101 protein-coding genes, 1 tRNA gene and 1 pseudogene (2 of these 103 running past the window's edge) are annotated in these 115,343 nt (G+C 64.7%); 63 read left to right on the forward strand and 40 right to left on the reverse strand.

Features of this window, described 5'->3' with window-relative positions; genetic code table 11:
• The 6 genes in view from sufB to ASG84_RS19850 are tightly spaced (at most 39 nt apart) and all read left to right on the forward strand, a layout consistent with a single transcriptional unit that may run on beyond the window.
• A protein-coding gene (gene sufB / locus ASG84_RS19825; protein WP_032398021.1) for a Fe-S cluster assembly protein SufB crosses the window boundary here: on the forward strand, positions 1-487 show its 3' portion. 959 nt of this gene lie to the left of the window's left edge; only the last 487 of its 1,446 coding nucleotides appear in the window; the start codon falls outside the window, past its left edge; its stop codon occupies positions 485-487.
• Positions 488-511: 24 nt separating this feature from the next.
• Positions 512-1,702 carry a Fe-S cluster assembly protein SufD gene (gene sufD, locus ASG84_RS19830; protein WP_156399631.1) on the forward strand — a complete coding sequence of 397 codons (1,191 nt, stop codon included), beginning with the start codon at positions 512-514 and terminating at the stop codon, positions 1,700-1,702.
• 39 nt (positions 1,703-1,741) lie between these two features.
• Complete coding sequence (gene sufC, locus ASG84_RS19835; RefSeq protein ID WP_057478695.1) at positions 1,742-2,518, forward strand: Fe-S cluster assembly ATPase SufC; 777 nt, start codon at positions 1,742-1,744, stop codon at positions 2,516-2,518.
• A complete protein-coding gene (locus ASG84_RS19840; protein ID WP_057478696.1) occupies positions 2,515-3,813 on the forward strand; it encodes a cysteine desulfurase in 1,299 nt (432 codons plus the stop codon). Before sufC ends, ASG84_RS19840 begins: the two co-directional genes overlap by 4 nt.
• Positions 3,814-4,311 (forward strand): Fe-S cluster assembly sulfur transfer protein SufU, encoded by a 498-nt coding sequence (sufU, locus tag ASG84_RS19845; protein WP_057478697.1) that lies wholly within the window; start codon positions 3,814-3,816, stop codon positions 4,309-4,311.
• Positions 4,308-4,688, forward strand: coding sequence for a metal-sulfur cluster assembly factor (locus ASG84_RS19850; RefSeq protein WP_008716491.1), 381 nt, complete (start codon positions 4,308-4,310; stop codon positions 4,686-4,688). The genes sufU and ASG84_RS19850 overlap by 4 nt, the downstream gene beginning before the upstream one ends.
• A gap of 21 nt (positions 4,689-4,709) precedes the next feature.
• Here ASG84_RS19850 and ku read toward each other — a convergent pair whose 3' ends face one another.
• From ku to ASG84_RS19865, 3 genes are read right to left on the reverse strand one after another with little or no spacing between them, the layout of a single operon-like run.
• Positions 4,710-5,651: a non-homologous end joining protein Ku gene (gene ku, locus ASG84_RS19855; RefSeq protein ID WP_057478698.1), complete on the reverse strand. Its 942-nt coding sequence runs from the start codon at positions 5,649-5,651 to the stop codon at positions 4,710-4,712.
• Positions 5,652-5,702: 51 nt separating this feature from the next.
• Complete coding sequence (locus ASG84_RS19860; protein WP_057478699.1) at positions 5,703-6,848, reverse strand: lycopene cyclase family protein; 1,146 nt, start codon at positions 6,846-6,848, stop codon at positions 5,703-5,705.
• Positions 6,845-7,633, reverse strand: coding sequence for an SDR family oxidoreductase (locus ASG84_RS19865; protein ID WP_057478700.1), 789 nt, complete (start codon positions 7,631-7,633; stop codon positions 6,845-6,847). The genes ASG84_RS19860 and ASG84_RS19865 overlap by 4 nt, the downstream gene beginning before the upstream one ends.
• A 155-nt stretch (positions 7,634-7,788) precedes the next feature.
• Here ASG84_RS19865 and ASG84_RS19870 point away from each other — a divergent pair, with 155 nt between their 5' ends.
• Positions 7,789-9,420: an ABC-F family ATP-binding cassette domain-containing protein gene (locus ASG84_RS19870; RefSeq protein WP_057478701.1), complete on the forward strand. Its 1,632-nt coding sequence runs from the start codon at positions 7,789-7,791 to the stop codon at positions 9,418-9,420.
• On the opposite strand, the gene ASG84_RS19875 is transcribed toward ASG84_RS19870, so the two are convergent.
• Together ASG84_RS19875 and ASG84_RS19880 are read right to left on the reverse strand one after the other, a co-directional pair.
• The gene (locus tag ASG84_RS19875; protein WP_057478702.1) at positions 9,412-9,993 is read right to left on the reverse strand and encodes a TetR/AcrR family transcriptional regulator; all 582 of its coding nucleotides are present in this window, start codon (positions 9,991-9,993) and stop codon (positions 9,412-9,414) included. The two genes, ASG84_RS19870 and ASG84_RS19875, sit on opposite strands and share 9 nt — an antisense overlap.
• Positions 9,994-10,113: 120 nt before the next feature.
• Positions 10,114-12,924 carry an aconitate hydratase gene (locus ASG84_RS19880; RefSeq protein ID WP_057478703.1) on the reverse strand — a complete coding sequence of 937 codons (2,811 nt, stop codon included), beginning with the start codon at positions 12,922-12,924 and terminating at the stop codon, positions 10,114-10,116.
• Positions 12,925-13,272: 348 nt separating this feature from the next.
• On the opposite strand from ASG84_RS19880, the gene ASG84_RS19885 reads away from it, so the two are divergent.
• From ASG84_RS19885 to ASG84_RS19920, 8 genes are all read left to right on the forward strand, one after another.
• The gene (locus tag ASG84_RS19885; RefSeq protein ID WP_057478704.1) at positions 13,273-13,815 is read left to right on the forward strand and encodes an Rv1476 family membrane protein; all 543 of its coding nucleotides are present in this window, start codon (positions 13,273-13,275) and stop codon (positions 13,813-13,815) included.
• A gap of 438 nt (positions 13,816-14,253) precedes the next feature.
• Positions 14,254-15,783, forward strand: a complete 1,530-nt coding sequence (locus tag ASG84_RS19890) for an NlpC/P60 family protein (RefSeq protein WP_057478804.1) — start codon at positions 14,254-14,256, stop codon at positions 15,781-15,783.
• A 256-nt stretch (positions 15,784-16,039) separates the two neighbouring features.
• Positions 16,040-17,302: an AAA family ATPase gene (locus ASG84_RS19895; protein ID WP_057478805.1), complete on the forward strand. Its 1,263-nt coding sequence runs from the start codon at positions 16,040-16,042 to the stop codon at positions 17,300-17,302.
• On the forward strand, positions 17,299-18,297 hold the full coding sequence (locus tag ASG84_RS19900) for a DUF58 domain-containing protein (protein WP_200936633.1): 999 nt from the start codon (positions 17,299-17,301) through the stop codon (positions 18,295-18,297). The genes ASG84_RS19895 and ASG84_RS19900 overlap by 4 nt, the downstream gene beginning before the upstream one ends.
• Positions 18,294-19,286, forward strand: a complete 993-nt coding sequence (locus ASG84_RS19905; RefSeq protein WP_057478705.1) for a VWA domain-containing protein — start codon at positions 18,294-18,296, stop codon at positions 19,284-19,286. Before ASG84_RS19900 ends, ASG84_RS19905 begins: the two co-directional genes overlap by 4 nt.
• Positions 19,287-19,352: 66 nt before the next feature.
• Positions 19,353-20,075 carry a 3-oxoacyl-ACP reductase FabG1 gene (fabG1, locus tag ASG84_RS19910; RefSeq protein WP_057478706.1) on the forward strand — a complete coding sequence of 241 codons (723 nt, stop codon included), beginning with the start codon at positions 19,353-19,355 and terminating at the stop codon, positions 20,073-20,075.
• Positions 20,076-20,135: 60 nt separating this feature from the next.
• Positions 20,136-20,960 carry an NADH-dependent enoyl-ACP reductase InhA gene (inhA, locus tag ASG84_RS19915; RefSeq protein WP_057478707.1) on the forward strand — a complete coding sequence of 275 codons (825 nt, stop codon included), beginning with the start codon at positions 20,136-20,138 and terminating at the stop codon, positions 20,958-20,960.
• 103 nt (positions 20,961-21,063) lie between these two features.
• Positions 21,064-22,146: a ferrochelatase gene (locus ASG84_RS19920; protein ID WP_057478708.1), complete on the forward strand. Its 1,083-nt coding sequence runs from the start codon at positions 21,064-21,066 to the stop codon at positions 22,144-22,146.
• Between the two features lie 30 nt (positions 22,147-22,176).
• Here ASG84_RS19920 and ASG84_RS19925 read toward each other — a convergent pair whose 3' ends face one another.
• On the reverse strand, positions 22,177-23,007 hold the full coding sequence (locus ASG84_RS19925) for a hypothetical protein (RefSeq protein WP_200936634.1): 831 nt from the start codon (positions 23,005-23,007) through the stop codon (positions 22,177-22,179).
• A 76-nt stretch (positions 23,008-23,083) separates the two neighbouring features.
• Here ASG84_RS19925 and ASG84_RS19930 point away from each other — a divergent pair, with 76 nt between their 5' ends.
• The 3 genes from ASG84_RS19930 to ASG84_RS19940 are packed head-to-tail and all read left to right on the forward strand — an operon-like array spanning position 23,084 to position 25,567.
• Positions 23,084-23,893, forward strand: a complete 810-nt coding sequence (locus ASG84_RS19930; RefSeq protein WP_057478807.1) for a DUF3097 domain-containing protein — start codon at positions 23,084-23,086, stop codon at positions 23,891-23,893.
• A gap of 54 nt (positions 23,894-23,947) precedes the next feature.
• Positions 23,948-24,379: an NfeD family protein gene (locus tag ASG84_RS19935; protein ID WP_057478808.1), complete on the forward strand. Its 432-nt coding sequence runs from the start codon at positions 23,948-23,950 to the stop codon at positions 24,377-24,379.
• A gap of 3 nt (positions 24,380-24,382) precedes the next feature.
• Positions 24,383-25,567 (forward strand): SPFH domain-containing protein, encoded by a 1,185-nt coding sequence (locus ASG84_RS19940; RefSeq protein ID WP_057478710.1) that lies wholly within the window; start codon positions 24,383-24,385, stop codon positions 25,565-25,567.
• Between the two features lie 13 nt (positions 25,568-25,580).
• Here the strand turns inward: ASG84_RS19940 and ASG84_RS19945 are convergent, their stop codons facing one another.
• Genes ASG84_RS19945 through ASG84_RS19955 form a run of 3 tightly spaced genes read right to left on the reverse strand, consistent with a single transcriptional unit; the run spans position 25,581 to position 27,434 of the window.
• A complete protein-coding gene (locus tag ASG84_RS19945) occupies positions 25,581-26,090 on the reverse strand; it encodes a hypothetical protein (protein WP_057478711.1) in 510 nt (169 codons plus the stop codon).
• Positions 26,087-26,686, reverse strand: a complete 600-nt coding sequence (locus tag ASG84_RS19950; RefSeq protein ID WP_057478712.1) for a hypothetical protein — start codon at positions 26,684-26,686, stop codon at positions 26,087-26,089. Before ASG84_RS19950 ends, ASG84_RS19945 begins: the two co-directional genes overlap by 4 nt.
• Before the next feature lie 31 nt (positions 26,687-26,717).
• Positions 26,718-27,434, reverse strand: coding sequence for a TVP38/TMEM64 family protein (locus ASG84_RS19955; RefSeq protein WP_057478713.1), 717 nt, complete (start codon positions 27,432-27,434; stop codon positions 26,718-26,720).
• 169 nt (positions 27,435-27,603) lie between these two features.
• Between ASG84_RS19955 and mutA the strand changes: the two genes are divergently transcribed.
• From mutA to meaB, 3 genes are read left to right on the forward strand one after another with little or no spacing between them, the layout of a single operon-like run.
• Positions 27,604-29,496, forward strand: coding sequence for a methylmalonyl-CoA mutase small subunit (gene mutA, locus ASG84_RS19960; RefSeq protein WP_057478714.1), 1,893 nt, complete (start codon positions 27,604-27,606; stop codon positions 29,494-29,496).
• The gene (scpA, locus tag ASG84_RS19965; protein ID WP_057478715.1) at positions 29,493-31,763 is read left to right on the forward strand and encodes a methylmalonyl-CoA mutase; all 2,271 of its coding nucleotides are present in this window, start codon (positions 29,493-29,495) and stop codon (positions 31,761-31,763) included. The genes mutA and scpA overlap by 4 nt, the downstream gene beginning before the upstream one ends.
• Before the next feature lie 2 nt (positions 31,764-31,765).
• Positions 31,766-32,785, forward strand: a complete 1,020-nt coding sequence (gene meaB / locus ASG84_RS19970; RefSeq protein ID WP_057478716.1) for a methylmalonyl Co-A mutase-associated GTPase MeaB — start codon at positions 31,766-31,768, stop codon at positions 32,783-32,785.
• Between the two features lie 15 nt (positions 32,786-32,800).
• Here meaB and ASG84_RS19975 read toward each other — a convergent pair whose 3' ends face one another.
• Positions 32,801-33,838: a nucleoside hydrolase gene (locus ASG84_RS19975; RefSeq protein ID WP_057478717.1), complete on the reverse strand. Its 1,038-nt coding sequence runs from the start codon at positions 33,836-33,838 to the stop codon at positions 32,801-32,803.
• On the reverse strand, positions 33,835-34,305 hold the full coding sequence (locus tag ASG84_RS19980) for an OsmC family protein (protein ID WP_057478718.1): 471 nt from the start codon (positions 34,303-34,305) through the stop codon (positions 33,835-33,837). Before ASG84_RS19980 ends, ASG84_RS19975 begins: the two co-directional genes overlap by 4 nt.
• Positions 34,306-34,506: 201 nt before the next feature.
• Between ASG84_RS19980 and proP the strand changes: the two genes are divergently transcribed.
• Positions 34,507-36,021, forward strand: coding sequence for a glycine betaine/L-proline transporter ProP (gene proP, locus ASG84_RS19985; protein WP_057478809.1), 1,515 nt, complete (start codon positions 34,507-34,509; stop codon positions 36,019-36,021).
• 181 nt (positions 36,022-36,202) lie between these two features.
• Here the strand turns inward: proP and ASG84_RS19990 are convergent, their stop codons facing one another.
• The 5 genes from ASG84_RS19990 to ASG84_RS20010 all read right to left on the reverse strand — a co-directional run bounded on the left by ASG84_RS19990 (position 36,203) and on the right by ASG84_RS20010 (position 41,040).
• Positions 36,203-36,418, reverse strand: coding sequence for a hypothetical protein (locus tag ASG84_RS19990; RefSeq protein WP_057478719.1), 216 nt, complete (start codon positions 36,416-36,418; stop codon positions 36,203-36,205).
• A complete protein-coding gene (locus ASG84_RS19995; RefSeq protein ID WP_057478720.1) occupies positions 36,418-37,683 on the reverse strand; it encodes a saccharopine dehydrogenase family protein in 1,266 nt (421 codons plus the stop codon). Before ASG84_RS19995 ends, ASG84_RS19990 begins: the two co-directional genes overlap by 1 nt.
• Before the next feature lie 42 nt (positions 37,684-37,725).
• Positions 37,726-39,222 (reverse strand): glutamate-cysteine ligase family protein, encoded by a 1,497-nt coding sequence (locus ASG84_RS20000; RefSeq protein WP_057478721.1) that lies wholly within the window; start codon positions 39,220-39,222, stop codon positions 37,726-37,728.
• Positions 39,223-39,348: 126 nt separating this feature from the next.
• Positions 39,349-40,809, reverse strand: a complete 1,461-nt coding sequence (locus tag ASG84_RS20005) for an SDR family NAD(P)-dependent oxidoreductase (protein ID WP_057478722.1) — start codon at positions 40,807-40,809, stop codon at positions 39,349-39,351.
• 145 nt (positions 40,810-40,954) lie between these two features.
• A tRNA-Leu gene (locus ASG84_RS20010) sits at positions 40,955-41,040 on the reverse strand.
• A gap of 178 nt (positions 41,041-41,218) precedes the next feature.
• Here ASG84_RS20010 and ASG84_RS20015 point away from each other — a divergent pair.
• Both ASG84_RS20015 and ASG84_RS20020 read left to right on the forward strand, forming a co-directional pair.
• Positions 41,219-42,577, forward strand: coding sequence for a M20/M25/M40 family metallo-hydrolase (locus ASG84_RS20015; protein ID WP_082521102.1), 1,359 nt, complete (start codon positions 41,219-41,221; stop codon positions 42,575-42,577).
• Positions 42,578-42,593: 16 nt separating this feature from the next.
• On the forward strand, positions 42,594-43,121 hold the full coding sequence (locus tag ASG84_RS20020) for a YbhB/YbcL family Raf kinase inhibitor-like protein (protein ID WP_057478723.1): 528 nt from the start codon (positions 42,594-42,596) through the stop codon (positions 43,119-43,121).
• Positions 43,122-43,180: 59 nt separating this feature from the next.
• On the opposite strand, the gene ASG84_RS20025 is transcribed toward ASG84_RS20020, so the two are convergent.
• From ASG84_RS20025 to ASG84_RS20035, 3 genes are all read right to left on the reverse strand, one after another.
• Positions 43,181-44,251, reverse strand: a complete 1,071-nt coding sequence (locus ASG84_RS20025; protein WP_057478811.1) for a quinone-dependent dihydroorotate dehydrogenase — start codon at positions 44,249-44,251, stop codon at positions 43,181-43,183.
• A 94-nt stretch (positions 44,252-44,345) separates the two neighbouring features.
• A complete protein-coding gene (locus tag ASG84_RS20030; protein WP_032377864.1) occupies positions 44,346-44,567 on the reverse strand; it encodes a DUF5703 family protein in 222 nt (73 codons plus the stop codon).
• Positions 44,568-44,660: 93 nt separating this feature from the next.
• Positions 44,661-45,686 carry a YncE family protein gene (locus ASG84_RS20035; RefSeq protein ID WP_057478724.1) on the reverse strand — a complete coding sequence of 342 codons (1,026 nt, stop codon included), beginning with the start codon at positions 45,684-45,686 and terminating at the stop codon, positions 44,661-44,663.
• A gap of 160 nt (positions 45,687-45,846) precedes the next feature.
• Between ASG84_RS20035 and ASG84_RS20040 the strand changes: the two genes are divergently transcribed.
• Positions 45,847-46,212, forward strand: coding sequence for a hypothetical protein (locus ASG84_RS20040; RefSeq protein ID WP_057478725.1), 366 nt, complete (start codon positions 45,847-45,849; stop codon positions 46,210-46,212).
• Positions 46,213-46,239: 27 nt separating this feature from the next.
• Here ASG84_RS20040 and ASG84_RS20045 read toward each other — a convergent pair whose 3' ends face one another.
• Complete coding sequence (locus ASG84_RS20045) at positions 46,240-47,172, reverse strand: aldo/keto reductase (RefSeq protein ID WP_057478726.1); 933 nt, start codon at positions 47,170-47,172, stop codon at positions 46,240-46,242.
• 259 nt (positions 47,173-47,431) lie between these two features.
• On the opposite strand from ASG84_RS20045, the gene ASG84_RS20050 reads away from it, so the two are divergent.
• The 5 genes from ASG84_RS20050 to mshC all read left to right on the forward strand — a co-directional run bounded on the left by ASG84_RS20050 (position 47,432) and on the right by mshC (position 51,797).
• Positions 47,432-48,262: an undecaprenyl-diphosphate phosphatase gene (locus ASG84_RS20050; RefSeq protein WP_057478812.1), complete on the forward strand. Its 831-nt coding sequence runs from the start codon at positions 47,432-47,434 to the stop codon at positions 48,260-48,262.
• Positions 48,263-48,287: 25 nt separating this feature from the next.
• Positions 48,288-48,995: a histidine phosphatase family protein gene (locus tag ASG84_RS20055; protein WP_057478727.1), complete on the forward strand. Its 708-nt coding sequence runs from the start codon at positions 48,288-48,290 to the stop codon at positions 48,993-48,995.
• Positions 48,996-49,131: 136 nt separating this feature from the next.
• Positions 49,132-49,722 carry a DUF3090 domain-containing protein gene (locus ASG84_RS20060; protein ID WP_057478728.1) on the forward strand — a complete coding sequence of 197 codons (591 nt, stop codon included), beginning with the start codon at positions 49,132-49,134 and terminating at the stop codon, positions 49,720-49,722.
• Positions 49,723-49,757: 35 nt separating this feature from the next.
• Positions 49,758-50,531 (forward strand): SCO1664 family protein, encoded by a 774-nt coding sequence (locus ASG84_RS20065; RefSeq protein ID WP_200936639.1) that lies wholly within the window; start codon positions 49,758-49,760, stop codon positions 50,529-50,531.
• A 24-nt stretch (positions 50,532-50,555) separates the two neighbouring features.
• Positions 50,556-51,797: a cysteine--1-D-myo-inosityl 2-amino-2-deoxy-alpha-D-glucopyranoside ligase gene (gene mshC, locus ASG84_RS20070; protein WP_057478730.1), complete on the forward strand. Its 1,242-nt coding sequence runs from the start codon at positions 50,556-50,558 to the stop codon at positions 51,795-51,797.
• Here the strand turns inward: mshC and ASG84_RS20075 are convergent.
• The 8 genes from ASG84_RS20075 to ASG84_RS20110 form a co-directional block, all read right to left on the reverse strand.
• Positions 51,794-53,032 (reverse strand): DUF2399 domain-containing protein, encoded by a 1,239-nt coding sequence (locus tag ASG84_RS20075; protein WP_235581751.1) that lies wholly within the window; start codon positions 53,030-53,032, stop codon positions 51,794-51,796. The two genes, mshC and ASG84_RS20075, sit on opposite strands and share 4 nt — an antisense overlap.
• Positions 53,022-57,206, reverse strand: coding sequence for a TIGR02680 family protein (locus ASG84_RS20080; protein WP_057478732.1), 4,185 nt, complete (start codon positions 57,204-57,206; stop codon positions 53,022-53,024). The genes ASG84_RS20075 and ASG84_RS20080 overlap by 11 nt, the downstream gene beginning before the upstream one ends.
• A gap of 4 nt (positions 57,207-57,210) precedes the next feature.
• Positions 57,211-58,629, reverse strand: a complete 1,419-nt coding sequence (locus ASG84_RS20085; protein WP_057478733.1) for a TIGR02678 family protein — start codon at positions 58,627-58,629, stop codon at positions 57,211-57,213.
• Positions 58,626-60,101, reverse strand: a complete 1,476-nt coding sequence (locus ASG84_RS20090) for a TIGR02677 family protein (protein ID WP_442971002.1) — start codon at positions 60,099-60,101, stop codon at positions 58,626-58,628. The genes ASG84_RS20085 and ASG84_RS20090 overlap by 4 nt, the downstream gene beginning before the upstream one ends.
• Positions 60,102-60,226: 125 nt before the next feature.
• Positions 60,227-60,526, reverse strand: coding sequence for a Rieske (2Fe-2S) protein (locus ASG84_RS20095; protein WP_057478734.1), 300 nt, complete (start codon positions 60,524-60,526; stop codon positions 60,227-60,229).
• Entirely contained in the window at positions 60,523-63,012 is a 2,490-nt protein-coding gene (nirB, locus tag ASG84_RS20100) for a nitrite reductase large subunit NirB (protein ID WP_057478735.1), read from the reverse strand. The genes ASG84_RS20095 and nirB overlap by 4 nt, the downstream gene beginning before the upstream one ends.
• Entirely contained in the window at positions 63,012-63,359 is a 348-nt protein-coding gene (locus ASG84_RS20105) for a hypothetical protein (RefSeq protein ID WP_032377878.1), read from the reverse strand. Before ASG84_RS20105 ends, nirB begins: the two co-directional genes overlap by 1 nt.
• A 101-nt stretch (positions 63,360-63,460) precedes the next feature.
• Positions 63,461-64,363, reverse strand: coding sequence for a PAC2 family protein (locus ASG84_RS20110; protein ID WP_057478814.1), 903 nt, complete (start codon positions 64,361-64,363; stop codon positions 63,461-63,463).
• 173 nt (positions 64,364-64,536) lie between these two features.
• Here ASG84_RS20110 and metH point away from each other — a divergent pair, with 173 nt between their 5' ends.
• The 4 genes from metH to hisG are packed head-to-tail and all read left to right on the forward strand — an operon-like array spanning position 64,537 to position 69,990.
• A complete protein-coding gene (metH, locus tag ASG84_RS20115; RefSeq protein ID WP_057478736.1) occupies positions 64,537-68,106 on the forward strand; it encodes a methionine synthase in 3,570 nt (1,189 codons plus the stop codon).
• Positions 68,099-68,767, forward strand: a complete 669-nt coding sequence (locus ASG84_RS20120) for an HAD family hydrolase (RefSeq protein WP_057478737.1) — start codon at positions 68,099-68,101, stop codon at positions 68,765-68,767. Before metH ends, ASG84_RS20120 begins: the two co-directional genes overlap by 8 nt.
• Positions 68,768-68,786: 19 nt before the next feature.
• Complete coding sequence (locus ASG84_RS20125) at positions 68,787-69,089, forward strand: phosphoribosyl-ATP diphosphatase (protein WP_442970992.1); 303 nt, start codon at positions 68,787-68,789, stop codon at positions 69,087-69,089.
• Between the two features lie 49 nt (positions 69,090-69,138).
• Positions 69,139-69,990, forward strand: a complete 852-nt coding sequence (gene hisG, locus ASG84_RS20130) for an ATP phosphoribosyltransferase (protein ID WP_057478738.1) — start codon at positions 69,139-69,141, stop codon at positions 69,988-69,990.
• Between the two features lie 20 nt (positions 69,991-70,010).
• On the opposite strand, the gene ASG84_RS20135 is transcribed toward hisG, so the two are convergent.
• Together ASG84_RS20135 and ASG84_RS20140 are read right to left on the reverse strand one after the other, a co-directional pair.
• Entirely contained in the window at positions 70,011-70,823 is an 813-nt protein-coding gene (locus ASG84_RS20135; protein WP_057478739.1) for a thioesterase family protein, read from the reverse strand.
• Entirely contained in the window at positions 70,820-71,659 is an 840-nt protein-coding gene (locus tag ASG84_RS20140) for a RecB family exonuclease (RefSeq protein ID WP_057478815.1), read from the reverse strand. The genes ASG84_RS20135 and ASG84_RS20140 overlap by 4 nt, the downstream gene beginning before the upstream one ends.
• Before the next feature lie 305 nt (positions 71,660-71,964).
• On the opposite strand from ASG84_RS20140, the gene ASG84_RS20145 reads away from it, so the two are divergent.
• Complete coding sequence (locus ASG84_RS20145; RefSeq protein WP_057478816.1) at positions 71,965-72,864, forward strand: tRNA (adenine-N1)-methyltransferase; 900 nt, start codon at positions 71,965-71,967, stop codon at positions 72,862-72,864.
• Between the two features lie 33 nt (positions 72,865-72,897).
• Here the strand turns inward: ASG84_RS20145 and ASG84_RS27600 are convergent, their stop codons facing one another.
• Positions 72,898-73,053, reverse strand: coding sequence for a hypothetical protein (locus ASG84_RS27600; protein ID WP_156399621.1), 156 nt, complete (start codon positions 73,051-73,053; stop codon positions 72,898-72,900).
• 192 nt (positions 73,054-73,245) lie between these two features.
• Between ASG84_RS27600 and arc the strand changes: the two genes are divergently transcribed.
• The 5 genes from arc to prcA all read left to right on the forward strand — a co-directional run bounded on the left by arc (position 73,246) and on the right by prcA (position 78,698).
• Positions 73,246-75,009 (forward strand): proteasome ATPase, encoded by a 1,764-nt coding sequence (gene arc, locus ASG84_RS20150; protein ID WP_057478740.1) that lies wholly within the window; start codon positions 73,246-73,248, stop codon positions 75,007-75,009.
• Between the two features lie 80 nt (positions 75,010-75,089).
• Complete coding sequence (gene dop / locus ASG84_RS20155; RefSeq protein ID WP_057478741.1) at positions 75,090-76,589, forward strand: depupylase/deamidase Dop; 1,500 nt, start codon at positions 75,090-75,092, stop codon at positions 76,587-76,589.
• Positions 76,590-76,783: 194 nt separating this feature from the next.
• Entirely contained in the window at positions 76,784-76,978 is a 195-nt protein-coding gene (locus ASG84_RS20160) for a ubiquitin-like protein Pup (protein ID WP_008716348.1), read from the forward strand.
• Entirely contained in the window at positions 76,975-77,916 is a 942-nt protein-coding gene (gene prcB / locus ASG84_RS20165; RefSeq protein ID WP_057478742.1) for a proteasome subunit beta, read from the forward strand. The genes ASG84_RS20160 and prcB overlap by 4 nt, the downstream gene beginning before the upstream one ends.
• Positions 77,913-78,698, forward strand: a complete 786-nt coding sequence (gene prcA / locus ASG84_RS20170; protein WP_057478743.1) for a proteasome subunit alpha — start codon at positions 77,913-77,915, stop codon at positions 78,696-78,698. The genes prcB and prcA overlap by 4 nt, the downstream gene beginning before the upstream one ends.
• 36 nt (positions 78,699-78,734) lie before the next feature.
• Here prcA and ASG84_RS20175 read toward each other — a convergent pair whose 3' ends face one another.
• Positions 78,735-80,204, reverse strand: a complete 1,470-nt coding sequence (locus tag ASG84_RS20175; RefSeq protein WP_057478744.1) for a bifunctional phosphatase PAP2/diacylglycerol kinase family protein — start codon at positions 80,202-80,204, stop codon at positions 78,735-78,737.
• Positions 80,205-80,280: 76 nt separating this feature from the next.
• On the opposite strand from ASG84_RS20175, the gene pafA reads away from it, so the two are divergent.
• The 7 genes from pafA to ASG84_RS27150 all read left to right on the forward strand — a co-directional run bounded on the left by pafA (position 80,281) and on the right by ASG84_RS27150 (position 89,088).
• Positions 80,281-81,639, forward strand: coding sequence for a Pup--protein ligase (gene pafA / locus ASG84_RS20180; RefSeq protein ID WP_170944814.1), 1,359 nt, complete (start codon positions 80,281-80,283; stop codon positions 81,637-81,639).
• A 70-nt stretch (positions 81,640-81,709) separates the two neighbouring features.
• Positions 81,710-82,702: a helix-turn-helix transcriptional regulator gene (locus ASG84_RS20185; protein ID WP_057478745.1), complete on the forward strand. Its 993-nt coding sequence runs from the start codon at positions 81,710-81,712 to the stop codon at positions 82,700-82,702.
• A complete protein-coding gene (locus ASG84_RS20190; RefSeq protein ID WP_057478746.1) occupies positions 82,699-83,694 on the forward strand; it encodes a helix-turn-helix transcriptional regulator in 996 nt (331 codons plus the stop codon). Before ASG84_RS20185 ends, ASG84_RS20190 begins: the two co-directional genes overlap by 4 nt.
• Before the next feature lie 85 nt (positions 83,695-83,779).
• Entirely contained in the window at positions 83,780-84,046 is a 267-nt protein-coding gene (gene tatA, locus ASG84_RS20195) for a Sec-independent protein translocase subunit TatA (RefSeq protein ID WP_057478747.1), read from the forward strand.
• A gap of 110 nt (positions 84,047-84,156) precedes the next feature.
• A complete protein-coding gene (gene tatC, locus ASG84_RS20200) occupies positions 84,157-85,128 on the forward strand; it encodes a twin-arginine translocase subunit TatC (protein WP_057478748.1) in 972 nt (323 codons plus the stop codon).
• Between the two features lie 27 nt (positions 85,129-85,155).
• Positions 85,156-87,930, forward strand: coding sequence for a DEAD/DEAH box helicase (locus ASG84_RS20205; RefSeq protein ID WP_057478749.1), 2,775 nt, complete (start codon positions 85,156-85,158; stop codon positions 87,928-87,930).
• A gap of 99 nt (positions 87,931-88,029) precedes the next feature.
• Entirely contained in the window at positions 88,030-89,088 is a 1,059-nt protein-coding gene (locus tag ASG84_RS27150) for a DUF4333 domain-containing protein (RefSeq protein ID WP_082521104.1), read from the forward strand.
• Between the two features lie 18 nt (positions 89,089-89,106).
• Here ASG84_RS27150 and ASG84_RS20220 read toward each other — a convergent pair whose 3' ends face one another.
• Complete coding sequence (locus ASG84_RS20220) at positions 89,107-90,084, reverse strand: 5'-3' exonuclease (RefSeq protein ID WP_057478818.1); 978 nt, start codon at positions 90,082-90,084, stop codon at positions 89,107-89,109.
• A gap of 27 nt (positions 90,085-90,111) precedes the next feature.
• Between ASG84_RS20220 and ASG84_RS20225 the strand changes: the two genes are divergently transcribed.
• Together ASG84_RS20225 and ASG84_RS20230 are read left to right on the forward strand one after the other, a co-directional pair.
• Complete coding sequence (locus tag ASG84_RS20225) at positions 90,112-91,254, forward strand: M24 family metallopeptidase (protein ID WP_057478751.1); 1,143 nt, start codon at positions 90,112-90,114, stop codon at positions 91,252-91,254.
• On the forward strand, positions 91,251-91,829 hold the full coding sequence (locus ASG84_RS20230) for a nucleotidyltransferase family protein (RefSeq protein ID WP_057478752.1): 579 nt from the start codon (positions 91,251-91,253) through the stop codon (positions 91,827-91,829). The genes ASG84_RS20225 and ASG84_RS20230 overlap by 4 nt, the downstream gene beginning before the upstream one ends.
• Positions 91,830-91,850: 21 nt before the next feature.
• Here the strand turns inward: ASG84_RS20230 and ASG84_RS20235 are convergent, their stop codons facing one another.
• Complete coding sequence (locus tag ASG84_RS20235) at positions 91,851-92,264, reverse strand: TIGR03618 family F420-dependent PPOX class oxidoreductase (RefSeq protein WP_057478819.1); 414 nt, start codon at positions 92,262-92,264, stop codon at positions 91,851-91,853.
• A 64-nt stretch (positions 92,265-92,328) separates the two neighbouring features.
• On the opposite strand from ASG84_RS20235, the gene ASG84_RS20240 reads away from it, so the two are divergent.
• Genes ASG84_RS20240 through ASG84_RS20250 form a run of 3 tightly spaced genes read left to right on the forward strand, consistent with a single transcriptional unit; the run spans position 92,329 to position 95,059 of the window.
• The gene (locus ASG84_RS20240; protein WP_057478753.1) at positions 92,329-93,087 is read left to right on the forward strand and encodes an SDR family NAD(P)-dependent oxidoreductase; all 759 of its coding nucleotides are present in this window, start codon (positions 92,329-92,331) and stop codon (positions 93,085-93,087) included.
• The gene (gene cbiE / locus ASG84_RS20245) at positions 93,060-94,316 is read left to right on the forward strand and encodes a precorrin-6y C5,15-methyltransferase (decarboxylating) subunit CbiE (protein WP_235581752.1); all 1,257 of its coding nucleotides are present in this window, start codon (positions 93,060-93,062) and stop codon (positions 94,314-94,316) included. Before ASG84_RS20240 ends, cbiE begins: the two co-directional genes overlap by 28 nt.
• Positions 94,295-95,059: a cobalt-precorrin-6A reductase gene (locus ASG84_RS20250; RefSeq protein ID WP_156399622.1), complete on the forward strand. Its 765-nt coding sequence runs from the start codon at positions 94,295-94,297 to the stop codon at positions 95,057-95,059. Before cbiE ends, ASG84_RS20250 begins: the two co-directional genes overlap by 22 nt.
• Here ASG84_RS20250 and cobJ read toward each other — a convergent pair.
• From cobJ to cobG, 3 genes are read right to left on the reverse strand one after another with little or no spacing between them, the layout of a single operon-like run.
• Complete coding sequence (gene cobJ / locus ASG84_RS20255) at positions 95,042-96,550, reverse strand: precorrin-3B C(17)-methyltransferase (protein WP_057478754.1); 1,509 nt, start codon at positions 96,548-96,550, stop codon at positions 95,042-95,044. The two genes, ASG84_RS20250 and cobJ, sit on opposite strands and share 18 nt — an antisense overlap.
• Positions 96,547-97,173, reverse strand: a complete 627-nt coding sequence (locus tag ASG84_RS20260) for a precorrin-8X methylmutase (protein WP_057478755.1) — start codon at positions 97,171-97,173, stop codon at positions 96,547-96,549. Before ASG84_RS20260 ends, cobJ begins: the two co-directional genes overlap by 4 nt.
• Before the next feature lie 54 nt (positions 97,174-97,227).
• Positions 97,228-98,358, reverse strand: a complete 1,131-nt coding sequence (cobG, locus tag ASG84_RS20265; protein ID WP_057478756.1) for a precorrin-3B synthase — start codon at positions 98,356-98,358, stop codon at positions 97,228-97,230.
• Between the two features lie 232 nt (positions 98,359-98,590).
• Here cobG and cobN point away from each other — a divergent pair, with 232 nt between their 5' ends.
• The 3 genes from cobN to ASG84_RS20280 all read left to right on the forward strand — a co-directional run bounded on the left by cobN (position 98,591) and on the right by ASG84_RS20280 (position 103,099).
• Positions 98,591-102,196: a cobaltochelatase subunit CobN gene (cobN, locus tag ASG84_RS20270; RefSeq protein WP_057478757.1), complete on the forward strand. Its 3,606-nt coding sequence runs from the start codon at positions 98,591-98,593 to the stop codon at positions 102,194-102,196.
• A gap of 18 nt (positions 102,197-102,214) precedes the next feature.
• A complete protein-coding gene (locus tag ASG84_RS20275; protein ID WP_057478758.1) occupies positions 102,215-102,595 on the forward strand; it encodes a PPOX class F420-dependent oxidoreductase in 381 nt (126 codons plus the stop codon).
• Between the two features lie 78 nt (positions 102,596-102,673).
• Positions 102,674-103,099, forward strand: a complete 426-nt coding sequence (locus tag ASG84_RS20280; protein ID WP_057478822.1) for a VOC family protein — start codon at positions 102,674-102,676, stop codon at positions 103,097-103,099.
• Positions 103,100-103,111: 12 nt separating this feature from the next.
• On the opposite strand, the gene ASG84_RS20285 is transcribed toward ASG84_RS20280, so the two are convergent.
• The 3 genes from ASG84_RS20285 to ASG84_RS20295 are packed head-to-tail and all read right to left on the reverse strand — an operon-like array spanning position 103,112 to position 106,780.
• Entirely contained in the window at positions 103,112-104,479 is a 1,368-nt protein-coding gene (locus ASG84_RS20285) for a metallopeptidase TldD-related protein (RefSeq protein WP_057478759.1), read from the reverse strand.
• A complete protein-coding gene (locus tag ASG84_RS20290) occupies positions 104,476-106,002 on the reverse strand; it encodes a TldD/PmbA family protein (protein WP_057478760.1) in 1,527 nt (508 codons plus the stop codon). Before ASG84_RS20290 ends, ASG84_RS20285 begins: the two co-directional genes overlap by 4 nt.
• A gap of 10 nt (positions 106,003-106,012) precedes the next feature.
• Positions 106,013-106,780 (reverse strand): TSUP family transporter, encoded by a 768-nt coding sequence (locus tag ASG84_RS20295; protein ID WP_057478761.1) that lies wholly within the window; start codon positions 106,778-106,780, stop codon positions 106,013-106,015.
• 17 nt (positions 106,781-106,797) lie between these two features.
• On the opposite strand from ASG84_RS20295, the gene ASG84_RS20300 reads away from it, so the two are divergent.
• The 8 genes and pseudogenes from ASG84_RS20300 to ASG84_RS28820 all read left to right on the forward strand — a co-directional run.
• On the forward strand, positions 106,798-107,961 hold the full coding sequence (locus ASG84_RS20300; protein WP_057478762.1) for a sensor histidine kinase: 1,164 nt from the start codon (positions 106,798-106,800) through the stop codon (positions 107,959-107,961).
• A gap of 33 nt (positions 107,962-107,994) precedes the next feature.
• The gene (locus ASG84_RS20305) at positions 107,995-108,651 is read left to right on the forward strand and encodes a response regulator (RefSeq protein ID WP_057478763.1); all 657 of its coding nucleotides are present in this window, start codon (positions 107,995-107,997) and stop codon (positions 108,649-108,651) included.
• Between the two features lie 81 nt (positions 108,652-108,732).
• Positions 108,733-109,269: an FxsA family protein gene (locus ASG84_RS20310; RefSeq protein WP_057478764.1), complete on the forward strand. Its 537-nt coding sequence runs from the start codon at positions 108,733-108,735 to the stop codon at positions 109,267-109,269.
• A gap of 17 nt (positions 109,270-109,286) precedes the next feature.
• Entirely contained in the window at positions 109,287-110,882 is a 1,596-nt protein-coding gene (locus ASG84_RS20315; RefSeq protein WP_156399623.1) for an amidohydrolase, read from the forward strand.
• Complete coding sequence (gene lnt, locus ASG84_RS20320) at positions 110,872-112,461, forward strand: apolipoprotein N-acyltransferase (RefSeq protein ID WP_082521106.1); 1,590 nt, start codon at positions 110,872-110,874, stop codon at positions 112,459-112,461. Before ASG84_RS20315 ends, lnt begins: the two co-directional genes overlap by 11 nt.
• A gap of 516 nt (positions 112,462-112,977) precedes the next feature.
• On the forward strand, positions 112,978-113,136 hold the full coding sequence (locus ASG84_RS27605; protein ID WP_156399624.1) for a hypothetical protein: 159 nt from the start codon (positions 112,978-112,980) through the stop codon (positions 113,134-113,136).
• Positions 113,137-115,295, forward strand: a 2,159-nt coding sequence (locus ASG84_RS28815) for a condensation domain-containing protein (protein WP_442970995.1), incomplete at its 3' end; no start/stop codon positions are given. It abuts the gene before it with no gap.
• Position 115,296: 1 nt separating this feature from the next.
• Positions 115,297-115,343 (forward strand): annotated as a pseudogene (locus tag ASG84_RS28820) (amino acid adenylation domain-containing protein) (its annotated part continues 1,482 nt past the right edge of the window); the annotation flags it as partial.

A 115,343-nucleotide genomic window follows, 5' to 3' on the forward strand; every position in this document is an offset into this window, starting at 1 on the left:
GACCGGCGAATACGCCAAGGGCGAGGTTCTCTCGGTCGCGTTCGCCGGCCCGGACCAGCACCAGGACACCGGCTCGAAGATGCTGCACCTCGCGCCGCACACGTCGTCGAACATCGTCAGCAAGTCCGTCGCCCGTGGCGGTGGACGGACGTCCTACCGCGGATTGATCCAGATCAACAAGGGCGCGCACGGCTCCCGCTCGACCGTCAAGTGCGACGCGCTGCTCGTCGACACGATCAGTCGGTCCGACACCTACCCGTACGTCGACATCCGTGAGGACGACGTGTCGATGGGGCACGAGGCCACCGTCTCGAAGGTCAGCGACGATCAGCTGTTCTACCTGATGAGCCGCGGCATGACCGAGGACGAGGCGATGGCTATGGTCGTCCGCGGATTCGTCGAGCCGATCGCTCGCGAGCTGCCGATGGAATACGCGCTCGAGCTCAACCGGCTCATCGAGCTGCAGATGGAAGGGTCGGTCGGATAAGTGAACAACCCTCTCACCGGAGTGATGGGTGCTGTCGCATCCGAGAACCCCGATTCCGCCAAGGAAGACAAGTCCAAGCTCGTCGCGAACAAGGGCGCTCAGTTCACGTCGTACGACGTGAACGCGTTCGAGGTTCCGTCGGGCCGCGACGAGCTGTGGCGCTTCACGCCGCTGCGCCGACTTCGCGGACTGCACGACGGTTCCGCCGTCGCCGACGGGGCCGCGAAGGTCACCGTCGGGGCACCGGACTCGGTGGTCGTGGAAACTGTCGGACGCGACGACGAGCGCCTCGGCAAGGCCGGCGTGCCGGCCGACCGTATTGCAGCTCAGGCATTCTCGGCTTTCTCCGAGGCGACGGTCGTCACCGTGCCGAACGAGGTCGAGGTGAGCGATCCCATCGAGATCACCATCGACGGCCCCGGCGCGGACCGCGTTGCGTACGGACACGTCCAGATAGTGCTCGGCACGTTCGCTCGCGCGACCGTCGTCATCGATCAGCGCGGAAGCGGGACGTACGCCGAGAACATCGAGTTCGTTCTCGGTGACAGCTCGCAACTGCACGTCGTCCTGATCCAGGACTGGCAGTCCGACGCCGTGCACGTGGCTGCACATCACGCGATGCTCGGTCGCGATTCTGTGTTGCGGCACTACAACGTCAGCCTCGGCGGCGATCTGGTCCGCATCAGCCCGACCGTGCGCTACAGCGCGCCCGGCGGCGACGCGGACCTGCTCGGTGTGTACTTCGCCGATGCCGGCCAGCATCTCGAGCAGCGACTGCTCGTCGACCATTCGGCACCGCACTGCAAGTCGAACGTGATGTACAAGGGTGCGCTGCAGGGCGAAACCGGACCCGGAACCGTCGACGCGCACACGGTATGGATCGGAGATGTTCTGATTCGAGCCGAGGCCGAGGGCACCGAGACGTACGAGCTGAACCGAAACCTCGTGCTCACGGACGGCGCTCGCGCCGACTCGGTACCGAACCTCGAGATCGAAACAGGCGAGATCGTCGGAGCAGGCCACGCCAGCGCCACCGGCCGTTTCGACGACGAGCAGCTGTTCTACCTGCGCGCTCGTGGCATCTCGGAGGAGGTTGCTCGTCGACTCGTCGTCCGCGGTTTCTTCCACGAGATCATCGACAAGATTCCGGTCCCCGCCGTACGCGAGCGTCTGGACGCCGCTATCGAGACCGAACTCGCCGTCGCCGGCGCGTAGGTCCACCCGAACCTTTCTCGACTGCACAAAGGAACTTTGATGTCCACACTCGAAATCCGCGACCTGCACGTCAGCGTCGCCAACACCGATTCGTCCGCCGAGCCGATCAACATCCTCAAGGGTGTCGATCTGACCGTGAAGTCCGGCGAGACACACGCGATCATGGGCCCCAACGGTTCCGGCAAGTCCACCTTGTCGTACGCCATTGCAGGCCATCCGAAATACGCCGTCACCTCCGGCTCCATCACCCTCGACGGTGAAGACGTGCTCGAGATGAGCGTCGACGAGCGCGCCCGCGCCGGCCTGTTCCTGGCGATGCAATACCCGGTGGAGGTGCCCGGCGTGTCGATGTCGAACTTCCTGCGCACCGCTGCCACCGCAGTGCGCGGCGAGGCCCCGAAGCTGCGGCACTGGGTCAAGGAAGCCAAGACCGCGATGAGCGAACTGGAAATCGAGCCCAACTTCCTCGAGCGCAACGTCAACGAAGGTTTCTCCGGTGGCGAGAAGAAGCGTCACGAGATCCTGCAGCTGGGACTGCTCAAGCCCAAGATCGCCATCCTCGACGAGACCGATTCCGGTCTCGACGTCGACGCACTGCGCGTGGTGTCCGAGGGCGTCAACAAGTACAAGGAGCGCGAAGACGGTGGAGTGCTGCTGATCACGCACTACACCCGCATCCTGCGCTACATCAAGCCCGATTTCGTGCACGTGTTCGTCAACGGTGAGATCGTCAAGTCCGGCGGTGCCGAGCTGGCCGACGAGCTCGAGGCCAACGGTTACGCCGGCTACACCCAGGCCGCGACTACCGGAGCATGAGCGTGGCTGCACCGGCAGCTGTGGCGGTCGCGGCATCGTTCGATGTCGCCGCCGTTCGCCGCGATTTCCCCATCCTTTCGCGCACCGTCCGTGACGGAAAGCCGTTGGTGTACCTGGACTCCGGTGCCACCTCGCAGCGTCCGGTGCAGGTGCTCGACGCCGAACGCGAATTCCTCACCACGTGTAACGCCGCAGTGCACCGCGGTGCGCATCAGCTGGCCGAGGAGGCCACCGATGCGTACGAGGGAGCCAGGGCGGCCATCGCCGCTTTCGTCGGTGCGGATGTCGACGAGATCGTGTTCACGAAGAACGCGACCGAGTCGCTCAACCTCGTGACGTACGTCTTGGCCGATCAGCGCTTCGATCGCCATCTCGGCCCCGGGGACGAAATCGTCGTCACCGAGCTCGAGCATCACGCCAATCTCGTTCCCTGGCAAGAGCTTGCGGCCCGTACCGGCGCAACACTGCGGTGGTACGGCGTGACGGACGGCGGCCGGATCGACCTCGATTCGCTCGAATTGTCTTCGGCCGTCAAGGTTCTCGCGTTCACGCACCAATCCAACGTGACCGGTGCTGTCGCTCCGGTCGCAGAATTGGTGCGTCGGGCCCGGGCGGTCGGTGCGCTGGTCGTGCTCGACGCATGCCAGTCGGTGCCGCACATGAAGGTCGATTTCCACGCGCTCGATGTCGACTACGCCGCGTTCTCCGGGCACAAGATGCTCGGCCCCTCCGGCGTGGGCGTGCTGTACGGCAAGGCAGCGCTGCTCGATTCGATGCCGCCGTTCATCACCGGCGGGTCGATGATCGAGACCGTCACCATGGAGAAGACGACCTTCGCACCGCCTCCGCAACGGTTCGAGGCCGGAGTGCCCATGACGTCGCAGGTCGTGGGACTCGGTGCCGCTGTGCGGTACCTGGAGAACATCGGCATCGACGTCATTGCCGCGCACGAAAAGGCCTTGGTCGCAGCAACTCTTGCAGAGTTCGCGAAGATCGACGGAGTGCGCGTGATCGGCCCCACCGAGAACGTCGACCGTGGTTCTGCTGTTTCGTTCGTCGTCGACGGTATCCACGCACATGATCTCGGACAGATTCTGGACGACGAGGGCGTCGCCATTCGCGTCGGGCATCACTGTGCATGGCCGCTGCATCGCCGTTTCGGCGTAGCCGCGACCGCGCGGGCATCTTTTGCGTTGTACAACACCGTCGAAGAAGTGCACGTACTGGCGAACGCAATTCGCCGTGCGCAGTCGTTCTTCGGTACCACGCAGGCCGACGGGGGAGGAGAACTCTAGATGCGGATGGAACAGATGTATCAGGAAGTGATCCTCGATCATTACAAGCACCCACACGGTCGCGGATTGCGCGAGCCCTTCGGCGCGGAGGTGCACCACGTCAACCCCACCTGTGGCGACGAGGTCACCCTGCGCGTGCAGATAGAGGACGGCGCCGTCGCAGACGTGTCGTACGACGGCCAGGGTTGCTCGATCAGTCAGGCAGCGACGTCCGTTCTCACCGATCAGGTCGTCGGCCTGAGCGTGGCCGACGCGCTGAAGACAGTCGATGCGTTCAGCGACATGGTCGGCAGCAGAGGTACCGTCGAGGGTGACGAGGACGTCATCGGCGACGGCATTGCGTTCGCTGGTGTGGCCAAGTATCCGGCTCGCGTGAAGTGCGCATTGCTGGGTTGGATGGCTTTCAAGGACGCGGTTGTTCAAGTAGTGGACGCAGATTCGACAGCTACGACGGGCGGGACCGCCCAGTCGGCACTTTTCGGAGGACAGCAATCATGACCGAAGCAACAGAAACGACGCCGGCCGTTACCACGACTCCGGTGGAACTGACCGCCGACGAGATCAAGGTGCTCGAGGATCTCGAAGAAGCGATGCGCGACGTCGTCGACCCCGAGCTCGGAATCAATGTCGTCGACCTCGGGCTGGTGTACGACATCAAGATCGACGCCGACGACATCGTCACGGTCGACATGACGCTCACCTCGGCGGCATGCCCGCTGACCGACGTCATCGAGGATCAGGCCCGTGGCGCTCTCGTGCGCAGCGGACTGGCCGCGGATTTGAAGATCAACTGGGTGTGGATGCCGCCGTGGGGCCCGGACAAGATCACCGACGACGGTCGCGAGCAGCTCAGGGCCCTCGGCTTCACCGTCTGACCCACTGACGAGTCGGCCCCCTCACGCACCTTTCGCTTCGTCGGCTTTGGAGTCTGCGGACTTGGCGGGGGTCGACTTCTTGGCCGCTGCCTTCTTGGCCGGGGCCTTCTTCGCAGCAGCTTTCTTGGCGGGTGCCTTCTTCGCCGGGGCAGATGTGGCAGACCCGGACTTCGCGTTCTTGCCGGCCGCCTCCACGCTCCGCTGCAAAGCGGCCACGAGGTCGACCACCTCGGCATCCTCGCCGTCGTCGTCTTTTTCTGTCTCGGTGTGGATGACCTTTTCACCGCCGTTGGCGAGCGTCTCGTCGATCAGCTTGCGCAGCTCGATCTGGTAATCGTCCGTGTACTCGGTCGGATCGAATTCCGAGGACATGCTTTCCACCAGGGACGTAGCCATCTTCACTTCCTGCGGACGCGCGGACGGCGCGTCCTCGAGCGAAGGAAATTCCGCAGCCCTTACTTCGTCCGGCCACAGCAACGTCTGAATCACCAGCACGTCGTCGCGCACGCGCAGCGCGGCCAGACGGGTCTTTTGTCGCAGAGTGAAATGCACCAGCGCTGTGCGCTCGGTTTCTTCGAGAGTCTCGCGCAGCAGGACATACGCCTTCGGTGACGCGGAGTCCGGCTCGAGGAAGTAGCTCTTGTCGTAGAGAATCGGATCGATCTGCTCGGTGGGTACGAATTCGAGAACTGGAATCTCGTGCTTCTCGGCCGCAGGCAGCTTGTCGAAGTCGTCGTCGGTGAGAATCACGCGTTCGCCGTCGGGGGAGTCGTAGGCCTTGTCGATGTCGGCGAACTGCACAGACTTACCGCATTCCTGACAGATTCGGTCGTACTTGATGCGACCGCCGTCCTTCGCGTGCACCTGATGGAACCGAATGTCGTGCTGCTCGGTGGCCGAGTAGACCTTCACCGGAACATTGACCAGTCCGAAGGCGATCGAGCCCTTCCAAATGCTGCGCATCTGTCCATGATCCCCGACCGGGCGCCCGCGTGTCGACCGTTGGCGAGAAACTCAGCCGCGGCCGGGAGTGCGCACTATCGTGCGCGCGATCGCGAGCCTGGCCGATGACGGGAGCGTCGGAAACATCTTCAGCATCGCGGTCATCGTCCCCAGGGCGTCGTCGTGCCCGGAGAGATAGGAGCGCTGCAGTTCGACCGGGAGCGAGAAGAAACTGGAGAAGAACTGGGGCACCATCTCCGGTTCCAGAGTCAGCGCGGTGCGGAGGCCGAGATTGCGGAGCTTCTGCACCGTCCAGATGTGCACCGTACGGCGTCGTCGCGAGTGACCGCCGCCGCGGAACCTCTCGACCAGATGGTCCGCGGAAGCCAGCGATGCCGCAACGCTGTATCCAGTGGCGGGGTGCATCAGGTTGGACCGGGATCCGAAGAGCACAGGACCTCCTCGTCCGGTGTGTTCCCGTGAGCGCGGCGGCGGTTCGACCGAGAAGCGGACTCGCTCGACAGCCTCGCGCCCAGTGAGTTCGAGATTGCGCTCGGACAGCCTGTGGTGCAGTCGCGTACGAAGAACGTCCAGGCCGAGCGCAGGTCGACCGACCAGACAGGTCTCCTCGAGCAGGACGCGATCGTCGTCGAGCGCCACGGCGTAGAGAAAGCTGGGAGCTTCGCGGGGCGACGCGCCGTTGTCGGTGCGCCAGTCCATGAACCAGGCGTCGGCTCCCTCGAGGATCGGTTCGGCGCGCTGACGTTCGACGACGATCCCGTAAGCAGTCTGCTGGGCGAGGTCACGCGAATCGAACGTCCCTCGGGCATCGACGACGTGACCGGCGTCGATGATCGTCCCGTCGGACGTGGTCACGCGGGAGCCGGTGACATCGACGGCCGTCCCCGCGAGCACCCGCGCGCGATCGAGTGTCAGACTGCTCTGTAGAGCTGATGTGTTCAGCACGCAGTACGTGCGATCGATGATCCGATGGCGGTCGGTCCACACCGCCGGCTCAAGCGCAGTGGAGGCGACTGCGGTTTCGGGCAACCACGACGGCAATTCGTCCGCCCAGGCCGAATACGTCGGCGTCCATGTACGAGACGGGTGTGGATCGAGGGCCAGCACGTCGAGGCCGGCCGCGGAACAGCGATGAGCGAGCGCCCTACCCGCGGGACCCAGACCCACTACCGCGACATCGGCCGAGAAGTCGTTCACATTCCGCCGGTGGCGAGTAGACCACCGTCCACCCGCACGGTTTCGCCGGTGATCCAGGACGACGCGTCCGACACGAGGAAGGCGACGAGCGCGGCCACATCCTCCGGATTTCCGAGCCGCTTCATCGGGTAGCCTGCGGCCGCCGCGTCTTCGCCGTTGGCGACGAGGGCCTCGGCGAATTTGGTCTTGACGACGCCCGGTGCCACTGCGTTGACACGAATCTTGGGGCCAAGTTGCCAGGCGAGCTCCTCGGTGAGCCGGATCAGGGCGGCTTTGGACGCACCGTAAGCGGCGATCACGCCGGTGGACCGAATGCCTGCCACGCTGGCGATGTTGACGATCGCGCCGCCGTGCTGACCCATCCAGGCGTGAAATGCCTGCTGAACGAAGCCGAGGGTGCCCACGACGTTCGTATCGAACAGCTTGCTCACGCCGGTCAGATCGGCATCCATCAGGGAGCCGTAGACAGGGTTGATGCCGGTGTTGTTCACGAGAATGTCCAGCGAACCGAAAGTTTCGATGGTCTGAGCTACTGCGCTGCGTCGATGTTCCGGATCGCCGGCATTGCCGTCCAGTGCGAGCACCGAGTCACCCAGTTCTGCTGCGGCCGCCACGAGAGGCTCGCGCTTCCGTGCGGTGATGGCGACATTCGCGCCGCGAGAGAGCAGCTCTGCCGCGATTGCCTTACCGATGCCCCGGCTGCCACCGGTGACGAGTGCGGTACGCCCGGTGAGGTCGGTAATCGGTGCGCTGCGTTGGGAGACTGTTTCGGAGGCGTCGGTCATCGATCAGACGTTACCGGTGTCACCGTCGTTCCTGGGTGAGGGCACGTGAATGCTGAGCTAAAATGGGGGTTTGCTGTGCCGTCGTTCGGCGCACCTGTGTTCGCTCGTCGGTCGACGGGCAACGATCTTGTTCGGCAATCGCTAGGAGCTCACGCGTGATCACCGCCACCGACCTGGAAGTTCGTGCCGGTGTGCGGACCCTTCTGTCCACCGAGGGGCCCGCGCTCCGTGTACAGGCAGGCGACCGCATCGGTCTGGTGGGTCGCAACGGGGCGGGCAAGACCACCACTCTGCGGATTCTGGCCGGCGAGGGCGAGCCCTATGCAGGGGAGGTCGTGCGCACGGGCGACCTCGGATACCTTCCGCAGGATCCCAAAGAGGGCGACCTCGACGTGTTGGCCAAGGACCGAGTGCTCTCGGCCCGCGGCCTCGACACCCTTCTGCACAGCATGGAGAAGCAGCAGGCACTGATGGCGGAGGTGGCCGACGAGGCGTTGCTCGACAAGGCCGTCCGCAAGTACGGCGAACTCGAGGAACGGTTCGCGTCCCTCGGCGGCTACGAAGCCGAGAGCGAAGCGGCTCGTATCTGCAACAGCCTGGGCTTGGCCGATCGCATCCTCGGTCAACCGCTGCGGACCCTGTCCGGCGGTCAGCGTCGACGTGTCGAACTGGCTCGAATTCTGTTCGCCGCGTCCGACGGTAGCGGCGGCAGGTCGAACACCACCTTGCTGCTCGACGAGCCCACCAACCACCTCGATGCCGATTCCATCACCTGGCTACGCAGTTTCCTGCAGAACCACGAGGGTGGACTCATCGTGATCAGTCACGATGTCGAACTGCTCGGTGATGTCGTGAACAGGGTGTGGTTCCTCGACGCCGTGCGCGGTGAGGCCGACATCTACAACATGAACTGGAAGAAGTACCTCGACGCCCGTGCCACCGACGAGCAGCGGCGTCGCCGCGAGCGTGCGAACGCGGAGAAGAAGGCGGGTGCGCTGCGCGTCCAGGCCGCCAAGATGGGTGCCAAGGCAACCAAAGCCGTTGCGGCACAGAACATGGCGAAGCGAGCAGACAAGCTGATGGCCAACCTCGATGCGGAGCGCGTGTCCGACAAGGTTGCCCACATCCGTTTCCCGGAGCCTGCGCCGTGCGGTAAGACACCGTTGATGGCGAAGAACTTGACCAAGATGTACGGGTCGCTGGAGATCTTTGCCGGCGTCGATCTGGCGATCGACCGGGGGAGCCGCGTGGTGGTGCTCGGGCTCAACGGTGCCGGTAAGACGACACTGCTGCGCATTCTGGCCGGAACCGAGAAGGCCGACACCGGAGAGATCGAACCCGGCCACGGCATGCGCGTCGGCTACTTCGCGCAGGAGCACGACACCCTCGACGACATGGCGTCGGTGTGGGAGAACATCCGGCATGCGGCACCCGACACCGGAGAGCAGGAACTCAGATCGCTGCTCGGAGCGTTCATGTTCACCGGTCCCCAGCTCGAGCAGCCGGCCGGAACGCTGTCCGGTGGTGAGAAGACCCGTCTCGCGCTTGCGGGATTGGTCTCCTCCGCGGCGAACGTACTGCTGCTCGACGAACCGACCAACAACCTCGACCCGATCTCCCGTGAACAGGTCCTCGACGCGCTGCGCAGCTACAAGGGTGCCGTGGTGCTGGTGACTCACGATCCGGGTGCCGCCGAGGCGCTGTCACCCGAACGAGTGATCCTCCTTCCCGACGGTACCGAGGATCACTGGTCGCAGGACTACCTGGAACTGATTCAGCTAGCGTGACTCGGGTCGGTCGCGTTTACGCACCGATTCTTCGACCAGATCGAGAATGGCCGACAGGTTCGACCCGCCGTTGCCCGACGCGATTCTGGCGACGAGGCCGTCGAGAACCAGGTCCAGGTAGTCGGCGAGAACGTCGTTGGGCACGTCGTCGCGCAGTTTTCCCGCGGTTTTCTGCCGTTCCAGTCGGCCCAGGGTTGCGTCGGTGAGCTCTGCAGACCGTTCGGCCCAACTGGTTCGGAAGTCTGCGTCGGTTCGTAGTCGTCGGGTGATTTCGAGCCGTGTACCGAGCCACTCGAACTGCTCCGGCTGGGCCAGCATGTCGCGCATCACCTGGACCAGACCTTGCGCGGCCGCGACTTCGGCCATGCGCCCGGCGTCCTCCTGTGCCAACGCGAGGAAGAGACCGTCCTTGTCCTTGAAGTGATGGAAGATAGCGCCGCGCGAGAGGCCCGTCGCCTCCTCGAGGCGGCGCACCGTCGCACCTTCGTAGCCGAACTCGCCGAAGCATTTGCGGGCACCGTCGAGAATTTCGCGTCGGCGAGCGGCAAGGTGGTCTTCGCTGACCTTGGGCACGTGTGAAACTCCTACTTTTCGATGAAGGCGTCGCCCGTACCGATACGGCGATGGGCCCGAAACACGTATCGAGTTCCGGGCCCATCGCTGTGCGTGGCGTCTGTCTACAGTGCCGTGTGACTAGCCTCTGATCATGTTGCGCAGGACGTACTGCAGGATTCCGCCGTTGCGGTAGTAATCCGCTTCACCGGGGGTGTCGATACGGACCACTGCGTCGAACTCGACCTTGGTTCCATCTTCCTTGGTCGCGGTCACAGCCATCGTCTTCGGAGTGGTGCCCTCGTTCAGCTTCTCGACCCCGATGATGTCGAACGTCTCGGTTCCGTCGAGCTTGAGCGACGCTGCGCTCTCGCCGGCCGGGAACTGCAGCGGAACGACGCCCATGCCGATGAGGTTGGAGCGGTGGATGCGCTCGAACGACTCGGTGATGACGGCCTTGACGCCCAAGAGCGAGGTGCCCTTGGCCGCCCAGTCACGCGAGCTTCCCGATCCGTACTCCTTGCCGCCCAGTACGACCAGCGGAATGCCGGCCTCCTGGTAGTTCTGCGACGCGTCGTAAATGAAGGACTGCGGTCCACCGTCCTGGGTGAAGTCGCGGGTGTAGCCACCCGAGACGTCGTCGAGCAGCTGGTTCTTGAGACGGATGTTCGCGAACGTTCCGCGAATCATGACCTCGTGGTTACCGCGGCGCGATCCGAGCGAGTTGTAGTCCTTGCGCTCGACGCCGTGGGAATCGAGGTACTGCGCGGCCGGTGTGCCGGCCTTGATGGGACCTGCCGGGCTGATGTGGTCGGTGGTGACCGAATCGCCGAGCAGGGCCAGCACGCGTGCACCCTTGATGTCCTCGACCGGAGCCGGGTCCATCGTCATGCCGTCGAAGTACGGAGGCTTGCGCACGTACGTCGACTTGGGATCCCACTCGAACGTGTCGCCCTCGGGGGTCGACAGGTTCTGCCAACGGCTGTCGCCGGCGAAGATCGTCTCGTAGGACTTGCTGAACATGTCCCGGCTGATGGAGGACTTGATCGTGTCCTCGATCTCCTGCGAAGACGGCCAGATGTCCTTGAGAAACACCGGGTTGCCCTCGTGGTCGTTACCGAGTGCGTCGGTCTCGAAGTCGAAGTCCATCGTGCCCGCGAGGCCGTAGGCGATGACCAGCGGCGGCGAGGCCAGGTAGTTCATCTTGACGTCGGGGGAGATGCGACCCTCGAAGTTGCGGTTGCCCGACAGCACGGCGGTGACCGAGAGATCGTTGTCGTTGATCGCCTTCGAGATCGGCTCGAGCAGCGGGCCGGTGTTGCCGATGCACGTGGTGCAGCCGTAGCCGCCCAGGAAGTAGCCGAGCTTCTCGAGGTAGGGCCACAGGCCGGCCTTCTCGTAGTAATCGGTGACGACCTGCGAACCGGGTGCCATGTTGGTCTTGACCCACGGCTTGGTGGACAGACCCTTTTCGACGGCGTTACGAGCGAGCAGTGCTGCGCCCAGCATCACCGACGGGTTCGAGGTGTTGGTGCAGGAGGTGATGCCTGCCACCACGACGGCACCGTGGTCGAGAATGAACTCGCCCGCTTCGTCGGTGATGACGCGAACAGGCTTGCTCGGACGGCCTTCGGATCCGTATGCCGCCGACCGTACGTCGACTGCATCGTCTTCCGCGAAGCTCAGCGATGCGGGATCGCTGGCCGGGAACGACTCGTTGAGCGCTTCGTCCAGCTTGCTGTCACCCTCGTGCGCCGGGTGGTTCTCCTCGACGTAGTTGTGGATGTCCTTGCGGAACGCAACCTTGGACTCGGACAACAGGATTCGGTCCTGCGGGCGCTTCGGGCCTGCAATGGACGGTACGACCGTGTTGAGGTCGAGCTCGATGTACTCGGAGTAGACGGCCTCGTTCTTCGGGTCGTGCCACATGCCCTGCTCTTTGGCGTACGCCTCGACGAGAGCGAGTTGCTCGTCGCTGCGGCCGGTCAGGCGCAGGTAATTGATCGTCTCTTCGTCGATCGGGAAAATGGCTGCCGTCGAACCGAATTCGGGGCTCATGTTGCCGAGGGTGGCGCGGTTCGCGAGCGGAACCTCGGCCACACCCTCGCCGTAGAACTCGACGAACTTTCCGACGACGCCGTGCTTACGCAACATCTCGGTGGCCGTCAGAACGACGTCGGTTGCCGTGACTCCCGGCTGAATCTCGCCCGAGAGCTTGAAGCCGACGACACGCGGGATCAGCATCGACACGGGCTGGCCGAGCATGGCTGCCTCGGCTTCGATTCCGCCGACGCCCCAGCCGAGCACTCCGAGACCGTTGACCATCGTCGTGTGCGAGTCGGTGCCCACGCAGGTGTCGGGGTACGCCTGGCCCTTGCGGGTCATGACGGTCGGTGCCAGGTACTCGATGTTGACCTGGTGCACGATGCCCATGCCGGGCGGGACGACCTTGAAGTCGTCGAACGCGCCCTGGCCCCAACGCAAGAACTGGTAACGCTCGCCGTTGCGCTCGTATTCGAGGTCGACGTTGCGCTCGAGCGCGTCGGCGCGGCCGAACACGTCCAGGATCACCGAGTGGTCGATCACCATGTCGGCGGGGGAGAGGGGGTTGACCTTGTTGGGGTCGCCGCCCAGGGTGGTCACGGCCTCACGCATGGTGGCGAGGTCGACGACACACGGGACGCCGGTGAAGTCCTGCATGATGACACGTGCAGGGGTGAACTGGATTTCGATACTCGGGTCGGCCGAGGGATCCCACGACGCGATCGAGCGAATATGGTCGGCGGTGATGTTGGCACCGTCCTCGGTGCGAAGGAGGTTCTCCGCGAGGACCTTCAGTGCGTAGGGCAGTTTCTCAACACCGGGCAAAGCCGACAGCCGGAAGATCTCGTACGAGTTCTCTCCGACTTCGAGGGTGCCCTTTGCACCGAATGAGTTATTACTTGCGGTCACTTCAGCTCCACTCGTCTATGAGGCACACCGCCGACGGGGCTGTGTCGACGGTTGAAGCGAGGCGCTGCCCGTGTGTCTCGGCCTTGGCATCCGGGGTGCGAATTGCCTGCGGACGCTCGTGCAGTGTCTCGATGGAAGTCTAACAGTACGCTTGTCCTGTGAAAACTTGCGGGTCCGTTTCTCGGCGGATGCCGACAGAACGACCCGCGTCACAATCCTCACGTACTGTTTCGTGCGACGCAATGAAGGTTGGCCTCAGTTACTGCCCCGGACGTGCCGGCCTCCCCGGTATCGCGAGCGCTGTGACGTAGGGTTTCACGCGACTGGTTCCTACCGACTGGACGAGAGATGCCTGAGCCGATACACGCCGTTTCCCCACTTGCCACCGATATTCCGGCAGGTCTGGACGTCGACAGCATCGTCGCTACGGTCCGCGAGTCCGGCGTGAGCGCACCCGCCGACGAGGAAGCCGCTTTGTCCGCAGCGGTGGCCCGCGCAGAAGAGCACGGCATCGATCTGAGCATCGTGATCGTGCCGAACGAACCGCGCCACGACTCGCAACTGCGTGACCTGGCCACCGCAGTCGGTGCCCGCGAGGGTGGCACGGTGTTGGTCCTGAGCCCCGGGCAGGTGGGCACGTTCAGTGACTCCATCAGTCGGGTGACCCTCGAAGCCGGTCAAGACCGCACCTACACCGGCAACCACATCGTCGCGGCCGACAATTTCGTCGACACCCTCGTCGAGGATCAGACGCCGTGGGGCCTGCTCACCGGTGGACTGGTCGTCGTCGTCGCTGCTGTTGCCACTCTGACTGCAGTTGTGAAGGCCCGCAGATTCCGGGCTCGGGCCACGGTGCCCGAGAGCGCGAATCGCGACTCCGGCGAGAACTGACACGACGCGTCGACGCGTCATTCGGGTGACCGACGCCCGCACCGTGCATACCGCCGTGAATTACGACGGCCGCGCCGCAGGAAAAAGTCGGAAAAATTGTTTCCGGCAAACACCGAGTTCACGGCGTTGTGCCTGGTGAAATTACAAATGTGTCATTTGGGACTGGAGTTTCTTTAGGGTGCAAAGTGTCGTACGGTGCCATTGGCACTGCTGGGGAAGGAGTGTCGCAGAAGGCAGAGTGTCGTCCGTGGGGAACTCGGGAGGCCACTGCTTCGGGTGTGACTGACGTGGTTCGCACCTGTCGTGTCGCTGCGTGTTCCTTTCCCGCCCGGCGACAGCGCTCACCGTCCCTGCGATCGGGGTGGGAACGGTAAGCACTTCGGCGGCACGACGGTTCGACTCGGACCTGACTGAATGCCGGACCCGAGGGAGATATTCGTGAGCCGACGTCCAGTCCGCGCCACCCGCCGTACAGCGCTCGTCCGTACCCGATTCGTGCTGGTAGGTGCCGGCCTAGTCATCGCGTTGATGGCAACCCTTCCCGGAGTTGCCGCCGCGGTACCACCGCCGCCGCCGAATCCATCCGACAGCGACCTAGCTGCCGCCGGAAGTGCTGTCGATTCCCGTCTGGGCCAGGTCGGTCAGCTGATCGACGCGATCGCGTCGGCCAACCAGCAGCTCGCTCGTCTCAACGACGAGGTTGCCTCGAAGCGTGAAGGCGTCAACAAGGCCCTGGTCGACCTGCAGAATGCGCGCGACGCCGCAGATGTCGCTGCCGCGGTCGTCGGTGCAGCACAACAGGCACTGGCCGATGCCGGAACCCAGATTCAGGCAGCCCAGCGCAAATTCGACGAATTCGCGAAGTCCAGCTACACGCAGGGTTCCGGCGTTGCGTCGATGGCCTCGTTCCTCGGTTCGAGCGGACCCGACGACGTCTTGGATCGGGCCCAGGTACTCAAGGTGCTCTCCAACAGTCAGAACGCGGTGCTCGACGGGCTCCAGCGGGCCCGGACCGAACAGGCGAATCGCGATTCCGCGGCGCGGGACTCGAAGCAGCAGGCAGACGTCGCGGCATCGGAGGCCGAGTCCAAGAAAGCCGAGGCCGAGCAGGCCATCGCCGAGGCACAAGCTGCTCTGCAGGCCGAGGCCGATCAGAAAGCAGCCATCGAGTCTCAGCGTGACGCTGCCCAGACCGAGCTCGACTCCGCGCGCAGCAACGTTGCCGGTCTGCAGGATCAGCGAGCGGCGTACGGCGACTGGGAAGCACAGAAGGCAGCCGAGGATGCGGCGGTAGCCGCCGCTGCGTCTGCGGCGCGAGAAGCTGCTGTGCAGGCAGCAGCCCGAGTGTCGGCCAATCTCGCCGCCCAGCAGCGCGCGGCAGCCATTGCCGAGGGCCAACGTTCGCACGTGGACGTGGACGAGGATTCGAGCGAGACGACCGATTCGGACAGCTCGACCACAACCACGCCCACCAAACCGACCACGCCCACCAAACCGAAGACGCCGACCAAACCGAAGACGTCCACGACGCCGTCGGTCACCGGAAGCGCGGCCGTCGAGTTGGCGATCGACCGCGGAATGAGTCAACTGGGAGTGCCGTATTCCTGGGGCGGCGGCGACGAGAACGGTCCGACGAAGGGCATCAGGGACGGCGGCGTCGCGGACAGCTACGGCGATTACAACAAGGTCGGGTTCGACTGCTCCGGCCTGATGATCTACGCCTTCGCCGGCCTCGGTATCTCGTTGCCCCACTACACCGGCTATCAGTACACCGCAGGAAAGCAAGTGCCGTCATCGGACATGAAGCGCGGCGACATGATCTTCTACGGCCCGAACGCCAGCCAGCACGTTGCGCTCTACCTGGGCGACGGCAAGATGCTCGAAGCGCCGCAGTCCGGTTCGGTGGTCAAGGTCTCCGACGTACGATACAGCGGCATGACTCCCTACGCAGTGCGCATGGTGTCCTGAACACGATCAGGCTCCACTCCGGCCTCTCGAGTCGTTCCGCAGGCTCCACTCCGGTCACGCGCCGGGGGTGCCTTTCGGCGCGCTCGGCGATCACCTGGAATAGTTGATCGTGGCGGTATCGACACGCGCCCGACCATGATCGACTGAAAGCGGTGAATTCTTGGTGACATCACGTGACGGCCGGATTTCGAACGACGAGGACTCGGCCCACGTCGAGACCTCGACTCGTGATCCACAGGGTGGGGAGCCGAAGCGGGTGGACAGCCCGACTCTGGCCGAGGACGTCCAGCTTCTCGAGAAGGCCGTGTACGAGGTCAAACGCGTCATCGTCGGTCAGGACCGCCTGGTCGAGCGCATTCTGGTCGGATTGCTCGCCCGTGGACACGTACTGCTCGAGGGCGTTCCGGGCGTCGCCAAGACACTCGCCGTCGAGACGTTCGCGCGCGTCGTCGGCGGTTCTTTCTCGCGAGTCCAGTTCACTCCCGACCTGGTCCCGACCGACCTCGTCGGAACGCGAATCTACCGTCAGGGCCGGGAGGAGTTCGACACCGAACTCGGTCCTGTCGTGGCCAACTTCGTCCTGGCCGACGAGATCAACCGCGCGCCGGCGAAGGTGCAGTCCGCATTGCTCGAGGTCATGGCCGAACGTCATGTCACCATCGGTGGCCGGACCTTCCCGATGCCCGATCCGTTCCTGGTGATGGCAACGCAGAACCCCATCGAGAACGAGGGCGTGTACCCCCTTCCCGAGGCCCAGCGCGACAGATTCCTGTTCAAGATCGTCGTCGACTACCCGACGGTCGAAGAAGAACGCGAGATCGTCTATCGCATGGGCATCAAGGCACCCGAGCCCAAGCAGATCCTCGATCCGGTCGAGTTGGTTCGGCTCCAGAATCTGGCCAGCTCGGTGTTCGTGCACCATGCGCTGGTCGACTACGTCGTTCGGGTCATCGCCGCCACGCGTACGCCCGAGCAGTTCGGGCTGGACGACGTGGCCAGCTGGATCGCCTATGGTGCATCACCGCGCGCGACACTCGGCATCATCGCGGCGTCGCGTGCTCTCGCTCTGCTCCGAGGTCGCGACTACGTGGTGCCGCAGGACGTACTCGAGGTCATTCCGGATGTGCTTCGACATCGTCTCGTGTTGTCCTACGACGCCCTCGCCGACGAGGTGACTCCCGAGACCGTCATCTCCCGCGTGTTGCAGACCGTGGGGTTGCCTCAGGTGTCACCTCAGGCGGTGCCGGTGCCGCAGAGCAACGGAGCCGGTCCGGACGGCCCGCACTTCGACGGCCGTCAGGCCGGACCCCAGGGGCAGTATCCGGCGCAGGGGCAATACCCCGCTCCCGGCCAGTTTCCCGCTCCCGGCCAGTTTCCCGGACAGGGCCAGACACCGCCGCTACCGCAGCAGGCAGGACCTCAGCAGCCTCCGCAAGGCGGCGGTCAGTACGGTCAGCCGGCACCCTCGCTGCAGAAGCCATCGGGTGACGGATCGTCGATCGGTACGCCGGGGCAGTGAGCGGATCCGACACCGCTCCCGTGTCCTCCGGCGGTACCGTCGTTTCGCGGCCGCCGTCGTTCCGCTCGGGTGAGCTTCGTGATCCGAAGTTGGCCGCAGCGCTGCGGACCCTGGAGCTGACGGTTCGCCGCCGGCTGGACGGGGTGCTCCACGGGGATCATCAGGGGCTGATTCCTGGTCCTGGTTCCGAGCCCGGGGACGCCAGGGAGTACCAGCCCGGCGACGACGTCCGCCAGATGGATTGGTCGGTCACTGCACGTACGACGCATCCGCACGTGCGCCAGTCCGTGGCCGATCGCGAGCTCGAGACCTGGTTGGTGGTCGACCTGTCGGCCAGCCTCGACTTCGGCACCACCGGGTGCGAGAAGCGCGATTTGGCCGTGGCGGCCTCGGCAGCCATCACGCATCTGTCGGGCGGCGGCGGTAACAGGATCGGCGCGGTGGTGGCAACCGGTGCCAGCACCACTCGTATTCCGGCTCGAGGTGGACGCGTGCACACCCAGTCGATGCTGCGTGCCATCGCCACGACGCCCTCGGCCGAGGACGGTGTCCGCGGTGATCTTCGTGCGGCCATCGAGGCTCTGCGGCGGCCGGAACGCCGTCGCGGCATGGCTGTGGTGATCAGCGACTTCCTCGGCCCCATCGACTGGGAACGGTCACTTCGCGCCATCTCGGCCAGACACGACGTGCTGGCGGTCGAGGTACTCGACCCGCGCGATCTCGAGCTTCCCGACGTCGGCGACGTGGTGCTGCACGATCCGGAGTCCGGCCGCACTCGCGAATTCAGCACGACGCCTCGGTTGCGAGCAGACTTCGCCCGTGCCGCGGCAGCTCACCGCGACGACGTGGAGAAGGCGCTGCGGCGTTGCGGAGCTCCCCGGCTGACACTGCGTACCGACGGTGATTGGATTGCCGACGTCGTCCGGTTCGTCACTGCGCGCAGGCACACCATCGGATCCGGCTTCACCAATACCGCTCGGGCGGGTACGCGATGAGCCTGACCGATTTCGCTTCGCCGTGGTGGCTCGGATTTCTCGTCGTCGTCATCGCGCTGACCGTCGGCTACATCTGGGTCCAACGGCGCAAGCAGAAGCATGTTCTCCGCTTCTCCAACATGGAACTGCTCGAGTCGGTAGCCCCCGCTCGGCCGAATCGTCTACGACACCTACCCACCGCGCTGGTGCTGGTCGGTCTGCTGTTTCTGACCATTGCGATGGCCGGTCCGACGGCGGACGAGCGCGTCCCACGCAACCGGGCCACCGTCATGCTGGTGATCGACGTCTCGCTGTCGATGGAGGCCACCGACGTCGAGCCGACTCGTCTGGCCGCCGCTCAGGAAGCCGCGAAGTCGTTCGCCGACGGTCTGACACCGGGAATCAACCTCGGGTTGGTCGCATTCGCGGGCACCGCGTCCGTTCTGGTGTCTCCCACGGCCAACCGCGAAGCCACCAAATCCGCAATCGACAAGCTGCAGCTCAGCGAGCGGACGGCCACCGGGGAGGCGATCTTCACGTCGCTGCAGTCGATCGACACTCTCGGAGCGATACTCGGCGGCGGTGACGCAGCACCTCCGGCACGCATCGTGCTGCTGTCGGACGGCAAGCAGACCGTTCCGCAGAACCTCGACGACCCGCGCGGCGGGTACACCGCAGCGCGGGCAGCCAAGGACAAAGGCGTACCGATCTCCACGATCTCGTTCGGCACGAGCTACGGCTCGGTCGAAATCGAGGACGAGGCCGGCGTCGAACGGGTGCCGGTACCTGTCGATGATCCGTCCCTGCGGGAGATTGCGACTCTTTCCGGCGGTAGCTTCTTCACCGCGTCGTCGCTCGAAGATCTCCGAGATGTCTACGACACCCTCGAGGAACAGATCGGTTTCGAGATCACTCGCGGGGACGCGTCCCGTCCGTGGTTGATTCTCGGTGTCCTGTTCATCTCGTCGGGCTTGGGATCGGCTTTGGTGCTGCGGCAACGGTTGCCGTGATCGCTGTTATTACTCACGAGTAAGTTTCGCTTTGTCATTCCAGGACGAACAGATAGGTTGCTAGGCATGTCCACACCTGACTTCATCGCGCGATCGGTACTCGTCACCGGAGGTAACCGGGGTATCGGTCTGGCCATTGCCCAGCGTCTCCGAGCCGACGGCCACAAGGTGGCCGTCACCCACCGCGGATCGGGAGCGCCCGACGGTCTGTTCGGAGTCGTCTGCGACGTCACCGACTCGGACTCGGTGGACGCTGCCTTCAAGGAGGTCGAGGAGAAGCAGGGGCCCGTCGAAGTTCTCGTGGCCAACGCGGGCATCACCGACGACACGTTGCTGATGCGGATGACCGAGGATCAGTTCCAGCGCGTCATCGATGCCAACCTCACCGGAGCTTTCCGAGTCGCCAAGCGCGCCAACCGAGCCATGCTGCGCGCGCGTTGGGGCCGAATGATCTTCCTGAGTTCCGTCGTGGCCATGGCCGGCGGACCAGGTCAGATCAACTACGCGGCGTCCAAGGCCGGAGTCATCGGAATGGCTCGATCGATCACGAGGGAACTGGGTTCGCGTTCCATCACGGCGAACGTCGTGTCCCCGGGGTTCATCGAAACCGACATGACGGCAGAGCTCTCCGACGATTTGCGCGGCAAGGCGAAGGAATACATCCCCCTCCAGCGTCTCGGCCAGCCCGAGGACGTTGCGGCTGTGGTGAGCTTCCTTGCCGGACCGGACTCGTCGTACGTGTCCGGCGCGGTCATCCCTGTCGACGGCGGTATGGGTATGGGGCACTGAAGTCCTACTCGCACAACGATTTCGATAGACGTACACCTCCGAATTAAGGAATACAGCACTATGGGCGGATTGCTCGAAGGCAAGACCATTCTCATCACCGGCATCATCACCGACGCGTCGATCGCGTTTCACGCCGCAGCCATGGCGCAGGAGCAGGGTGCCAAGGTGATCATCACCGGCTTCGATCGGCTCCGGCTCATCGACCGGATCGCGCAACGCCTCCCCAAGGAGGTGCCCCCGGCAATCGAGCTCGACGCCACCAACGAAGAGCACCTCGCCGCGTTGGCGGATCGGGTGCGCGAAGTGGCCCCCGAGGGAATCGACGGAGTTCTGCACTCCATCGCGTTCGCACCCCGCACCCTGATGGGACCGGATGCCAAGCCGTTCCTCGAAGGCCCCGGCCCCGATGCTGCGAGGGCATTCGAGATCTCCGCGTGGAGTTACGCGTCGCTCGCGCGCGCCGTACTCCCGGTCATGAACGAGGGCGGCTCGATCGTCGGAATGGACTTCGATCCCCGCACTTCGATGCCGTACTACAACTGGATGGGTGTGGCCAAGGCCGCCCTGGAATCGGTGAACCGTTACGTGGCACGGGAAGTGGGCGCAGCCAAGCGCATCCGCTCCAATCTCGTTGCCGCAGGACCGATCAGGACTCTTGCCGCGAAGGCGATTGCGGGTACCGCGACCGGCGATGCGGCCAAGATGGACCAGCTGAACGTGTACTGGGACGGTGCGGCTCCCATCGGGTGGGACGTCAACGATCCGACAGTCGTCGCGAAGTCGATCGTCGCCTTGCTGTCGGATTGGCTGCCCGGAACCACCGGGTCGATCGTGTACGTCGACGGTGGAGCGAGCCACAACACGTACCTGCCCGAAAACATGTGACCCTTCGGTGAGCGAGACCCGACGTGGGCTCGCTCACCGAAGGTTTCGACGGTCGATTTGTGCCCCTGCCGGTGTCCCACTGCGGCAGGGGCACAATGGGTTCATGACCACCCCTGGAGATTTCGACGCACTGTTGGTGCTCTCGTTCGGCGGACCGGAGAAGCCCGACGACGTTCGCCCGTTCCTCGAGAACGTCACTCGCGGACGCGGTGTGCCGCCCGAACGCCTCGACGCAGTCGTCGAGCACTACATGCACTTCGGTGGCGTGTCACCGATCAACGAGCTCAATCGCGACATCATCGCGGCATTGCAGGCCGAATTCGATTCGGCTGGAATCGATCTGCCGATCTACTTCGGAAACCGCAACTGGCATCCGATGATCGAGGACACCGTTGCCACGATGAAGGCGGACGGCATCGGCAACGCCCTGGTGTTCCCGACCTCCGCGTGGGGCGGATATTCCGGATGCAGGCAGTACCACGAGGACATCGCCAGGGCCCGTGCGTCGGTGGGGGACGACGCCCCGCACCTGCTCAAGATCCGGCAGTACTACGACCACCCGCTCATGGTCGACGCTTTCACCGATGCCGTCGCTGCTGCCCGAGCTTCACTGCCCGAGCAGCATCGATCGGGTGCGCGGCTGGTGTTCACCGCGCACTCCATTCCCTCTGCCGCCGACGCCAACGCAGGCCCGCCCGAGGATGGTGGGAACCTCTACAGCCGCCAGGTAGCCGAGGCCTCGAGGCTCGTTGCGGCCGCGTCCGGTATCGAGGACTACGACCTGGTGTGGCAGTCGCGTTCGGGACCGCCGCAGGTTCCGTGGCTGGACCCCGACATCTGCGACCACCTCGAAGCGCTCTCGGCTCGGTCGGTCGAGTCGGTGATCGTGTGTCCGATCGGATTCGTATCCGACCATCTCGAGGTCGTGTGGGATCTCGACACCGAGGCCGAGGAGAAGGCTCGCGAACTCGGGATCGCCTTCGCCCGCGCCGGAACTCCCGGTTCTGACGCGCGCTTTCCGAAAATGATTCGTGAACTCGTCGACGAGTACCGGCTCGGTGCCGACTGTCGCGGGCTCGGACGGGTGCCGGGCTACGGTTCGACGCTGGACGGAAATCGCTGCGCCGTCGGATGCTGCGAGCAGCCGACCCGGCCCACTCGTCCCGCCGGAGCCGCTACTCGGTAGTGCCACACGACGGGCATCGAGCGGAGTGCATCAGGCGGAGTGCATGGCCGCTTCGATGCTCGTCGCGACGGCGATCGTGCGCGCGGTTCGCACCGCAGCCCACAGCGGTCTGAGTAATTCCTCACGCGCCGCGGCTGCCGACGCGGTGGGGGCTTCCGACGGGGCGGACTCGGCTGCCACGGTCAGGATTGCGGCCACCCTGTCTGTAGATTCGAGTACCCGAAACGCCCGCTCGGACATCTCGGCCGGGTAGCGATGCCGGGCCGCGTCGGCGATGAGCGACGCGATTCGGGTACGCGGATCGGATTCGAGGGTTCGAGTAGGGAGCGACTGCATCTGTGCCAGCGCGTCCGCTGCACCCCGGACGGCCTCTCGCATCTCGTATTCCGCCTCGCCCAGGCCTTGATCGCGATAACCGTGCTCGGGGACGGGAATCGAGTACACGGTCCAGCGCAGCACATCCGGCCCCTCGACAACGGGCACCAACCCGATTCCGAGGCTGCCGGACGTGCCGACCATCACCGCCTGCCCGGTGTTCAGTGCGGCTCGCGAGAAGTCGGTGTTCGCGGGCAACCCGTGGACGGCACCGGGAGCGGGGAGTACGAGTCGTACTCGGTCGTCGCCGATCGCCGACCGTGCCTCCGTTCCGGCTGCCACCCTGATCGCCTGCAACATGCCTGCAATTCCCTCGGCGTAACCGGATTGCTGCAGTCCGAAGGTCTCGGCCGCACCCGCATCGCCCGCACCCACCAGATGCATCGGGGCCCACTCGGACATGGCGTCGATGACGTCGTCCGGTGAGCTGGCACCGGCCAGCCAGGAACTGGCCCACAGGGCGAGACTCGCACTCGAAGAACACACGACTCACGAGCATAGGTCGGCGTGGCGAACCGTGCTCGGGACGCCGGTGTCGCTAGCGTTGACCGCCGTGAACGACATGTACGGCGGAGACATTCTCAAAGGACACAGTCGGATGCGAAAAGTTCCGGCGCCGGAGGTTCCGGCAGAGCGTGGACTGGTCGTCGAGGACGCCGGAACCGGCTACTGCGGTGCGGTGGTCGGATTCGAGCGCACCTACGACGGAGACTTCGTGCGACTGGAAGACGGTGCCCGCACCACGCGTCTGTTCGCTCTGCGAGAAGCGGCGTTCCTGATCGACGGCCGTCGGGTGACCCTGGTGCGTCCGAGGCCCGCTGCTGCGACACCGCAGCAGACGCGATCCGCCTCCGGGTCCACCAAAGTCTCGGGGCTGCGGGCACGGACGGCCCGCGCGAGCCGGATCTGGGTCGAGGGGGTGCACGACGCGGCCCTCGTGGAAAGTGTGTGGGGACACGATCTTCGAGTGGAGGGAGTGGTCGTCGAGCATCTCGAGGGCCTGGACAATCTGGGGGAGCGGTTGGCCGATTTCGGTCCGGGTCCCGGGCGTCGCGTCGGCGTTCTGGTGGACCATCTGGTGACCGGCTCGAAGGAGTCGAAATTGACGACGTCGCTGGGCGAGCACGTGCTGGTGACGGGTCATCCGTACATCGACGTCTGGGAGGCGGTCAAGCCGGCCGCCGTGGGTATCGCTGCGTGGCCGAGGATTCCGCGGGGTGAGGACTGGAAGACCGGTATCTGTAGAGAGCTGGGATGGGGTAGTCCGCGGGAGGGGTGGCGTCGGGTGTATTCGTCGGTATCGAGCTTTCGGGATCTCGAGGCACCGTTGATCGGCGCTGTCGAGCAATTGGTGGACTTCGTGACCGAGTAAGGCTGTGTCCAGCAACGCACCGGCAATTGTCCGATTCGTGCTTGGATGGAGGCTGTGGCAGCGATCATTTGGCTCATAGCGGCAGTGGTACTCGCTGGTGCCGAGGCACTGACGGGTGACTTCTTTCTCCTGATGATTGCCGGCGGTGCCCTCGGTACGGCCGGTGTGTCTGCTCTGACGGATTTCCCGGTCTGGGCCGACGCGATCGTCTTCGGTGTCCTATCGCTGGCGCTGGTACTCGGATTGCGACCGATTCTGTTGCGGCGCTTCGCGAATCCGCCCGATACCCCGATGGGCATGGCAGCACTCCCCGGCAAGAGTGCCGTGGTGCTCGAGCAGGTCACTGCCTACGAAGGCCAGATCAAGCTCGGTGGTGAGGTGTGGACCGCTCGTCCACTGGACGAGACCGAGGTCTATGCCCCCGGTACCACCGTGACCGTGATGCAGATAGACGGCGCCACCGCCGTCGTATGGAAGGGACCGTAGCCAGTGGAAGCACTCATCGCACTGGCCGTCATCGTCGTGTTCGTCGCGGTGTTGATGGCCAAGTCCATCTCGATCGTCCCGCAAGCCGAGGCAGCCGTGATCGAGCGGCTCGGCCGCTACACGCGCACCGTGTCCGGTCAGCTCACGTTTCTCGTACCCTTCGTCGATCGCATTCGTGCCAAGGTCGACCTGCGCGAGCGGGTGGTGTCGTTTCCCCCGCAGCCGGTCATCACCAAGGACAACCTGACGGTGTCCATCGACACCGTCGTCTACTTCCAGGTGACCAATCCGCAATCGGCCGTGTACGAGATCAACAACTACATCGTCGGCGTCGAGCAGTTGACGACCACCACGCTGCGTAACGTCGTGGGCGGAATGACGCTGGAAGAGACGCTCACCTCGCGTGATTCCATCAACGGTCAGCTCCGCGTCGTGCTGGACGAGGCAACCGGTCGTTGGGGACTGCGAGTCGCCCGAGTGGAGCTCAAGAGTATCGATCCGCCGCCCTCGATCCAGGAGTCGATGGAGAAGCAGATGAAGGCGGACCGCGAGAAGCGCGCAACCATTCTCACCGCCGAAGGCCACCGTGAATCGGCGATCAAGACGGCCGAGGGCGACAAGCAGAGCCGGATTCTCGCAGCCGAGGGCGGCAAGCAAGCGGCCATTCTCACCGCCGAGGGCGAGCGGCAATCCCGCATCCTGCGGGCGCAGGGCGACCGTGCTGCGAAGTACCTCGAAGCGCAGGGCCAGGCCAAGGCAATCGAGAAGGTGTTCGGTGCCATCAAGGCGGGCAAGCCGACGCCGGAACTGCTGGCTTACCAGTACATGCAGACTCTGCCGCAGATGGCGCAGGGCGACGCCAACAAGGTGTGGATGATCCCGAGCGATTTCGGCGATGCTCTGAAGGGCTTCGCGAAGACACTCGGTGCGCCCGGCGAGGACGGCGTGTTCCGATACGAGCCGAACGAGTCGGCGGGCAACGAGCCCAAGCCCGAGGACGACTCGGACGAGGTTGCCGAATGGTTCGAGACCAAGACCGATCCGGCGGTCGCCGAGGCTGTCAAAGCAGCGGAGGCCGTCGCCCGCAAGCCGGTCGACACGTCGCTGGCTGCCTCTCCGGAGCTGTCCAAGGGGATCGACATCGGTGCCTTGTCTGCATCACCGGAAGCCGAGCCGGAGCAACGCTGACGTCCGCAGTCGATCAGCTCCCCAGGGCAGTTCCAACTCCGGCAGCGGCCAGTGCCCACAGGACGCTGGCGAAAGTGCCGATGATGAACTGTTCGGAGGCATGGGATTCGCGCAGCTCGGGATAGCGCGCGAGGCCCTTGACGGCCAGCACGATGGCGATCCCTTCGGGCCACCCGGCGAGGATCGACACGGCCACGGCGACGCGTTCGAGGACGCCGATGGTCAGTCCACCACGCAGCGGCTCGACCGGATCATCGCCGGTCGAGTCGCTGCTGCGGCGGGCAACTCTGAATACGGTCGGCACCATGGCAGTTCCGCCAACGGCCGCGGCAACGACGCTCAGGACGATTCCGACTGCATGGCCGAAACCGAGGGCCGGACCGGCGACGGATGCCAGGACTGCGGCCACTGCAAGCAGAGCCGATGCAGCCGCGGTGGGCAGCCACCGACGGACGCCGTTACCGGCAGGGACGACGGCGGCGAGTGCAGCCAGTGCCAGTAGAACGAGGGTGACGACGGTCATGTCCCTTGACTTCCTGTTCTGTTCGCTGTGTCGAGCAATCGCGCGGCGAGGATACGGCCGGCGTTCTCCACATGCCAGCCGGCGACGGAGAGCCGTTGTGACATGGCCTGTTTGCTGATCTTCAACCGCTCTGCCGCGTCGGTCTGCGACAATCCGCCCGTCATGAGTGCAACCGCTTCGCGGCCGTGGTCCGAGCGACGGCCGATCAGCAGGGCGACAAGGGTGAACGCCGTCTCGGCATCTTCGGCGGCAGTGGGCTCGGGACCGGAGACCGCAAGCGCGGCGGGACTACCCTTGGCCCTGGTCACAGCGTCTCGAGCTGCCTCGAAAGCCGGGCCACGCCCGGCTCGCGTGGTTTCCGGTAGCGGAAGCTCGACGGAACCGATGCCGATTCCTACGCTCCACCGCGGCGTTGATACCAGTTCGAGCGCAATGGAGACGACGGTGGCGGCGTCCTCGCACACGGCTTGGACTTCGTCTCCTGCGGTGCGCTCGAAGGAACGGATCAGCCCGTGGTCGCGATAGCGTTCGAGCAGTTCGGGCACCCGATCGATATCGCGTCTGCTTCTACGTTGATCCACGGTCAGAACGAACATTGGACAAGGCTAGGTCGTTGATTCAAGCTAGTCAAGCTTCAAGGCTTGATTCACCGGAGTCAAGGTTCTCGCCCTGCCGACTACAGGCAGGCACCGGCTCGGACTTCGAGCCGCGCGAGAGCCGCCAGTCCACCACCAGCCCGCTCAGTCCGATTGCGATGCAGACCGCCGAGAGCACCAGCAGCACCGGATGTGTCTGACCTCCGATGGCACCGCCGATCACGACGATCCCGAGAGTGCCCGGCAGCATGCCGATCGCGGTCGCCACGGCGAACGGCACGAGACGCACCGCCGACACACCGCAGGCGTAGTTCACCAACGAGAACGGCACCGGCGCAATCAAACGCAGGGAGCCGACGGCCAGCCAGCCTCTTCGGCGAAGGCTGTCGTCGATCGGGTCCAGGGCAGAGTGTGACATTCGAGCTGCCACGGCCTCGCGGCCGATCGCGCGGACCAGCAACAGAGCCAAGATCGCGCTGACCGTCGATGCTCCGATTGTGACGGCCAGACCGGTCAACGGTCCGAACAGAACTCCGGCACTGAGTGTGAACAGGGTTCTCGGAACCGGCGCAATGGTCACGATCGCGTGCACGGCGAAGAAGGCCAACGGAAACGCAGGCCCTACGGCTGTTCCCCACTGCCGAATCTGCTCGACACTCGGATGAGGAGCGAACACGGCCACGAGGGCGAAGACGACGATCACCGCCAGCAGCGCGATCAGTCGTAGGTCGCGCAGGTGCCGGGTCACGAGAGGCCAGCGTACCGGCGCAGGGTGACACCTTTGCTATCTCGGAGTTCGACGACCGGGCGGTACGACCGAACGTGAGGTGATCCTCACGATAACCTGCAAGGAAGTGGGGTTAGCATCACTTCAAGTCGGGTGTAGAACTGCCCGCCGAACCGAGGGAGCAGCACACGTGTCCATCGCGTCGCACGAAGATGCCGCACGCAGTGCTCATGCGGCCTGGCAGAAGTCAGTGGCCGGAGTGCTGGCAAAGTCCCGCAGGATCGAGGTGGCCGATCTGCCCGACGATCCCGAACATCTTCTCGATTCCACGACCTACGACGGGATCACAGTTACCCCGTTGTACACCGCGTTCGACGAGCGACCGGAAGGTCCTCTACCGGGGCAGTTTCCGTACGTACGGGGTCGTGATCCCCATCGCGACGTCAATGCAGGTTGGAAGGTGTGCACTCGGCACGGCTCGACTGCCCGTGACGCTGCCGACGGTGACCCGTCCGTTCTCAACACCCAGATTCTCGACTCGCTGTCCAACGGCACCAGCGCTCTGTGGTTGACGGTCGGCCGTCGCGGAGTCGACCCCGCCGCACTTGCGGAGGCTCTCGGTGGGGTGTTTCTCGAGCTCGCACCGCTGACGATCGACGCCGGCAGCGATGCAGCCGCAGCGGCAGCGGCCGTGTTCTCGTTGCTCGACTCGGCGGACATCGACGATCGCGCCGCAGTCGATGTCCGACTCGGAGTGTCCACCTTGACCGCACAGTTGAGCGGAACCGAGTCGATCGAGCTCGCCGAGGCGCTCGAGCTGGTCCACGAATCGATCGGCCGCGCCGAGACGGTTCGTACGATCACCGTCGACGGCACCGTCTTCCACAATCTCGGAGCCGGCGACGCGCAGGAACTCGGTGCGTCGATCGCCGCAGGACTCGAGTACGTCCGCTCCATGACGAACGCGGGCGTCGGCATCTCGGATGCTCTGCGCCAGATCGAATTCCGATCGGCCGCCACCGACGATCAGTTTCAGACCATCGCCAAGTTCCGGGCCGCGCGCACACTGTGGGCGCGCGTGGCGCAGGTGTGTGGAGCCCCGGACGCCGGTGATGCTCCACAGCACGCGGTGACCTCGGAAGCGATGATGTCGCAACGAGATCCGTGGGTGAACATGCTGCGCACCACTCTCGCGTCGTTCGGTGCCGGGGTGGGCGGCGCGGATTCGGTGACGGTACTGCCGTTCGACGCTGCGCTACACGGCGGCGCAGCGGGAGTGTCGAAGACGTTCGCGGCCCGCATCGCCAGAAACACCCAATTGCTGCTGCTCGAAGAAGCCCATCTGGGGCGGGTGCTGGATCCGGGTTCCGGGTCCTGGTACATCGAGGAGCTGACGGCCGCGCTCGCCGCGAAGGCGTGGGAGTTCTTCCAGACCATCGAAGCGTCGGGTGGATTCCGCGCCGCCGTCGACGACGGTTCTCTCGTGGCGGCGATCGAGAAGACCCGCGCAGAGCGCGATTCCGACATCGCCCACCGGCTCACCCCACTGACCGGAGTCAACGAATTTCCCAACCTGGCCGAGGCTCCACTGAGTCCCGAGCAGACCGCACAGCAGGGCTCGGCGGCGGTACACCGGTACGGCCGAGCTTTCGAGGCGCTCCGGGATCGGTCGGATGCATTTCTGGCCGAGCGTGATTCGCGGCCCACCGTGCTCCTGATACCGCTGGGAAGCGTCGCCGAACACAACGTCCGAACGACGTTCGCATCGAACATGATGGCCTCGGGCGGAATCGAGGCCGTCAATCCAGGTCCACTGACCGTGGACGGAATCGCCGCGGCGGTCGAGTCCTTCCAGGCCTCCGTTGCCGTGGTGTGCGGTACCGACAAGCGATACGCCGACGAGGCCCCCACAGCCGTGGATGCAGCACGTGCCGCTGGTGTTTCTCGGGTTCTGCTCGCCGGACCCGAGAAGATCTTCGCCGGCATCGACGGCGCGTCGCGCCCGGACGGATTCCTGACCGCGAAGGTCGATGCCATCGCGGTGCTGACCGAACTTCTCGACACCCTGGGAGCCTCGAAGTGACGACCGACGAGAACCGCATCTCGCACACCATCGGCAGTTTCGCCGACGTGCCCCTGGTCGATCCCGACGAGCCGACGCCATCGCCGCCGTCGGCCGAGGACGTCACCGCTCATGTGGAGCAGGGCGCGAAGGCAAATTTCTACACCCCGGAGCAGGTGGTGTGGTCCACCCCCGAGGGCATCGACGTCAAGCCGGTGTTCACCGAGGCGGATCGTGACGCCGCGGAGGCCGAGGGCTATCCGCTGCACAGCTATCCGGGTGCCCCGCCGTTCCTCCGCGGGCCGTATCCCACGATGTACGTCAACCAACCGTGGACCATTCGTCAGTACGCCGGATTCTCCACCGCGGCCGAGTCCAACGCCTTCTACCGCCGCAACCTCGCGGCCGGCCAGAAGGGCCTGTCGGTGGCGTTCGACCTGGCCACCCACCGCGGGTACGACTCCGATCATCCGCGAGTGCAGGGTGACGTCGGAATGGCCGGTGTGGCAATCGATTCCATCTACGACATGCGTCAGCTGTTCGACGGTATCGACCTCGGTAGCGTCTCGGTGTCGATGACGATGAACGGTGCGGTGCTGCCGATCCTGGCGCTGTACGTCGCCGCCGCGGAGGAGCAGGGCGTCGGACCGGAGAAACTCGCCGGCACCATCCAGAACGACATTCTCAAAGAGTTCATGGTGCGCAACACCTACATCTATCCGCCGAAGCCGTCGATGCGCATCATCTCGGACATCTTCGCGTACACCAGCGAGAAGATGCCGAAGTACAACTCGATCTCCATCTCCGGCTACCACATCCAAGAAGCCGGTGCCACAGCCGATCTCGAACTGGCCTACACCCTCGCGGACGGTGTCGAGTACATCCGCGCCGGTCTCGACGCGGGCATGGACATCGATACGTTCGCACCGCGACTGTCGTTCTTCTGGGCCATCGGAATGAACTTCTTCATGGAGGTCGCCAAGCTCCGCGCCGGCCGCCTGCTGTGGGCCGAGCTCGTCCAGCAATTCGAGCCCAAGAGCGCCAAATCCCGTTCGCTGCGCACTCATTCGCAGACATCGGGTTGGTCGTTGACCGCCCAGGACGTGTTCAACAACGTCTCGCGTACCTGCGTCGAAGCCATGGCCGCCACCCAGGGGCACACCCAGTCTCTGCACACCAATGCGCTGGACGAAGCACTGGCACTGCCGACGGACTTCTCGGCTCGTATCGCGCGCAACACCCAGCTGCTCATCGCTCAGGAATCCAACACCGTTCGGCCGATCGATCCGTGGGGCGGTTCGCATTACGTCGAGTGGCTCACCCATCAGCTCGCGAATCGGGCCCGGGCGCACATCGCCGAGGTCGAGGAAGCGGGCGGAATGGCTCAGGCCATCGGTGAGGGAATTCCCAAGCTGCGCATCGAGGAGGCAGCCGCTCGAACCCAGGCGCGCATCGATTCCGGTCGTCAGCCCCTGGTGGGCGTCAACAAGTACGTGCCCGACGAGCCCGACACCATCGAGGTGCTCAAGGTCGAGAACTCGAAGGTCCGCCGAGAGCAGATCGAGAAACTCAAGCGACTGCGGGCTGAGCGCAACACGGCCGATGTCGAGGCCGCGCTGGAAAATCTGACCCGAGCCGCGGCCTCGGACCAGCCGGGAATGGAGAACAACCTGCTCGCTCTCGCCATCGACGCTGCACGCAAGATGGCCACCGTCGGCGAAATCTCCGACGCGCTCGAAAAGGTCTACGGGCGCCATCAGGCGGAAATCCGGACAATCAGTGGTGTGTACCGCGACGAAGCAGGTAAATCCGAGAACATCACCCGCGCCACCGCGCTGGTCGAGCAGTTCGCCGAGGACGAAGGCCGTCGGCCTCGCGTCCTGGTGTGCAAGATGGGGCAGGACGGGCACGACCGTGGCCAGAAGGTCATCGCAACGGCGTTCGCGGACATCGGCTTCGACGTCGATGTCGGCCCTCTGTTCCAGACGCCGGAAGAGGTGGCCCGCCAGGCCGCCGACAACGACGTGCACGTTGTCGGTGTGTCGTCTCTGGCAGCCGGGCATCTGACGCTGGTCCCGGCACTGCGCCAGGCACTGGCCGACGTCGGCCGTGCGGACATCATGATCGTCGTCGGTGGCGTCATCCCGCCCGGAGACTTCGACGAGCTCTATGCGGCCGGTGCCGCTGCCATCTTCCCGCCGGGTACCGTCATCGCCGACGCTGCAATCGGGCTGGTGGAGAAGCTGTCGGTTGCGCTCGGACATGCACCCCGCGAGGCCAACGCCTGAACATGGCTTCTCCGAACGACAACACGAATTACTCGAGTAGGGGCCGCACCATAGACATCGACGCGGTCGCGGAATCGGTCCGAGCCAATGAACGATCCGGCCTGGCGCGCGCCATCACGCTCGTCGAATCGACTCGATCGGATCATCGAGATCTAGCGCAGCAATTGCTCTTGCGGGTGCTGCCCGATGCGGGTGGTTCGCACCGGGTCGGCATCACCGGAGTGCCGGGCGTCGGCAAGTCGACCTTCATCGACGCGCTGGGGATGCGGTTGATCGAGAAGGGACACCGAGTCGCGGTGCTTGCGGTCGATCCGTCGTCGACGCGTACCGGTGGTTCAATCCTGGGCGACAAGACCAGAATGTCGCGGTTGGCGGTACAGGAGAACGCCTACATTCGGCCGTCTCCGACATCGGGGACTCTGGGCGGAGTGGCGCGTGCGACCCGGGAGACCATCGTCTTGCTCGAAGCAGCCGGTTTCGACGTCATCCTGGTCGAGACGGTGGGCGTCGGACAGTCGGAGGTGACGGTCGCGAACATGGTCGACTGCTTCACGTTCCTGACGCTTGCACGAACCGGAGATCAGTTGCAGGGCATCAAGAAGGGTGTTCTCGAACTGGCCGATCTGGTGGCTGTCAACAAGGCCGACGGCAAGCACGCGACCGACGCGAAGAACGCCGCGCGGGAGTTGGCGGGTGCCCTACGGCTCATCTATCCGCACGACGCCATCTGGAAGCCTCCGGTGTTGACGATGAGTGCCGTCGAGGGCACCGGACTCGACGAGTACTGGGATACTGTGCTGCGCCACCAGCAAGTGCTCAGTGACGCGGGCGAATTCGCAGAGAAGCGTCGAAAGCAGCAGGTCGATTGGACGTGGACGATGGTCAACGACCAACTGCTTCGCCGACTGGCGCAGAATCCATCCGTCAAAGCCATCCGCGGCGACGTCGAGGCCCGGGTGCGCGACGGTTCTCTGACGGCCGCGTTGGCCGCCCAGGAACTACTCGACGCGTTCGATTCCTGATTCGATTCCTGGTCGCTACACAGCGGGGTAGAGCCGGGCGGCGAGAGCACCGACACGATCGATCAGGCGGTCGAAGAACGCTTCCGGATCGGTGTGTGTCGCGATCGCCACGTTTGCGTCCCTGCCCCACATACCGCGCCAGTCCGCGACCGTCGTTCCGCGAGTCAGGGTTCCGGCGAGTTCGACGTCGACGGTCGCGTGTCGGTAGGTGGCGATATTCGCATCCAGTGCGACAGCGGCCGCAAACGGATCGTGCATGTGCGCCAGGAATCCTTGATCGTGGTCGCGATGGAACTCCATGTAGAACCGCACCGCGTCGGAGAAGTGCCGAACGATCGGATTCGACGCGGTCGACCGAATTCCTGGTGCATCGTCGGGCGAGATCACCTCGCCCGGAGAGCTCGCGGCCCGTTCGGCAAGCCGCCGGACATGTTCCGGCGTCATCTCGATGGTCTCGGTGATGTCGAGCGCACAGACGATCGGTCGACGGTTTACAGGCAGTCCGGAGAAGGCCGCGAACACCTCTGCGGCTGCCTCCGGGTCCACCGCGATGTTCCATTCGCTGGTCGGCGTCGTGTTGCCCTGGTGTTGAAACGCTCCTCCCATGAGCACCAACCGCTTCAACAATCGGGGCAACTCGGGATCGCGGCGAATCGCCGACGCGAGATTGGTCAGCGGACCGGTAACGAGCCCGGTGATCTCGCCCGGACGTGAATGCACGAGCTCGATCCACATCGTGGTGGCATCTCGGGATGACAGCAGACGAGGGGAGACCGGTAGCTCTGCATACCCGATCCCTTGCGGTCCATGGGTCTCCTCCGTGGTCATCAGCGGTGCTACCAGCGGCACCTGGGCGCCGAGCGCTACCTCGACATCACCTGCGCGGCACAGATCGAGCCACGCCAGATTGTTCGCGGCCACCTGGTTCACAGGAACATTGCCTGCGGTGGACGCAATGCCGAGTATGTCGGCCTCCTCGCTGGCCAACAGGTAGAGCAGAGCCAGCGAATCGTCGATTCCGGTGTCGACGTCGACGATCATCGGTACGGTCATGCGTCCACCTTCGTGGTCGGATCGTGGCGTACGGGGAAGTTCACAGAGCGGGCGATGAAGCACTTGGCGGCGGCATCGGCGTGCAGCTTCTCGGCGCGGGTCACCATCGAGGACTCGGCGACCGTCACCACCGGGGTGAGGGTGACCTCGACGAACTGCCCGGAGCCGTCGGACTGCTCGGTCATCACCCCGCTGGGGGAGTCGATGTAGTCGGTGACGATCACGCCCGATGCAGCGGCGAGTCCGAGGTACCACAGCATGTGGCAACTCGACAGCGAGGCCACGAGTAGCTCCTCGGGGTTCCAGCGCTCCGGATCGCCCCGAAAACTTGGATCGGAACTGGCCCGGAGATCGGGCTTGCCGGGTGCTGTGACGAGATGATCGCGGTCGTATGCGGCTGCGCTCGCCGTTCCGTGTCCGCGGTTGCCGGTCCAGCTCACGGCGAGGGCGTAGTCGTGGGTGGGCATCTGTCCATCGTGCCAGGCCTTGTTTCACTGTCGATGCGCGAGACGAGGAGACCTGTCCGTATTGCGATAAATGCGTCAATTGTCAAGGTAGCAGCGCAGATTCGATCGACCGACTTCTACCTGGGGGAATGTACCTTCGTGCTTGCCGATGTCCGATTCGGCGTTTGTCCGCTGGTCGTTGTGCTGGCTAACGTTGCTGCAATGACGGTTGCGCAAGATCCAGAATCGCCCGAGTCGTCACCCCAGATCCCGAAGTGGGGTCAGCGCCACGTTCAGCGTCTTCGGCGGGACGCATTCTTCACACGCATGCGTCGCAAGCCGGCGATGTCGGAAGAGAGCATCACGGTCGTCGACCAACCCATGCTCAAGCGCGCGGTGTCCGCGGCGGCGCTGGGCAACACGATGGAATGGTTCGACTTCGGTGTCTACGGCTACCTCGCTGCGACGCTGGGCAAGGTGTTCTACCCCGACGCATCACCCGCGGTCCAGTTGCTGTCGACCTTCGCCACGTTCGCGGCAGCATTCGTCGTACGGCCACTCGGTGGACTCTTCTTCGGCCCTCTCGGCGACCGGATCGGACGCCAGAAGGTCCTGGCCGCCACCATGATCATGATGTCGATCGGTACGTTGGCCGTCGGCCTGATTCCGAGCTACGCGACCATCGGAATCTGGGCACCGATTCTCCTTCTGGTCGCACGGTTGGTTCAAGGCTTTTCCACCGGCGGTGAGTATGGCGGTGCCACGACCTTCATCGCCGAGTACTCCCCGGACAAACGGCGGGGCTTCCTCGGGAGTTGGCTCGATTTCGGCACCTTCGTCGGATACGCGATGGGGTCCGGGTTGGTGACGATTCTGAATGCGGTTTTGGGCGACGCCACCATGGTCGAATGGGGTTGGCGCATACCGTTCTTCATTGCCGGACCGATGGGCATCATCGGTTTGTATCTACGTCTCAAGCTCGAGGACACTCCCGCATTCCGTAAGCAACTCGACGAACACGACAGCAAGGTGAAAGCGCAGGAGAGTGCACGGAGGTCTGTGGGAAAGATCTTCACCGATCACTGGCGGGCTCTGCTGATCTGCATGGGAATCGTGTTGCTGTACAACGTCACCAATTACATGGTGACCTCGTACCTGCCCACGTACTTCACCGAGGTCGTCGGGCGTAGCCAGCTCAGTGCCGACCTGTTGGTCCTGTCCGCAATGGTCGTGGTCGTGTCCATCATCGTGGCCGTCGGACGGTTGACGGACAGAATCGGCCGCAAGCCGGTGTTCGTGTTCGGTGCAGTCGGCCAGATCGTCCTGGCCATTCCATGCTTCCTGCTCATCCAGCAGACCGGGTGGATCGGGCCGCTGGTCGCCTGCTTGCTGCTGGGAGTGGTGTTGGCATGTTTCGCTGCCCCCAGTGCATCGACGCTGCCTGCCCTGTTTCCGACCCGGGTGCGCTACGCCGCACTGTCGATCGGATTCAACCTGTCGGTATCGATCTTCGGCGGCACCACGCCGCTGGTCACCTCGGCGCTGGTCACGTCTACCGGCAGCACCATGATTCCGGCCTACTATCTGATTCTCAGCGGGGTCATCGGTCTCATTGCCGTCGGTTTCCTCCGTGAATCGGCTACTCAGCCGCTCGATGGCTCTCCGCCCCAGGTGGATTCGACCGAAGAGGCCAAGGACCTGTACACCGAGGCGTCGGCGTTGACCGGGCGTAGCTAGAGGGCCGATCAGCGCGGTAGCCACACGGCGTCATCGTTACCTCAGACATGAGCGGGGTAGGTGTAGTCGGAATAGTCGTCGAATACCGGTCGCGCTGCTGTCACCGATCCGTGCGTGACAGCGCACTCCGGTGGCGGTTCAACGGCGGTGCCATGTTCTGGTTCCCTACCGGAAAGCTCGGTCAACCACGCCGCCGTTCTGGCGAGAGCGACGTCGACCTGCGCGCCACGGACGTTGTCGGCGTCACCAGGTCGGTATCGGTCGACACCAGACCCAGCGCGCTACACAAACGGGTGACCGCCGTGCCGAGAGCACCCACCGACTCGCCGGCGAGCGTGGCCACGGGGAGCGTCGAGGCGAGAAACCCGGGCGTGACCGGCGATCCCCCCACCGCCATCAGCTCCGCTTGGCCCAGATCTCCATCCCGGCCGCGTTGAGACGGTCGATCAGAACGTCGCCGATCGCCGTGGCCGGAGTGAGAACGCCACTGGCCTTCGGCAACGCGTCCCCACCGAGCACCAGCGCGAGCGCAGACTCGGCGAGCATCACCGCCGTTGCCTTGTAGCCGGGGTCGCCCGACGCCTTGACCCGGGCCCGGTAGCGAGCACCGGAAGTCGTGAGGGTGTACAGGTCGACCGTGAAATGTCCCTTCTCACGGGCCTTCTCGCTGGGACCGGTTCCTGGCTTGGGCAGGATGCGGTCGAGGACCTTACCCGGCAGCACCGTCATGGCGGACACTCCCACGAACAAGCCCGCCGAGAGCGCGCCGGCGAGGACCGGGCTGGCGAACGACGACCCCACGCTCATCACTTCGCTGTAGCGGAACTGCTTGCCGTAGGCCCAGTCACGAAGTGCATTGCTGCGCCGGACGACGCGCGTGTTGTACGAGGCCATCACGAACGGGGCCTTCCACCCGCGCAGACTCGGGTCGATCTTCTTGCCGTCGATCAGGACGGTGTCGAGTTGACGGCCGAGCTGTGGCTCCAGACCTCGGTCCGGACTGAGTGAGTACGGACGAGCGGCGATCCGTCGGGCTCGCTTGTCCTTCTTCATCGTCTCGATCTGTCCTCGCAGCGAGTCGATGGTGCCGCCGCTGACTCCGCCGGACATCGAGGTGACCACCAGCGTCGTGTCGGTGAGTTCGCCCGCGTTGTCGGCCGTGACGGCCTCGTACAGGGCATGTACTCCGATGTCGGACGGAACGGAATCGAATCCGCACGAGTGGACGATCCGTGCTCCGGTGCGCTGGGCGATCTCGTGATTGGCGTCGATGCTCTCGCGGGCGAACAGGACCTCGCCGGTGAGGTCGACGTAGTCCGTCCCGGCTTCGGCGCAGGCCGTTGCCAGGGCCAAACCGTACTTCGCGTAAGGGCCGACCGTGGTGATGACGACCTTGGTGGACCGGGCCATGGTCTCCAGCGACGCGACATCGGTGGCGTCGGCTTCGAGGGCGGACCAGTGTGCGGCCTTCGGTCCGAGTTCCTTCTGCGCGGCATGTACCCGTGCGGTCGAACGACCGGCCAGAGCGATGCGAGTTTCCGCCGGAGCGTGCTCGGCAAGGTACTTCGCGGTCAGTTTCCCGACGAAGCCGGTGGCTCCGTAGACGACGATGTCGTAGGTGCGATCGGGGCCGATGGTCGAGTCCGAAGCAGGCGAGTTCATAGCAGCGACACTAACGCGGTTGCCGCACCGAGTCGAAGCGCGTCAGTTGGTCCAGGTGTGTACGGGCTCTCCGGAGTTCATCCGGGTGACGTAGTCGCCCAGCATTCCGGCGAGAGCTCGATCCCGCTTGTCGCCTGCGCGTTCGCGGGCGACGACCGAGTTGCGTTGCCAGACCGAACCGGACTGCTTCGCCAGGCAACGAGCCTCGATCACCCCGAGGTACCGGTCGCGCACGGTCGTGTCCACGCCGTAGGCGGTCAATCCGGCATCGGCCATCGGCAGCAGTCGACGCAACACCAGTTCTTGCGGACTCACCCAGCCGACTTCGGGCCAATACAGCATCGAATCGAAGCCGCCGCGTGCGGCGGAGTGCACGTTCTCCTCAGCGGCGTCGAACGACATCTGTGACCACAGCGGTCGGTCGGCGTCGGCCAGAGCCCGCACCGTGCCGTAATAGAACGCGGCATCGGCAAGGGTGTCCACCACCGAGGGTCCGGCCGGGAGGACGCGGTTCTCGAGCCGTATGTGGTGACCGTCGCCGGACCGGTCGTAGATCGGACGATTCCATCGGTAGACGGTTCCGTTGTGCATGCGCAGTTCGGACAGCGACGGCGTCTTTCCCTCTGACAGGGCGGCCTTGGGGTCCTCGTCGCTGCACACGGGCAGCAACGCCGGGAAGTAGCGCGAGTTCTCCTCGAACAGATCGAATATCGACGTGATCCATCGTTCGCCGAACCACACCCGGGGCCGAACACCCTGATTCTTCAGCTCCTGGGGGCGGGTGTCGGTAGCCTGCTCGAACAGCGGTATGCGAGTTTCGTGCCACAGCGCACGGCCTGCGAAGAACGGCGAGTTGGCGGCGAGGGCCACTTGCACTCCCGAAAGCGCTTGTGCCGCATTCCAATACGACGCGAATTCCTCGGGCGCGACCTGCAGATGCAACTGCACAGAGGTGCACGCAGCCTCGGGCAGGATGGTGTCGGTGACGATGTCCAGGTCCTCGGTAGTAGCGGCACCGGGCAGTCGAACACCACCGATCTTCAGTTCGATGTCCTCGCCTCTCGCGGCAAAGATCTGTTGGTTGAGCAGGTCGTATCGAGGATTGGCCGACAGCCATCGGTGCTCGAAGTGTTCCTCGTCGAGCGTCGGAAGCATCCCGATCATGGCAAGACGGCTACCTGAGGTGCGTGCACGTTCGTCCGCTGCATTCAACGAGCGCCGCAGGTCCGTTTCCAACTCCGCGATGGAGGCGCCACGCAACGGCCGAGGGTCGACGTTGATCTCGATGTTGAACTGGCCGAGTTCTGTCTGATAGTCGGGGTCGGCGATGGCGTCGAGCACGGCGGCGTTGGCCATCGAGGGTGCCATGTCGTCGTCGACGAGATTGAGCTCGATCTCCATACCGATCTGCGGCTCGCCGACGTGGAAGGTCTCGTCGGCCAGCATTGTCGCCAAGGCGTCGAGACAGTCCTGAACCTTCTGCCGAAACTCGTGCCGATCTTGCCTGGTGAACTTACGACGCTCGACGTCCTCGCCCATGGTGACCGCCTATCGGTGCGTCTGAAGGGCCGTCCGCTGACGCGAAACAGCTTCGGCTTTCGAGTATCGCAGCCCGTGATCGCCGCGGGGGACACACGTCGAAATCTTCTGTCGGACGACGCGATATCACCAGGGTGACGGTTGGTAATCCTTGAGGAACGAGCCGTACAGATCGATTCCAGATTCACCCTGCACGATCGGGTCGTACACCCGAGCCGCACCGTCCACCAGGTCGAGCGGAGCGTGGAATCCCTCGTCGGCCAGCCGCATCTTGGTGGGGTGCGGGCGCTCGTCGGTGATCCAGCCGGTGTCGACAGCGGTCATCAGGATTCCGCTGGCCGACATCTCTTTCGCGCTCGTGCGGGTCAGCATGTTCAGTGCTGCCTTGGCCATGTTGGTGTGCGGGTGTCCGGGGCCCTTGTATGCGCGTCCGAACTGGCCCTCCATCGCCGAGACGTTGACGACGTACTTACGTCTGGCGTCCGAGGCTTCCATTGCCGGACGCAGACGCGACACGAGAATGAACGGGGCAACCGAATTGCACAGCTGCACTTCGAGCAACTCGACCGGGTCGACCTGTTCGACTGTGTGGATCCAGCTGTTCGTCTCGGCCAGGTCGGGCACCAGACCGCCTGCATCGATAGCGAGCCCACGCTCGATTCTCTCGGCCGTCACCGAGCCCGCGACCATGGCGAGCGAGGCCACGTCGTCTGCACTCAACGCTGCGGCCGACTGCCCGCCGAGTGCGGTCGCCGGCAGCGAACTCGCGAGCGACGCAGGGTGGGCGTCACTGGTCTTGCCGAACGTGATGCGCTCCGGGCCTGCCCCGTCGGTCAAGGCGGCCGGCAGAGGTTCGGCCTCGGCGTCGGCCAGCGCGCTGTACGAACCGGGGGAGCGCTTGACGGTTTGCGCGGCGTTGTTGATCAGAATATCGAGCGGACCTTCCGCTGCAACCGAATCTGCAAGTGCCACAACCTGAGCCGGGTCGCGCAGGTCGATCCCGACGATGCGAAGTCGATGCAGCCACTGATCGCTGTCGTCCATCGCGGCGAACCGCCGAACCGCATCGTTGGGGAATCGTGTGGTGATCGTCGTGTGGGCACCGTCCCGAAGCAGGCGAAGCGCAATGTACATCCCGATCTTCGCCCGCCCTCCGGTCAACAACGCGCGTCGTCCGGACAGGTCGGTTCGAGCGTTGCGCTTGCCACGATTGAGCGTCGCGCACTCCGGGCACAGCTGGTGATAGAACGAGTCGACGTGGGTGTAACGCTGCTTGCAGATGTAGCAGGGGCGAGCCTTGATCAGCGTGCCCGCGATGTCGCCCTCTGCGCGCGAGGTGAGCGAAAGCCCCGCAGTCTCGTCGTCGATGCGGTCCGGCGATCCGGTTGCGGTTGCAGCGACGACGGCACGGTCGGCGGCGTTGACGGCATTACGCGCGGCGACGCGTCGGGCCCGCTTGAGATCTTTGAACATGGCACCGGACGCGCGTTGCACAGCGATCGAATCCGGATGGTTCTTGTCCAGCTCTGCGGCCTGCTGCAGCACGCGCAGGCACGTCTCGAGATCGGTTGGGTCGATCGCGTCCATCGTCAGTCTCCTAGCATCGGCCCCTTCGAGCCGAAAGAAACGAGTGCAGAACGAAAAAGACCCCGATTCCGAAGAATCAGGGTCCGTTTCGTCTGTCTCAACTCAGATCTGTGAAAATCTTTGTCTGCCTATATCTTTCAGACGGTGTCCGAGGGGGGACTTGAACCCCCACGTCCGTTAATAGGACACTAGCACCTCAAGCTAGCGCGTCTGCCATTCCGCCACTCGGACAAGCGCGACTGTTGTCGCATCTATTCTTCCTGCATTCACAGCCGGCCGCTGTGCGCTGCGTAAGATTATCCGACGGGTTCCCGATAACCCAAATCCGCACGTCAGTTCATGCACGAAGCCATTGCATGTGGTGCTCCCGGCGAATTCTGGTGGTAGGAACAACGGTGTGCCCAACGATGTGAGCAACCCCGGACATCATTCCGCCAGCAACCCCACCGTCGCCCTCGACGAGGTCGTGGATCTGGTCAGTTCCCTCATTCGGTTCGACACGTCGAACACCGGAGAACTGGAGACCACGGTCGGCGAGAAGGAATGCGCCGAGTGGGTGGCGAGCAAGCTCGAGGAGGTGGGATACGAGACCGAGTACGTCGAATCGGGCGCTCCCGGCCGTGGCAACGTGTTTGCCTGGTTGCGTGGAGCGGACTCCTCGCGCGGTGCCCTCCTGGTCCACGGCCACCTGGACGTCGTGCCGGCCGAGCCTGCCGACTGGAGTGTGCATCCGTTTTCCGGCGCCGTCGAGGACGGGTACGTGTGGGGTCGTGGTGCGGTCGACATGAAAGACATGGTCGGTATGGCCCTTGCGCTGGCCCGGCAATTCAAATCGAACGGAACCGTGCCGCCCCGCGACATCCTGTTCGCGTTCCTCGCCGACGAGGAGGCAGGTGGGAAGTACGGGTCGCACTGGCTGGTCGACAACCGGCCCGATCTGTTCGAGGGCGTCACCGAGGCAGTCGGCGAGGTCGGCGGGTTCTCGCTGACAGTCGCACGCCCGGACGGCACCGAGAAGCGGCTCTACATGGTCGAGACCGCGGAGAAGAGCCTTGCCTGGATGCGGCTCACCGCCAAGGCCCGCGCCGGCCACGGATCGTTCCTCCACGACGACAACGCGGTGACATACCTGGCCGAGGCCGTCGCCAAACTCGGCAATCACACGTTTCCGTTGGTCCTCACCGAATCGGTGTCGCAATTCCTGCACGCGGTCTCCGAGGAGTCCGGCCTCGACTTCGACCCCACCTCGCCGGACATCGACGGCACCCTGCTCAAACTCGGCAGCATCGCGCGCATCGTCGGAGCGACCCTGCGTGACACCGCGAACCCGACGATGCTCTCGGCGGGATACAAGGCCAACGTGATTCCGCAGACGGCGACGGCGGTAGTGGATTGCCGGGTGCTTCCCGGTCGGCAGGCGGCCTTCGAGAAGGAGGTCGACGACTTGATCGGCCCCAACGTCGAGCGGGAATGGATCACGAAGCTCGAGCCGTACGAGACCACGTTCGACGGTGATCTCGTCGATGCGATGAACGAGGCCGTCCTCGCGCACGATCCGAACGGTCGAACGGTTCCCTACATGTTGTCGGGCGGCACCGATGCGAAAGCGTTCGCGCGCATCGGGATTCGCTGTTTCGGGTTCGCTCCGTTGAAGCTTCCGCCGGAACTGGATTTCGCGGCGTTGTTTCACGGGATCGACGAACGAGTACCCGTGGAGTCGTTGGAGTTCGGTACACAGGTACTCGAACACTTCTTGATGAACAGCTGACACGAAAGGAACCATCGTGGCGTACAACCCATACGACTCGCTTCCGGACCTACCGTCCTTCGAGTTGACGTCCGAGGACGTCGAGGACGGCCAGGCGTTGGCCGCTCAGCAGGTCAGCGGAATCATGGGAGCCGGTGGGCACGACAACTCTCCGCAGCTGTCCTGGTCCGGTTTCCCCGAAGGCACCAAGAGCTTTGCTGTGACCGTCTACGACCCCGATGCGCCCACGGCGTCCGGCTTCTGGCACTGGGCAGTGGCGAACATCCCCGTCGAGACGACGTCACTGGTGTCGGGCGCAGGCGACGACGGCGGAACCGGAGTGCCCAGCACTGCGGTGACGCTGAAGAACGACGCGGGCCTGTTCCGCTACATCGGAGCCGCTCCGCCGGCCGGTCACGGTCCGCACCGGTACTTCATCGCCGTCCATGCGGTGGATGTCGAGCGACTGGAGGTGGACGACACGGCCACCCCGGCCTACCTCGGCTTCAATCTGTTCTCGCACGCCATCGGGCGTGCGGTCATCACCGGCACGTACGAGGCCTGAGGTCGTGCGCGTTTTGCGTACCTTTGGGTACGCAAAACGCGCACGAGGGGGGGGAGTGGTCAGACCCTGTTCGCCGATCCCACGGCCTCTGCGATGGTGGCGAACCCGTTCTGCGCCAGGCGCGCCGACAGTCCCCGGTGAATGCCCTTGATCCACAGCGGGCCGCCGTAGATGAACCCCGTATAGCCCTGAACCAAAGACGCTCCCGCAGTGATGCGCTCCCAGGCCTGCGCCTCGGTTTCGATTCCCCCGACGGAGATCAACGTCAGTCGGGTACCCACTCGGCGGTACAGCCGCCGCAGTACCTCGAGCGATCGCTCAGCCACCGGTGCGCCGGACAGGCCTCCAGCTCCGATAGCGGACACCACGTCTGCCTCGGTGCGCAGGCCCGCGCGCGAGATCGTCGTATTGGTGGCCACGATGCCGTCGAGTCCGAGTTCGACGGCCAGATCGGCCACGGCATCGATGTCCTCGTCGGAGAGGTCAGGGGCAATCTTGACCAGTACCGGCACGGTCACCACCGATTGCACCGCGACCAGGATCGGTCGTAGCGATTCGACTGCCTGTAGGTCACGGAGACCCGGCGTGTTCGGTGAGCTCACGTTGACGACGACGAAGTCTGCCAGTGGGCCCAGCAAACGAGCGCTGGACGTGTAGTCCGCAGCAGCGCCGGCGGGCTCCACGATCTTGGTCTTGCCGATGTTGGCACCGATGGGGATGCGGGTACGCCTCGAGCGCAACCGCTCGGCGGCATGCGCTGCACCGTGGTTGTTGAAGCCCATGCGGTTCACGATGGCGCGATCGAGAGGCAACCGAAACAGTCGAGGCGTGGGGTTGCCGGGCTGGCCCTGCGCCGTCACGGTACCGATCTCGGCAAACCCGAACCCGATGGGCTCCCAGGCATCGATGCCGTCTGCATTCTTGTCGAAGCCGGCCGCCAGACCGAGCGGAGCTGGGAAGTCGATGCCGAACACGGTCGAACGAAGCCGCGGGTCTCGAACCACGAAAGCCTTCTCGGCCAGGACGCGCAGCGGAGGTACCACCGCCACGGCACGGAGAACAGCGAAGGCGAGATGGTGTATCCGCTCCGGTGGCACGAGGAACATCAGGCGCAACAGCGCGCGGTACAGACGGTCTCCCACGGTCTTCTTTCCGATCGATCAGGCTTCGGCGGACATGCTGAGGCGGAATGTTCACTGCGGTCGGACAGTACTGCTGCGAACGTCAGATTCCAGGCTCCGGGATGTGATGCGCAGTCTTCTTCCGCTTCAGCAGAACGCGCCGGCTGCCGTCGGTGTACAGCCGAACTCGCGACAGTTCCCAGCCGCCGAACTCCGCCTGGATCGCCAGCCTCATCGACGCCGTGACCCGGGTGACGTCCGGTGGCAGCCGCAGCGGAACGTATTCCCAATCGTCGGAGGGCGACACTTCCCATCCGACGGGCATCTTGGCTCGTCCCGGCGTCGAATTCTCGTGTGCGTTCACATGCCTCCTTGGCTTCCTGATGGGTCGTTCCTGCAGGCTCCACTCCTGCCCAGCTCAACGACCCGCGGAAGGGATGCGCTGCAGCCCGTCGCCCGTCGCCGATCCGATGTACAGGTCGCCGGTGTTGTCGTCGACGGCAATCGAATCAGGCTGCCGCACAGTGGCCAACCGCTCGGTCTCGACGGGAATTCCGGTATCGAGTGTGTACCCGACCACCTCGTTGAGGGCGGGCAGTGTCACCCACGTGACGCCGGACTGTTCATCGTAGGCGATCGCCCATGGCTTCGACCCGACCGGAAACCGCTGTCGCATGAGCAGGTCGTGCGAGGTGAAGACGAGCAACTCCGTGCCGGTCGAATCGGTGACCAGAAGCCGACCGAAGTCGTCGCTGGTCATCTCCGCGGCACCTTCGCCGGCCCGCAGAGCCACTCCGAGGGTGCCGTCGTCCAGATTCACATCGGTCACCGACGTCTGGCTGCGATCGAGAACCGAGACGCCCTTCGGTGTACTGGCCAACGCGTCGGCCGAGGTCACACTTCCTCCGGAGACCGTGCTGGTCACCTGTCCGCTCGCGTCGAAGAGGCGGATTGCGCCGGTATCGTCGCCGACGGCAGTCGTGCCGTCGGGCAGGTCGGCAGCCGACAGGGCATTCGATTCGACGGCCAGATCGGTGCGCTGCCCGTCCGAGACATCGATCCTGGCCACGGAACCGTTCATGGGAACCAGGACGGTCGAATCCCGGCCTGCAACCAGTGCTGCGCCGGTAGAGCCGAGGTCGATCACACGCGCCTCCGCCGACGCGTCGCTGCGAACCAGACTGACCGAGGTCGATTGCTCGGTCAGTGCCACCAAGGTGCGGGTGACAGGATCGAAGGTGAGCGCGTCGATCGGCGCGAAGTCGGTGACGATCCCGGCAGGACTCACCGCCGTCTCGGGGGACTGGGCCGGTGGCAGCGGTTCGACGGAAATCTCGTCGGCATTCTCGTCGTCGCTCGAACACCCGCTCACCGACACCACTGTGATCACGGCGAGTGCGGATGCAACTGCCGCTCGAACGGTACGAGCCGACGGTGTTGGCATGGAACCGAACCTACTTCCTTGGTGACACTGCCCTGTTGTGCCGATGCCACATCTGTACCAGCGTGCGACGATCCCGGTGAAATCGACCGTGCTGGATCGGGTGTCGACCGGCCGTGCCGGGTGAAGCGGTAGCGTTGATCGTCCGAGGTGAACGCACGACATGGGAGTGGACGTGGAATCCGAGGAAGCACACTTCGCCGTCGAAGAAGTCAATGCCGGAACGCATGCGAACGGTTTCGGGCACACCGACGACGGTCGGGCGTTCGCGTTTCGGGTGCACCGCAGCACGTTGTACGTGGAGATCTACCGGGCCGACGTACGGTCCCCGGTGCCGGATCGGTCCGAGGTCGAAGCGGTGTCCGAACACTCGGTCACCGAGATCGATCTGACCGACGAACGCAGCATCATCGGTGTGGTGCGTGACGCGGTCGTACATGCGCAGCACTTGTCCGATGTGTCACAGCGAGACACGACGGCCGTCCGAGCGTTCTTCAACCGAGTCAATTCGGTGTTGGAGGGTTTCTGACGCGCAACGCAGTTCGCGGGCGCGCGATCAGGCGCTGACGTCGTCCAGCGCGGACGCGATCGCCGCCGGTAGCTCGAGTTCCTCGGCCATCAGGGCACCCATCAGTTGGGCAAGATCGCGAGCTCCCACGATGGCACTGCTCACGCCCGGACGATCCCGAGCCCACGCCAGTGCTACGACGAGGGGAGAGGTCGCGAGCCCGTCGGCTGCGGTGACGGCAGCATCGACGATGCTGACCGCAGAATCGGTGAGGTAGGACAGCACGGACTCGGCGTGCAACTCGTCGGCACCGCGGGAATCTGCAGGAATGCCGTTGCGATACTTGCCCGTCAACACGCCACCCGCGAGCGGAATTGCGGCCAGCACACCGATGCCGTGGTGATGTGCGGCAGGAATCAACTCGTCCTCGATACCGCGGGCCAGCAGGGAGTACTCCGCCTGCGTGGCCACGATTCGACCGGTATCGGCTGCGCCCGCTGCCGTCGCCAACTGCCAGCCGAGGTAGCCGCGGGCACCGGTGTAGCGAACCCGTCCGCTGGTGACGGCGTAATCGAGCGTCGCCGCGACCTCGTCGACAGGTGTCATCGGGTCCCAGGCCGCCACCTGCCACAAGTCGAGATAGTCCGTTCCGAGCTCGCGCAGCGTGGCATCCAGCTGTCCGAGAAGACCACGTCGTGAGCAGTCGATGTCGTATCGGCCGTGCCGCGGGTTCAACCCCGCTGCACTGCTGATCACCAGTTCGTCCCTGGGGACCACGTCGTCGAGCAGCTCGGCGAGGACGCGCTGCGCCCGACCGTCCCCGTACGCCGGGGAAGTGTCGACCAGGGTGCCACCGGCCTCGGCGAACGCCGACAGTTGCGCTGCGGCGTCGTCGCCGTCGGTTCCGCTGCCCCATCCGAGCGTGCCGAGCCCGAGCCTGGAGACTCGGAGTCCGCTGGTGCCGACCGATCTCTGCTTCATATGTGCCGAATGTCCTTTTACGTGTGATCCTCGGTGTCGAACTGCACTGCCGCCAGTGCACAGTAGTGCGCCCGGCTGCTGTCTGTGAATGTGCCGCGCCGCGTCGTTCGGCTCGGTACGAACCCGTGGCGCCGGGTACGGTCGTCCCCGTGAATCGCGAATTCAGGGGGCGGGCCGTGGGCCACGCATCGGTAACGAAGAGTCCATCCGCTTCCATGTCGGAGATGTCGATGTCGGATCGGGGTTCCGCATGATCGACATGACGTGGCTGCAAGCGATCATTCTCGGTGCCGTGCAGGGGTTGACGGAATTTCTGCCGATTTCCTCGTCGGGCCACCTCCGAATCGTGTCCGGAGTCTTCTGGAACGAGGACGCCGGTGCCTCGTTCACCGCCGTGACGCAACTCGGCACCGAAGCCGCAGTGCTGCTGTTCTTCTGGCGCGACATCGTACGGATTGTCAAAGCCTGGTTCGTCGGGCTGACGAAGAGGGACGAACGGGGTCTCGACTACCGGATGGGGTGGTACGTGATCATCGCCACCATCCCCATCGGTGTGCTCGGCCTGCTCTTCAAGGACCAGATCCGAACCGGTGCCCGCAACCTGTATCTCATCGCGTTCATGCTCATCGCGTTCGCCATCGTCATCGCGGTAGCGGAGAAGGTCGGCCGCAAGGAACGTCCGATCGAGAAGTTGACCACCCGCGACGGCATCGTCATGGGTCTGGCGCAGTGTCTGGCATTGATTCCCGGAGTGTCTCGCTCCGGCGCGACGACGAGCGCAGGCCTGTTTCTCGGCCTCGAACGCGAAGCAGCCGTGCGATTCTCGTTTCTGCTCGCCATTCCGGCGGTGACCGCCTCCGGATTGTTCTCGCTGCCCGACGCCTTCGAGCCGGTCGGCACGGGACTGGCCGCGTCCGGCCCGCAATTGCTGGTGGCAACCGTCATCGCTTTCGGCCTCGGCTACGCCTCGATTGCCTGGCTTCTCAAGTTCGTAGCGAACCATTCGCTGTACTGGTTCGTCGGGTACCGGATCGTGCTCGGAGTTGTGGTTCTCGGCTTGTTGGCCGGCGGGGTCGTATCCGCTACGTGAAGCCCGCCTCGTTAGGCTCGGAGCAATGACAGTCATCTTGCTTCGGCACGGCCGCTCGACGTCGAACACCGCGGGCACTCTCGCGGGTCGCAGTGCCGGCATCGAACTCGACGACCGCGGGCGCGAGCAGGCGCAGGCGGTAGCGGATCGCCTCGGTGAGCTTCCGGTTGCCGAGATCGTCCGTTCGCCGTTGCTCCGGTGTGAGCAGACGGTGGAGCCGTTGGCCGCCAAGCTCGGCATGTCGCCGGTGGTCGAGGACCGTCTGGTGGAAGTGGATTACGGGCAGTGGACCGGTCGGACGATCAAGGAGTTGTTGGCCGAGCCGCTGTGGAAGGTGGTTCAGCAGCATCCGTCGGCAGCTGTGTTTCCCGACGGCGAAGGTCTGGCGACGGTGCAGCAGCGCGCGGTGCAGGCCGTGCGGGAGCACGACGCCCGGTTGGCTGCGCAGCACGGCCGGGACGTGCTGTGGGTTGCCTGCTCACACGGCGATGTCATCAAGTCGGTGCTCTCGGATGCGATGGGTGCCCACCTGGACTCGTTCCAGCGCATCGTCGCCGACCCGGCATCGATCAGTGTCGTTCGCTACACCTCCACGCGGCCGTTCGTTCTGCGGACCAACGACACCGGGTCCGATCTCAGCGCCTTCGTTCCGAAGGCCGAGGAGCCCGACGCGTCGGAATCGGACGTTTCGAGCTCTTCGGACGCGGTCGTCGGCGGTGGCGCGGGCAGCTAGGGCGGGCGATTCGGCGCCGAAGCCCCCATCGGTGGCAGGCTGGAGAGCAAGCAATACCGTCCATGGTCCATCTGTGGCCGATAATGAAGGTTCCGCGATGTGCCACGCGGAGTTGTTCGAGTCGTTAGGAGGTGCAATGCCGCGCGCAATACACGTTTTTCGCACCCCTGATCGTTTCGTTGCCGGGACCGTTGGTGAACCGGGCGACCGAACGTTCTTTCTGCAAGCAGTGCACGACGCACGGGTGGTGTCGGTCGCGTTGGAAAAGCAGCAGGTTCAGGTCCTGGCCGACCGGGTGGGGCTTCTGCTCGAAGAAGTGCATCGCAGATTCGGAGCCGATGTGCCGGCCGAGGAAGCGGACACCGTCGATACCAGCCCACTTCTGACTCCGATCGATACCGAGTTTCGCGTCGGCACGATGGGGCTCGGCTGGGATGCCGATGCCAATGCAGTCGTGGTGGAACTGTTGGCGGTCAGTGAGGTCGAGGTCGACGAGTCCGTCGTTCTCGACGACACGGACGAAGGCCCCGATGCAGTGCGGGTGTTCCTGACCCCGGTTCAGGCTCGCGAATTCGCGGTCCGATCCGAACGTGTGATCGCAGCGGGTCGCGCGCCGTGCCCGTTGTGCGGACTGCCGTTGGCACCCGAGGGACACGTCTGCATTAGAACCAACGGATATCGTCGCGGCGCGACCTTCGGACCGGTGACCGAGGTCGACGAGTCTTGACCGTCGAGCTGCCTCCGTTCGAGGGACGAAAGACCATGGAGACCGGCGAGCTCACGATCGTCGGGCGGGTGGTGTCGGCCAGCAATGCCACACTGGTGTGCGAAGCGGGCGAGGGCGATTCTTCTGTCCGATGCGTGTACAAGCCCGTTCGTGGGGAGGTGCCGCTCTGGGACTTCCCCGACGGCACGCTCGCCGGTCGCGAAGTGGCGTCCTTCGAGATATCCGAGGCACTCGGCTGGGGTGTCATACCGCCGACAGTTCTGCGCGACGGGCCGTTCGGGCCCGGAATGGTGCAGAAGTGGATCGACACACCCGAGGCTCACGCCGAAGGACGAGTCGACCTCGTCGACATCTGTCGACCCGATCTGGTTCCTGCAGGGTGGATTCCGGTGCTGCAGGCGTACGACGGCGAGGGCGAAGAGATCGCGCTGATCCACGCCGACGATCCGCGTCTGCAGCGGATGGCAGTACTCGACGTGATCCTCAACAACGCCGACCGAAAAGGCGGACACGCGCTCGAAGGTCTCGACGGATACGTATATGGAGTCGATCACGGCATCTGCTTGCATGCCGAGAACAAATTGCGCACAGTGCTGTGGGGATGGGCCGGCCAGGCAGTCGACGACGCCCTGATGAACGACGTCGTTCGGTTCGTCGAGACCTTCGACGCCGTCACCGCGCCGCGCATCGTCGACAAGATCACCCTGGCCGAAACTGTCGCAGTCCTCGATCGGGCGCAGGAGCTCATCGCACGCCCCGTCATGCCGGAGCCCCGTTCGAGCAGACCCATACCCTGGCCCGCCTTCTGATCGGGCTCGGATAGGCTCGGCTGCATGCATTCTTGGTCCAGCCCGGAGATCCCGACAATCCCAGGACAGGGTCCAGCGCTTCGATTGTTCGACACAGCCGACCGCCAGGTCCGTCCCGTCACCCCGGGTTCGACCGCCCGCATGTACGTCTGCGGCATCACCCCGTACGACGCCACCCATCTGGGACACGCAGCGACGTATCTGACGTTCGACCTGATCAACCGACTGTGGCTCGATGCCGGCGTCGATGTGCACTACGTACAGAACGTCACCGATGTCGACGACCCACTGTTCGAGCGCGCCGATCGAGACGGTGAGGACTGGCGCGACCTGGGGGCGCGCGAGATCGAGCTCTTCCGCGCCGACATGGAAGCACTGCGAGTGATCCCTCCGCGCGACTACATCGGTGCCGTCGAGTCCGTCGACGAGGTCGTCGAACTGGTGGAGAAGTTGGTCGCGTCCGGTGCCGCGTACGTCGTCGACGACGCCGAGTACCCCGACGTGTACTTCCGTGCCGATGCCACCGAGCAGTTCGGCTACGAGTCCGGTTACGACCGCCCCACGATGGACAGGTTCTTCGCCGAGCGCGGTGGCGATCCCGATCGCGTAGGAAAGCGAGATCCACTCGATGCGCTGCTGTGGCGCGCGGTGCGTCCTGGCGAGCCGTCGTGGCCGTCGCCGTGGGGCCCCGGGCGCCCCGGCTGGCACATCGAGTGCGCCGCGATTGCACTCAATCGCATCTCGACCGGCTTCGATATCCAGGGTGGCGGAAGCGATCTCATCTTTCCGCACCACGAATTCTCGGCGGCCCACGCCGAGGCCGCGACCGGTGATCCTCGCTTCGCCCGTCACTACGTGCACACCGGAATGATCGGCTTGGACGGCGAGAAGATGTCCAAGAGCCGCGGCAACCTCGTATTCGTCTCGAAGCTCCGCGCGGAGGACGTCGATCCGGCCGCTGTGCGTCTCGGTCTGTTGTCCGGTCACTACCGGCAGGACCGGCCATGGTCCGACGAGGTACTCGAACGCGCCCACACGCGGCTCGCGCTGTGGCGTCGGGCAGCCGCGCTCGGGTCCGCAGCGTCGGCAGAGGACGTCGTGAACCGCCTACGTCAGCACCTCGCCGACGACCTCGACACACCCAAGGCGCTCGACGCGCTCGACGCATGGGCGAGTTTTGCAGTCGAGCGGGGTGGATCGGATGCGAGCGCACCCGGAGCCTTCGCCGATGCGGTCGACGCTCTGCTCGGAGTGCCGCTTCGCTAGTCGTCGAGTCCTACGCGTAGGTCCGCCAGTAGATCCGGAATCAGTCGTTCTTCCATGACTGCTCGACCCGAATCACGAAGTGCGGCACTCAGTTCCGGGTCCCACGGACTGTCCGTGGGGTGTCCCTTCAGTGGTTCGGAATTGCGCGCGTCCAGTGCGCGGCGGTAGGAATCGACGTCCATCCGCCACGGTGACGCGTCGTATCGGTCCATCGCTCGTTTCACCATGTGCAGTCCGGCCCAGTCGAAGTCGGCACGCCATTCGATCGTGGTGCCGGGGGCGCGCGACGCCAGCAGCCGATGCACCGCCGCCGATGGCTGGCCGTCGGTGCAGATCACGCTCCCGCTGCCCGAGCCGAGAGTACGGGCGGCGGCGGCGAGCACAGCGATGTTCTCGCAGACGAACACCGTCGACGAGGTGTTGGTGAGCGGGCCGCGCGCGAGCATGTCCACGGTGACGGGAAAGGGTACGCCTTCATCCGCTGCGTCGTTGAGCCAACGAGCCACGGTGTGGTTCTCGACGACGCGGTAACCGAGGACCAGTACCCGACTCGACAGTGCATCGACCGACACCCCGGCCGTTTCCCACAGCGCCCTGATGCCCACCGGGTCGACGGGTCGAGGCACGTTCTCCCGCAACGACAGTGCGTCGAGGACGAGCTTCGCTGCGCCACCGCCCGCTAGGGCCTTGGTATCACCGGTGGCCAGTTCCGCCAGCTCGGTGAGAGACATCCCGTCCACCGGAAGCAGGGCCAGGACCTGCGTTGCCACCGCCAGTGCATCGACGGAGACGCGGCCGCCGAGCGTGCCGTCCTGATTGAGCAGCGAGGCGATCCAGTACTCGATCCACTCGCGATCGGTACCACCGCCGAGTACCTCCCTGGCTCGATCCAGCGCGTCGGAGCGCACCTGAGCCTTGTCCGCAGCGATGCGCTTCTTGTCCTGCAACTGGGCCTGCTCGGTGAGAGTCTCGATCAATCCGGCGCCACCGTTGAGCGGATGGCTCAGCCACACGTCGAACCGCTCGAGGTCGAGCTTGGTGCTCCGCGCCCGAGAATGCAGACTGGAGTTGGACCGAGAGATAGCACTGCACAGACGCCACAGCTCCGGGGCATCGCTGAGATCGACGGTGATGTTGCCGCCGACCCGAAGCCAGTTGGACTCCAACTTCTTTCGTGCAGCATCGAGCAGCGCAGACAATTCCGCGCTGCCCCGCCATTCGCCGCTACCGGTCAAACTCCAGCCCACCTTCGGTTCGGGTCGGCACGCGGCGCGTCAACGGTGATCCGAGTGCGGCCGCTAGGTCGGTGCCGTCGTGCTCGGCGAACAGTTCGCCGTTCTCCCACACCAGAAGCGCTGCGCTCACGGTGTTCTCGGCCGTCGAATGCGCCAGGTCGTAGTGCGCGCAACCGGGAACGTCCGCATATGTGATCCAGAGGTCGTAGCCGGTCATGAACAGGTCGAGGTCGAATTGCACGCTCAAGCCGAGCAATTCGCTGCGGCCGTTGTCGTCGACACCGGCGAACGCCTCGTCGAGCGCAAGCAGACGAGGGGAGTGCGGATCGGCGGACGACAGCATCACATGCGCTGCCGCGAACAGTGGTAAATGCAGCGACACCGATTGCTCACCGCCTGAGAGCGCACTGTGCCGGGCGACGGTCAGGCGATCCTCGCTGCCGTCCCCGCTGATGAGCGTGAACGCGAACACCCGCCAGCGGCGATAGTCCAATGTCGCAGAGAGGATTTCGGGGTACGACCGTTCCGGATGTGCCGCACGCGCAATCCTGATCTCCGACGCGAAGTGGGCGCGCATCGCGGCCAGGTCGTCCTGGTTCAACGCCGAAGCGTCGCGGTCCAGCAGTTTGGACACCGCCCGCGCCCCGTCGTCGAAGTTGTCCGCGAGCACCCAGTGCACGCCGATAGTGTTGCCCGAGGACATCCGTCGTTGCTTCATCTCGGCGGACATCTGTGCGATCAGCTCGCGTGCGTCGACGGTGCGCTCGTGGATCTGCTGCGCCAGACCGGTCAGCAGGGCATCCTCGAGAATGCGCCGCTCCTGCTCGGTCAGCAGCAGTTCCTGGTCGGCCCTGGCCGCACCGATTCGGTCGGCGAAGTCTCCGACCGACGAATAGCCCTGCTCGTCCTGCACGCGTACCACCGTCAAACCGTCCGGCGCATCCCACTGCAAACGGTAGTCCTGACCCGATGCCGCCAGTTGCGAGTCGAACTCCTGCAGCGCACTCGTCAGCGCCGTGCGGGTCGACTTTCGGCTCGAGTCACTCACTTTCACCGATGCCGTCGCCTCGTCGAGTGCCGAATGCAGCGCGTGCACGACCGGTGGTAGAACCGGAACCTCGTCGTCCGGGCCGTCGGCCTGCTGAACTCGATACAGAATCTGTTCGACAGTCAGCCACGCCGAGTCACTGGCAGGCCAGGCGTGCGTCTGGTGGACGCCGAGGATGGCCAGCAGGTCCTTACGGGCGTACGGCGCCAGCCGGACTGCATCGCTCAAGGTTTCGGTGACGGCGGCGCGCAGGCTTTCGAGCGCCGTGTTGCAGGCTCCCTCGGCTTTGCCGATCGCTTCGCCGGCTTCCTTGTCCGCTTTTCGGGCTGCTCGCTGCTCGGCGCGGCACTTCTCGATGCGATCGCGTGCGTTCTCGAGATCGATGTCGATCTGTTCGGCCGTGGCACCGAGCTTCTCGCTCAACAACTCCAGGCGTTGCAACTGTTGGCGATAGTTCTCGTCGGCTATCGCAGCTTCCTCGGCGAGCTCCTCGGCCAGACCGGTTGCTTCTTCGAGCCGGTTGGTTGCTTCGCGGGCTCTCTCGCTCTCGCGCGTATGGTCGCTGCGCTTGCGGATGACCGCCGCGCCCTGGTGCTCGAAGTGGCGAATCGCGGCGGCAAGGGCATCGACGTCACGGCCGATGTGAGGGGTGCGATGAGCGACGGCGACGGTGCGTAGTTGCTTCTCCTTCGCGGACAGGTCCGCGATTGCCTGATCGAATTCGCGGTCGGCGGCTACCGAACCATCCTTGGAGGTGCGCAGCGCTCCTGCGGCGGCCGTGACGGCGCGTTGAGCCTTCACGATGGACGAGACACGGGGAAGCTGTTTGGCGGCGGCGCCCAGAGCCTGCACCAGCTCGCGGGCTGCCAGCTCGTCGGCCGTCGCGGTCTCGAGCGCGGCCGTTGCAGTATCGATCGCGCCGCCGAGTTCGGTGATGCGTTGTTCCCGCCGGCGAGCCCGCGCCGTTGCACCGATGTACTCGGCATCCGGTTTCGTGTGGCGACCCTGCTGCACTCCCTGCCAGTACCGACCGTCGACGCCTATCGAGATGGAACTACCCGAGTGATCGGACCGATTCTGCTGCAACGCAATCGAATTCAGGACATCGAGGATTCGCGATTCCAGGACGGCGGTTCCGGGCTCGGGTTCCAGAACCGACGCCAACGTTGCCCCGGACGGCCTCGCGGCCGCCGGTAGTGCCGAAAGAAACTGCTCCGAGTCGGCGTCGACGGGGAAGTCCGCGGTCGGGTGAATCCAACCGTCGAGCAGATTGGCGGCCTGCAATGCGGATTCGATCCCCGCCGCGTCGGCGGGGGACACCACGTCGGCAAATCGAACCAGTTGCCACAGCGGTGCGCCCGAGAGATCTGCACGGCTGTCGGTCCGCGCAGCGAACGGCGGCGGGGCGTCGTCGTGTTCGGCTCGTACCAGGGACAGTTCGTCGCGCAGCGCGTTCAGTTCGGCCGAGCGCGTGGCCACGTCGACGCGTGCCTGTGCCTGCCGGGCACGAATCGCGTCGATACCGTCTGCGGTCTGCTCGGCGAGCACCGATTCCAGGCTCGGGGCGTCGTCGTCGCCGATGCCTGCCAAGGCTGCGTCGAGGGCATCGAACGCAGCGGAAGTGATACCCGCGGAGGCGTACACCGACGAAGTGTTCGACCACCAGGTTCGCATGCCCGAGGCGAACTGCGCCTTCTCCAGATCCACGGTCGCCTCGGCCTCGGTGACCGCCGCCGCCGCTGCCTCGAGCTGATCACGCGCCTTCGTCGCAGCCTTCTCCGCGCGAGCACGTTCTGTCGACGCCTTCTCGACGGTTGCCAGTGCCTCACGAACCGCGCGTACGTCACCGTCCCGCTCCTCGGCGTGCCCGCGAAGAGCGGTACTGATCTGATCACTGCGAGCCGTGCCTGGCAGCGGTGTCCACACGATGCCCGCATCCTCGGCTGCAGTCTGCAGCTCTTCCTCCGCGCGCGTCACGCCGGCAACGGAGTCACGGAGTGCGGAGTCCGCCCGAGCGGCCTCGACGGTGCGCTGTTCCAGTTCTGCTTGCGCTTTCCGTGCCCGGTCGGCCTGCTGTGCCGTCGACACTTCGAGCTTGGCAGCAGATTCGGCGAGGTCGTCCAGTTGCTGCTTGCCCTCGTACGCGCTCGAGCGCTGGAGAGTCTCGCGGTCTGCGACGGCCTGATCCAATGCGCGTTCGGCCTCGTCGAACCGGGTTTCTGCCGCCGCTCGTTCCAGCAGCCGCCGATCCTTCAGCGCGGCCGCGGCGAAGTGTGCGGTGGTTGCATGGGTCACTGCCTCGAGCCGACGTGAGACCTGCTCCACATCCGAGCGGGTTTGCACCCGAAGGTATTTGGAGTAGACCGAGACGAAGTTCTTGGCGGCGTGATCGGCCTGCGCCAGTCCTTCGAGTGCGCGTCCCACTTCTTCCATGTCGCTGAAGGAGCGCGCTGCCTCGAGCACGAGCTGCTCGTCGAGCGGACGCAGACCGTCGGTCAGCGCCTGCGAGAGACCCTTGGGGTCGAGGTTCTTGGCCAACTGCGGACGGCGAAGTGTCAGAATCAGATTGATCAACTGGTCGTACCGTTGGGCACCGAGCCCGAACATTCGGGCATCGATCGCAGCGCGATAGTCGACCGGACGATCGGTCAGTGCATCGCTGCCGAGTTGTTCGGCCAGTTGCTTCTTCGTCAGCGGCCGGTCGTCGGAGCCCAACAACGAGAAGTCGACGCCCACCCGGCCGTCGGCCACGAAGTACCAGCGGGTCACCTTGTCGTTGTGACGGCTCGCCCGCATGCCGATGCCGACCGTCACCGATTCGGGGTCCTCGCGGGAGCCGCGGCCGAATTCCATCCAGACGTACGAGTGTGCGCTCTCCTGCCCTCGGTAGAGCAGGTTGGACTTCATGGTTCGCTCTTCACCGGCGAACGGATTGAGTCGGCGCGGTTCGATGCGCCCGTCGAGGACGAAGGGAAACAGTACTTCCAGGGCTTTGGTCTTGCCGGATCCGTTGGGCCCACGCAGCACCAGGCGACCGTCGGCGAAGGAGAACTCCTGATCGCGGTAGTCCCACAGGTTGACGATCCCTGCTCGTGTCGGCCGAAAACGTGTCGAGTGTGCGGTCATCTGCTCAAGCCTCTACTTCGGATGGATCGGTGCTGGGGGCTTGCTCGTTGCCGAACAGTGAGTCCTGCGGGGTCCGATCACGCACGCTGACCATCACGTCTCGGTAGCGCGCGATCACCGGCAGCACCAGCACCCCGCCGGACACGCAGTGCACCAAGCGAAGTCGATGCAGTAGTGCCAGTGCACGAAGTCGTAGGCCGTCCCGGTCGCTCTGCCATTGCGCGGCAAACGTCCGCCCGAATCGTTCGACGAGATCGTCGACGACCGTGGTCAGCCAACTGTCCTCGATCAGCGGATACAGCTTCTTCTTTTCCGCTTCGACGAATGTCGTTGCATCGGAACCGAATCCGAACTCGGCGAGATCACCGAAGATCCCGCCGTCGGGAATGGCGCTGTCCAACTGTTCGATCAAGGCGTCAGCGTCGGGAAGGGGGTAGGTCGCCAGCGCGGGTGCATCCGGATCGATCACCCGGTCCGAGATCTCGCCCGCGATCAGCAACGCGACCTGGGCAATGGTTCCGGTGCTGGGGAATCGATAGTCCGAGAGTCGTCCGGAAGTGTCGATGAGGGCCACTCCCTCGGAACGGCGCTCGGCAATCAGGCCGGTGAGCAACTCGACGTCTGCGACCGTACGGGACGTGGCCAGCGCGGCGCGCCCGTCACGATCGAGGTCGTCCAGGTAGACGACCGGTTGTTCGACGAGTGCTCGTCGTACGGCACGCACCGTCTCTTTCGGGTCTGCTTCGCGCCCGGACTCGGTGTGGATCCCGAGTTCGGAGTCCTCGGGATCCGAGGGGGCATCGGCACCGGCCAGCAATCCACGGATCGATCGCAGATGCTGGACGGCGCGAGGCGGCCGGAAGAGAGCGACGACGACAGGCCGGTCGATGTCGTAGAGGGCCTCGCCTGCGGACGGATTGTTGGCCCAACCGGTGGCGTCACCGTCGGCCAATGCGATCGCACCGCGGGTCGCAAGCCAGCCGATCGCGTCGACGAAGGCGTCTCGGTCGCTTGCTCGGTCGGTCGTGAGCTCTACTCCGTCGACTTGACTTGCTTCTGCCGCAACATGATCGGCAAGCTCCGAAAGCGTGATCTGGTTGCCCGCCCGGCCGAGTGCCGCCAGTGCCAGCGCCAGATACGCGTATCGACGCCGGTCGAAAATTCGGTCGGTGGCTGTTCGGGCGGGTTGGCTGTCGTCGAGTCGATCGATCACCGGGTACAGGCGCGCCGTGGACTCGGTGACCTCGAGACGATATCCGAACAGTTCGAGCAGGTCCTCGCGCAACTCGGTGGCCCACCGGCGCAGTAGAGGCAGTGCGATCCTATCGGGATACGTGCTGGTCACCAGGTGATTCGACAGCGCGACCCGGGCGGCCCGCTGGTAGGAATCCAGTGCAAGGGTGGAGATTTCGCGAGCTCTCATCGGCGTGCGACCTCACTGACATCGAGGGACAACCGGTCCAGATGCAGTCGGCCACGGCTGGTCCGCACGATCGTCGAACGGTCACTGTCGCTGAGCGTCAAGCGCACGCCGCTGTCCGATCCCGACGAGTCGGAAGTGCGTCCGCTCACGCGTACCCGCGCCGTGAGAGCTGCGTTCAGCAGGCTCAGCAGCACCTCGGTTTCCTGCTCGTTCAGAACCCGGTCGTGGATTCCGGCCGAAGCAAGCGATTGCGCTGCGGCACTGCGTGATCGCTGCGACTCGAGTTGCTGCTCCCGAAGCCGTCTGATGCCGCCGTCGTTGCGCTGCACCCGTCCCGGAACGCCGGGGGTCGGGGTGCGTCCGGTCTCGGCCAGCGTGCGCGAGATCTCGACCGGTGGAGCCTCCCACCACGATCGGGACGTGGAGATGATGTCGGCATCGGGATGCACCATCGACAGGTGCCGAGGCCTGCCGAGACCGAACACGGCGTGGAACAGGGCGTGCGCGCTGTCTTCGGTAGGCGTGGCAGCGAACCACCCGGCCAGGTGCCGCAGCTGGCTCTCGCGGCTCACACCGCCCCTACGGGTCTCGGTGACGCGGCGGAGCAGCGACAGCACGGCGGCGATCGCGCTCATCGTGCCTTCGCGGAGTCGCTCGGACTCACTCAGTTCGGACTCCGCCGCGACGAACCAGTGCGAGAGGCCGGCCCAGCGATCGGTCCAGTCGGCTCGCCGTTCGTCGACGGTGAGAAATACTCGTTCGTCGCTGATCGCGGCCCGCTCGACGAGCTCCTCGATGCCGGTGTTCTCGACGAGCGCGATCGCCTCGGCGAGCTTCGGGGCGTAGCGGGTCAGATCGGAGCTGAACTCGCGCATGTGCGTCAGCAGCGCGTCCTTGTGGACCAGAAACGACTCGGGAGTGATCTCGGTGGTGCGCACCAGATCACCCAGGACCAGGTAGAAATGTGCGGCGCGGGTCGCCATCTCGGACAGCGTCGAATCGAGTCGACTGAGTTTGCGATAGATGCGATCGCCGTCGGCCTGACGGTTCGCCTCGGCCAATTCGTGCATATCGGCCAGCAGCTCCGGCAACACCAACCGCGACAGCGAGGCGTCGTCCAGGCGGGCACCGAGAACGTCCTCGACCGCGCGATACGCCTTGTAGCCGGCCTGACCGAACTGGTAAACGAAGTGACGGTTGCGGTATTCGGCGAGGGTCGCCGCGCGGGTGCCGTCGTAGCTGCGTTCGAGCAGGCCCCAGGCGTGGAGCTGATCGAGGAGGGGCGCGATGTCGAGTGTGGTCAGTGCGGCGTGCCGACCGGGGCTGCGGGCGATGAGGTCGGCGACGTCTCCGGAGTGCAGCAGGACGACGTAATTGGCGCGTGCGGTGTCGAATGCGCGGAGAACCGCCAGGTACTCGGATCGCTTCTCGGCAACGGCGAAGGAGAAGAGACCGAGACGGTCCTCCTCCACGAACGCGTTCACGGCACCCAGCCGTGCGTCCTCACCTGAATCGCTCACTGGAACAGGGTAGGGGGTGGGAGTGGAGCCTGCGGAACGACCCAGGGGTCAGGGCCTCGGTCGTTCAACCGTGACGGTTAGAGCTCGACGGTCACTTTCCCGTCCACCACTGCGGCGGGGTAGGTGCGCACGGCGTCGATACCGCTGGCGCAGGAGCCGTCGTCGAGCGAGAACGTGTACTGGTGGAGTGGGCAGACGACTACAGACCCGTCGATCTGACCGTCTGCGAGTGGCCCGCCCCTGTGTGGGCACATGGCGTCCATCGCCCGCACCGAGCCGTCGCTCAGCAGGAACACTGCAACCTGCTTGCCGTCCACCACGTAGGCCCGACCCTCACCGGGCGTCAGGTCCTCGACCGCCCCCACCGGCACGCTCATCGGACCGGTACCTGTGGCAGCGGAAGCAGGGGCAGCGACGGGGTGAACTGCGCGGGTGATTTGGGTGTCGCGCGGTCCTGCCACGGGTCGACGTAGCCGTTCACCGATGCCTGCATTCGTTCGTCGAGTCCGGCCAGGATGCCGTCACGGTCATCGATCAGCACGCTCTGTAGTTCTTCGAGGCCGAGGCGCGGAACCCACGCGTACGTTCGCTCGAGCCATTGGGCGTTCTCGCGGTAGTGCTGAATGAACCTGCCTGCCACGGTCAGAACCTCCTCGGCCCCCGTCACGGTGGCCAGTAGATCGCCCTTGCGGATGTGTGCACCTGCCGCGCCTCCGACGTAGATCTCCCACTTGTCCTCGCCCACCGAGACGACGCCGAAGTCCTTGCACAGTGCCTCCGAGCAGTTGCGAGGGCAGCCGGCGACCGCAAGCTTCAACTTCGCCGGAGTCTCCAAGCCTTGGAACCGCTCTTCGAGGGCGATGCCGAGAGCAGTCGAGTCGCCCAGACCGAACCGGCAGAAGTCGCTACCCACACAGGTTTTCACCGTGCGCATGCTCTTGCCGTACGCGAAACCCGAGGGCATGTCCAGATCGCCCCACACCTTCGGCAGGTCTTCCTTCTTGATCCCGAGCAGGTCGATGCGTTGTCCACCGGTCACCTTCACCAGCGGAACGTGGTACTTGTCTGCAACGTCGGCGATCTTGCGCAGCTGATCCGGGGTGGTGACGCCACCCTTCATCTGCGGGACTACCGAGAACGTGCCGTCCCGTTGGATGTTGGCGTGGACACGATCATTGATGAACAGTGCGCCGCGCTCGTCCACCCAATCCGGACCCCACACGGTGCGCAGCAATGACGCCAACGGCATCTTGGCGGCGGCATCCTCGAGGCCGTCGGTCGCTAGCGCTGTGAACACCTGCGACACTGCCCGCAGATCCTGCGCTCGGACGGCATCGATCAGTTCCGGCTTCGTCATCGGGATACACGGCACGTACCAGTCTGCGGTGGGGTCTGCTTCGACGGTGCCACCCGCTGCGCACGCGATGATGTCGTTGACCAACCCCTTGCACGAGCCGCACCCTTTGCCCGCGCGGGTCTTCGCAGTCACGTCGCCGAGGTTCTTCGCACCCGCGTGCACGCAGGCCACGATGGCACCCTTCGTGACGCCGTTGCAGTTGCACACCTGGACGTCGTCGGCCAATTCGGCGGCTCCTGTTGCCGCAGAGGGCGTTCCCATGTCGAAGAGCATGCTGATGCGCTCGTCCGGCAAGGGCACCTTCTCGTCGAATGCCTGAGTCAGGAAGTTGGCCTTGGAGATGTCTCCGAGCAGAGTGGCACCCACGAGCTTGTTGTTTCGCACGATGACCGATTTGTACGTGCCACTGCGCGGCTCGTAGAACTGGACGAATTCGTCGTCGTCGCGCTCGGGGGCGGTGATTCCCATCGACGCGACGTCGACGCCGGCCACTTTGAGCTTGGTCGTCAGCCGCGATCCGTGGTAGGCCGCAGCCGGATTCGCGCCGGTGAGCACATCGGCCAACACGACGGCCTGCTCCCACAGCGGCGCGACGAGACCGTAGACCTCACCGCGATGCTGGCAGCATTCACCGACGGCATAGATGGATCCCTCGTCCTCGCAACGCAATTGGTCGTCGACGACGATTCCTCGTTCGATCACCAAGCCGCCCGCACGGGCGAAATCGACACTGGGCCGGATTCCGGCGGTAACGACCACCATGTCCGCAGCCAGCGAGGTGCCGTCGTTGAACCCCACTCCGGTGACGACACCGTCCTCGGAACGCAACACCGAGGTGGTTCTCTTCGAGGTGTGCACTCCGACACCGAGCGACTCGATCTTGTTGCGCAGCACTCGTCCACCGCGTTCGTCGAGCTGTTGGTTCATCAAGTGTCCGGGGGAGTGCACCACGTTCACGACGAGCCCCTGGGTGCGCAGCCCGTATGCGGCTTCGAGTCCGAGCAGTCCGCCGCCGATGACGACCGCGCAGACGTCATCGCGTGACTGGGCCATCTGCAGCATGCCGTTCGTGTCCGCGATGGTCCGGAAACCGAACACGCCACGGGCCAATCTGCCGTCGGATTCTCGGAGACCGTCCATGTTCGGGAAGAACGTGTTGCTTCCCGTGGCGATGATCAGCACGTCGTAGTCGACGGACCGACCGCTCTCGCACACAACGGTCTTGGAGAATCGATCCAACGACACGGCACGATCGCCTACGTAAAGCGTCACGCCGTTGTCGCTGTACCAACTCATGGGATTGAGAATCAGATCCTCGTCGTCGACGGTTGCCTCACCGGACAGCACGTGCGAGAGCATGATTCGGTTGTAGTTGCCGTACGGCTCGTCGCCGATCATCGTGATCTCGAACAACGAGCTGCCGCCACGCTGGAGAATCTGCTCGACCGTTCTGGCACCGGCCATTCCGTTGCCGACCACCAGCAGCCGCTGCTTGCCCGCAGTCATCAGACGAGCACCAGACCGAAATCGACGACGACCTCTCCGGTGGTTCCGGCCGGGGCAGCGACGACCAACTCGAGAACCGTGTCCGGATCGACGTCCTCGACCACGCGGAGGGGGATGTTGACCCCGCTCTTGGCTCCCATCGGGAAGATGCGCATCGGGCTGCCGTCACGCAGCAGAGTCACGACCACGAGTTCGTCGCTGGAGTTTCCACCGCGGAAGTACAGCGGTTGGGCAGTCACACCCTCGGGCACGACGAAACTCAGGCTGGGATCGATCAACTCGGGCTTGTCCAGGCCGTTGCCGGAGAAGGAGAAGACGCCTTGCAGAAATCGTGGGGTGCTGGCCATACCCACGAGGTTCCGGTGTCGCGGTGACGCCACCGCTGCGGTGACGTTACGTCGGCATCAGAAAGACCTCACCGGGCCCCGGTCGATCGTGTGCGCTCTGCTCAGAGCCCGAAGTTCCCCGGGCCCCGACGCCTGAGGTATTTCTCGAACTCGGCTGCGATGGCGTCGCCGTCGATCTTCGCGATCGCGTCGGACATGTCCACCTCGGCATCGCCACGCTCTTCGAGGCTGCGCACGTATTCGCTGATCTCCTCGTCCTCTTTGGTCATCTCGTTGACCGCTTCTTCCCACTCCTCGGCCTGGGTGGGCAGTTCGCCGAGCGGTACTTCGATGTCGAGCACGTCCTCGACCCGTTGAAGCAACGCAACGGTGGCCTTGGGATTCGGCGGTTGTGAGACGTAGTGGGGCAAGGCCGCCCAGAACGACACCGCGGGGACGCCGGCCTTGACGCACTCGTCCTGCAACACGCCGGTGATTCCGGTCGGGCCCTCGTACCGGGTCTGTTCGAGATTGAACTGTTCGGCCGACTCGGTGCTGTAGGCAGTGCCCGTGACCGGAACGGGCCTGGTGTGCGGGGTGTCGGCCAGCAGTGCCCCGAGGATCACGACGGTCTCGACCCCCAGCTGTTCGACGAATTCGAGGAGATCGTCGCAGAAGCTGCGCCACCGCATGTTCGGCTCGATACCGCGCAGCAGCACCACATCTCGTTCGCTCCCGGGAGGCGAACACACCGACAGCCGGGTAGACGGCCACTCGATCTCACGGGTGACGCCATCGACCTGCCGAACCGTCGGCCTGTTGACCTGGTAGTCGTAGTAGTCCTCCGAGTCCAGCTCGGCAAGAGGACTGGCATCCCAGATCAGCTCCAGGTGCTCGACGGCACCGCTCGCCGCGTCGCCCGCGTCGTTCCAGCCCTCGAAAGCCGCAACCAGGATGGGCGAGCGCAATTCGGGAATGTCCTCGTCGAGATCGTCGAGGTCGTCGACATCTGTGGCGTTGGCCACAGCGTCGTGTACGGCCTCGATCAACGCTGCGTCGAGAGGCACAGCCGAGTCGGCATCCGGAATGTCCGCTTTTTCGGTACCGTCGTCGTTCGGGGACTGGCCATCGAGGTTTCGGGGACTCACCACGACAGCCTACGACCCGGCGGAACTCCGGTGCCCACTACTCTGTAGTGATGTCCGATCAACACAAGCCCGGTCTGCTCGATGCCATTTCACGGCGCGTTGTGATCGGCGACGGAGCGATGGGCACGATGCTCCAGGACGCCGACCTGACTCTCGACGACTTTCTCGGTCTCGAAGGATGCAACGAAATCCTGAATGCCACCAGGCCAGACGTGCTGCGTGAGATCCACCGTGAGTATTTCGCGGCCGGTGCGGACGCCGTCGAAACGAACACGTTCGGATGCAATCTGCCCAACCTGGCCGACTACGACATCGAGGATCGAATCCGCGAGTTGGCCGAGAAAGGCACTCGGCTCGCACGTGAGACCGCTGACGAGATGGGTCCCGGCCGCGACGGAATGGACCGATACGTCCTGGGTTCGATGGGTCCCGGCACCAAGCTCCCCACACTCGGGCACGCACCGTTCGCCCGCCTGCGCGACGCGTACACCGAAGCCGCGTTGGGAATGATCGACGGCGGTGCCGATGCCATTCTGGTGGAGACCTGCCAGGACTTGCTTCAGGTCAAGGCCGCCATCATCGGCAGCCAACACGCGATGGACAGGCTCGGCGTCCGCATTCCGATCATCACCCATGTGACGGTCGAGACGACGGGTTCGATGCTCGTCGGCAGCGAGATCGGTGCAGCACTGACTGCGCTGGAACCACTCGGTATCGACATGATCGGTCTCAACTGCGCCACCGGTCCGGCCGAGATGAGCGAGCACCTGCGCCACCTGTCCAAGCACTCGCGGCTTCCGGTGTCGGTGATGCCCAATGCCGGTCTTCCGACGCTGGGTGCAAAGGGCGCGGAGTACCCGCTGACCGCCCCCGAACTGGCCACGGCCCTGAGCGGTTTCGTCAGCGAGTACGGCTTGGCTCTGGTCGGCGGTTGCTGCGGCACCACTCCGGAGCACATCCGTCAGGTCGCCGACATGGTGCACGGAGCCACGAAGCTCGAGCGTCTGCCCGCTCCCGAGCCGGGTGTCTCCTCGCTGTACACCGCCGTTCCGTTCGAGCAGGACGCCAGCATCCTGATGATCGGTGAGCGCACCAACTCCAACGGGTCCAAGGCATTCCGCGACGCGATGCTGGCCGAGGACTACGAGAAGTGCCTCGACATCGCCAAGGATCAGACGCGCGACGGCGCACACATGTTGGATCTCAACGTCGACTACGTCGGCCGCGACGGTGCCGCCGACATGGCCGCACTCGCAAGCAGATTGGCGACCGCGTCGACGCTCCCGATCATGCTCGACTCCACCGAACCGGCCGTACTCGAAGCCGGTCTCGAGCACCTCGGCGGCCGTAGCGCCGTCAACTCGGTCAACTACGAGGACGGCGACGGCCCGGATTCGCGGTTCCAGAAGATCATGCGTCTGGTCAAGGAGCACGGTGCCGCCGTCGTCGCCCTGACCATCGACGAGGAGGGACAGGCCCGAACGGCCGAATGGAAGGTGCGAGTCGCAGATCGACTGATCACCGACATCACCGAGAACTGGGGCCTGCGGCACGAGGACATCATCGTCGACACCCTCACCTTCCCGATTTCCACCGGCCAGGAGGAGGTTCGACGCGACGGCATCGAAACCATCGAGGCGATCCGGCAGCTCAAGGAGAAGTACCCGAAGGTGCACACCACCCTCGGGTTGTCGAACATCTCGTTCGGTCTCAATCCCGCTGCGCGCCAGGTGCTGAACTCGGTCTTCCTGCACGAGTGCACCCAGGCAGGCCTCGACACCGCGATCGTGCACGCGTCGAAGATCCTGCCGATGAACAAGATTCCCGACGAGCAGCGCGAAACCGCTCTGGATCTGGTGTACGACCGTCGTAGTGAAGGCTACGACCCACTGCAGAAGCTGATGCAGCTGTTCGAGGGTGTCTCGGCAGCCTCGGCCCGAGAATCCCGCGCCGAGGAATTGGGTCGTCTGCCGCTGTTCGAGCGACTCGAACGGCGCATCGTCGACGGAGAACGCAACGGCCTCGACACCGATCTCGACTCCGCGATGACCGAAAAGCCACCGCTGGAGATCATCAACGAGACGTTGCTCTCGGGCATGAAGACCGTGGGAGAGCTGTTCGGTTCCGGCCAGATGCAGCTGCCGTTCGTGCTTGCCTCGGCCGAGGTGATGAAGGCCGCTGTGGCGTACCTGGAACCGCACATGGAAGCGACCGACGACGACGGCAAGGGCCGCATCGTGCTCGGTACCGTCAAGGGTGATGTGCACGACATCGGCAAGAATCTCGTCGACATCATCCTGAGCAACAACGGCTACGAGGTCGTCAATCTCGGTATCAAGCAACCGATTTCGACCATTCTGGAAGCAGCGATAGACAAGCGTGCCGATGTGATCGGCATGTCCGGACTGCTGGTGAAGTCCACTGTTGTCATGAAGGACAACCTGATCGAACTCAACTCGAGGGGCGTCGCCGAACAATTCCCGGTGCTGTTGGGCGGAGCGGCTCTGACGCGGTCGTATGTCGAGAACGATCTACAGGACGTCTACGAGGGTGACGTGCACTATGCGCGTGACGCTTTCGAGGGACTGCGGCTGATGGACACCATCATGACCACCAAGCGAGGCGGCGGTCCGGCTCCGGACAGTCCCGAGGCACTGGCCGCGAAGGCCAAGACGGCCGAGCGCAAGGAACGCCACGAGCGGTCCAAGCGCATCGCCGAGAAGCGTAAGGCCGAGGAGGCTCCGGTCGTCGTGCCCGAGCGATCCGATGTCGCGGCCGATATCGACATTCCGGTTCCGCCGTTCTGGGGTACTCGCATCGTCCGAGGCGTGTCCCTGGCCGACTACTCGGGTCTGCTCGACGAGCGCGCCCTGTTCCTCGGACAGTGGGGTCTGCGCGGTGCCCGCAAGGGTGAAGGTGCCACCTACGAGGACCTGGTCGAATCGGAAGGTAAACCGCGCCTGCGGTATTGGCTGGATCGTCTGAGCACCGACGGCATACTCGCGCACGCCGCACTGGTGTACGGGTACTTCCCGGCGGTCTCCGAGGGGGACGACGTCGTCGTGCTCACCGAGCCCGAACCCGATGCACCCGAACGTTTCCGCTTCACGTTCCCGCGTCAGCACCGCGACCGGTTCCTGTGCATTTCGGACTTCGTTCGGTCCCGTTCGGCTGCACGAGAATCCGGTCAGGTCGATGTGCTGCCGATGAACCTGGTGACCATGGGCCAGCCCATCGCCGACTTCGCGAACGAGCTGTTCGCTGCCGACTCGTACCGCGACTATCTCGAGGTACACGGAATCGGTGTCCAGCTCACCGAGGCGTTGGCCGAATACTGGCATCGCCGAGTGCGCGAGGAACTGAAACTGTCCGACGGCAAGTCGGTCGCTGCGGAGGATCCCACCGAGGCCGAGGGGTACTTCAAACTCGAATACCGAGGTGCGCGTTACTCGTTCGGCTACGGAGCATGTCCCGATCTGGAGGACCGGATCAAGCTCGCTGCCCTGCTCGAGCCCGAGAGGATCGGCGTGAAGCTCTCCGAGGAGCTGCAGCTCCACCCCGAACAGTCGACCGATGCGTTCGTACTTCATCACCCGGAGGCCAAGTACTTCAATGTCTAGAACCCACCTGCAGGGCGTCCTGTGGGACATGGACGGCACACTGCTCGATTCCGAGAAGATCTGGGACGTCGCCATCGGTGAGTACTCACGAAATCTCGGGACGGAACTGAGCGCAGAAGTGCGCGAGAGCACCCTCGGCAATTCCATGCGCGACGCTCTGAGCAAGGTACTGGCCAACGCCTCGGTCGAGGTCACCGACGAGCACCTGGCTCAGGGTCGCGAGTGGCTGACGGCCCGTGTCGGAGACCTGTTCGCCGAGGGCATTCCCTGGCGGCCCGGTGCCAAGGATGCGCTCGCTCTGGTGCGCGAGATGGGTCTGTCCACCGGGCTCGTCACCAACACCGAGCGTGGCCTGGTCGAGCGAGCCCTGGACACATTGGGCCGCGAATATTTCGACATCACGGTCACCGGCGACGAGGTAGAGGCCGGCAAACCGCATCCGGCACCGTACCTACGCGGTGCGGCACTGCTCGGAATGGACGCCGGATCCTGCCTCGCGGTCGAGGACTCGCCCACGGGCTCACTGTCCGCGCACACTGCAGGATGTCCGGTGCTGGTGGTTCCCTCCGAGATCGCCGTGCCGCCGGCTCCTGGGTACACCATTCGTGACGGCCTTGTCGGTCTCACAGCCGAGGACGTCCGGCGAGCCTGGGCAGCCTGACTCCTCGAATCTCGACCGAATGATTCCGCTGGATACCGACGTGAAAGAATACGAATCCGTGAAGACTTTCGATTCCCTGTTCGCCGAGCTCACCGACCGTGCGAAGACCCGCCCGGAGGGGTCGGGCACCGTCGCAGCGTTGGATGCGGGAGTTCATTTTCAGGGCAAGAAGGTTCTCGAAGAAGCGGGCGAGGTGTGGATCGCGGCCGAGCACGAAAGCGACGCGGCGCTCGCCGAGGAAATCTCGCAGCTGTTGTACTGGGTTCAGGTGATGATGGTGGGCAGGGGCATCGAGCTCGAGGACGTCTACCGACATCTGTGAGTCGAGGATCCGCACGTCTCCCACGAACTCACCGACGAAGGAAAATTCCATGCTGCGCGTAGCCGTACCCAACAAGGGCGCACTCTCCGAGTCCGCCGCAGAGATTCTCAGCGAGGCCGGCTATCGACGCCGAAGCGACTCGAAGGACTTGACGGTTCTCGATCCGGCCAACGGTGTCGAGTTCTTCTTCCTCCGACCCAAGGACATCGCGATCTACGTCGGATCCGGCCAGTTGGATCTGGGCATCACGGGCCGCGACCTGGCCCTCGATTCGGGTGCTGCCGTCGAGGAGCGCCTGGCGCTCGGCTTCGGCCGCTCGACGTTCCGCTACGCAGCGCCCGCGGGTAAGGAGTGGGCACCCGAGGACCTGGGCGGACTACGCATCGCCACGTCGTACCCCAATCTGGTGCGCGCGGACTTGGCCCAGCGTGGGTTGGAGGCCACGGTCATCCGCCTCGACGGTGCCGTCGAGATCTCCATCCAGCTCGGGGTCGCGGACGCGATTGCCGACGTCGTCGAATCGGGCAGATCACTGCGCCAGAACAACCTCGTGGCCTTCGGCGAATCGCTCTGCGATTCGGAGGGCGTCCTCATCGAACGGGCAGGTGCCCCGGGTACCGATTCCGCACGTAAGCAGCTCATCGCCCGCGTGCAGGGCGTTGTCTTCGCCCAGCAGTACCTGATGCTCGATTACGACTGCCCCAAGTCGATCCTCGACGAGGCCGTCAAGATCACCCCGGGAATCGAGTCGCCGACCTTGGCGCCGATGGTCGACGACAACTGGGTTGCCGTGCGCGCCATGGTTTCTCGCAAAGTCCACAACAACGTCATGGACGAGCTCGCCGAGTTGGGAGCGAAAGCTATTCTCGCGTCCGACATCAGGTCGTGCCGCGCGTTCTAGATCCGGATCGGTGGCTGCCGTCAGCCGCGGCGGCGGACCAGGACTGTTTGGGCGATGCGGCCGACAGGTCCCAATTCGTCGCTGAGAGTCCCACCACACATGGCGATTCCGTCCGGACCGGTGGATGTTTCCGCCGAAACTCCCACCCATTCGCCCTGAGGCACCCGGAATATGTGCACCGTCAGATCGGTGTTCAAGAACGTCCATTCGTCGATCGGAAGCTGTGCACCGATACCGTTCGCGATGTCGGCAATGGAGAACAGTCGCTCCAGCGGGGTCATCGTTTCGCCCTGCACCAGAACGGGTCTGGGCCTCGCCCAAATTTCACCCGGTCCGGCGCCACCGAACTCGGTAAGGATCCTGAACTCGACCGCGTCGAGATAACCCGAGGACCACGAGTCACCGAAAGCGAAATCGACCCCATCGCCGGCCGGTGTCAACACTCGGTCGCCGGCGTGTGCGACGTCCTCGGTCGCAGAGGTGCGCATGCGCCACGCACTTCCTCGCGCCACCGCTCGCGAAGTTCCGGCAGAACCTTCGGCCCACAATTCAGCGACGACCAGTTCGACGTTGCTACCGGGACGCTCCGTCCATGCTCGGATCTCGATGTCCGCGACCGGGATCGGACCGAGAATATCGACCACCACCCGGCTGATCCTTGTGTCCTCCCGAGCGTCGACGCGCTCGAGCGCACGGACCAGCAGCGCTGATGGCGGAGCGCCGTGCTGCATCGTCGGTGCCCAGACGCTGACGGTGTTCTCGGTGGCCGTGACTTTCTCGAAGCCGTCCTTGCTGACACCGGCGGGAACGAAGAAAGCGTCCGGAGTAGTCACTGCTCGGCCCCTGCCTGTGCCGCTGCCGCCTGAGGCCAACCCGGGTACGGCGGGGGAGTACCACCGAACTCGGGGCACAGGGCCTGATGGTCGCACCACTTGCAGAGTGCGCCTTTCTTGGCTCGGAAGTCGCCGGTCTCACCCGCAGCCAGAATCGCTTTCCAGATGGCGGACAGCATGCGCTCGAACCTGCGCAGCTCGTCCTCGTCGGGGGCGTAGGTCAGTTCCTGCTTGTCGGCCAGGTACATCAATTTGAGCTGTGCGGGCACGATTCCACGCAGCCTCATGATCATGAGGGCGTAGAACTTCATCTGGAACAGGGCCTTGGATTCGGTGAACTCGCGCGGCGCTCGGCCGGTCTTGTAATCGACAACCCGAATCATGCCATTGGGTGCGACGTCGATTCGGTCGATGAATCCCCGCAGCGGCGTTCCGTCGTCCAGATCTATCTCCACCCGCTGTTCACAGGACTCGGGCTCGAAGTGAGTGGGGTCCTCCAGTTCGTAATATCCGGCAACCAGAGCTCGAGCGCGGTCGAGAAATGCCGTCCGCTCGTCGACCGGCACCAAAGACTCGATGTCGGGCGACTGGGCAACGACCCGCTCCCATGCCGGATCCACCAGGTCGCGCGCAGTCGTCGGCACTCGGTCCTGCGCAGGCAGCGCGTACAGAGCCTCCAGCGCGGCATGCACCACAGTTCCCTTGACCTGAGCTTCGGTGGAGGTCTCCGGAATTCGGTCGACCGCACGAAAGCGGTAGAGGAGTGGGCACTGCTTGAAATCGCCTGCGCGGGAGGGCGACAAGGCCGGAGTGCTGCGGGGGCGAGGTGACGGCATCTGCAGTCGCGCACTGTCACCGAGGTCGAGTAGAGGCAAGTCGATGGGCGTCGACACGGAAATACTCACGACTGCGACCCTATGCCGCTGGTCCGACAACTTCGGTCAAGGCCGTAGTCTGGCACGTCGAGTCGTCCCCGACGCCCACCCGTTCCGGTCGGTCGTCGAACCGAACAACGAAAGCAGGTTCCGCTGTGTCCACCGGTGATTCCGCGTCCGCGTCGACCGACGGGGCCGAGGTCGACGCGCTCGTCGACGTCCCGGTTCCGAGTGCGGACGACGTGGTCACCGCCACGGTCGACGAGATCGAACTCGACCAGGTCCCGACTGCGGACGAGAGCGCCGTCGCACCGGTTCCGACCGGACCCGCCCGCAGTGGGCCGTTCCGTGTCGGCGATCGAGTGCAGCTCACCGATGGCAAGGGTCGCCATTACACGGTCGTTCTCGAGGCGGGTAAGGAGTTCCACACCCACCGAGGCGGAATCACGCACGACAAGTTGCTCGGAGCCGACGAGGGTAGCGTCGTCACCTCGGTCAACGGCACCCCCTACCTCGCGCTCCGGCCGTTGTTGACCGACTACGTGCTGTCGATGCCACGGGGCGCGCAGGTCATCTACCCCAAGGACGCAGCCCAGATCGTGCACGAGGGCGACATGTTCCCCGGGGCACGCGTACTCGAGGCCGGTGCCGGATCGGGCGCTCTGACGTGCTCGCTGCTACGTGCCGTCGGTACCGCAGGCACGGTCATCTCCTACGAGATCCGTCAGGACCACGCCGACTACGCCATCAAGAACGTCGAGACGTTCTTCGGAGAGCGGCCGTCCAACTGGCACCTGACGGTGGCCGACGTGGATCGGTTCGGTGTCGATCGTCCCGGTGAGCAGGTCGATCGAGTCGTCCTCGACATGCTCGCGCCCTGGGATGCACTTCCTGCCGTTTCGAAGGCTCTCGTTCCCGGCGGCGTTCTGCTGGTCTACGTCGCTACCGTGACGCAGCTGTCCAAGGTCGTCGAAGCCCTACGCGCACAGGAATGCTGGACCGAACCCCGTTCGTGGGAGTCGATGGTCCGCGGGTGGCACGTCGTCGGACTGGCAGTTCGGCCCGAGCATCGCATGCAGGGACACACGGCGTTCCTCGTCAGTGTTCGACGCCTCGCCGAGGGCACCGTCACGCCCAAGCCGCAGCGTCGTTCCGGTAAGGGCTGATTTCACGCCTGATCGGCCGTCATGGCGTCGAGTTCACCTGCCGTCTGCCGCGACCGCAGGCACATCGGTGGTCGTTCCGACAGAATCTCTGACCGACGTCGAATTGTGATCGGCGTGATCGGATTCATCCGCGGTGTTGCATCCGGCCAGCGATGTCGCGGCTGCCGTGAGTGCGACGTCTGCCGACATCCTGCGCATCTTCACTGGTGAAGCCCTGTTTCCCCGGTCCGTCCACTGTTCGGTCTGGTGCGGCCGACATGACCCCGGCCGGGGCCCGGGTGCAGCCGATACCCGCCGCCGGCACGCCCGATCGTGGTGTCGGTCCGCACATTCGGGCCGGTGCCGGTAGCGTTGATAGATCGTCACTGGGAGGAGTCGCTCATGAGCTCAACAGACAATCCGGATGTGGCCGCGGCCAGAGCCGAACTGGACGCCGTGCGAGCCGAAGCCGCTTCACTACGTCGTCAACTGGGGGAGTCCCCCGAACAGGTACGCGAACTCGAAGGCCGTGTCGATTCGCTGTCGCTGCGCAACACCAAGCTGTTGGACACCCTCAAGGAGGCCAGGCAACAGCTCATCGCGCTCCGCGAGGAAGTCGACCGGCTCGGCCAACCGCCGAGCGGTTACGGCGTTCTGCTGAGCGTGTTCGACGACGGAACGGTCGATGTGTTCACGTCCGGCCGAAAGATGCGCCTCACGTGCTCGCCCAACATCGAGGCCGACTCGCTTGCGCCGGGCCAGACGGTGCGGCTGAACGAGGCGTTGACCATCGTCGAGGCCTGCACCTTCGACCAGGTCGGCGAGATCAGCACTCTGCGAGAGCTTCTCGGCGACGGATCCAGGGCCCTCGTCGTCGGTCACGCCGACGAGGAGCGCGTCGTGTGGCTGGCCAAGCCCCTGATCGACATGGTCAACGACGACGGCCCGATCGACCCCGACGAGCCCTCACGCAAGCTCCGTCCCGGCGACTCGCTCCTGGTCGACACCAAGGCCGGCTATGCCTTCGAGCGCGTGCCGAAGGCCGAGGTGGAGGACCTGGTCCTCGAAGAGGTCCCGGACGTCGGTTACGAGGACATCGGTGGTCTCGGTCGGCAGATCGAGCAGATCCGCGACGCCGTCGAGCTACCGTTCCTGCACAAGGATCTGTTCCGCGAGTATTCGCTCCGACCACCCAAGGGTGTGCTGCTGTACGGCCCTCCCGGCTGCGGAAAGACGTTGATCGCCAAGGCGGTTGCCAACTCGTTGGCCAAGAAGATCGCCGAGGCCCGCGGCCAGGATGCCAAGGAAGCGAAGTCGTTCTTCCTCAACATCAAGGGCCCCGAACTACTCAACAAGTTCGTCGGTGAGACCGAGCGCCACATCCGCATGATCTTCCAGCGTGCACGGGAGAAGGCGTCCGAGGGCACCCCGGTGATCGTGTTCTTCGACGAGATGGATTCGATCTTCCGCACCCGTGGTTCGGGCGTCTCGTCCGATGTCGAGACGACGGTGGTCCCGCAGCTGCTCGCCGAGATCGACGGTGTGGAGGGGCTGGAGAACGTCATCGTGATCGGTGCCTCGAACCGCGAAGACATGATCGACCCCGCGATCCTGCGGCCCGGTCGCCTGGACGTGAAGATCAAGATCGAGCGCCCCGATGCCGAATCTGCACAGGACATCTTCTCCAAGTACCTGACCGACTCGCTTCCGGTCAATGCCGACGATGTCGCCGAATTCGGTGGTGACCGCGCGGCCTGCATCCGGGGGATGATCGATCGGGTCGTCGAGCGCATGTACGCCGAGAGCGACGACAACCGCTTCCTCGAGGTGACATACGCCAACGGCGACAAGGAAGTTCTGTACTTCAAGGACTTCAACTCCGGTGCCATGATTCAGAACATCGTGGACCGGGCCAAGAAGTACGCCATCAAGTCGGTTCTCGAAACCGGCAACGCAGGGTTGAGGATTCAGCATCTCTTCGACTCCATCGTCGACGAGTTCGCCGAGAACGAAGATCTGCCGAACACCACGAACCCGGACGACTGGGCTCGAATTTCCGGCAAGAAGGGCGAGCGGATCGTCTACATCCGCACCTTGGTCACCGGTAAGAACGCCAGCGCGAGCCGGGCAATCGACACCGAGGCCAACACCGGCCAGTACCTGTAGATCCTGCACAGAGCAGAATCGGGGCGTGTCCGCACAGGGCGCGCCCCGATCTGTGTCCGGGTGCCGTCTAGGCTCGACTCATGCAGCGCATCATCGGTATCGAGGTCGAGTACGGCATTTCTTCCCCCACCGAACCCACCGCCAATCCGATCCTGACGTCGACCCAGGCAGTGTTGGCCTACGCGGCTGCTGCCGGAGTACCGCGGGCCAAGCGCACACGCTGGGATTACGAAGTCGAGTCGCCGCTACGTGACGCTCGCGGGTTCGACCTCGGACGCTTCAGCGGTCCGGCACCGGTCATCGATGCCGACGAGATCGGTGCGGCCAACATGATTCTCACCAACGGGGCCCGTCTGTATGTCGACCACGCCCACCCCGAGTACTCGGCACCGGAAGTACGGGATCCACTGGACGCAGTGATCTGGGACAAGGCCGGCGAGCGGGTCATGGAGGCCGCGGCACGCCACGCGTCCAGCGTGCCCGGAGCCCCGCGTCTGCAGCTGTACAAGAACAACGTCGACGGCAAAGGCGCGTCGTACGGCACGCACGAGAACTACTTGATGTCGCGCGAGACTCCCTTCTCGGCCGTCATCGCCGGGTTGTCCCCTTTCTTCGCATCGCGTCAGGTGATCACCGGGTCGGGGCGCGTCGGAATCGGCCAGTCCGGCGACGAGGCCGGGTTCCAGCTCTCTCAGCGAGCCGACTACATCGAGGTGGAGGTCGGCCTCGAAACCACACTCAAGCGCGGAATCATCAACACCAGAGACGAACCGCATGCCGATGCCGACAAGTACCGTCGGCTGCACTGCATCATCGGTGACGCGAACCTGGCCGAGATGTCGACGTACCTCAAGGTCGGTACCACTGCGCTGGTGCTCGACCTGATCGAAGCCGGAGTGGATCTGTCGGATCTTCAGCTCGCTCGACCGGTGACCGCCGTTCACCAGATCAGCCACGATCCGACTCTGCGTAAGGCCGTGGCGCTCGCGGACGGACGCGAGCTGACCGGGCTGGCGCTGCAGCGCATCTACCACCAGCGTGCCGCGAAGTTCGTGGCCGCCGAGGCGAGCGACGATGCCCGGGCACTGGACGTGCTCGACAAGTGGGCCATGGTGCTCGACCTCCTCGAACGGGATCCGATGGAGTGCGCCCACCTGCTGGACTGGCCCGCGAAGCTTCGTCTGCTCGAAGGCTTCCGCCAGCGCGAGGGTCTGGGTTGGTCGGCACCGCGCCTTCATCTGGTGGACCTGCAGTACTCCGATGTTCGGTTGGACAAGGGTCTCTACAACCGACTCGTAGCCCGTGGATCGATGGACCGCCTGGTGACCGAACAACAGGTCCTCGATGCGGTCGGCACACCGCCGGACGACACCCGGGCCTACTTCCGTGGTGAGTGCCTGCGCAAATTCGGGGCCGACATCGCCGCGGCGAGCTGGGACTCCGTCATTTTCGACCTCGGTGGCGACTCACTGGTACGCATCCCGACTCTCGAACCGCTGCGCGGCACCAAATCGCATGTCGGCGCACTGCTCGAGTCTGTCGACAGTGCTGCAGAACTTGTCGATCAGCTCACCAACTGAGCACCGGGCAACGTAATCCGACAGTTCGATGGTGTCTCGACGACCCGAGCGGCAAGTCTGTCGGTAGGGTAAAGGTCCGTGCACTTTCGGCGGAACGTTCGGTTGCACTTGCACATCCACAACAGTGCATCTCGGATGAATCGATGAACGTGCAGTAGATGTGTTCTCTCGATACACGGAGGAGGTCGGCGACTATGGCACAGGAGCAGACACGGCGCTCTGGCGGCGGCGACGACGATGAGGTCCCAGGCGACACCGGAGCCGGTGGGCAGGAACGGCGCGAGAAGCTGGCCGAGGAGACCGACGACCTCTTGGACGAGATCGACGACGTCCTCGAGGAGAATGCCGAGGACTTCGTCCGCGCCTACGTGCAGAAGGGCGGCCAGTGACGGTGGATCGTTCGGACCCACGGTCGGCCGGTGACGGCATGGCGATCCCGCTCGGATCGAGTAGTTCGTCGTTCTCCGACTATCTCCGTCAGCACGCCCCCCATCTGTTGCCCGAGAGCGGTCTCGCCGCAAACCTGGCGTCCCACGCCGCCAACGGCAGCACCGACAAATCCGGCATCGCACCGCACGGGACGACGATCGTTGCCCTCACCTACGCGGGCGGAGTCCTGATCGCCGGTGATCGCCGCGCCACTCAGGGCAATCTGATCGCCAACCGTGACATGCAGAAGGTCTACGTCACCGACGAGTACTCCGCTGCCGGCATTGCCGGAACCGCAGGCATCGCGATCGAGCTCGTCCGGCTCTTCGCGGTCGAACTCGAGCATTACGAGAAGATCGAAGGCGTCCCGCTCACCTTCAACGGCAAGGCCAACAAGCTGTCGTCGATGGTGCGCAGCAACCTCGGTGCTGCAATGCAAGGACTGGCCGCCGTCCCGTTGCTGGTCGGTTTCGACATCGATATCTCGGACCCGGACAGTGCCGGGCGCATCGTCTCGTACGACGTTGTCGGCGGGCGTTACGAGGAGCGTTCGGGTTACCACGCGGTGGGCTCCGGATCGCTGTTCGCGAAATCGGCACTCAAGAAGCTCTATCGTCCCGGAATGACCGAGGACGAAGCGCTTCGCGCAGCGGTCGAATCGCTGTACGACGCCGCCGACGACGACTCCGCAACCGGCGGACCGGACGTCACCCGGGGGATCTATCCGACGGCAGTGGCGATCACGAGCGTCGGCGCGGACGACGTTGCACACGACCGCGTGTCGGCAGCAGCGCGTTCGGTTCTCGCCGAGCGGACCGCGAGTGCCGCACACACCGGTGGTGCAGACCATCACACCCGGTCCGGTCAGCAAGTGAGCGAAGGGGGTAGCGCGCCATGACAATGCCGTACTACGCATCGGCCGAACAGATCATGCGCGATCGTTCGGAATTGGCGCGCAAGGGGATTGGGCGAGGCCGAAGCGTTATTGCGCTGACCTACGCGGACGGTGTGCTGTTCGTGGCCGAGAATCGCTCGACGGCGTTGCACAAGGTGAGCGAACTGTACGACCGGATCGGTTTCGCGGCTGTCGGGAAGTACAACGAGTTCGAGAATCTCCGGAAGGCCGGCATTCAGCATGCCGACATCAAGGGGTACACCTACGACCGCCGCGACGTGACCGGCAGGTCGCTCGCCAAGACGTACGCGCAAGCGCTGGGGACCATTTTCACGGAGCAGCTCAAGCCCTACGAGGTGGAAATCTGTGTCGCGGAGGTCTCGCATCAGGACGAGCCGATCGCAACGCAGCTTTACCGCATCACGTACGACGGGTCCATAGTCGACGAACAGGACTTCGTCGTCATGGGCGGAACGACGGAGCCGATCGTGGCGGCGTTGAAGGACACCTACCGCCCCGGACTCGGTCTGGCCGATGCGGTGCGCGTTGCGGTGGACGCACTGACTGCGGGACCCGCCGTGCCACCGGCCGCCGGCGGTGAGCCCGAGAAGAAGGTTCTCGAGGTGTCTGCGCTGGAGGTGGCCGTGCTGGACCAGGGTCGGCCCCGGCGTGCGTTCCGGCGCATCGCCGGAGCTGCGTTGGAGGACATGTTGCCGGCTGCGGCACCGGCCGCGCAGGCGACCGCCGACACCGTCGACGGTGTCCCCGACGCGGGACCCTCGTAGCTCTTTCGCAGATCGTCACGAGAACGGCCTCGGGCCCTACCGCTTTCGGTAGAGCGCGAGGCCGTTCTTGTCACTGGTGAACTCGAACCACGTTCCGTCACCCACTACTTCGCCGTCGGCGGCGAGTGCAACGGGAGCGCCCTCCACCTCCACGGTCAGTTGCTGCACTGCTCGGCGAACGTAGGCCGGTGACGAGCCGAGGGTGCCCGTCACCGTCGCCCAGAGCAGTCTGGTTCTCGACGCCTTCGGTTCGGAAGGAAGGAACCGGACGTCCAGCGTGCCCGTATGAATGCTGCTGCGCGACATGGGAACTTGGTCTTCCGGCACGTAGTTGCCGTTCCCCACGAAGAGCATCCACACCGAGTGGCCGGTGCCGTCGAGTTCTATGTTCAACGGTTCCGCGGCGACCAGCACCCTCGTCATCGCAACGGCTGCCGCGGGCCATTTGCCGATTCGGCGCTGAAGCTTCTGACGTAGCCGCACCGAGTCCGGATATCCACCGAAGGTGGCGGTGTTGACGAACGATACGCTGCGGCCGTCGATGGACACCTGGGCAAGATCGACCAGTTCGGCGGTGCCCGCCTCCACGGCTGCCGCGGTGTCTTCCACGGCAGTCAGACCGGTGTCACGGGCGAAGTGATTGAGGGTGCCGCCGGGGAACGCGGCGAGAGGCAGGCCGCTGCGCGCCGCCGACGCGGCGACGCTGACCACGGTTCCGTCGCCGCCGCAGACACCGAGAGCGCGCGGAGACGTGTCCCGAATTCGTTGTTCGAGTTGCTCGTTGAAATCCACCTCTGGATCCGGAACGAACAGATCTGCCTCGGGGAGCGCTCGGCGGATCGCGTCGGGCACCGACTCCGAGCCGTCGCCGGACCCAGGGTTGACGAGCACGAGCAGCCCCCGTCCTCTCTGAAGTGGCTGGACCTCGATCGGTGAGCCCAGATCTGCGGGCTTTTCCGAGCGCACGGCCCACCATCGACGGGTGGACAGCGCGATGGCCGAACCGAGGGCCGCACCTGCGATGACGTCGGTGGGCCAGTGCACACCGACGTGGACGCGTGAGTAGCAGACAGCGGCCGCCACGGGTGCCAGCACAAGTCCTGCCAGCGGAGATTCGATGGCAACGGCTGTCACGAAAGCAGCGGCAGAAGCCGAGTGACCGGACGGAAAGGAGGACGACACCGGCGGAGCCAATACCTGACGCAGGACGGGTACCGACTCGGAACCGGGACGAGTCCGCGGGAACAATGGTTTGAGCAGGCCGTTCGCAACAGAGCTCGCACCGGCGAGCGCCACGAGCCCTCGAACGCCGCCGCGTCGAGCCGGGCCACCTGCGGCCACGAGAAGCGCCGCCGCACCGAACCACAGGCGACCGTGATCGGCGGCGTTGCTCAGGGCGCGCAGACCGCCGTCTGCGCTGCTCTGCCGCAGAGCAGCACTCCGTGCCACCAGGGACAGATCCCACGCATGAACGGCCGTCGCAACAGAAGTACACCTGGGTGTCATGACACCCAGCCTAAGCACGTGCGATTTCGGCGCGCTCCGACACATCGAATCGAAGGTTGCGTTGTAGTGTCGAAGTGTGCAGCGACGAATTATGGGCATCGAGACAGAGTTCGGTGTCACATGTACTTTCCACGGACATCGACGCCTCAGTCCGGACGAAGTGGCTCGTTATCTGTTCCGCCGGGTGGTGTCGTGGGGTCGTAGCTCGAATGTGTTCCTCCGCAACGGTGCCCGCCTCTACCTCGATGTGGGTTCGCACCCCGAGTACGCGACCGCCGAGTGCGACAGCCTGCTGCAGTTGGTCACCCACGACCGCGCCGGCGAGCGTGTTCTCGAAGATCTGCTGATCGACGCCGAGCAGCGCCTGGCCGAGGAGGGCATCGGCGGTGACATCTACCTGTTCAAGAACAACACCGACTCCGCAGGCAACTCGTACGGCTGCCACGAAAACTTCTTGGTACAGCGAGCGGGGGAGTTCTCCCGCATTTCGGACGTGCTGCTTCCGTTCCTCGTCACGCGTCAATTGATCTGCGGCGCAGGCAAGGTGCTGCAGACGCCGAAAGCGGCCACCTTCTGCCTCTCGCAGCGCGCCGAGCACATCTGGGAAGGTGTCTCGTCGGCCACCACTCGGTCGCGGCCGATCATCAACACCCGCGACGAGCCGCATGCCGACGCCGAGAAATACCGCCGGTTGCACGTCATCGTGGGCGATTCCAACATGGCCGAGACCTCGACGATGCTCAAGGTCGGGACGGCAGCCCTGGTCCTGGAGATGATCGAAGCCGGAGTGTCTTTCCGAGACTTCGCATTGGACAATCCGATTCGCGCCATTCGCGAGGTCAGCCACGATCTCACCGGCAGACGTCCGGTGCGGCTCGCCGGGGGACGGCAGGCCAGCGCCCTCGACATTCAGCGCGAGTACTACGCCCGGGCCGTCGAGCATCTGAAGACACGTGAGCCGAACACGCAGGTGGAACAGGTCGTCGACCTGTGGGGTCGGACGCTCGACGCCATCGAGACACAGGACTTCGCGAAGGTCGACACGGAGATCGACTGGGTCATCAAGCGCAAACTGTTCCAGCGCTACCAGGATCGGTACTCGATGGAGCTCTCCGATCCCAAGATCGCGCAACTCGACTTGGCCTACCACGACATCAAACGCGGACGTGGAGTATTCGACCTGCTGCAGCGCAAGGGCTTGGCCAAGCGAGTCACCGAGGACGAGCAGATCGACGAAGCCGTCGATCTACCTCCGCAGACCACCCGCGCCAAGCTGCGAGGAGAGTTCATCACCGCCGCGCAGGAAGCGGGCCGCGACTTCACCGTCGACTGGGTGCACCTCAAGCTCAACGATCAGGCGCAGCGAACCGTGTTGTGCAAGGACCCGTTCCGTTCGGTCGACGAGCGAGTGGAGAGACTGATCGCGTCGATGTAGGCCCGGCGACCGTCCGGTGCCTCGAGTCGCTACCGCTCCGGCACCCACGGAGCAACTAGGCTCGACAGTTGTGGCCACCACCAAAGTCGAACGCCTGATGAATCTTGTCATCTGCTTGCTGTCGACACGTCAATTCCTCACCGCGGAGTGGATCCGTGACAGCGTGGCCGGATACGACGACTCGTCCAGCCACGAAGCCTTCAGTCGAATGTTCGAGCGGGACAAGAACGAACTCCGTGACCTCGGCGTTCCGCTGGAAACCGGAGCCGCAACCAGGTTCGGCGGAGTCGAGGGCTACCGCATCAATCGCGACGCCTACGAGCTGCCCGACATCGACCTCACCAGCGAGGAATCGGCCGCCGTCGCTGTCGCCGTCAAGCTCTGGGAGTCGCCCGAGCTCACGTCGGCGGCGCAGAGCGCATTGCTCAAGCTTCGTGCCGCCGGTATCCAGGTCGACCAGAACGAGTCCGCGGCGGCGGTGACCGCGGTGCCCGCGCGGACTCGGGGTTCCGAACCTGCTCTCGGTGCGTTGCTGGCCGCCATCGACGAAGGTAAGTCGGTGAGGTTCGAGCACCGACCGTCGTTGACGGATCCGTTCACGACCAGGACTGTCCAGCCGTGGGGTGTCGTGACGTTCCGTGGACGTTGGTACCTGGTGGGGCACGACGTCGACCGCGACGACACCCGCACTTTTCGTCTCTCTCGCATCGGTGACGAGGTCAAGTCGTTCGGATCGCCGCAGAGTGTCCGCAAACCCGACGGTATCGACCTGCAGGACATCGTCCGTCGCGTAGCAGGAACGTCCTCGGTGTCGGGCACGGCACGGGTCTGGTTGCACGATGGAAAGGCATTGGAGCTGCGTCGAATGGGAACGATCGTGGGTGCGATGAATCTGGGCACCAGGAGCGGCACGGTCGTCGAGGTTCCCGTGCGGTCCTGGGATTGGATCTCGCGGTTGATCGCGGGCCACGGCGCCGATGCGGTGGTGCTCGAACCGGCGGAATTGCGGGCCGATGTCATCTCGACTCTTCGGACCGCAGCCGCCACGGAGAACGAACGATGAGCGCGCGCCTGTCGGTCCGGTTGGCCAGGCTCCTCAACATGGTGCCGTTCTTCATGGCCAATCCTGGGTTGAGCGCCGAGGAGGCTGCGCGCGAACTGGGTGTGTCGACGGCAACGCTGATGGCCGATCTCAACCAACTCTGGATGTGCGGGCTACCCGGCTACGGCCCGGGCGACCTCATCGATCTGTCGTTCTCCGAGGAGAGCATCGACGTCACGTTCTCTGCGGGCATCGACCGTCCGCTGCGCCTGACGTCGACCGAGGCCACAGCCCTGCTGGTTGCGCTCCGATCGCTGACGTCGATGCCAGGAATGGTCGATCCGTCCGCCGCGCAACGGGCTATCGCGAAGATCGAAACCGCGGCGGGTTCGGCGGCGGCCAACGTGCCGCTCTCGTCCGATCACGACAGTGTCGGCACCGAGGAAGGCGCGGTCTCGAGCACCGTCCGGGCCGCTTTGCGACACCGGCATGCTCTCGACCTGACGTATTACTCCGCGTCGCGGGACGTCGTCACCGAACGAACCGTCGACCCGATCCGGACGGTCGTCGTCGATGACAACAGTTATCTGCAGGCATGGTGCAGACGAGCCGAGGGCGTTCGGCTCTTCCGGTTCGACCGCATCGACTCGGCAGTCGAGCGGGACGAGCCTGCCGCGCCCCCGGAGTCGGTTCAGGACGAGGACGCCTTCGAGATCTTCAACGACGATCCCTCGTTGTCGCAGGCGCGACTGAAGGTATCGCCCGCGTATACCTGGATTCTGGACTACTACCCGATGACCCAGGTCGCAGCGGAATCCGACGGTTCGATCGAGGTCACCATGCGGTTCGCGACCTTGCAGTGGATGACCCGTCTGACGCTCGGATTCGGCGGCGGCGTCACGGTACTTTCACCTGAATCCTTGGTGAACTCCGTCCGCGAACGCGCACGTTCTGCGCTGGACGTGTATTCCGAGCTGGACTCGACCAGCGCAGACAGCACCCCTACAACATGAACACAGGGCAAACCAGCGCTCGCCGGTGCTGAACGAGTCACCCGTAGTCGGGTACGCTCGATTCATCTGATCTCAGGAGGTTCACATGGGATTCACCAGTCCCTGGCACTGGGCGATCGTCGCGGTGGTCGTCATCATTCTGTTCGGTTCCAAGAAGCTGCCCGACGCTGCTCGTGGACTCGGTCGCTCGTTGCGCATCTTCAAGAGCGAGGTGAAGGAGATGCAGAACGACGGTAAATCCGACACCGACACCACCACGGCACAGCAGCCGACCGCTCCTGCACAACTGCCTCCGCCTGCGCCCGTTGCCCCGACGAACGTCGACGCACAGCACGACGCGAAGTCTGCCTGAGCGCAGACCGCTCAGCACACCTTCGGTGCCACGTGGGCACCGAAGGTTCACTGCTGTCGGTGACGGCCCGGTGCCGTCGGCCGACCGAAGAAGGCTGACCGAACAACACCATGCGCATTCCGTTCGATCCAAGGCGTAGCAAACGCCGAGTCAATCCCGACGGCACGATGTCGTTGGTCGATCATCTGTACGAGCTGCGGACCCGGCTCCTGTGGTCGCTCGTCGCTGTCGCCGTCACCACGTCGTTCGGGTTCTTCTGGTATTCGCACACGATCCTCGGCGTCGAGAGTCTCGGTGACCTCCTGCGAGGTCCGTACTGCACACTCGATCCGAACCTTCGCGCGAACTTGAGCAAAGACGACCAATGTCGCCTGCTCGCGACCGGACCGTTCGATCAATTCCTGCTTCGATTCAAAGTCGCGTTCACCGCCGGGGTCGTGCTTGCCTGCCCCATCTGGCTCTATCAGATCTGGGCGTTCATCACGCCCGGCCTGTATGCCAACGAGCGGCGGTACGCCGTCTCCTTCGTCACCGGAGCGGCTGCTCTCTTCGTCACGGGCGCCATCTTGGCGTACTTCGTGGTGGCCAAGGGCCTGCACTTCTTGCTGTCGATCGGCGACAACGTACAGATCACCGCGTTGAGTGGCGATCAGTACTTCGGATTCTTGATCAACCTCCTCATCATCTTCGGTGTCAGCTTCGAGATCCCGCTGCTCGTGGTTGCTCTGAATTTCGTCGGCGTGCTGACCTACGAGCGACTCAAGGCGTGGCGTCGCGGTCTGATCTTCGGTCTTTTCGTTTTCGCCGCCATTGCGACACCGGGGCAGGACCCGTTCTCGATGTTGGCGTTGGCGTTGGCGTTGACGGTCCTCTTCGAAATGGCAGTGCAGATTGCGCGAATTCACGACAAGCGTAAGTTGCGCAAGAGAAGAGACGAATGGGGTGATGTGTCAGATGACGAAGCAACACGTATCGAAGGCGCAAGTACGATCGAGTCCCCACACGCTGTCGCTCCGACACCGCCCCCCAGCGGATTCGGTGCAGCAGCCCGTACCGAGTCACAGTACGAGGACACCATCTGACGTCCGCCGATGCGTCGGGACCGACGCATGACGGAGACCACGGCCGACGTCCAGCCGAGCACGACACCCACCGAGCTGCAACGTTTCTCGGCCGAACTCGGCTTCCCGCTCGACAGGTTTCAGGTCGATGCGTGTACCGCGTTGGAGAACGGCCACGGCGTTCTGGTCTGTGCCCCTACCGGTGCAGGAAAGACGGTGATCGGTGAGTTCGCCGTTCACCTGGCCCTCGCAGCCGGGCGAAAGTGCTTCTACACCACTCCGATCAAGGCGCTCAGCAATCAGAAGTTCGCTGAGCTGACCGCACGGTACGGCCGCGACACAGTGGGCCTGCTCACCGGTGACTCTTCGATCAACCCCGATGCCCCCATCGTCATCATGACGACGGAGGTTCTGCGAAACATGCTCTATGCATCGTCGGACGCGCTGCGAGGACTGTCACACGTCGTGATGGACGAGGTGCATTATCTGGCCGATCGCTTCCGGGGGGCGGTGTGGGAAGAGGTCATCCTGCACCTGTCCGACGACGTGCGCCTGGTGAGTCTGTCGGCCACGGTCAGCAACGCCGAGGAGTTCGGCGCGTGGATGAGCACGGTGCGCGGTGACACCACGGTCGTAGTGGACGAGAACCGACCGGTACCGCTCTCCCAGCACATCATGGTGGGGCGCCGGTTGTTCGACTTGTTCGACACCAGAGCGCAGTCACCCGACGGTAGCCAGAAGGTAGTGGTCGACCGCGAGCTCGTCCGGCACGTCAAACAGCGCCAATCTCTCGACTCGATGGACCGCTGGCACTCACCGCACAGCCGAGGCCGCGGCGGTCGAGGTGGCGGAGGAGGCCGCGGTGGCGGTCAGGGCAGCGGGGCCAACAACCGGCCGCTGGCCCGGCCGGATGTGATCGCCAAACTCGACGAAGAGGGTTTGCTCCCCGCGATCACGTTCATCTTCAGCCGCGCCGGGTGCGACGGTGCGCTCACCCAATGCATGCGCTCGCGTCTGGTGTTGACCACGCCCGAGCAGGCCGAAGAAATTCGGTACATCGTCGAGAAGCACACCTCGGAACTACCGCGTGAGGACCTCGAGGTTCTGGGCTTCTGGGAATGGCGCGATGCACTCGAGCGTGGCTTCGCCGCCCATCACGCCGGTATGTTGCCCGTCTTTCGGCACACCGTGGAGGAACTGTTCGTCAAGGGCCTGGTCAGAGCCGTGTTCGCCACCGAGACACTGGCGCTCGGTATCAATATGCCGGCCCGAACGGTAGTACTGGAAAAGCTGGTCAAGTTCAATGGTGAAACCCATGCGGAGCTGACCCCGGGGGAGTACACACAGCTGACCGGTCGCGCCGGACGACGTGGCATCGATGTCGAAGGCCATGCCGTCGTGCTGTGGCAGCCGGGCACCGAACCGACCGAGGTAGCGGGGCTCGCGTCGACCCGTACATTCCCGCTACGCAGCTCGTTCGCGCCGGCATACAACATGTCCATCAACCTGATCGAGCAATTCGGTGCCGCGGATTCGCGTCTGTTGCTCGAGCGATCCTTCGCCCAGTTCCAGGCCGACCGCTCGGTGGTCGGCATGGTCCGGGGCATCGAGAAGAACATGCAGACGCTGGACGCGCTCGGTGCACGCCTGGGCGGACCCGACGGCGAATACTTCGAGTATGCGCGGCTGCGAGAACGCCTCAAAGACCGCGAGAAGACTCTCGAACGCCAGAGCCGCTTGGATCGACGAGACAACGCGGTCGATTCGCTGCGTGCCCTACGTCGCGGCGATGTGATCTCGGTGCCGACCGGTCGCCGCAGCGGCCTTGCCGTCGTCTTGGAGCCGGACGACGACCGGGCCGATCCGCGTCCGCTGGTGCTGACCGAGGACAAGTGGGCGGGCCGACTCTCCGCAGCCGACTTCCCCTCGCCGGCAACGTCACTCGGAACGATGCGGCTACCTCGATTCGTCGACCATCGCACGGCGAAGACTCGCCGTGATCTCGCGGCGGCGTTGGTCACGCGTGGTATTTCGCAACCGTCGGACCGTATCCGACGGAAGTCGACAGCAGCGGACGACAAGGAACTCGCCACCCTCCGTCGAGCCATTCGATCGCACCCGGTGCACGCCCGACCCGATCGTGACGAACTCGGCCGTACCGGCGAGCGCTACAACCGGTTGGCGCGAGAGACCGAAACGATGCGTCAGAAGGTGTCGGCCACGACGAACTCCCTGGCTCGCACCTTCGACCGGATCCTGGCGCTGCTCGCCGACCGCGGGTACGTCACACCGGGCAAGGATCCCAAGGTGACCGACGACGGTGCCAGGTTGAGCCGAATCTATTCCGAGTCCGACCTGCTCGTGGCGGAATGCCTCCGCGGCGGCCTGTGGCAGGGTCTGTCGCCTGCCGAGTTGGCAGCGGTGGTCTCGGCAGTCGTCTACGAATCGAGGTCGGAGGGAGACATAACTCCGCACGGTCCGACGGGTCCGATTCGACACGCACTCACCGAGACGGTCCGGGTGTGGCACGAGCTCCGTTCGGACGAAGTTCGGCACAAGCTGCCGCCGACCAGAGAACCCGACATGGGTTTCGTGAAGGCCATCTACAAGTGGGCGTCCGATCACTCGTTGGTCGATGCCCTCGTCACGGCCGGGGACAACGGCAAAGCACTCTCGGGTGGAGACTTCGTGCGGTGGTGCCGACAGGTGATCGATCTTCTCGATCAAGTTCGGCTCGCGGCCCCGGAGCCGGAGCTGTCGAGGACGGCGGCGCGCGCTGTCGCAGCCTTGCGCCGCGGAGTGGTCGCCGTCGATGCCGCATAAGAAGGAACAGCCGAATCGGACTGCCGGGTCGGTACGGCGGAGACTCACGCAGGCGAGCTACTGTACCCCCGACGAATCCAAAATTTCAGTGGAGGCGAGATGAGCGGCCCATACGGTCCGACCGACCCCGACAACAGTTGGTCGCGTACACCCGACCAGCAGGACGGCTCCGCCGAAGACACACCGGAGACACGCGCCGACACTCCCGCATCTCCTGGTCATTCCGCGGGCTCCACTCCCGCATCTCCTGGTCATTCCGCGGGCTCCACTCCCGGATCTTCACCGGACTCGCAAAGCTCGGCACCGTCGGCATGGGGCCAGTACGGGCAGCCGCCCGCAGCGTCGACCACGCCGTACGGAGAGTCAGCGCCGGGCGCATACGGGCAGAATCCACAGCAGCCCGGCGGTCAGTACCCACAGGGCCAATACCCACCGACCGGGTATCCACAGGGCCAGTACCCGCAGGCCGGCTACCCCCAAGGGCAATACCCGCAGGGTCAGTACCCGCAGGGGCAGTACCCTCAGGGCGCGTATCCCCAGGGCCAATACCCCCAAGGCCAGAGTCCGCAAGGCCAGAATCCACAGGCACCGGCCGGTCAGAACCCCACCGATCAGTACCCGGCCGGCCAGCAGTACGGAGCGCCCTATCCCGGGGCGGGCGCACCGCCGTCCGGTGACGCGGGCTATCAAAACCCTTACGCCCCACAGCAATTCGGCGGCGGTCAGTACGGTCCCGGTCAGTACGGTGCCACTGCGTACGGACAACAGCCGCAGCAACCATGGAACCCGAACCAGCAGTACCCCAATCAGCAGGTGCCCGGTCAACCGGGCGCGCGGCCGGCCGGATCGCAGTCGAAGAAGCCCCTGATCATCGTCGGTGTCGTCATCGCGGTCGTTGCGGTGCTCGCGCTGGTGTTGTTCTTCGCATTCGGCCGCTCGACCACCCTCGATACTGCGGCCGCCCAAGAGGGAGTCCGTAAGGTCGTCACGGAGTCCTACGGAGCGTCCGACGTCTCGGGGGTGTCCTGTCCCCAGGACATCGAGGTGAAGGCCGGCACCAGTGTGGATTGCACCCTGACGGTCGACGGAGCGTTCAAGAAGGTGACGTTGACCTTCCTGGACGACGACGCCAATTACGAGGTCTCGCTACCGAAGTAGTCACCTGAAATTGCTCGGTCAGGTCGGCGATGCCGTGGCCGCCATCGCAGCGACGAGGCGGGCCACGGCATTTTCCACTCCGAGGGTCCCGGCAAGGTCGTTCAGTGCGTCGACGTCGGCGGGCTCGGCCGGGATCTCGTCCGACTTCGACAGCACGACGTCGGCGTCGGTGACCACTCGGACGACAGGAAGGGCCGCGTCGAGGTAGTCGCTCGCGTTGGCCAGTTTCGCCCGGATCCCCTTGGCCATGTCCGACGACGGATCGAGTGCCGCGTCACGCAATGCTGCAACGGACTCGTACTGCAGCATCAGGGTCGAGGCCGTCTTCTCTCCGATTCCCTTGACTCCCGGTAGGCCGTCCGAGGCGTCACCTCTGAGTAGAGCGAGCTCGGCGTACGCCGCGCCCGCGCGGTGCAGAGGGACTCCGTAGCGTTCGGAAACCAGTGCGGGGTCGAACATTTCGGCCTTGGCCAGCCCTCGACCCACGTACAGCACCCGAACCTCGTTCGGTTCGTCTGCCGCGACCTGCAACAGATCTCTGTCCCCGCTGACCACGACCACCGGGTCCTGTCGCTCCCGCGCAGCCAAGGTGCCCAGCACGTCGTCTGCCTCCAGCCCCTCCGCGCCTGCCGTCGCAATGCCCAGCGCGGCGAGAACGTCCATGATCATGTCCACCTGAGGAGTCAACGTTTCCGGAACCTCCTCGCTCTCGGCGACCTCGGGAGCAGCCTCTGCCACCCGGTGCGCCTTGTAGGACGGCACGAGGTCGACTCGGAACTGCGGCCGCCAGTCGAGATCGAGGCACACGGCCAGCCGACTGGGTTCGGTGCGTGCGATCAGCGCCGAGATCATGTCGAGAAAGCCACGGACGGCGTTGACGGGTCTTCCGTCAGGCGCCGTAATCGACTCGGGCAGTGCGTAGTAGGCCCTGAACCACAGGCTCGCGCCGTCGAGGAGCAGTAACGGCGACTTTCCGGGGGCGGTCATGGGGCTCATCTTGCCGTACGGCATTAGCCTGGAGGTATGAGTGTCGATACTTCGGTCAGTTCCTCACGTTTCTCCAGTGATGTCTACGCGTCGCGGCTCGAGCGAGCTGCGCGGCTGACATCGGATGCGGGATTGGATGCGCTGCTGATCACCCCCGGTCCGGATCTGCAGTATCTGATCGGCTCGAAGGCCAGTTCGTTCGAGCGTCTCATCGCCCTGGTCGTTCCGGCCGACGGCAGTACTCCCAGTGTTGTCGTGCCGCGGCTCGAGCTGGCCGCGCTGGGCGATTCCGCGGCTGCGGATCTGTCGCTGCCACTCGTCGACTGGGTGGACGGCGTCGATCCGTACGCATTGGTGGCTGCGGCAATGTCTGCCGGAACGAAGACTGCCGTCGCCGACGCGATGCCCGCACTGCATTTCGTGCCACTGGCCGAGGTGTTGGGAACTGTGCCAGTGCTGGCCACGGATGTGCTCCGCGAACTTCGAATGGTGAAGGACGAGGCCGAGATCGACGCGCTGAGGCGAGCCGGACACGCAATCGATCGTGTGCACGCCCGCATGGGTGAATGGCTTCGTGTGGGCCGCAGCGAGGCTCAGATCGCCGCGAACATTGCTGCGGCCATCGTCGAAGAGGGGCACACAGCACCCGAATTCATCATCGTCGGGTCCGGCCCGCACGGCGCCGATCCGCACCACGAGGTGTCCGATCGCGTTGTGGAGGCAGGCGACATCGTCGTGATCGACATCGGCGGTCCGGTCGCACCGGGATACAACTCCGACTCGACCCGCACCTACAGTCTCGGCGTGCCGACGGCGGAGATCGCCGAGCAGTACGCGGTACTCGAGCGCGCACAGCAGGCAGCTGTCGATGCGGTGGTGCCCGGAGTCACCGCGCAATCCATCGATGCGGCCGCCCGCGACGTCCTGGTCGACGCCGGGTTGGGCGAGGCATTTCTGCACCGCACCGGCCACGGAATCGGCCTGTCCGTCCACGAGGAGCCGTACATCGTTGCCGGTAACGACATCACCCTGACCGAGGGAATGGCGTTCAGCATCGAGCCGGGGATCTATTTCCGTGGACAGTGGGGTGCGCGTATCGAAGACATCGTCGTCGTCACCGCGGACGGGTGTGAATCGGTCAACCTTCGACCCCACGGTCTGGCCGTCCTCCCGGTGTGACGACCGCGCGCGAGGCCGAGTTCGTGTCGGTCGTTCGATCCAATCCTGCTGTGGCCGAGATACTTCGACGTGCTCCGCAACTCGGCCTTCCCGGGTGGTATCTGACGGCGGGTGGCCTGTTCCAGACTGTCTGGAACCATCTCGCCGATCGGGATCCGCAGGCGGGTATTCGTGACTACGACTTCTTCTACTTCGACGACTCCGATCTGTCCTACGAGGCCGAGAACGAGGTGATCGAGACTGCGGCCTCGCTGTTCGCAGACCTCGGGGTGGACGTCGAAGTGCGCAACGAAGCACGCGTGCATCTCTGGTACGAGCAGCACTTCGGTAGTCGGATCGCACCGTTCGAGAGCACCGAGGATGCGATCGACCATTTCGTGTCCACCACGTGCTGTTTCGGAGTCACGTCCGATGCAGACGGGGGAGATGCCGTGTATGCGCCGCACGGTTTCGAGGATCTGTTCGCCGGAATCGTGCGGCCCAATCCGCGCGTGCCGATGCAGCACGTGTACGAGGCCAAAGCCGCCCGCTGGACGACGGAATGGCCGAACCTGACGGTTCTTCCCTGGCCATGAAGGACGAGGCGGTTGCTCTCGTCAGCGATCGAGCAGTGAGCGACTACCCAGTACCCGTTGCACCTGAATCTCGATGACGACGCGGGTGGGGTTCTCCCTCGGTACGCGGTAGCGCTGGGCGTAGCGGTTCTCGGCGTCGACAACGGATTCGCGATCGCTGCGGACCGAAGCCGGCCCCTCCAGCGTCAGCCAGCGGGCACCGTCGATCTGAGTCACGACCGCGTACGCTCCACGACCGGCGTTGATCGCCTTCTGCGACACGTCGTTGGTGATGACTCGGGCAATCTGCGCGTCGCCGTCGTATGTGAAGCCGACCGCTACGACGTGGGGGGTGCCGTCCGGGCGCAATGTTGTCAGCGTGGCAAGGTGCCTCTCGGTGAGGAATTCGATTGCGTCATCGGTGAGTGAAGTCGCGTCAGCGGGTTGTGCGGCCATAACCCGACTGTAGTGATCTGCCCCGACTGCCACGAGCGGGGTTCGATCGGCCAGACTGATCCGCGTGAGCAGACGAGCAGAACCCGCACCCGGAACGCTGTTGTTGCTGGGTGGACGAAGCGAGATCGGGCTCGAGGTCGCCACCCGATTGGCACCGGGGCGAACCGTCGTACTGGCCGCGAGACGCAGCAACGAGCTGGCAGCAGAACAAGACCGGGTGAAGCAAGCAGGCGCGGGCGCCGTGCACAGTGTCGAATTCGACGCGAACGCAATGGATACCCATGACGAACTTCTGCGCGAGGTGACCCGAGAACACGGTCCGATAGGCATAGTGATTCTCGCCTTCGGCATCCTCGGCGACCAGGCTCGCGCCGAGAACGACGCCCAGCATGCGCTCGACATCATCACCACCGACTTCCTGGCTCAGGTGTCCGTACTCACTCACGCCGCGACGCTTCTCCGAGCCCAGGGGAGCGGCGACATGATCGTGTTCTCGTCGGTCGCCGGTGTGCGAGTACGCCGCGCCAACTACGTGTACGGGTCCGCCAAAGCCGGCCTCGACGGATTCGCCAGCGGACTGAGCGATTCGCTGCACGGCACCGGAGTGCACCTGTTGCTCGCCCGTCCCGGCTTCGTCATCGGGTCCATGACCGAGGGTATGGACCCGGCACCGATGTCGAGTACCCCCGGTCAGGTCGCCGACGTCGTCGTGTCCGCCCTGAACGAACGACGCAGCAGTGTGTGGATCCCCGGCACCCTTCGCCCGGTCTTCTTCGTCATGCGCCTACTGCCGCAATGGCTCTGGCGCAGGATGCCGCGCTGATGACGGTACCGACGCCCCGACCGATAGTCGTCGTCGGAATCGGCGCGGACGGCTGGGACGGGCTGCCTGCGACCTCCCGCAGGGCCATCGAGAACGCCGATGTGGTGTTCGGTTCGGTTCGCCAGATCGCGAGTGTCCGGCCACACTGCACCGAAACAAGGACGTGGCCGAGCCCATTGCTTCCGAACCTGCGGTCGATGCTCGACGCCTACGAGACGTCACTCGTCTGCGTGTTGGCCAGCGGTGATCCTATGTTTCACGGCATCGGGGTGACGTTGACGCGCGAGTTCGGTGCCGAGCGACTACGCGTGCACCCGGCACCGTCCTCCGTGTCGTTGGCATGCGCGCGGCTGGGCTGGGCACTGCAGGACACCCCGACGGTGTCTCTGGTGAACACGCCGGTCGAGACACTGTTGCCGGACCTGGCCGACGGTCGCCGGCTGATCGTGTTGAGTCGGGGGCCCAGTACACCGGGTGAAGTAGCGAGGTTGTTGTCTCGGAACGGGTTCGGCGGCAGCGTGATGGCGGTGCTCGAACAACTCGGCGGGCCGGCCGAACGCGTCGTCCGCGGTCGAGCTCGTGAGTCGAGCTTCGACGACGTCGACCCGCTCAACGTCGTTGCGCTGGAGTGCGTGAGAGATCCCGACGCCCCCCGCCACGCTCGCGTCCCCGGCCTGGCCGATTCCGCGTACACCGGCGACGGCCAGATGACCAAGCATGAGGTTCGAGCACTGACCCTCAGCGCGTTGGCACCAGCGCCCGGAGAACTGTTGTGGGACATCGGAGGCGGATCGGGAACCATTGCCATCGAATGGATGCGCACCGACAGATCCTGCCGCGCCGTGACGTTCGAAAGTTCGCAGGCGCGTCGTGAGCAGATCGAGGGCAACGCTCTGCACCTGGGAGTTCCGGGACTCGTCGTCCACGACGCGGCACCCGAGAGCTTCGGAGGCGTCTCGGCCGCGAATGCGGCACCCGACGCGGTGTTCATCGGTGGTGGACTGACCGGTGCCGACATGCTCGAGGAGTGCTGGAAGGCGGTGCGTACCGGTGGGCGTGTGGTCGCCAATTCGGTGACCGCAGAATCGGATTCGTTGTTGCTGACTGCGGCAGCGAAGTACGGCGGCGAGCTCCGCCGATTCCAGATCTATCGCGGTGAGCCGTTGGGCGCGTTCACGACGTGGAGACCACAATTGCCGGTTACACAATGGAGTGCGATCAAGCGGTGAAGGTCCTCATTCTCGGCGGAACCACAGAGGCGCGGGCACTCGCGGCAGCGCTGGATCGGGTACGAGGAATCGAGACCGTCACCTCACTCGCGGGGCGGGTCGCGCGGCCGATACTGCCCGTCGGGCAGACGCGAATCGGCGGATTCGGCGGGCCCGATGCCCTGGCGGAGTGGCTGCGAGACAACGCGGTCGACGTCGTGGTGGACGCGACGCACCCGTTCGCATCCACCATCGGAACGCATGCCGAGCATGCCACCGCTGCAACGGGAGCCGCACTCCTCGTACTGACGCGGCCACCGTGGAACGAGGTCGAGGGCGATCGGTGGACCTACGTTCCCTCGTTGCCCGACGCGGCGGCGGCGATCACCCCCGGCAGCCGGGTGTTCCTCACGACAGGCAGGCAGGGCGTCCACCATTTTGCGAGTGTCGATCACTCGTGGTTTCTGGTCAGATCGATCGATCCTCCGACCGGACCGGTGCCATCGCGCATGCGCCTCCTGCTCGACCGCGGCCCTTTCGACCTCGATCACGAGTCGAAGGTGCTCGCAGACAACCGAATCGACCTGTTGATCACCAAGAACAGCGGCGGCGACATGATGCGGGCCAAACTCGATGCGGCGAGGGCAGCATCGATCCCGGTCCTCATGGTCGCCCGTCCCGCGGCACCGAACTCGGCACCGATCGTGTACGAGGTGGAGACCGCCGTGGACTGGTTGACGAGCCGGTTACGCGGTGCCCTCTGACGACTCGAGCCGAGACGGGTACCGCCGGGAGGTGAAGACTTTCGGACCGCTGCCGGTCTCCACCACCGTCGTCATCGACGATCCGACAATGAGAAGGCACCTCATGTCGATCGACTCGGGGTCGAGGTCGCCGAGCGTCACGGTACGAACGGATTCGTGCTCACTGCCTACCGCACGCCCGATCGTCACCGGGGTCTGTGGTGAACGATGCTCGAGCAGAAGATCTTTCATGGCTGCAACTTGCCAGGTTCGCGACTTCGACGCCGGGTTGTAGATCGCGATCGCCATATCGGCTTCGGCCACTGCCGAGAGCCGTCGGGCCACCACGTCCCAGGGCTTGAGGCGATCGGAGAGGGAGATGACGGCGTAATCGTGCCCGAGTGGCGCGCCGACGCGGCTGGCAACAGCATTGGCTGCCGTCATTCCCGGCACCACCCGTACCGGTACCGAACTCCATTGCTGTTCGGCTGCAACCTCGATGACCGCTGTCGCCATCGCAAAGACCCCCGGATCACCCGAGGACACCACAGCGACACGGCGACCCTGCTTGGCGAGGTCGAGGGCGAACGCCGCACGTTCGGATTCGACCTTGTTGTCGCTCGCGTGCCGTACCTGACCCGGCCTCGGCGGTACCCGATCGATGTAGGTGATGTAGCCGACGAGATCGGTGGCCGCGGTCAGTTCGGCTCGGACCTCGTCCGTCGTCCATGCATCGTCGCCTGGACCGAGGCCGACGACGACCACTTCACCCGTGCTGGTGGGCGTCTCGGCTCGGTTGGAGGGGCTCGGCACCACGATCATCGAGAAGTACGGGACGTCGTCCGCGGCGGCGGCATCGAGAACGCGTTGCTCGGGTGTACTGGCCCGCTCGACGTATTGTGCCTCGTCGAGCCGGCCCGATCGTTCCAGTGCCTCCAGCACCGTCGGATAGGTCCGGCCGAGCTTCATGATGACCGCGGCGTCGGTGCCCCGAAGTCGTCGGGTCAGCTCGTCCACGGGCAAGGTGCCGGGCAGGACCGTCAAAACCTCGTCCCGTTCCACCAGCGGTGTCGCCAATGCGGCCGAAGCGGCACTGACCGAGGTCACGCCGGGGACCACCTCCACTTCGAAGCGGTGCGACAGTCGTTTGTGCATGTGCATGTACGAGCTGTAGAACAGCGGATCACCCTCGGCCAGAAGCGCAACCGACCGACCGGCGTCGAGATGTGCGGCGAGTCGAGCGGCAGCGGACTCGTAGAACTCGTCGATCGCCCCCTGATACCCACCGGGATGAGCAGTCGCCTCGGTGGTCACCGGGTACACCAGGTGCTCCTCGAGTTGACCGTCACGCATGTACCCGGCCGCGAGGGCACGCGAGATGCTGCGGCCGTGCCGAGCACTGTGGAATGCAACCACATCGGCCTCGGCGATCACCCGGGCAGCTTTGACGGTCAACAGCTCCGGGTCACCCGGGCCGACGCCGACTCCCCACAACTTTCCGGAGGTGCTCATTCCTGTTCGCTCGCAATGGCATTGACCGCAGCGACGGTGATGGGACTGCCACCTCGTCTGCCCCTGACGACCAGATACTCCACGCCGAGGTCGGCGGCGATCAGATCTTCCTTCGACTCCGCTGCGCCGATGAATCCGACCGGGCCACCGACGATGGCTGCAGGTTTCGGGGCTCCGGCCGCGAGCATCTCCATCAGGTGGAACAGTGCAGTCGGCGCGTTTCCGATGGCGACGACGGCACCGCCGAGCTTCTCACCCCACAACTCCAGCGCGGCAGCAGTTCTCGTGGTGCCCATACTCCGAGCCAAATCCGGTACCCGAGGATCGGACAGGGTGCACAGCACCTCGTTGTCGGCCGGAAGACGGCGACGAGTGATCCCGGCGGCGACCATGTTGGCGTCGCACAGCACGGGTGCCCCTGCGCGCAGAGCGGTTCGGGCGGACCCCACCACGTCGGGCGTGAATCCGATGGTCTCGGTCAGGTCGATCTCACCGACTGCGTGGATCATGCGCACGACGACCTGGGCGACATCCGGCGCGAATCGAGACAGATCTGCTTCGGCTCGAATGGTTGCGAAAGACTGGCGGTAGATCTCCGCGCCGTCGCGGATGTAGTCGTGCATGCGTGTCACGATAGGGGAGAGGGACCCCTCGGCCGGAAGCCGGTCTCCGGGCGCTCAGGACACCTGGTAGCCGATTCCCGTCGCGATCACGTCGGTGACCTCACCTTTCGGACGCCCACAGCGACGCTCACACCCGGACCAGTGTTGCCGCTCGTCACGCGGAGTCATCCGGGCGTCGACCGCTGCCTTCAGATCGGATCGGACGTCGGCCAACGACTTCGCGCAGCCCGGCGATCCGGTACACGCGCTCACCCGAACCCACGGTGATTCCGCGTCGAAGATCAGGCCCATCGGTGCCAGCACCCGGACCACCTGTTCGGCGGGCACCTCGTCCAGATCGCACACGATCAACGATCTCCACGGAGTCATGATCACCGGTCGGTCGATGGCGGCGAGAAACTCGGCCAACCGTGCACCGAGAACACCGTTGGCAAGTCCCGCGGCCAGTGCCACCGACCCGTCGTCCTGGTCCAGCCAGCCGATCGGTGGCACCTCGACAGGTGCGGGCAAGGGAACCGCAGTCCCCGCGGTGAGTGCGAGCCGCTCGACGATTCTGGCCACCCCGTCGTCGAGTTCGGCCAACCGCCATTCGGAATCGCGAAGTTCGACGAACGCAGCGGCGCAGTTCAGCAACGTCGGCACCACGCTGTCCCGTGCGACTCGAACGCCACTGTCTCGGCCTGCGAGCAGCAACGCGTACGACCCGTCGGACTGGGCGTACACACCGAAATCCGGCTCCAGTCCGCACATGTCGCCGCGTCCGTCGTCGAGAGCGAACAGCGTTCGTCCGGGCAGTTCGGCCAGGTCGGGGCGCGCGCACAATTCTTCGTCCAGCTCGCCGACGAGCGCACGCACATCGGTGAGACCGCCGACCCGCCCCGAGAGCGGTGAGGCGAGGATGTTGCGCACCCGCTCGTGCGTTGCGGACGGCAGCAATCCGGCGTCGGCCAATCTGCTCGCCAGGGCGACCGGGTCGGACACCGCCCGCAGCTGCACGTTTCCCCGAGAAGTCAGCTCCACCGTTCCGTCGCCGAGTTCCTCGGCGGCCCGTGCCAGGACCTGCATCTGTGCCGGCAGCACGACGCCACCCGGCAGCCTGATCCGCGCGAGCGGACCGTCCGCTGCGAGGTGCGTCGTCAGCGCTCCTGGGCAGCCGTCGGGCACCGATCTGTCAGGCGAACTCATGTTCACCAGGCTACAAGTGCGACGAATGGACCGATGTGGCGCTCACACCGGTAGCATTCTGTGTCACGGCTCAGGCCGGGAGGAAACCGGCGAGAATCCGGTACGGTCGCGCCACTGTGACGGCCCCTGCACTTCGGGTGCACGGGCCCGGAGTCAGACCCTCTCGCCGACGAACCGAAGAGAAGATTCACCTAGGTCAGGGGCGCGAAAACCCCCGAGGAGGGCGTCACCCGTGTTCTTGTTGCTGTCCACGTCCGACACAGATCTGCTCAGTGCCCGTGCCAGTGGGGCCGATTTCACCTGGGGCAACCCCTCTCGGCTACTGGCGCAGGACATCCCGTCGATGGCCAAGTCGGCCGAGCTGATCATCGTGCGCATTCTCGGATCGCGCCGGTCGTGGGAGGCGGGCCTCGACGCCGTACTCGCTACCGGGCTTCCCGTGGTCGTTCTCGGCGGTGAGCAGGCACCGGACGCTGACCTGATGGAGATCTCGACGGTGCCCGCCAATGTCGCGGCGCAAGCACACAACTATCTGGCCGAGGGCGGGTCGGACAACCTGCGCGAGCTGTACAACTTTCTCTCCGACACCGTGTTGCTGACCGGGCACGGCTTCGATGCTCCTCGGCACCTGCCGACCTGGGGACATCTCGAACGGAACTCGACTCCGCGCTCGGACGGCCCGACGGTGGCGATCCTCTACTACCGCGCTCAGCATCTGGCCGGAAACACCACGTACATCGATGCCCTTGCCACCGCGGTCGAGAACAAAGGTGCCACGGCCCTTCCGATCTACTGTGCGTCGCTGCGCACTGCGGAGTCCGACCTGCTCGAGACGCTGAAGTCGGCGGATGCCCTGATCGTGACGGTGCTGGCAGCGGGCGGAACCAAACCTGCCGGGGCGTCTGCGGGTGGCGACGACGAGGCCTGGAACGTCGCCGAACTCGCGGCTCTCGACGTTCCGATCCTGCAGGGTCTGTGCCTGACGAGTTCACGCGCGACGTGGTCGGAGAACGACGACGGACTGTCGCCACTGGACGTGGCGACACAGGTTGCCGTCCCGGAGTTCGACGGCCGGCTCATCACGGTTCCGTTCTCGTTCAAGGAGATCGACGACGACGGCCTGACCACGTACGTCCCGGACCACGAACGAGCCGCGCGCGTCGCCGGCATCGCCGTTCGCCATGCGCGGCTACGACACATCCCGGCCGCCGACCGCCGCATCGCTCTGATGTTCTCGGCCTATCCCACCAAACATGCGCGGATCGGTAATGCCGTCGGCCTCGACACCCCGGCCAGCGCGATCGCGTTGATGTCGGACATGCGGACTGCCGGTTACGATCTCGGCCCGCTCGACGGCCCGGATTCGGTGCCCGGTCTGGCTGCTCGCGACGGTGACGCTCTCATTCACGCCCTGATTGCCCGCGGTGGCCAGGATCCCAACTGGCTGACCGACGCTCAACTCGAGGGCAACCCCATTCGAATCTCGGCGGCGCGGTACCGAACCTGGTTCGAGCAGCTTCCCGACGACCTTCGCGAGGGAGTGATCGAACATTGGGGACCGGCACCGGGTGATCTCTACGTCGATCGTTCCGCCGATCCCGACGGTGAGATCGTCATCGCAGCAATGCAATTCGGCAATGTGGTCATCATGGTGCAGCCGCCGCGCGGATTCGGTGAAAAGCCCGTTGCGATCTACCACGACCCGGATCTGCCGCCGAGCCATCATTATTTGGCGGCCTACCGGTGGATCTCAGCAGCCCGCGAGGGCGGCGGCTTCGGTGCCGATGCGATGGTCCATCTGGGTAAGCACGGAAACCTGGAATGGCTCCCCGGCAAGACCCTCGGCATGTCCGCCTCCTGCGGCACCGACGCTGCACTGGGCGACTTGCCGCTGATCTATCCCTTCCTGGTCAACGATCCGGGGGAGGGCACACAGGCCAAGCGGCGAGCCCACGCCACCCTCGTCGACCACCTCATACCCCCGATGGCGCGAGCGGAAAGCTACGGAGACATCTCGAGGCTCGAACAGCTGTTGGACGAGCACGCGAACATTTCGGCTCTCGATCCGGCCAAGCTGCCGGCCATTCGCCAGCAGATCTGGACGCTCATGACCGCGGCTCAGATGCACAAGGATCTGGGGCTCGAGGAACGCCCCGACGAGGAAGTGTTCGACGACATGCTGCTCAATGTCGACGGATGGCTGTGCGAGATCAAGGACGTGCAGATCCGCGACGGACTGCACATCCTGGGTCAGGAGCCCGTTGGCGACGCCGAGGTCGAGCTGGTTCTGGCGATGCTGCGCGCCCGGCAGATGTGGGGCGGTGAGCAGACGGTCCCCGGACTTCGCGAAGCCCTCGGGCTCAGCGAGGACGGCGACGAGGACCGCACGCGCGTCGACACGATCGAGGCCGTGGCGCACGGGCTGGTCGCGGCCATGCAGGCAACGCAGTGGAATCCGGACGAGGCCGAGCGGGTGGCCGGCGAGCACGGCGACGTGGTCGCAGAGATTCTGAAATTTGCTGCGGCAGAGGTGGTACCGCGTCTTCGCGGAACCTCGCGCGAGATCGAGCAGCTACTGCATGCTCTCGACGGCGGTTTCATCGCGGCCGGACCGAGCGGATCCCCACTGCGCGGACTGATCAACGTGCTGCCCACCGGGCGCAACTTCTACTCCGTGGATCCGAAGGCCGTCCCTTCGAAACTGGCCTGGGAGACCGGACAGGCGATGGCGGAGTCGTTGCTGGCTCGCTATCGGCAGGACCACGGCGAGTGGCCGAAGTCGGTGGGGCTGTCGGTGTGGGGCACGTCCGCCATGCGCACGTCCGGTGACGACATCGCCGAGGTCTTCGCGCTGCTGGGCGTGTCCCCGGTGTGGGACGAGGCGTCCCGCCGGGTCACTCGACTCGAAGTGATCGATCTCGTCGAGCTCGGCCGTCCACGGATCGACGTGACGGTCCGAATCAGCGGTTTCTTCCGCGACGCGTTCCCCCACGTGCTCGCCCTGCTCGACGACGCGGTTCGGATGGTTGCCGCCTTGGACGAGGAGCCCGAGCAGAACTACGTCCGCGCACACGCGCAGGCCGACCTCGCTGAACACGGTGACGAAAGACGTTCCACAACCAGGATATTCGGTTCCAAGCCGGGGACCTACGGTGCCGGATTGCTTCAGCTCATCGACAGCAAGACGTGGCGCAGCGACGACGACTTGGCGCAGGTCTACACCACCTGGGGCGGCTTCGCGTACGGCCGCGGCCTCGACGGCGTTCCCGCGTCGGACGATATGCGCACCGCGTACAAGCGCATCGCCGTCGCCGCGAAGAACACCGATACGCGCGAGCACGACATCGCAGATTCCGACGACTACTTCCAGTACCACGGCGGCATGGTGGCGACCGTGCGCGCGCTGACCGGAAAGTCGCCCGAGGCGTACATCGGCGACAGCACGCGTCCGGAATCGGTGCGCACCCGCACCCTCTCCGAGGAGACCGCGCGAGTGTTCCGTGCCCGCGTGGTGAACCCACGGTGGCTCGAGGCCATGCGTCGGCACGGATACAAGGGCGCGTTCGAGATGGCGGCGACGGTGGACTACTTGTTCGGCTACGACGCCACCACAGGCGTCGTGCAGGACTGGATGTACGAGAAGCTGGCCGAAACGTACGTGCTCGACGAGCAGAACCAGAAGTTCATGCAGCAGTCGAATCCCTGGGCACTGCACGGCATCGCCGAGCGCCTGCTCGAGGCGGTGGAACGACAGTTGTGGGCCGAGCCGAACGAGCAGATCCTCGACGGGTTGCGCCGGGTCTACCTCGAGACCGAGGGCGAGCTCGAAGGGGAGTAGCGACGTATCCTGTGCGGTATGGCCGCCACGTTCGACACCATTGCCACAGGCAAGTACGTACTACTGACGACGTTCAAGAAGGACGGCACCTGCGTGCCGACCCCGCTGTGGGGTGCTCTGGACGGTGACCGGCTGCTCATGTGGACGGTTGCCGATTCGTGGAAGGTCAAACGCATTCGACGCAACCCGAAGGTGACGATTGCACCGTGCGACATGCGCGGCAATCCTCAGGGCGACGCAGTGGACGCCACCGCCGAGATTCTCGACGAGACCGGTACCGAGAAGGCCCGCGCAGCTGTCGCCTCGAAGTACGGAATCCTGGGTTGGCTCACCGTGAAGGGCAGCGTGCTGCGTCGCGGCAAGAGCGGCTCGGTAGGACTGTCCATCACCGCGGCCTGAAATCCGCACCATCGCTCGCATGCACGGTTCCGAATACTTCACGAGGCAGCTTCCCCTGCTGCCGGAATGGAGCACCACGTGCCAATCGCTGTGACCGATTACAACCATGTTCGACTCACCGTCAGCGACATCGACCGTTCCCGGTCGTTCTACGACTCGGTGTTCGGCTTCGAAATTGCCTACGCCTGGGATCCCGACGCCGACGAGGAGACCAAGAAAGCGCTGTGGTTCCTGTTCGGTGGAGTCATCTACAAGTTCGGCGGGGGACTGCTCGGCCTGCGTCCGGTTGCACCGGGCGACGACACGTTCACCGAAGACCGCTGCGGACTCGACCACCTCAGCTTCACCGTGGACACGCGGGCCGCACTCGAAGATGCAGTCAAGACGCTCGACGAGCTCGGCATCTCGCACGAGGGCATCAAGGACGCAGGGCCCGGTCTGTCCATCGTCGAATTCCGCGACCCGGACAACATCGCGCTCGAGCTCTCCGGACCCGACAAGTAATTCGGACCGGCACTACTGGGCAGCGCTGACCGACGACATGTGAAATTCGGGAATGCGCAGGGGCGGCATCGCCGTGCGAGTGAACCAGTCCTTCCACTCGCGCGGCAGTGTCGCTTCCGTAGCACCCGCTTCGGTCACGCGGCGCAGCAGATCGAGTGGGCTTTCGTTGAACCGAAAGTTGTTGACAGCGCCGGTGATTCGACCGCTTTCTATTGCGTACACGCCGTCTCTGGTCAGTCCGGTGAGAAGTAGTGACGTCGGATCGACCTCTCGGATGTACCAGAGCGTGGTCAACAGCAGTCCGCGCTCGGTATCCGCCACCATCTTGTCCAGGCTTGCATCCGTGCCGCCCGTCATGACGAGGTTCTCGCCGGGTACCGCAACGGGAGCTCCGTACTTGCGGGCCGCTGCACGCGGATAGGCCAGAGCGGAGACCGATCCGTCCCGTACCCAGTCCACCCGCTCGATGCCCATACCGTTGTCGAACACCGACACCGAATCGCTGGACGATCCCGCCACCACGAACGGCGTGTACTCGAGACCGACTGCACGCGGGTCCGAGTACAACGTCAGCGGCAGAGTGGTGAGCTTCTCGCCCACGCGCGTTTCGCCTGCACCCGACAGTGCGGTGCGGCCTTCCTGCGCGCCACGACCCTCCATGGTCCACATCAGGTAGATCATCAAATCCGCCACGGCCGACGGCGGTAGCAGTGTCTCGTATCGTCCTGCCGGCATCTCGACGGTGTTCTGCGCCCAGCCGAGCCGGGTGGACAGCTCGTCCAACATCTTCTCGGCGGACACGTCCCGAAAGTCCGTGGTGCCGGTTCCGACCCAGGCGCTTGCCCCGGATCGTTTGCCGTTGATCTCGACCGATCCGGTGGGCTGCGTGAACGTACGACGTAGACCGGTCGAGGTGCCGAGCCAGACGTTGTCGACCCGGTGCTGGGCGAAGCCGTACAGGGCGTCGCTACCGTCGAACCCAACATTCAGTTCCGTTGCCAGAGAGCCGAACACATCGATCGACGTGTGTTGTGCGTGGCGGTCCCAGCCCTGCGGGTCCGAGGCCGACTCTCCGGGCAGCAACGGCATCGCGTCGTCGGCGGGCTCCGCCGATCGCGCCGCCGCTTCGCTCGCGCGTACCACGGCCTCGATGTCGTCCGGATCGACACTCGTCGACGACACGGTACCCACGCGCGCGGAGATCGAATCTCGCACGATGGAGACCACTTCCCAGCGTCGCGATGTCGCGATTCCGTTGGTGGTCATGGAGTTTCCTGCCCACCGCAGTGTGGCGTCGCTGGAATCGGTGACGATCACGATCGTGTCGTCGACGCTCGCACAGGCCAGAGCCCGCTCGATCACGTGTTGTGCGGCGATCATCGACCTGCCTCCGATCGGGTGTTGAGGACGTTGACGCCGCGGAACAGCGCTGACGGGCAACCATGGCTCACAGCGGCGACCTGGCCGGGCTGCGCCTTACCGCAGTTGAACGCACCACCGAGCCGCCAGGTCGACGGTCCGCCGAGCAGCTCCATCGAACCCCAGAATTCGGTGGTGGTCGCCTGATACGCAACATCGCGTACTTGGCCGTCGAGCATGCCGTTTCGAATGCGGTAGAAGCGTTGACCGGTGAACTGGAAGTTGTACCGCTGCATGTCGATCGACCAGGACTTGTCACCGACGACGTAGAGGCCGTCCTCCACCGCACCGATGAGGTCGGCCGTCGTGCGATCGATGTCCGGGTCCGGCTGCAGCGATACGTTCGCCATCCGTTGAATCGGTACGTGATGCGGTGAATCCGCGTATGCACACCCATTGGACCGCTCCAGTCCGAGCCTGGGAGCAAAGACCCGATCGAGCTGATAGCCGACCAGTGTCCCGTCGCGAACCAGATCCCACCTTTGCGAGCCCACTCCGTCGTCGTCGTAACCGATGCTGGCCAGGCCGTTGCGTTCGGTACGGTCCGCGGTGACATGCATGATCGGCGATCCGTAGCGCAGCGTCCCCAGCTGGTCCGGCGTCGCAAAGGACGTGCCGGCGTACGCCGCTTCGTAACCGATGGCTCGGTCGTATTCTGTTGCGTGACCGATGGATTCGTGAATGGTCAGCCACAGATTCGTCGGGTCGATGACGAGGTCGGTCGGTCCGGCCACCACCGTCGGTGCCTTCACCTTCTCGGCCAGCCATTCGGGGATCCGGGCCAACTCGTCGGCCCAGTCCCAGGTACCGGTTTCACCGAGGTATTCCCAACCACGTCCCACCGGTGGAGCGAGGGTGCGCATGGTTTCGAAAGCTCCGACGGACCGGTCGACGGTTGTCGCCTCGAACTGGGGATGTAGTCGCACCCGCTGCTGAGTGATGCTGCTGCCGGCCAGATCGGCGTAGAAGGACTGCTCTTTGACCTGAAGTACCGACGCGGTGACGTGGTCCACCCCATCGGACGCCGCCAGGCGGGACGAGTACTCCGCGAGCAGCCCCACCTTGTCGGCGGTGGGCACTTCGAACGGATCGATGTCGTAATCCGACACCCAGGTCGCATTCGAGTAGACCGGCTCGTACGCGAGCTCGACCCGTTCACGATTGAGAGCACGTAATGCCGTCGCCACCTCGACGGCCTTGCGGGCCGTCTCGGCAGCTGCGTCGGTGCCGAGTTCTGCATGGGAGGCGAACCCCCAGGTCCCGTCGACCACCACCCGCACTGCGAGGCCGATCTCACCGGCATCGACCGAGGACTGCACCGAGCCGTCGCGCAACGAGATCGACTGTGTCGTCAAGCGCTGGACGCGCACATCGGCGTGGGTGGCTCCAGCGGAGCGTGCAGTGCTCAGTGCGGCATCCGCGAGATCGTGCAGGGGAAGAGCGAGGAAGTCGGCGTCGACCGACCGATCCGGGTGTCTCGTCACCGCACCGACGCTAGCCGAACTGCTGCCAGCCGAGTCGAACAACCATCCCCACCACGACGACGAGCAGGACAATTCTGACGAAACCGGCCCCTCGTGCCACCGCTGTTCTGGACCCGACCACCGCCCCGACGACGTTGCAGACCGCCATGGCTGCTCCGAGTTGCCAGTACACGCTGCCGGTGGCGGCGAAGAAAGCGAGTGCCCCGACATTGGACCCGACATTGATCACCTTGGCCATCGCAGCGCTTCGCACGAATTCCGTCCCGAGCATCGTGGCGAACACGATGATCAGAAACGTGCCGGTTCCGGGCCCGAGGATTCCGTCGTAGAAGCCGATCCCCGCGGCTGCGAGACCGACGACGATCAGAACCTTGCGATGCGTAGGCGGAGACGACGCCACGGTGAGACCGATGGTGGGGCGACACGTCACGAGCAGCGCCACGCCGACGAGAACGACCATGATGATCGGGATGAACAGGTCGCGGTCGATGAGCGAGACTGCGGCAGCACCGGCCGCCGACGTCACCGCAGCGAGGACACCGGCCGGGACCAGTACCTTCCAGTTCAGCGAGACCTTGCGAGCGAACGTCACCACTGCGGCAACGGTGCCGAATATCGCGGTGGCCTTGTTGGTCGCGAGCGCCGCTTGCTGTGTGAGTTGTGGTGCCACGAGCAGGATTGCGGGCAACAGGATCAGGCCGCCTCCACCGACCACCGCGTCGACCCAACCAGCGGCCGTCGCGGCCACCATCAGCAGTCCCCAGTCCGCGGCAGTCATACGGCAAACTCAATCACATGCGTCGTTTCAGCCTGTGGCTCCGTGGGCAGCCCTTCGTTGCCGATGCATTGCTGGCGGCAGGACTGTTCGTCGTCGAGATATTGGTGTTCGTCAGTTCGGCCGATGGACCGAACGGGCCGTTGTTTCTCGTGTTCTCGGTCGTCTTGTCGGTACCCGTTGCATGGCGGCGACGCTGTCCTCGATCGATAGCGGCGTTCACGCTCGTGGCCACGGGCGTGAGCGATATCGCGGGCGCCATGGCGGGCGACGCCGTCAACGGCCACCCCGCGACGCTGGCTCTGCCGATCATGCTGTACACCCTCGTTGCGTACGTCGGACGAGTTCAGGGTGCCGTGTACGCCGTTGCTCTCGCGGCGTATTCGGTGGCGTCCATGCTGCTGTTCGAGCAACCGATCTTCACGACACTGTTGTTCGGTGCGCTTCTCTACGCACTGTCCTGGCTCGCTGCGGAATTTCTCGGCGCTCGCCGGGCCTACGACGAGGCGACCCAGGCTCGGCTGGTCGTCGCCGAATACGACCGAGACCGCCGCGCCGAGGAAGCCGTGATCGCGGAACGCACGCGCATCGCGCGAGAACTTCACGACGTCATCGCCCACAGCGTCAGCGTGATGGTGGTTCAGGCCGATGGTGCCTCGTACGCCATCCGGCGCAATCCGGAACGAGCGGAGCAGGCCGTCGCCAACATTTCCGCCACCGGTCGGCTTGCGCTGGCAGAGCTGCGCAGAACCGTCGCGCTGATGCGCACCTCCCCGGACTCGGACGACATGCCTCAGTACGGCACAGCCGGGCTCGCCCGGGTGGTCGAGATGATGGGTCGCGCAGGGTTGTACGTCGAGCTCGAGCAGACCGGAAATCTCGACGACATCAGCCCGGCAATCAGCCTGGGGGTGCACCGTGTGGTGCAGGAATCGCTCACCAACGTTCTACGGCACGCCGGCCACGCCCCGCGTGCCGTGGTCAAAGTGGTCCGAGAAGAACAAGCGGTGACCGTGGAGATCTCCGACAACGGCACCGGCACCGGCGCGCTCTCACCCGTGGACGGTGGCGGACACGGATTGCTCGGGATGCGCGAGCGGGTGGCCGTGCTCCAGGGCACGCTGCACGCGGGCCGCACTCCGCACGGCAGCTGGCTCGTGCGGGCGACGCTGCCGATCGAGTGAGGGCTGGGTGCTTTCTACGGCTAGGTTGGATCGGTGCCGATCACCGTTGTCGTCGTGGACGACCAAGAGCTCATGCGCATGGGATTGAACATGGTGCTCGAGGCCCAGGACGACATCGAGGTGGTCGGTGAGGCGTCCGATGGTGCAGGGGCCATCGAGGCCGCACACAGGCTGGCACCGGCGGTCGTGTTGATGGACGTCCGGATGCCCGGCATCGACGGCGTCTCCGCCACTCGAACCATCACCGAATCCGGTTCCGATACAAGGGTTCTGGTGATGACGACATTCGATCTCGACGAGCACGTCCTGGGAGCGCTTCGGGCGGGCGCAAGTGGATTCCTGCTCAAGGACACACCACCCGAGGACTTGGTATCCGCAATCCGCAGCGTGGCCGCGGGCGATGCCGTCGTCTCACCGAAGGTCACCAAGAGGCTGCTCTCGCGGTTCGTCGCCCAGTCCGTCTCGACCGCCGATGCGTCGGTTCTCGACGCACTGACCGGTCGGGAGAGGGAGGTGCTGGTGCACTTGGCTACCGGTCTGTCCAACGCCGAGATCGCGGCGGCGCTGCACCTGTCCGAGGCGACGATCAAGACCCACATCGGTCGAATTCTGACGAAATTGGATGTGCGCGACCGAGTGCAAGCGGTCGTCCTCGCGTACGAAACCGGTCTCGTACGACCGGGTTCCTGAGAATTCGTTGGCAACCAGGGCACTTGGGGAGCGATTTCGTCGTCTCGAGCGTTGTACCGATGAAGCGAAGAAAGGACCGTCATGCTCGCTCTGTTCGTACTTTATGTCGTCGTCGAGGTCGCGGCACTGGTCGCCGTCGGAAGCGCGCTCGGTGTGCTGTGGACCGTGGTGTTGTTGATCGGTGGATCGCTCATCGGCTCGCTGCTGGTGCGGTCGCAGGGTAAGCGGGTACTGGATGGACTTCGGAGAGCGTCGCGCGGCGAAAAGTCGGCCGGCGGCGCAGTGGCCGACGGCGCTTTGTTTGCGGCGGGGTCTGTCGCGATGTTCGTCCCCGGACTGGTGACCACGGTGATCGGGTTGCTGCTGTTGATTCCGCCGACTCGGTGGCTGCTGCGCCCGGCGGTGATGTGGGCTGCTGCGCGCTGGCTGCCGCAGGTCGCCACGGCAACGCGACGCATGCGCCCGACGGTCATCGACGGCGAGATCCTCGACGATCGTGCCGACGCCACGGGCACAGCGTCGACGGCGGCGGGTTCTGCACTCGTCCTCGAAGGTCAGGTGATCGAGGCCGACCACGTCGATCAGCCGACGGGGGATTTCCGGAAGCCGTACCGGTAAGGGCAGACTGGTCGTTCGTGACCACCGAATTGTTCTGCGGCGGACGGATCTACAGTCCGATGGCCTCCGACGCCACCGCCATGGCCGTGACCGACGGAGTCGTCAGTTGGATCGGTGAGGATCGCACCGGCCGTGCGCTACATCCCGGCGTGCCGGTGACCGACCTGGACGGCTCCTTCGTGGCACCGGCTTTCGTCGACACGCATGTACACGTCACCGATCTGGGGTTGTCTCTTATCGGACTGGATCTGTCCCACTGTCGTTCCCTCGACGACTGCATGCGCGCACTCGCCGAGTACGCCGCGAAGACGTCGGACGCGCTCGTGTGGGGGCACGGCTGGGACGAATCGGAGTGGATCGAACACCGCCCACCGACGACGTCCGATCTCGATGCAGCAGCTCCGGGCCGCCCGGTCTATCTCACGCGTGTCGATTCTCACTCCGCTGCCGTCTCGACTCCGTTGCGGGCGGCGTCATCGGGAATCGACGCCGCGGCGGGGTTCTCGCCGCAGGCCCCACTCACCGCCGATGCACACCACCTTGCGCGGCTGACGGCTCGCGCCATGCTCACCCCGGACACTCGCACTCGGGCCCGGAGGGCGGCGCTCGACCACGCCGCAACGCAGGGAATTGTCGCCGTACACGAGAACGGTGGCCCGATCGTGTCGGGAATCGAGGACTTCCGCGAACTGATGGCAACCGAACACGGCGTGGAAGTGCGCGGCTATTGGGGCGAGCCGGTCGACACGGCCGAACGGGCACGGCAGATGCTCGCCGAGACCGGGGCCCACGGCCTGGCCGGCGACATCTTCGTCGATGGATCACTGGGATCGCGAACCGCATGGTTGTCGTCGCCGTATGCGGACGACCCCGGAACGGGAGTCTCCTACCTCGACGTCGATGCGATCACCGCGCACATCTCGGCCTGTACCGCGGCCGGAGTCCAAGCCGGATTCCACGTCATCGGAGATGCGGCAGTCACGGCAACCGTGACTGCCTTCGCGCGTGTGGTGGCCGAACTCGGCACACCTGCCGTCGCTGCATGCGGACACCGGCTCGAACATCTGTCGATGGTGACACCGGAACAAGCCGATCTTCTGGCCTCGTGGGGCGTGATCGCCAGCGTGCAACCGCTGTTCGACGCACTGTGGGGCGGTTCGGACGGACTGTATTCTGCACGGCTCGGTGCCGAACGCAGCGCCGCACTCCACCCGTTCGCCCGATTGGCCTCGGCCGGCGTCGCCCTCGCTTTCGGTTCCGACGCACCGGTGACTCGCCTCGATCCATGGGCGACGACTAGAGCGGCCGTCAACCACCACACGCCGGGCAGCGCCGTTTCGCCCCGGGCTGCGTTCTCCGCCGCGACGCGGGGAGCGTGGCGCGCAGGCGGAGTCCGGGACGGCCTGGCCGGCACGCTGGTGCCGGGTGCGCCCGCGTCCTTCGCGGTGTGGGACGTCGACGAACTCGTCGTACGGGCACCGAAAGACAGCGTCCAACGGTGGTCGACGGACCCACGTGCCGGGGTGTCACCGCTGCCCAGCCTCGACGCGTCTGCCGAGAGCCCGCGTTGTTCGATGACCGTGCATCGCGGCAGGGTCATCCATGAAGAGTGACAGCGTTCCGGCGGTCCCGGAACCAGCGTCACGGGGTGATCGTCTGCGCAGGGCTGTGGAGTCGACACTGCTCTCGGTCGGAGCCGGAATTCTGATCTTCGCAAGCTTCCCTCCACGGACCCTGTGGTTCCTGGCACCGATCGGCATTGCGGTCCTGGCGCTGGTCCTGACCGGCTTCGGCGGTCGGCGATCGGTGTCCCTGAAGGCAGGCTTCGGCTGCGGATATGCCGCCGGACTCGGATTCTTCGTTCCGCTGTTGCCGTGGATCGGTGTCTACGTGGGGCCGATGCCGTGGTTGGCGTTGGCCGCTGCCGAGTCCGTCTTCGTGGGATTGTTCGGGGTACTCGCCGTGATCGCGGCGAGAAGTGCCTGGTGGCCACTGTCGATGCCGTTGGCGTGGAGTCTCACCGAATGGCTGCGATCGAGCGTTCCGTTCGGCGGCTTCCCATGGGGTCGGCTGGCCTTCGGACAACCCGAGGGCTGGCTGCTGCCATTGGCGAGCGTGGGAGGTGCACCGCTGCTCTCTTTCGGGGTGGCACTGACCGGAGCCGGCCTGGCCGCACTGATCCTGGCGAGCCGGCGCCCGCGAAGTGTGCGCTCCTTCGTCGTTCCCGTGGCTGCGACGACGGTTGCGTCCATCGTCGCCGTTGCTCTGCTGCCGACTCTGCACACCAACGACGCAAAGGATGGAGAACGCACGGTCACCATCGCTGCGGTGCAGGGCAGCGTTCCGCGGTTGGGCCTGGATTTCAACGCACAGCGCCGCGCTGTTCTGGACAATCACGTTCGGGCGACCATGACTCTGGCAGCCGATGTGGAGGCAGGCAGACAACCGGCACCCGATCTCGTCGTGTGGCCGGAGAACGCGTCCGATATCGACCCGTTGAGAAATTCCGACGCTGCGACTCTCATCACACAGGCATCGGTTGCCATCGGTGCGCCGATTCTCGTGGGCACTGTGCTCGTCAATGCCGATGGTACGAACTCGAATTCCGTCATTGCTTGGAACGGTGACGACGGCCCTGGCGAGCGACACGACAAAAAGATAATTCAACCGTTCGGCGAGTACTTGCCCTATCGAAGCTTTTTTCGTTTGTTTTCCGAATATGCCGACCGGGCGGGATATTTTGTCCCTGGTAGCGGTAACGGAGTGGTCCACGCCGCAGGAATAGCCGCCGGGATAGCGACGTGTTACGAGGTCGCATTCGATCGCGCTCTCGAAGAATCTGTCCGATCCGGCGCAGAATTCATTGCGATTCCGACCAACAACGCGACATTCGGCGACACCGAAATGACCTACCAACAACTGGCGATGTCGCGAGTTCGGGCGGTCGAACACGGACGGACTGTGGTGGTGGCCGCGACGAGCGGTGTCAGCGCAATAGTCGCGCCCGACGGCGACGTGCTGCAACAGACGCCGCTCTTCACACCAGATGTGCTCGTGTCCAGTGTTGCCCTGCGGCGGACGAACACCGTCGCCACGCGGGTGGGCTTCGGATCCGAGCTGATCCTGTGTCTCGCCGCTGTAGGCGCGCTCGGCATGGTCCTGGTGAACGGGCGTCGCAGGCCTTCATCGTAAACAATCACGAAGTCGGTAAATCGAGCATTTTCCGATCTTGCAGTCGGTCGACGAATCCGAGCCCTCGAGTTCGCGGTATCGAGCAGTCATTCGATCGGACGAATTACGCACGTTGGAGTGGCGACCGAGGTCACTCCTGTAACAGGCTGGAAGCGGTCGTCGATGGTCCTTATGACTACTGCACAAAAGGCTGCTGCCAATGTTGTATCTTTGTAAGCCGCTGGAGGTGTTGGCGGTGGGTTTTCGAGTATCGGCTTCGGCGCGGCCCAGCACGGTCGCGCTTGTGGGACGTTGGAGATGAATCGAGTATGGATGCGGGCGCTGTGTCCGCGTCGCATACCAGGCCGGGGAGGGGAAGTTCATGTCGCGAGCGACACCGAGTTCGGCAAGTGAGATCCGCCCGTACTGCCAACTCGGGGTTCGGTTCGTGCACTGAAACGGGCAACGTCCCCGTTTCCATCCGCTCGGTTACTCGTGACGAACCAATACGAGCCCTATTCCAGCCGACGAACGTGCGTGAACCGGCACGAACGCAGACCAGAACGGACACCAGAATTGCTCAATCGCGCGCACAAGCCGCCGCGGCTCGACACCCCGAATCGGACCGAAAGCTTCGACTCGATCAATCCGGCGTCGGATTTCGCCGCCGTGACCGTGCCGCCGAAGGGCAAGTGAATGCGCGCAACAACGTCCGGTGGGTCTCAGACGCCTCCGACCGGCACCGGTTTCGAAAACGGCTTTCCACTCTCGTCCGCGCAGCGGGGAATGTGGTTTGCCCAGCAACTCGCACCTGACGTTGCCGTCTGCATCGCCCAGTACGTGGACCTGCGAGGCAACCTCGACATAGCTGTCCTGCAGGAAGCGTCGGCTCGGGCCGGGCACGAATTCCAGTCCGCCTACCTTCGTCTGGCCGAGGTCGACGGAGAGGCCGTTCAGCTGGTCGATCACTCGATCGAACAATCCGTGCACTATCTGGACCTTCGCGGCGAAGACGATCCGATGTCCTCGGCCTTGCAGTGGATCGACCACAACTACGTGCAACCGGTCGACATGGAGAATGATCCGCTCGTCGAGAGCTGGATCATCCAGGTCGAGGACGAGCGCAACCTCTGGTACAGCAAGATCCACCACGTGGCCCTTGACGGCTACGGTGCCATGACGCTCGTCCAACGCACCGCAGCGCTGTACACAGCCGCCGTAGAGCACACCGAACCCGAGCCCAACAAGGCGGCCGAACTCCGTCGCCTGTACGAACTCGATCAGGAGTATCGGACGTCGACGCGTTTCGAATCCGACAAGGAATACTGGGTCACCCGCGCCGCCGACATCCACGACGGAGCAACGCTGTCGAACACGGACGGCCGCACGATTGCCGCCAGCAAGTTGCGCAGCATCGCTCTGCCCGAGGACGTCGTCACCGCTCTCGAAGGGTCCGATTCCACCAAGGGTGGAACCGCGGCCGCAGTGTTCATCGCAGCGTTCGGCTGCTACCTCTCCCGAATGACCGGACGAGACGATGTACTGGTCAACATTCCGGTATCCGCCCGAACCACGGCGCTGCTCCGTCGATCCGGCGGCATGCTGGTCAACGTTGCACCGATCCCGATGCGCGTCCGAGAGGACGCCACCGTCGGTGAACTGGTACAGCAGGTACAGCTGGAATTGATGGGCGCTCTTCGACACCAACGGTTCAGCATCGAGGACATCCGACGCGAGCTGGCGGCCTCGGGCAGCGACAAGCAGCTCACCGGGCCGCTGGTCAACATGATGCTGTTCCACCAGCAGATCAACCTCGGTTCGATCGTCGGCGAGTTCAACATCGTCACGTCGGGTCCGGTGGAGGATCTTCTGGTCAATGTGTACCAGAGTGGTTCTCCGGCAAAAACATTCGTCGACTTCAGGGCAAACCCGAACCGATACGACGACGACGACCTCACGGCGCATCACTCGAATTTCGTGGACATGGCCGAAGCATTCATCGCGGCTGGGCCCGATGTCGTTGTGTCCGAGGTACATCCGGACAGTGCTCGCGAGGGCCAACGACGCCGACGTGCCACCGCTCAGCTCGCCTACTGGACCGATCGACTCGCCGATTCCCCCGACCTGATCGGTATTCCCAGCGATCGCGTCCGCCCTGCACGCATCGGCCATGTTCGTGCATCGCACGAGATCACTCTCGGATCCACGTCCTGGGCAGCAGTCGAACAGCTGGCCGCCGACCGCGGGACAACGCCGTTCGTGGTGTTCGAATCCGTTCTTGCCGTACTTGTTTCACGCCTGGCCAGCACCGACGACGTCTCGATTGCCGTGCCCGCCGACAGCGGAGAAACCGTCGTTCTGCGGACCAATCCGGACGGGCGCCAGTCTTTCGGCGACTTCGTCGCGACGACCAAGGTCGAGTTCGACGCGGCACTCGCACACGGTGACGTGTCGTTCGACGACGTCGTCGAGGCCCTCGGCCTGTCTCGGTCCGGTTCGCACAGCCCGTTGGCTCAGGTTGCGCTTCGGTTCGGTTCCGCGGTTCTACCGCACGACGGTATCGACATGGATCTGGTCGTCACCGTCGACGAATCCGACTCGATCGATGTCGTTTTCGACTACGCCACAGAACTTTTCGACGCTGGAAGCATGTCGCAATTCGGCCGCCGAGTGGTACGAATTCTCGACGCGCTCACAGCTGAGCCCGAGTTGCTGATCGCCGACGTGGACATGCTGTCCGCCGCCGAGCGAGCGCGACTGGCTCCGGTTCGTGGTCCGCGGTCTGTGGTGGGTGTGGTGTTGCCGGAGTTGTTGGCTGGTGCGGTGGGTGTGGCTGGTGTCGGTGGTGTTGCGGTNCTGGCTCCGGTTCGTGGTCCGCGGTCTGTGGTGGGTGTGGTGTTGCC

It is taken from the genome of Rhodococcus sp. Leaf278 (assembly GCF_001426085.1).
Lineage (GTDB): Bacteria > Actinomycetota > Actinomycetes > Mycobacteriales > Mycobacteriaceae > Rhodococcoides.

What these genes read in the sequence shown, in the direction of transcription:
- ASG84_RS19930 (WP_057478807.1), top strand. Translation starts at nt 23,084, where the DNA reads ATGTACGGCGGAGACATTCTCAAAGGACACAGTCGGATGCGAAAAGTT.
- ASG84_RS20125 (WP_442970992.1), top strand. Translation starts at nt 68,787, where the DNA reads ATGATTCCGCTGGATACCGACGTGAAAGAATACGAATCCGTGAAGACT.
- ASG84_RS20260 (WP_057478755.1), bottom strand. Translation starts at nt 97,173, where the DNA reads ATGCACGACTACATCCGCGACGGCGCGGAGATCTACCGCCAGTCTTTC.
- cobG (WP_057478756.1), bottom strand. Translation starts at nt 98,358, where the DNA reads ATGAGTTCGCCTGACAGATCGGTGCCCGACGGCTGCCCAGGAGCGCTG.
- ASG84_RS20225 (WP_057478751.1), top strand. Translation starts at nt 90,112, where the DNA reads ATGAGTGTCGATACTTCGGTCAGTTCCTCACGTTTCTCCAGTGATGTC.
- meaB (WP_057478716.1), top strand. Translation starts at nt 31,766, where the DNA reads ATGGCTTCTCCGAACGACAACACGAATTACTCGAGTAGGGGCCGCACC.
- ASG84_RS19945 (WP_057478711.1), bottom strand. Translation starts at nt 26,090, where the DNA reads ATGACCGTCGTCACCCTCGTTCTACTGGCACTGGCTGCACTCGCCGCC.
- ASG84_RS20065 (WP_200936639.1), top strand. Translation starts at nt 49,758, where the DNA reads ATGGAGACCGGCGAGCTCACGATCGTCGGGCGGGTGGTGTCGGCCAGC.
- ASG84_RS20235 (WP_057478819.1), bottom strand. Translation starts at nt 92,264, where the DNA reads ATGGCCGCACAACCCGCTGACGCGACTTCACTCACCGATGACGCAATC.
- ASG84_RS20045 (WP_057478726.1), bottom strand. Translation starts at nt 47,172, where the DNA reads ATGAAGCAGAGATCGGTCGGCACCAGCGGACTCCGAGTCTCCAGGCTC.
- cobJ (WP_057478754.1), bottom strand. Translation starts at nt 96,550, where the DNA reads ATGAGCACCTCCGGAAAGTTGTGGGGAGTCGGCGTCGGCCCGGGTGAC.
- ASG84_RS20035 (WP_057478724.1), bottom strand. Translation starts at nt 45,686, where the DNA reads ATGCCAACACCGTCGGCTCGTACCGTTCGAGCGGCAGTTGCATCCGCA.
- prcA (WP_057478743.1), top strand. Translation starts at nt 77,913, where the DNA reads ATGACAATGCCGTACTACGCATCGGCCGAACAGATCATGCGCGATCGT.
- dop (WP_057478741.1), top strand. Translation starts at nt 75,090, where the DNA reads ATGCAGCGCATCATCGGTATCGAGGTCGAGTACGGCATTTCTTCCCCC.
- ASG84_RS20050 (WP_057478812.1), top strand. Translation starts at nt 47,432, where the DNA reads ATGACGTGGCTGCAAGCGATCATTCTCGGTGCCGTGCAGGGGTTGACG.
- ASG84_RS27150 (WP_082521104.1), top strand. Translation starts at nt 88,030, where the DNA reads ATGAGCGGCCCATACGGTCCGACCGACCCCGACAACAGTTGGTCGCGT.
- ASG84_RS19905 (WP_057478705.1), top strand. Translation starts at nt 18,294, where the DNA reads ATGAGCCTGACCGATTTCGCTTCGCCGTGGTGGCTCGGATTTCTCGTC.
- sufC (WP_057478695.1), top strand. Translation starts at nt 1,742, where the DNA reads ATGTCCACACTCGAAATCCGCGACCTGCACGTCAGCGTCGCCAACACC.
- ASG84_RS20310 (WP_057478764.1), top strand. Translation starts at nt 108,733, where the DNA reads ATGCTCGCTCTGTTCGTACTTTATGTCGTCGTCGAGGTCGCGGCACTG.
- ASG84_RS20250 (WP_156399622.1), top strand. Translation starts at nt 94,295, where the DNA reads ATGGAGTGCGATCAAGCGGTGAAGGTCCTCATTCTCGGCGGAACCACA.
- ASG84_RS20105 (WP_032377878.1), bottom strand. Translation starts at nt 63,359, where the DNA reads ATGGCCAGCACCCCACGATTTCTGCAAGGCGTCTTCTCCTTCTCCGGC.
- nirB (WP_057478735.1), bottom strand. Translation starts at nt 63,012, where the DNA reads ATGACTGCGGGCAAGCAGCGGCTGCTGGTGGTCGGCAACGGAATGGCC.
- ASG84_RS20275 (WP_057478758.1), top strand. Translation starts at nt 102,215, where the DNA reads ATGGCCGCCACGTTCGACACCATTGCCACAGGCAAGTACGTACTACTG.
- mshC (WP_057478730.1), top strand. Translation starts at nt 50,556, where the DNA reads ATGCATTCTTGGTCCAGCCCGGAGATCCCGACAATCCCAGGACAGGGT.
- ASG84_RS20285 (WP_057478759.1), bottom strand. Translation starts at nt 104,479, where the DNA reads ATGATCGCCGCACAACACGTGATCGAGCGGGCTCTGGCCTGTGCGAGC.
- lnt (WP_082521106.1), top strand. Translation starts at nt 110,872, where the DNA reads ATGAAGAGTGACAGCGTTCCGGCGGTCCCGGAACCAGCGTCACGGGGT.
- ASG84_RS20005 (WP_057478722.1), bottom strand. Translation starts at nt 40,809, where the DNA reads ATGGACGCGATCGACCCAACCGATCTCGAGACGTGCCTGCGCGTGCTG.
- ASG84_RS19850 (WP_008716491.1), top strand. Translation starts at nt 4,308, where the DNA reads ATGACCGAAGCAACAGAAACGACGCCGGCCGTTACCACGACTCCGGTG.
- sufD (WP_156399631.1), top strand. Translation starts at nt 512, where the DNA reads ATGGGTGCTGTCGCATCCGAGAACCCCGATTCCGCCAAGGAAGACAAG.
- ASG84_RS19975 (WP_057478717.1), bottom strand. Translation starts at nt 33,838, where the DNA reads ATGACCGTACCGATGATCGTCGACGTCGACACCGGAATCGACGATTCG.
- ASG84_RS20175 (WP_057478744.1), bottom strand. Translation starts at nt 80,204, where the DNA reads ATGACACCCAGGTGTACTTCTGTTGCGACGGCCGTTCATGCGTGGGAT.
- ASG84_RS20085 (WP_057478733.1), bottom strand. Translation starts at nt 58,629, where the DNA reads ATGAGAGCTCGCGAAATCTCCACCCTTGCACTGGATTCCTACCAGCGG.
- tatA (WP_057478747.1), top strand. Translation starts at nt 83,780, where the DNA reads ATGGGATTCACCAGTCCCTGGCACTGGGCGATCGTCGCGGTGGTCGTC.
- ASG84_RS20295 (WP_057478761.1), bottom strand. Translation starts at nt 106,780, where the DNA reads ATGACTGCCGCGGACTGGGGACTGCTGATGGTGGCCGCGACGGCCGCT.
- ASG84_RS19885 (WP_057478704.1), top strand. Translation starts at nt 13,273, where the DNA reads ATGCCTGAGCCGATACACGCCGTTTCCCCACTTGCCACCGATATTCCG.
- arc (WP_057478740.1), top strand. Translation starts at nt 73,246, where the DNA reads ATGAGCTCAACAGACAATCCGGATGTGGCCGCGGCCAGAGCCGAACTG.
- ASG84_RS19920 (WP_057478708.1), top strand. Translation starts at nt 21,064, where the DNA reads ATGACCACCCCTGGAGATTTCGACGCACTGTTGGTGCTCTCGTTCGGC.
- ASG84_RS20205 (WP_057478749.1), top strand. Translation starts at nt 85,156, where the DNA reads ATGACGGAGACCACGGCCGACGTCCAGCCGAGCACGACACCCACCGAG.
- ASG84_RS20140 (WP_057478815.1), bottom strand. Translation starts at nt 71,659, where the DNA reads ATGCCGTCACCTCGCCCCCGCAGCACTCCGGCCTTGTCGCCCTCCCGC.
- ASG84_RS19950 (WP_057478712.1), bottom strand. Translation starts at nt 26,686, where the DNA reads ATGTTCGTTCTGACCGTGGATCAACGTAGAAGCAGACGCGATATCGAT.
- ASG84_RS20055 (WP_057478727.1), top strand. Translation starts at nt 48,288, where the DNA reads ATGACAGTCATCTTGCTTCGGCACGGCCGCTCGACGTCGAACACCGCG.
- cbiE (WP_235581752.1), top strand. Translation starts at nt 93,060, where the DNA reads ATGGCTCTGGCGCAGGATGCCGCGCTGATGACGGTACCGACGCCCCGA.
- ASG84_RS20080 (WP_057478732.1), bottom strand. Translation starts at nt 57,206, where the DNA reads ATGACCGCACACTCGACACGTTTTCGGCCGACACGAGCAGGGATCGTC.
- sufU (WP_057478697.1), top strand. Translation starts at nt 3,814, where the DNA reads ATGCGGATGGAACAGATGTATCAGGAAGTGATCCTCGATCATTACAAG.
- ASG84_RS19840 (WP_057478696.1), top strand. Translation starts at nt 2,515, where the DNA reads ATGAGCGTGGCTGCACCGGCAGCTGTGGCGGTCGCGGCATCGTTCGAT.
- ASG84_RS20000 (WP_057478721.1), bottom strand. Translation starts at nt 39,222, where the DNA reads ATGGGCGAGGACGTCGAGCGTCGTAAGTTCACCAGGCAAGATCGGCAC.
- proP (WP_057478809.1), top strand. Translation starts at nt 34,507, where the DNA reads ATGACGGTTGCGCAAGATCCAGAATCGCCCGAGTCGTCACCCCAGATC.
- ASG84_RS27600 (WP_156399621.1), bottom strand. Translation starts at nt 73,053, where the DNA reads ATGTCGGCAGACGTCGCACTCACGGCAGCCGCGACATCGCTGGCCGGA.
- ASG84_RS20160 (WP_008716348.1), top strand. Translation starts at nt 76,784, where the DNA reads ATGGCACAGGAGCAGACACGGCGCTCTGGCGGCGGCGACGACGATGAG.
- hisG (WP_057478738.1), top strand. Translation starts at nt 69,139, where the DNA reads ATGCTGCGCGTAGCCGTACCCAACAAGGGCGCACTCTCCGAGTCCGCC.
- ASG84_RS19995 (WP_057478720.1), bottom strand. Translation starts at nt 37,683, where the DNA reads ATGAACTCGCCTGCTTCGGACTCGACCATCGGCCCCGATCGCACCTAC.
- tatC (WP_057478748.1), top strand. Translation starts at nt 84,157, where the DNA reads ATGCGCATTCCGTTCGATCCAAGGCGTAGCAAACGCCGAGTCAATCCC.
- ASG84_RS20060 (WP_057478728.1), top strand. Translation starts at nt 49,132, where the DNA reads ATGCCGCGCGCAATACACGTTTTTCGCACCCCTGATCGTTTCGTTGCC.
- ASG84_RS20190 (WP_057478746.1), top strand. Translation starts at nt 82,699, where the DNA reads ATGAGCGCGCGCCTGTCGGTCCGGTTGGCCAGGCTCCTCAACATGGTG.
- fabG1 (WP_057478706.1), top strand. Translation starts at nt 19,353, where the DNA reads ATGTCCACACCTGACTTCATCGCGCGATCGGTACTCGTCACCGGAGGT.
- ASG84_RS20095 (WP_057478734.1), bottom strand. Translation starts at nt 60,526, where the DNA reads ATGAGCGTGCCGGTGGGGGCGGTCGAGGACCTGACGCCCGGTGAGGGT.
- ASG84_RS19980 (WP_057478718.1), bottom strand. Translation starts at nt 34,305, where the DNA reads ATGCCCACCCACGACTACGCCCTCGCCGTGAGCTGGACCGGCAACCGC.
- metH (WP_057478736.1), top strand. Translation starts at nt 64,537, where the DNA reads ATGTCCGATCAACACAAGCCCGGTCTGCTCGATGCCATTTCACGGCGC.
- ASG84_RS19990 (WP_057478719.1), bottom strand. Translation starts at nt 36,418, where the DNA reads ATGGCGGTGGGGGGATCGCCGGTCACGCCCGGGTTTCTCGCCTCGACG.
- inhA (WP_057478707.1), top strand. Translation starts at nt 20,136, where the DNA reads ATGGGCGGATTGCTCGAAGGCAAGACCATTCTCATCACCGGCATCATC.
- ASG84_RS20120 (WP_057478737.1), top strand. Translation starts at nt 68,099, where the DNA reads ATGTCTAGAACCCACCTGCAGGGCGTCCTGTGGGACATGGACGGCACA.
- ku (WP_057478698.1), bottom strand. Translation starts at nt 5,651, where the DNA reads ATGCGCAGCATTTGGAAGGGCTCGATCGCCTTCGGACTGGTCAATGTT.
- ASG84_RS19865 (WP_057478700.1), bottom strand. Translation starts at nt 7,633, where the DNA reads ATGACCGACGCCTCCGAAACAGTCTCCCAACGCAGCGCACCGATTACC.
- ASG84_RS20220 (WP_057478818.1), bottom strand. Translation starts at nt 90,084, where the DNA reads ATGAGCCCCATGACCGCCCCCGGAAAGTCGCCGTTACTGCTCCTCGAC.
- ASG84_RS20040 (WP_057478725.1), top strand. Translation starts at nt 45,847, where the DNA reads ATGGGAGTGGACGTGGAATCCGAGGAAGCACACTTCGCCGTCGAAGAA.
- ASG84_RS20030 (WP_032377864.1), bottom strand. Translation starts at nt 44,567, where the DNA reads ATGCCCGTCGGATGGGAAGTGTCGCCCTCCGACGATTGGGAATACGTT.
- ASG84_RS20300 (WP_057478762.1), top strand. Translation starts at nt 106,798, where the DNA reads ATGCGTCGTTTCAGCCTGTGGCTCCGTGGGCAGCCCTTCGTTGCCGAT.